This window comes from Streptomyces sp. NPDC048018 (assembly GCF_043202995.1).
In the GTDB taxonomy this organism is placed as follows: Bacteria; Actinomycetota; Actinomycetes; order Streptomycetales; family Streptomycetaceae; genus Streptomyces.
On sequence record NZ_JBIDBK010000001.1, the window covers coordinates 1 to 113,390 of the forward strand.

The window sequence follows — 113,390 nt, forward strand, 5'->3', positions numbered from 1 at the left end:
ACCTGCCACAACAGACGTCCACTGCCTCAGCCGTCCCGAACCGGTCCGCCAGCTGAACTGCAATGAAGCACCCCTGCCGGGACAAAACGCTCTTTAAGAGGTCGTTTTCACCTGCATCGGTGGGTTATCGGTGGTTTCCCAGAGTGCAGGGTCGCGGTGCCCGTGAGGCTGGGAAGATGGCCGGTGCCTTGCGAGGCGGGTGGGGTTGCGGATGAGGTGGAAGGGCACTTGTTTCCGTCTCATCCCGCGATGCCCTGCCCTTGAGGTCGTGTGCTTCCACTGCTGCCGTTGCACGCCTGGGCGCATTCGGTTCGCGACAGTAGACCGGAAGTATGGCGAAGCGACGTGCGTATCCGAGTGACCTGTCCGATGCCCGCTGGGAGTTGATCGAGCCGGTCCTGTCCGCGTGGCGGCTGGAACGTCGGCACAGGGCTCTGCATTTCGGCCGGCCGCCCGAGCACGATCTGCGCGACATCATGGACGCGATCTTGTACGTGGATCGCACCGGGGTCCAGTGGCGCTACCTCCCGCACGACTTCCCGCCCTGGAACACCGTCTACGGCTACTTCGCCAAGTGGGCCGACGAAGGTGTATTCGCCCAGCTGAACGGTCTGCTCAGGCACCTGCTGCGGGAGAAGGAGGGGCGGAACGCCGAGCCGTCGGCCTGTGTGATCGACGCGCAGAGCGTCAAGACCTCCACCAGCGTCCCGGCCGCCGGCCAGGGCATCGACGCCGGCAAGAGGATCGTCGGCCGCAAGCGGAGCATCATCACCGACACCCTCGGCCTGCTTCTCGCCGTGCTGGTCACCGCGGCGAGCGTGCAGGACTCCACCGCCGGCGCCACGCTGCTCGACCAGGTCGCCGCCGATCACCCCCGGGTCCGCAAGGTCTGGGTTGACGGCGGCTACCGACAGCATCTCGTCGAGCATGCCGCCACCCTCGGCATCGACATGGAGATCACCGCTCGCAAGCCCGGGACCAGGGGATTCACCCCCATCCCGAAGCGGTGGGCGGTCGAGCGGACCTATGGCTGGCTCATGCTGAACCGCCGTCTGGCCCGCGACTACGAAACCCTGCCCACTCGCTCGGAAGCCATGATCCACCTCGCCATGACCAGCCTCATGGCCCGCCGCCTCACCAGCGAGAGCACCATCTCCTGGCGCGACCCGAAAGAGCCCACAGAACACCCGATCCCGGGATGAAACATCGGGAGAAAACGACCTCTAAGAGGAGCAGCGGTGCAGAACTACACCGTGCGGTGGACGCAGCACGGCCGGGAGCGCGAGTCGAAGTTCGGCTACGGCCAACCGAGCGTCCAGGCCCGCAAGGCGCGCCGGTGGATACCGCCCGGCACTGACTCGCAGGCAACACGCGTTCCGAAGCCCGACTGCGTTAGTGCGGGACCGCGTAGGCTGGCCCGTATCGGCAAGCTCGGGCCAGGGAGGCAGACGTGACGGCACGTGACACATGGACGGTGGACCGACTCCACCACGCCCTGCCGCACTCCGCCTCCCGCCAGCAGCTCCTCGCCGACGTCAATCTCACCCCGATCGACGAGCTGCCCGCCGTCCTGGACCGCTGGGCCCAGGCCGCCGAGACGCTCCAAGCCATGGCCCACCGCATCGAGACCGCCCGGGTGACGGAGAAGGCGTATGGCCGGCTCTCCGAGAGCGTGTCTGCCGAGGACCGCACCGCCGACGTCCTGCGCGACGCCGGCCCCCGCGACCAGCGCGGGCAGGGAGCGGCGTGACCTACCGCCTGTCCTTCCCGCCCGACGTCTTCGACACCTACAAGCAGCTCCCCGACCCCGCCCGCCGGGACCTCGCGGTCTGCCTGGTCGACGCGCAGGAAGACCCCCTCGCGCACTCGGAACCGTACGGCGAGGACGACGGCATCATCCGCACCGTCGCGCGCGGCCGCGTCACCGCCGTCATCCTCTGCGGCCATCCCACTTCGACGCTCACCGTCCTCGGCATCGCCTACGCCGGGACCGACTGACGCCCGCGATCAGAGGCGAGGTGTACCCGCCATTCCTCACGGGACTGATGGTGAGGGGACAGGCAGAGGGGGCCGAGGGACGTGGCACGTCAGCCCGGTTCGGGCTGCGGGCCGCGTGATCGCAGAGGTGGCTTACCTCCATCGGCAGCGCCTCTCACTCTCGTGTCGATCACGACCTGACGGACCAGGCCAGCGGTGGTGGCTCGACGGCTTGTCCGGAGGCAGGATCTGATCACCCCTCCCCCACCACAGAGAGCGGTCATACCTCTGCGGAAGGCCGATATGCCGCATCAAGGCATCGGGCATGGCGGCCGTGGCCGCACTGGCACCGATACCCGTGGTGGGTGGTGCCTCCCCGGCCGAGGCCGGGGAGACCGGGACGGAGCAGCTCAGCTGTCCTCGCTCGGGCAACATCTCCAACTGGGACAAGTGCACGACGCTGTCCAACGGCGTCCTCGTGATCAACGAGACGGCCCGCGGCGACTTCGTCGGCATCACGTACTGGAAGTCGGGCGGCTCCGCCATCACCGCGCGACTCGGCTTCCTGAGGGGCGGACCCACACGTGGGGGGGGTGGTGCTCCATGAGCGCCGGCCGGGAGTACTGCAACAGCCGGAGCAGCCTGTCGAACGGCTGCCATCCGACCAACGGCCTTCCGAACACGAAGGGCGGGGATACCCACCGGACCCCGGCGGCAGACGCGTGCTGATCCCTCGGTGCCCGGGTGCCGTCTCGCCGGAGCGGCACCCCGGCACCGCTCGGACTCGTCCTCACGTTCACGGCAAAGAGAGTGGTCAGGTGCTGTACGCCGTCTTCAACGGGCACGGGATGTTCATCGTCCTGGCGACCCTGCTATCGGCAACGGTCGGTTTCGTCGTCTACAAGCAGTCCCCCACCGGAACCGAACGACGCGCCCTCAAGGGCTTGTTCGGGGCGTCCGTGACCGCTGTGGTGAGTCTGACCCTCTGGTCGACCGGCTCCCCGATCCAGCAACCACGGGTCTGCGTGGTCAACCGCGATCTGATCGAACCGTTCACCACTGACCAAGGACTCCTCAACGCCGGCCTCTTCCTCCCGGTCGGGCTCCTCGGCGCCCTGGCAACCCGAAAGATCATCGGTACCATCGCCTTCGGAATCGTGCTCACCTTCGCGATCGAAACCCTCCAGGGCGCGCTCCCCTTCCTCGGACGGGGTTGCGACACCAGTGACCTGCAGATGAACTCCCTGGGCGAAGCCGTCGGCGCGCTCCTCGGATGGCTCATCACCACGGTCGAGAAGCCCCGCGCCGCCTTCCTCCATCCCTGGCGCGCCCGCAGCGTCCACACCGCCGTGTCGGCAGTGGCCGCCTTCGGCCTCATCTGGGGACTGGCTGTCGAGCCGCAGCCTGTAGACCGGACACTCGGCATCGGACGGGCTGACAGCGCGCAGGAAGAAGCTCTGCAGGCGGCCGTGGACGACGCTTTCGACGGACACTACAAGGTGAGCCGTATCGAGTTCGCGTCTGGTCCTGACGGCACCGGCACGGTCACAGGCTCGCCGTGACAGGAACCGTGATCAACGAGGGCCCGTAGAGACCGTGGCGGCCCTGAAGGCCTCACTGGGGGCGGGGGTGGAGGGGAGGATGTGTCCTCGCACGGCCCGTCCGCGTACCGGCCCCGCGCTTCACCGCATCCCGGTCGTCGAAAGGCCCCGGCGCAGCTTCGTGGCGACCCACTCCGAGAGGGGGCAGGTCGCCTCCGGGGGCGGCGGCATCCGTTCCCGCGGGTCCGGGCGGCCTTCGGACGGTCCGGGCCGACAGTGCCGTCAGGCCGTTTCCTTCGGAACGCCTTCGACGGTCTTGTCCGTCCTGGATACGGTGGCGGCATGACGACGATCCTGCGGCACCCCCGGCCTGGATTCATGTGGGATTGGTGGGCAGTGGACGCTCAGGGCTTCCTCGTACAGTTCAGCAGCGGGCCCGCTCCCGAGCACCTCCTGGCGCATGTGGATCGGGTCGACGCCGCGGCTGCCTGGGCCGAGGAGAACCGTCCCGCATGGTTCGACGATGCTCCCCCATCGCTTCACGCCTTCAGCTGCAACGGCGAGTTGCCGGTCTACACCCGCAGCACCGTCGCGGACTCCCCGCTGCGACTGTCCGACGCCCCGGCTGCCATCGCCGACGTCGCCGCCCTTGTCGAACTGCACAAGGCAGTGGGAGACGCCTGGACGGTTCACCTCGACCAGGGGTGGGTCTAGGCAGCCCGGCTGGAATCACCTGGCCGACCGATGAAGATGGCGGCGATGTGGAGTCCGGCGAGGCGGTGCATGCGACGGACGCCCGCCGGGCTGGACGCCCCCGCTCGTGCATCGCCTTCGGCGGCCTGCATCCGGCCGCCGCACCGGTGGCGAAGCGTGGTCAGGACCGGCACCAGCCGTGCGACGACACGCTGGGTCCGGCTCCCCTCCGCTCCCTGCGACCCGCCAGGACGGAGAATCACCCGGGACACTCGGGAGGCTCCCCCTGGGCGTGCCGCATTCGTCCCCCGTCGTATCCGCACACCCCTGCAACCACTCCGTCGGACCGTTTGCCCTCAGATCCAGCGCAGAGGCGGGACCAGTTCCGTGGACAGCGATGTCGTCATCATCGGCGCCGGCGCGGCCGGCCTCTCCCTCGCATGGCGCCTGCTCAGCCCCCCGGCACACCTCACCGCGCCGACCGTCGTCCTCATCGACGCGCCCCCGGGGAGCCGTCGTCCGCCCGAGCGCACATGGTGCTACTGGGAACAGGGCGAGGGCGACTACGACGCCTGGCTGAGCGCCTCCTGGCGCGAGGTACGCGTGCGGGCGCCCGACGGACGTGCTCTCCGGCGCGACCTGGGCAGACTGCGCTACAAGATGCTCCAGTCCAGCGCGTTCGCACGGGGACTGGAGCCCCGGCTCGCCGGGGCGCACCGGATCGAGGGCGTCGTCGAGGGCATCGTCGACCACGCCGACGGGGTCCGCGTGGCGTACCGGGCGGCCGACGGCGCGCTCCGCCGCATCCGGGCCCGCTGGGCGTTCGACTCCCGGCCGCCCACGTCGACGCCGCCGGCCCGGGTCGCCCTGCTGCAGCACTTCAAGGGCTGGTTCGTCCGTACCGCACGACCCGCGTTCACGCCGGACACGGTCGAGCTCATGGACTTCCGCACCCCGCAGCCGGAGCACGGCCTCTCCTTCGGATACGTGCTGCCGCTGACCGCGCACGAAGCACTCGTCGAGTACACCGAGTTCAGCGCGGCGGCCCTCTCCGACCACGCCTACGACGCGGCCCTGCGCCACTACACCGAGTCGCTCCTGCGACTCGGCCCCTTCCACGTGCGCGCCACCGAGCAGGGGCGCATCCCGATGACGGACGCTCACCACGCCCGGCGTGCGGGCAGAAACGTGTTCCGCATCGGCAGCGCCGGCGGAGCCGTCAGACCGTCCACGGGATACGCCTTCGCGGCCATCCAGCGCCAGGCGGCAGCCATCGCGCACGCACTTCACCGGGACGAGGAGCCAGTGCCTCCTCCCGCGCACTCCACTCGTTCCCTGGCCATGGACGCGGTTCTTCTCCGGGGGCTCGACACCGGCCGCGTCTGCGGCCCCGACTTCTTCACGTCGCTCTTCTCGCGCGTTCCCGCCGAACGACTGCTCCGCTTCCTCGATGGTGAGACCCGGCCGCTGGAAGAACTCCGCATCGGACTCCACACGCCCGTGCTCGCCATGCTGCGCACGGCCGCCGAGGTCCCCTTCCTCGCCCGCCGCGCCTGAACCACCCGCCCCTCATCAGGAGAGTGACCACCACCGATGTTCCTCCACGGAAATCCGAGCGCGCCGCCCGGCCGGGACCGCAAGGCGGTCGCCGTTCCCGCTCATCCGGGTGACACCCGGCCGCGCGACGGCCGACAGCACCGGTGCACCGTCGTCGGCGGGGGCATCGCGGGGATCGCCGCCGCGACGATCCTGGCGGAGCGGGGAGTCGAGGTCACCCTCTACGAGCGGGAGCCGTCGCTCGGGGGGCGCCTGGCGGGGTGGCCGGACGAACTGCGCGACGGAACGGCGGTCACCATGAGCCGGGGCTTCCACGCCTTCTTCCGCCAGTACTACAACCTGCGAGGGCTGCTGCGCCGGGTCGACCCCGCCCTCGACTCGTTCACCGCGCTGCCCGACTACCCCCTCCGGCACAGTGCCGACCTGTACGACAGCTTCGCGAGGGTCCCCAGGACGCCTCCCTGGAGCGCACTCGGTTTCGTGGCCCTCAGCCCGAGCTTCACCTGGCGCGACCTGCGGCGCATGAGAGCGGGCGCGGCGCTGCCGCTTCTCGACGTCCGTCTGCCGGAGGTCTACGAGCGCTACGACCATCTCAGCGCCCGGGAGTTCCTGGACGAGATCCGCTTCCCGGCAGCCGCACAGCATCTCGCCTTCGAGGTGTTCTCCCGCAGCTTCTTCGCCGATCCCCGAGAGCTGTCCGCCGCCGAGCTGGTCCTCATGTTCCACATCTACTTCCTCGGCTCCTCCGAGGGGCTGCTGTTCGACGTGCCCGACGAGCCCTACCCGCAGGCCCTGTGGGACCCACTCGCGCGGTATCTCCGCCGGCACGGCGTCCGTATGCGCACCGGCACCGCCGTGCACCGTCTGGACCCGGCTCCCGGCGAAGGCCACCTCGTCATGTCGACGGCCGGCGTGGAGCACACCGACGCGGTCGTCCTCGCCGTCGACACGAGTGGGCTGCGTTCCCTCGCCGCACGGTCCCCGGGCCTGTGCGACGAGCGCTGGCGCACCGGCGTGAGCCGGCTCAGGACGGCGCCGCCGTTCCTGGTGTCGAGGCTGTGGCTCGACCGGCCGGTGCACCAACGCCGGCCGGGCTTCCTCGGCAGCGCGGGATACGGAGCGCTCGACAACATCAGCGTGCTCGAACGTTACGAGGGGGAAGCCGCCCGCTGGGCCCGCCGGACGGGCGGCTCGGTCGTCGAACTCCATTCCTACGCCCTCGACCCGGCCGTCGATCCGCACGATGTCTCGCGCGATCTCGTCGCTCAGCTCCACCGGGTCTATCCGGAGACCCGGGGCGCGCGGATCATCGACGAGCGCCGTGAGGTGAGGGAGGACTGTCCGCACTTCGCGGTGGGCGGGTACCGGGACAGGCCCACGGTCCTCACCCCGGATCCGACGGTCACCGTCGCCGGGGATCTCGTCCGCACCGACTACCCGGTCGCGCTGATGGAGCGGGCGGCGACCACCGGGTTCATGGCGGCCAACGCCCATCTGCGGCGGTGGGGCCTGCGCGGACAGACGCTGTGGACGGTGCCGCACCGGGGCCGCTCAGCCGCCTTGCGTCTCCTGTCCCGTCTGGGGGGCAAGCCCTGACGCCGCCCGTCCGCGCTGCTGTCACCCCGGGAAGCGGCCGGTGCTCCTGAGGTGCCATCGGCGCTCGGCGTACGCCAGGTCGTCCCTCCAGAGCCGGGCGGCCGTGGCGCGCATGGCCGGTCGCAGCAGAGGCGCCACCGCCCTCGTGAGAGCGAAGCCGCGACGATCCGACGTGGCGACGACGGCCTCCACCACCGCGGTACGAGGCCGGTCGGCACCTGCCCGGGTGAGCGGGGTCGCATGCGTCTCCACCACGGAGCCGGTCCCCTCCCCCTCCACGATCCGCATGACGACCGTCCGGGGTCCGGGGGCCGTGAAGACGGCTTTCACCGGTACCACCGCGCGTCCGGCCACCTTGAAGGACACCCGCACGACGAGGGCGTCCTCCTCGTCCGTCACGTCCCGTGCGGGAACGGACAGCACTTCCAGGTCCACGAAGGAGTACGGGTGCAGCCAAGCGCCGTGCCAGGGATCGAGCCGGTTCGCCACGACGTCCTGAGGCTCGCACGCACCCACCGCGGTGTACACCGCGCTGATCGCCTCCGCAGGCGGCGGACGTTCCCCGATGACGGGGCGCTCGGTCGGGACCTCGCCGCCCGCACGGTCCATCCGCAGCCACACGAGCACTCCGTCGTCGAACGCCGGCCATGGCTCCCACCCCGCGAAGGGAGCTCCGTCCAGTGCCAGACCGTGCCAGTGGCAGATGAGGATCCCGCAGCGGACCGCACTGTCCTTCAGGGGCGCGCCCAGGTGCGGACAGGCGCCCGGTCCCGCGTGAACCGACCCCTGCCCGTCGCGCCAGAGCACCACCTCCGTCCCCGCCACCGTCCGCCCGAGGGGCCTGTCCGCGCGGACGTCACGGCTGTCCGCGACGACGAACCAGTTTCCGGATCCCCGGTTCGTCGCGCGCTTCAGCGACTCGGCGATGATCGAGGGCCGGGCCTGCTCCCATGTCGTCCGCTGGTCAGCCCAGTCGAGCGGGTCGCGCCGCAGCCTCAGGGGCACGCCTCGTCGTGCCCGCCGTCCTCGGTGGCTACTCACCCACTTCACCTCTCGCTTCTCGGCGGCCTCCCGGTGAGCGGAGAGCGGGAGCGACGCCTCCTTCGGTCCGTGCACCCGTCACCGGCGGCGGTCCCCCTCGTACGCCGCGCCGCAGGGTCCGCGCGGTGAGAGCCTTGGCCAGCCCCGTCAGCGCCACCCGTGCCCTGCGCCGCCCGTCGACGACGGCCCTGCGGTGTACGACGGCGTAGCCCTCCGCCTCGATCACGTCGAGGATGTCCTGGTACAGCACGAAGGCGGTGCGGATGCAGGGTGACGACGTGGGATCGAGCAGGGCGATCCCGGGTTCCGCCTGTCGGTAGACGCGGCGTGTGACGTCCGCGGCAGCCCGCATGGCGGACGTGATGCGCGAGTCCCGGCAGCCGGTCAGCCTGCTCCACCGGAGCAGGTCGCGGTCCACCCCGTGGGCGGCGAGCAGGTCGGCCGGCAGGTAGACCCTTCCGCGGTCCAGGTCCTCTCCCACGTCCCTGAGGAAGTTGGTGAGCTGGAAGGCGATGCCCAGGGCGGCCGCGTAGGGCTCGGCTTCCTCCGGAGGGCAGACGGTGCCCAGGACGGGGACCATCTGCAGCCCGATGACGGCTGCCGAACCGTACATGTACGTGTTCAGCTCGTCGTACGTGGCGTAGGAGCACACCGAGAGATCGGTGCGCATGGAGGCCAGGAAGGCGCTGAAACGGTCCGCGGGAATGCCGTAGCGGGCGCGGGTGTCCGCCGCTGCCGCCACCGCCGGTTCACTCACCGCCTCTCCGCGCAGCGCCCTGCCCCACTGCGCCTCGAGGTCGCCCAGGGCCGCCGACCTCTGAGCCGGCGAGACGCGTCCGTCCAGGTCGTCGACGATGTCGTCGGCGTACCGGGCGAAGCCGTACAGCGCGTGCACGGCGCTGCGCCGTTCCACCGAGAGGAGACGGGTCGCGAGAAAGTACGTCCTGCCGTGGCGTGCGTTGAGTGCACGGCATCTCGTGTACGCGGCGCGCAGGAACGGATCGGTCACCCCCGCGGCGTCCAGCTCGCGCGGTGTCAACGGGAGAACCTTCCGGCGCGAGGGGCGGCGGACAGCGGAGGCGTCGGCTTCACCCGCGGGCCGCCCGTGCGCCGGGCCCGCTGCCCTGCGATCCGCTGGGCGGCCAGCTTCCCCGAGATCAGGACGGGCGGAACGCCCACCCCCGGAGTGGTCCCGCATCCGGCGAGGACGGCGTTCTCGGTGCCGCGCACGAGGTTGCGAGGCCGGAAGGGTCCCGTCTGGGCGAACGTGTGGGACACCGAGAAGGGCGTGCCCGCGCTGTGCCCCTGGGCCGTCCACTGCGCGGGGGTCACCAGGGACTCCTCGTCGATGGAGCCGCCCAGCCCGTGCAGGCCCCTGCGCTCCAGCTCGGCGATCAGCGCATCGCGGTAGGCCGGTCCGAGCTCGTTCCAGTGAGCGGCACTGGGGCCGATGTCCGTGTTCGGGCACGGCGCGAGGATGTAGTGGAGGTGTCTGCCGGGCGGCGCCAGCGTGGCGTCCGTCGCGGTCGGGCGGGTGATGAGGAACGACGGATCGCTCATGAGCGTTCCGGTGCGGGTGAGTTCACGGAAGGTCGTCGACCAGCCTTCGCCGAAGGAGAGCGTGTGGTGGCTGAGCATGGGCCAGGTGCGGTCGGTGCCCACGTGCAGGACGACCGCGCTGGGAGAGTGCCGCAGCCCGGCCGGGCGACGGGGTTCGCGCCCGAGGAGCCGGTAGGTCACGGGGAGGTCAGGGGTGAGGACGACCGCGTCGCACGGGATGCGTCCGCGATCGGTGATCACGGCCGTGATCCGTTCCCCTGAGCGCTCCAGTTCGTCGACGCGTTCTCCGAATCGGAGGCGGGCTCCCGCTCGTTCGGCCGCACCCGCCATCGCCAGCGGCACCGTGTGCATGCCTCCCCTCGGGAAGAACACACCCGCGACCGTGTCCATGTACGCGATCACCGCGTAGGCGGCCAGGGCGCGGGAGGGCGGCACTCCCGCGTAGAGCGCCTGGAACGAGAAGACCCGCTGGAGTCTTTCGTCCGAGAGGAAGCGGCTCACGGCACGGTCGAGACGGCCGAGGCCGCCGAGAGCCGCGAGCCGGGCCAGATCGGGATGGACGAGCTGAAGGGGGGAGTCGAAGTTGGCGTCGATGAAGCGTCGCCTCTGCACCTCGTACAGCTCGCTCAGCCACTGCCGCATCCGGGTGTAGCCCCGTGCCTCCTGGGGCCCCGCGAAGCGCTCCACCTCGGCCGCCATGACGTCGGCGTCCGTGTGCACGTCGATGCTGCTTCCGTCCCAGAACAGCGCCCGGTAGGCCGGATGCAGGGCGATGAGCTCGACCCGGTCGCGCAGCGAGTCACCCACCGCGGCGAAGGCCTCGTCGAGGATGTCCGGCATGGTCAGGACGGTCGGGCCGGTGTCCACCCGGTAGCCGTGGAGATCCTCTCGGCCCGCCCTCCCGCCCGGCTGCGTCTCCCGTTCGACCACGGTCACCTCACGCCCCGCACCCAGGAGATGCAGCGCTGCCGCGAGCCCGGCGAAGCCCGCTCCGACCACCACCACGTGGTCCGTCCTGCCCGGCACCGTTCTCACCGGACACCTCCGATCGCAGATGTAGGGACCTCGGCGCGCGGGTCGGCGCGACGAGCGGCCGTGCTGGGAGCGGCCGTGCTGGGAGTGGCCGTGCTCGTGATCGGTGCCGGATCCGGGAAGCCGCACGGCTCCAGCAGCAGCCGGCCGATGTGGCCGGTCGCCCCGGAGGAGAGCGGACCCGAGCCGAGAACGGCCATGCTCCGTGAGCACAGGCGCTCGATGCGCGCGGCGACACGGTCGCGGGCTCCGCTCGCGACGAGCAGGTCGAGGACCCTGGCCACGTCGTCCTCTGTGACGAGGGGGGATCCGACCACTTCGTCGAGGAGCCGGAGAGCCTCCCTGTCACCCTTGCGCACGGCGATGCTCCGGGCGACAGCGACCAGGTACGTGGCCTTCCCCTCGCGCAGATCCTCGCCGGCCGGCTTGCCGGTCACCGCGGGGTCACCGAAGGCCCCCTGTACGTCGTCGTGGAGCTGGAACGCCATGCCCGCGCACAGACCCGCCCGGCGCAGTGCACGCACCACGTCGCGGTCAGCGCCGGCGAGGATCGCCCCGAGTGCCAGAGGATGCACGGCCGAGTACTGGGCTGTCTTGAGCACCGCGGCGCGCATCGCGCGCCCCGGGGACCGGGAGCCCGTGGCCTGCGCGTGAAGATCCAGGTACTGGCCCGCGACCATCTCGGTGCGCATCACACGCCAGACCCCGCTGAGCTCCCTCGCATGGGGCGTCCTCGCGAGGACGTCGACGAACGTGTCGTCGGCCCAGGCCAGAGCGAGGTCGCCGGCGAGCACCGCGGCGGCTCCCCCGAACGTGCCGAACGGGCGCCGGTGGTTCTGCGTTCCGTACTGCCGGTCGACGGCCGCGTGCACCGAGGGGCGCCCTCGCCGCAGAACCGACCCGTCCATCACGTCGTCGTGAATCAGGGCGCACGTCTGGATCAGTTCCACGGCGGCCGCGGCGCGCAGGGTCGCCTCCGACTCACGGGGACCGCCTCCGCAGGCACGCATGGACCACCACACCAATTGCGACCGCCGTCGCCTGCCTCCCGTGACGGTGAACGTCGCCACCCGCTCGCCGATGTCCGAGGCGAAGCCCCGGTGAGCGGCGCGCGACTCGCTCAGGCGGCGGCGCAGCACGTCGTCGAGCACGGTGCCGACGGCCGCCGGGACGTTCCTGTCCACCAACAACGGATCCGAAGTGCGCATGGTGGTTTCCTTGCCGCCGGTTGTCGGGCAGTGCGGGTCTTCCTCGGATTCCGTACCGCCGATCCGCATGGATGCACCAGCTCTTGGGCTGTCCGGCGCAACGTCCGTCGCAGGAGGCCGTGAGCGTCACCGCAATGGCGGGCGGCGTGTTCGACGCAGCGCCGCTCCCCCTGCGGGAAACTGGGGGGACGACGTCAAAGGAGTGTGCGGATGTCCCTGCTGCGCGACGCGGACCTCGCGAACGCGTTCGACCACGCCTCGCGAACCTACGATCGGATGACCTCCGCCAGTCCGGGCTACCACGCGCATCTGCTCCGCTCAGCCCGCCGACTGTGCCTTCCCGGGGCAGGAGCGGGGATGTCCGTCCTGGACCTCGGGTGCGGAACGGGAGCCTCCACGGCGGCACTGCTCCGTGCCGCCCCGCTGGCGACCTTGACGGGGGTCGACGCCTCGGCAGGCATGCTCGCACGAGCACGGCTCAAGGAGTGGCCCGCGCAGGTGTCCTTCGTGCACGCGCCGGTGGAGCGGATGCCGCCCCGGGCGGATGCGCCCGGTTCCCACGACGCGGTCTTCGCCGCCTATCTGTTCCGCAACGTCTCCGACCCCGACGAGACCCTCGGTGCCGTGCATCGGCTTCTGCGCCCCGGCGGACGTCTCGCCGTCCACGAGTACGCGCTCAGCGGCCGCGTCCTGCACCGCGTCCTGTGGACGACGGTCATGAGGGGTCTCGTCCGCCCCTGGGGCCGCCTCAACGGAGACGGCGCCCTCTACGCACACCTGCACCGGAGCGTCCTCGACTTCGACACGGCGGCCGAGTTCGTCGACAGGATCCGCCGAGCGGGGTTCACGCGCGTCCGCTGTCTGCCGCTCCCGGGCTGGCAGACGGGAATCACCCACACCTTCGTGGCGGAGCGGCGGTAGAAGCGCGCCGGCTCTCTCCCCCGCCCCTCGCCGGCCGACCCCCCGCCCGCCGGGAGGCGGGAGCGCGCTGCGGCGTGGGCGTCACGGCTCCTCGGATGGCCCGGTGCGTTGGCGCGAGCCGGCCGTGCCGTGGTGTCCTTGCGGTGCGGGCACCTTCACGCTGCGGCTTCGTCCCGAGGGACCGATGACGCCGACGGCAACACGACCCCACCCCTTGTAGCCGGTGTTGTCCGGAGAAGTCTGGTGCCTGAAAACTCATCGGTGCCCCCGTGTGGGTACTGTCCAGCAAGCCACGGTGAAGCCCCGCACGGCGACACGGTACGCATGCGGTTCGACGACATCTACGCGACGTGGTGCCACGACGTCCTGCGGTGGGCCAAACGGCGCTGCCTCGATCCCGAGGAGGCCGAGGACGTCGTTCAGCAGGTGTTCCTCGACGTCTGGCTGCACTCCGGACGGTACTGCTCCGGGCGAGGCGGGATCGGGCAGTGGATCTACGGAATCACCGCCCACAAGTCGGCGGACGCCGCCGCTGCCGTGATGAGGCGTCATGCCAAGGTCCAGCGCCTGGCCCGCGGCCCCGTCGACAGGCGGCACGACGCCTGTGCCGACATGGTGGAGCGGATCGTCATGGACACCGAGATGGCGAGCATCTCGGGTCAGCAGCGCAGGGTCCTCTGGCTCGCCTACTACGTCGACCTCACACAGGCCGAGATCGCGCGACTGCTCGATCTGCCTCTGGGGACGGTGAAGAGCCACAGCCGGCGTGCGCTGCGGTCGATGGCCCGCGCCCTCGGCGGGGCGGAGACCTGAGGGGCGAGCGACCGGGGCCCGGCCGCTCCGTCTCCCCTCACCGGGTGACGTCCGGTCACCGCCGCCCGGACGCCGACTCCATGGCGTCGAGCAGGCGGCCGGCGGCCCAGTCCGGTCCGCGCCGGCGGAGCGCTGCCGACCAGTGGGGCAGCCCCTCGGGGACGCGTTCGAGGAGATCGCGCACGGCGACACCCGCGTCGGCCTCGGTCAGTGTCGCCGGGTTCAGGCACGTGGCCAGCCGTGCGCGTTCGGCGTCATGGGCGATGGAGAACTGGTCGCTGGAGAAGGGCAGGATCAGCGCCGGGGTCGCGGACGCCAGGCACTCGGTGAACGAGTTGTTGCCTCCGTGGTGCACCATGGCGTCGACCCGGCTCAGCAGCCATCGCTGAGGAACGACGCGTGCCACGTGGACCTTGGGTCCGGCGAAGTGCGCCAGTGCCGGCGCGGCATCGCCCGCGGCCACCACGACCGCCACGTCGGGACAATGGGAGAGGATGCCCCGGATCAGCAGTGCCAGTACGTCGTCGCGTGCGGACAGGAAGGTGCCGAGTGCGATCAGCACGACCCGGCCGGCGGCCGAGGTGAGCCGGCCGAGCACGCTCTCCCACTCGTCGCCCGGTCCCTTCTCCTGCGGGGGCACGCAATGGCCCCCGTGCAGGAAGCGCACCCCGGACGGCTCGTGCTTCGGCAGCCAGGGGAACCGCGGGTAGTTGAAGACGACAGCGTGCCTCGACGCCAGAGCGAACGCGCGACCCGGTTCCGGAACCTGTGGCGCGTGGGCGCGGGCCACCGCGGCGAACCGCTCGGTGAACGCGAGATCGTTGCCCGAGGCGGCCTGCCGCAGCTCTGCCAGCTCCCGGGCAGCGGGGCGGACGGCCCTGGGCCAGGCGTAGGGGACGCCGAACAGGGCCTCCGGGCCGTTCGGCAGGTACGTCGGATGTCCCGGGCAGAACGTGGCGAAGGGGAGCCCGAGACAATGCAGGGCGAGCGTCACCGAGTAGCTGAGCTGGTCGACGACGAACCAGTCGGGACGCAGACGCTCCTGGAGGTCGCGCACCTCTGCCAGGACCTTCTCCGGGCCGGCGAGCATGTCCTCGCCCCGGTGGCGGGACTGCGTGAGCAGTGCGGCGACCGCCCCCTCGCGAGTGGAGCTGAGGAACTCCTCCAGCCGTTCCGACTCCCGTACGCCCTGCCGCGTGCTCCGGGCGACACCGGTGTTCGCGTTGCGTGACACGGTCAACGGCACGAAGCCCGCGGCGGCCGCCTCGGCCAGGGGGGCGAAGGGGGGTGCGCACGCGAACGTGACGTCGGCGCCCGCCCGGGAAAGAGCGCCTGCCAGCACCGACAGGGGTTGGGCGTGCGACTGGAAGGGGGGACTGATCACCGCGATGCGTGGCATCCAAGCTCCTTCGCCGTCGAGACTCCGCCGGTGCTTCGCCCCGGCACGGCGGAGCGGATGCGCTTGCCCGCCCCGCGTACGCGGGGCGGGGCTCCGCCAGGGCCGGGCGCGCCCCGCGCCAGCGGTCGCCGGCGCACGCGCAGGCCTGATCGGACGGGTCCGACGCGCGAGCCCCGGTCAGCAGACGCTGCGCCGGGTGCATCCGCGTCAGGGGGACACGACGAAACCTCCCTGGTCGGATGTACCCCACCAGGAGTCCACATGGAAATCTCAGCCCCGGGCCTCGCGGCGCCAGGTCCCCACGGCCTCACCGCCCCGGACGGGAGCCGTGACGTGTTCACGGCGGCCAGGCGGGCCTTCTGGATCCGGTCCGAAGGCGCGACGGCGTCCTCGGACCCGTCGGACTCGCCCTCGTCGTCTCGCAGCCTCCTGTCCCGGCTGGTCGAAGAGGAGTACGGAGCGGGCGGCGGTGGTGGACACCACGGGGGGCGCGCCCCGGCCACCGCTCAGGATGTCGCGGTGGCCCGCCTGCGGAAGCGGGTGCGGAGGGGAGGGACGCCGGGCCCGGAGGAGTGCGTGCGGCTCGTGGCCGCCGGTGACGGAGCACGCGGAGCGGTCTTCGAGGCGTGGCCCGAGGTCGTGCGGCGCTACGGAGGATTCCGGGCCGCGCACGCGCTGCGCTCCGGCTTCCGTGGCGCCCGGGACCCGGAGACGACGGCCATGCTGCTCCACCTCGCGGCCGCCGCCGACCTCCGGCCCATCCCGGGAGAGAGCATCCTCCGGCTTTCCCAGGGCCGCTCGCGGCGGGTGCGGCACGCGGCATGGCGTCTGCTCGCCCGGTACGGGCGCCGCTGGGAGAACCGGCTCCGTACCGCGGAGCCCGAGGACGCCTACGAGCGCCTCCTGCTGGAAGCCCTGCGTCACGAGCGGCGCGCCGTAGCCCGGCACTCCCTGCCCTCCTCGGGGCTGGTCGTCGCACAGTCGATGCTCATGGGGCCGTTCGACCGGCCGGGCGAGGGCCTGAGCGGCGGCCTCAGCGTCCTGCTCGACTCCGTGGGCGAGGCGCTCGCCTCGACCGACGGCATCGCAGGCGTTCTCACCGTGGTCACGGCCTGCCGCCCCGATCTCGAGGACGACCGGGTGCTGCTGCGCCGGCGGAGCCCCGGTCACTGGATCCTGCGGCTTCCCCTGGACAGGGATCGGCCGGCCGGCCCCCAGGAGTTCGGGGAGCACCGTGAGGCCCTGGCCTGGTGGGCCACCACGCTGCTGTCCGCTCTCGGACGGCCGCTCGACGTCCTTCACGTGCGATACGCCGACGACGGCTCGCTCGCTCTGGCCGAGGCGGCACGCAGAGTCGGTGCCGGGCTCGTCTTCACCGCGACCCCCGATCCTCATCGCCAGATGAGTGAGCGCCTCGACCACCCCGACGCGGACCCCGACCTGGTGCGCCTGGACCTGCACCGCGTGTTCCTCGCCGATCGCCTGGCCGACCGGGCCGACCGTGTGGTGGGAATCGCCGGCCGCGGTGGAACGGCGGAACTGCTCCATCACTTTCCGCAGCTCGCCCGCGGGCACAGGACACGGCCGCTGAGCGCCCCACCGGAAGGCGTGGCGCCCTACGTGCCGACGCCTGGCACGTTGGAGCGATGCGGATCGCTCATCGACACGATCCGCGGGAAGACCGGATCCGCCGGGGAGCCGGGGCGGACGGTGCTGTTGAGCGTCGGCCGTCTGCACCTCGTGAAGCAGCAGGACGTCCTGGTCCGCGCATGGATCGAGTCAGGGTGCCACCGGGAGTCGGTTCTGGTTCTCGTCGGCGGCAGCACGCGTGCGCCGGACCGCCAGGAGTCCCTGATACGTGACCGGATCGACGCGGCGACCCTCGGCAACCGGGAAGCCCGGGAACACCTGCTCCTCGTCCCCGCGCTCTCCAACGCCGACGTGCGCTCGCTCGAACGAACGCTGACCGACCCCGCTCACGGGTTCCGGGCACGTTACGTCTGTCCGAGCGCGAAGGAGGAGTTCGGTCTCGCGCTCCTGGAGGCCATGGAGGCGGGGATGGTGGTGGCCGGGCCCGAGCGTGGCGGTGTACCGCACTATCTGGACGACGGGATCAACGGCCTGCTCCTGGACACCTCGACCTCGCACGCACTGGGTCTGGGGCTGCGGCGCTTGCTGGACCTGGAGGACGAGGCCGCGGAAGCCATGGCACGGCGGGCGCAGCACCTCGTGCGCACCACCTACTCGGCGTCCGCCATGGCCCAGGCCCTCGCGGGCCACTACGCCGACGTGGCCGCGGGCGGCCGACGTGGTCGGTAGCCGTCGCCGAGCCCGTTGACGACCCCGGCCGAACTGTCATGGGCCGCACACGCCCCTCGCGCGGGGCCGGCGGCGGGTCCGCGGCCGGCGGCTTGACACACCCTCCTGCGTGAATGAACATTCATTCATGAACGGGACGCAGACGCAGATAGTCCGTGCGGCTCTGACGGTGTTCGCCGAGCACACGGTGGCGGCCACGCCGGTGCCGGTGATCGCACGCGAGGCGGGCGTCGCGGCGGGCACCCTGTACCGCTACTGGCCGAGCAAGGAGGCCCTGGCCAACGCGGTCTACCAGGACGCCAAGAAGTCGTTCACCTCGTACCTGACCAGGGGCGCATCCGCCCCCGAGAAGGCCGAGGCGGTCCTTACGGCGTACCGGCTCATGTGGGCGAACCTCGTCGCGTTCGCCGACGAGCATCCGGAGGCCCTGGCCTTCCTGGAGCACCAGCAGCATGCCTCCTATCTCGATGCCGCCAGCCAGGCGGCGGCGAGGGAGGCCGAGGCGCCGGCCGTCGACCTCATCCGTGCGGGCCAGCGGCTCGGCGTGGTCCGCCGAGCTGATCCGCAGCTGCTCATCAACCTGACGTTCGGCGCGTTCGTCGGCCTGACGAAAGCCGCCCGGGCCGCCGGCGGCCTGAGCCCGGCCGACTGGCAGCAGGCATCCGACGCCATCTGGTCCATGCTCACCCCCCAGGAAAGCAAGGAAGCATCATGAACACGCAGCTCGACGGCCCCGTACTGATCACGGGATGCTCCTCCGGCATCGGCGCGGCCGTGGCGCGCGCCTTCCTGCGCAGTGGCGCCACCGTCTACGCCACCGCCCGGCGCCCGGAGACGCTCGCGGACCTCGCCGAGGCCGGTGCCCACGTCCTCGCTCTGGACGTCACGGACGAGAAGTCCATGCAAGAGGCGGTCAGCCGCGTCGAGACCGAGCACGGTCCCCTCGGGACGCTGGTGAACAACGCCGGGTACGGCGAGTACGGCACTGTCGAGGAGACCGACCTGGACCGGGTCCGACGGCAGTTCGACACCAACGTCTTCGGAGCCGCCCGCCTCATCCAGCTCGTCCTGCCCGGCATGCGCCGCGCGGGCCGCGGCCGGATCGTCAACATCGGTTCCATGGGAGGCCGCCTGACCTTCCCCGCGGGCGGCTACTACCACGCCTCCAAGTACGCCCTCGAAGCCCTCACCGACGCGCTGCGCGTCGAAGTCGCGCCCTTCGGAATCCAGGTCAGCCTGATCGAACCCGGACTGATCAGGACATCTTTCGCCGACACCGCCTCGAACACCCTCGCCGCCAGCGGCGGTCCGCGCACCAGCGCGCCCCACGAGGGGGCGTACGCGGAGCTGAACCGCAACGCCCAGGGGGTCATGGACTCCGGTTACCGCAACCACCTGCTGTCGGCGACGCCCGAACCGGTCGCCAAGGCGGTCCTGCACGCCGCACGAGCCCGCCGTCCTCGGCACCGTTACGTGATCACGCCGGCCGCCAAGGCGATGGTGCACCTGCGCCGCCTGGCCGGCAGCCGGGTCTTCGACGCCGTCGTCCGCCGCCAGTTCCGCCTGCCCGCTCGCGCCGCCGTGGCGCAGCCGGTGCCCGTACCGCTCAACCAGCACTGACCGGCAGCCGCTCGACGCGAAAGCCTGCGCCGTCAGAAGATGCACTGCCCAGGGGTGCGGCTCGCTGTTCTGTCAGCACCCCCACCCCCCTCCGCCCTGCCGGCTGACCCCCGCCTCCGGCACTGCGGCCCGGGCCAAACCGTCAACACGCGTCCGGTGCGGTGACCCCTGCTATCTCCGTACCGTCTCCCGCACCGAAGCCCTCGGCTCCACCCCTCGGCACAGGCACACGCGCCGACGGCTGCCGGCGGTCGGCACGGACGGGGCTGTTCCGCGGCGCGTGCCTGTGGGAGCCTGGAAGGACACCAGCCTGGTCTGGTAGGAGACCCCGAACCGCCCGCGCAGGCTCTCTACGGAGGGCCGGGACGCGGTTCGGGTGGTCTTGCTGGTCTGTGCGTGGCCCCACGTCACGCGCCTGGCACCCCGTTCCCGGGGTGCACTTGGGCTCGACCCCGTGAGAAAGGGGCGAACCATGAGCGATCTCACCCTCACCACCCACGAAACCCCCGGCACCATCACGCTCATCCTGTCCGGGGAAATCGACCTCGCCTCCCGAGACGCCCTCGAAGCAGCCACCCGCGTGAACCCGCCCGCAGGCGCGTCGCTGTGCCTGGACATGTCCGAGGTGACCTTCATGGACTCCTCCGGCCTGAACTTCCTGCTCATCCTCCACCGCCGACTCGCCGAACACGGCAGCCCCCTCGTTCTCACCGGCATCCGGCAGGAGCCGATGCGGGTCCTGACCCTGACCGGCGCCGACGCCATCCTGTTGCCTCCCGGCGAGCGCCTTCCCCTCCCCGCCCCGCGCCACACGCCGGCCTCCTGAACCTCACTCGGCCCTCCGCACGTCACCCCCCACGTCCGCGGACGGGCCCTTGGACGGCCGCCGTTCCGAACCCCACGGCCACGAGAACCTTCCACGACCGGTGATGCTCCGGCAGGTCCATGTCCGTGGTCCCCGGGCCTGAGGTCAGCCGTCTTCGCCCAGGGCCCTGCTGACGGCGCCCTCGGTTCGGTTGATGAGCGCGATCACCGCTCCCAGGGCTATGTTGGCCGTTGCCGACTCCACCCCCGGGTACGGCCGTGTCGGAGCCAAGGCCTCAGCAGCCTTGAAGGTCCTCGCCATCACCGCCAGATCGGCGCTGCCGGCACTGCGGCGGATGTGGATGAATTCGTAACGCTCTTCGGCGCGGGCGTGTTCCTGGACGTCCCTGCGCAGCTTCATGAACCGGAGCATGAACGTCGGGTCATCGGTGTCGAGATCGTCGAGCGTCACCAGGGACTCCTTGGCCGCCTTCTCCTCGGCCAGGCGGTCCTCGACGGCCCGGGCGCCGCCGGGAAAGGCACGGCGGACGAAGGGGTGGACGACTTCCTCCTCGGCCGTCTCGTGAACGGCGAGCACGCGCACGAGCCGGCGGTAGGCTTCCCGGCGCTGTTCTCCCGCCGCGGCCTCGACCTCGTCGAAGAGGTTGCGGATGTCGCCGTGCCGGTGCATCAGCAGCGCCACCACGTCGGCGGCGGGGTGATCTCCGGACCTACGGGACTGTGACTCGGACATAGGTCCCTCATTTCACGCGCAGGGCGGGATCGGGGTGCTCGCCTTCGGACTCGAGCCGGTACTCGCCTGCGAACATCGCGTCGTGTTCGGTCAGCACCCGCTCGCTCGGGGGCTGTTCGCCACCGTGGATCTGGACCTGCGCCTTCTCGAATCGTTCGTGTGGGTCCGGGACGTAGCCGGCATCCTGGGTGGTCAGGTCCAGCTGGGTGTCCAGCAACTCGCGCAAGTAGGGCTTGTTGGGTTCGAAGGCCAGCACGTTCGGGAGCTCCGGGGCCAGCACGGACCGCGGATCGCGGCCGTCGTGGCGGCGCATGAGATCGCAGGCTGTGTGGAGGTGCTCTATCTCCATGTCCAGGTGCAGCTCCCAGATCGCCTTGACCCGGGGATCGGTCTCCTGCTGCGAGAAGGAGTAGTAGAGGTAGCACTCGTTGTACTCGTGATTCACGAGTTGCTCCCACCACGTCTCGCCGGGGTCGACCAGGGACTCGTAATGCGTGACGTGCTCTTCCTCGATCAGCCCGATCTCCTGATACAGCCGGCGGGCGATCGGCTCCATACAGGTGGGGCCGGTGTTCATGTAGAAGGTCATCGTCTGCTGCTCCGCCGACAGGACCGTCAGCGCATGAAGCTTCGAGAGCGGGCCGGCCTCGTCCTTGGCATACGGATCGCGGACGTTGTCCGCCGGGTGGCGGTGATGGAACTTGGCCGGCCGGCCGGGCATCACCTCGGTGAGTCCGTCGACGACCGACTGCGCCTCGCGGTGTTCGATCATCTCGTACAGATTCGCGTATCGGTACAGGTGGTCGAAGTCCTCCAGAAGACCGAACTGGTACGCCTGCCGCAAAGAGGGGTCCGGTTCCATCCGCGCGATCCACGCCGTCAGATCCACGACGGCCTGTTCGGAGGCGATCGTCGTCTCCAGCGCCGACGACACACCTGGCAGCAGCCAGTTCACCACCTTCTGCTGCTGGGCCTCGATGTACCGCAGGTATGCCAGCTGCCGTTTCACCTCCGGGGCGACCGTGTTGCGGGCCAGCATGTGACTGAACGTGATCGCTTCGACCTCGATGCCGTTCATTGTGAGGATCCGGCACCGGGTGTACGGGTCGCAGTGGTCAGGATCGATCGGCTTGACGTCCAGTTCGCGCCAGCTGCGCAGCTGGCGGTCCAACGGCATCCCCCGTTGCTCGAGCGGATCAAAGGTCATGACCGTTCTCCTCGGTCGAAGCACAGCAGGCAGGCGACCAGCGGCCCCTGCCGGACGAGAGGACCCCGCTTCTGGCAGGCGGGGCCGGCCCGTCCGCGCCGTCGATGGCGGCCGCTCCCGGGCGTCGGCGGAGCGACCCGTTCGCGCGGCGTCCGGGAACCGCCTTTGCCTGAGCGCCCGGGAGCTTCCCGTGCCTGGGCCTCGGCGATCCGCCCGCGCCTGGGGTCCAGAAACGGCACCCCGGCAGTCCCGGTCGCCGTCGCCGCCTTCAGGGGAATCGCTTCATGGATTGCCCGCCTCGGGCTGCGGCGCACCCCGCTTCTGCCCCGGGTCGGGCGATCAATGCTTACCGGCGGCATTCGGCACCGACTCGTTCAACGGCCGCTGAGGTGACGCAGCCGATGCGCCGGTGCTCTACCCCACCGGCGGGGCGGCGCGCCGGCCACGAAGCGTTACCACGCGCCCGACACGTGCCCACATCGCACCACCCCCCGCCCCCTCCTCCCCAGAGCGGCCGCCTCACGGTCTCCTCGCCCCCCGTATCACCGCCGAGCCGGGTGACACAGCCCCTGCCACGGCCACCTCATGGCGCGCGATGCCCGAGGCAGGACCCGCGCTCCTGGGTACGGCCGGCCGCGCCCAGGAGCCTGCAACCCATCTGACGCCTGGCTCCTCGGCCGGGAACGGTGTGGCCTGATCGCGGCCGGGCGCCTTCCCCGGGCCGACGTCCGGACCGGCGGCACCGATCAGTGGGGTGGGCGGCGCCGTTACGCAGAAGACAGCGTGGGTAGGCGCCCGGCGTGAACGAGCACGAATCAGAATCATCACCCCAGGAATCCGAGGATCTGCTGACGGGGCTGAGCGTGGACACCCGTCGACCCGAGCAGCCCGTGCTGCTGGACGCTACTGGTGCGCCGATCCAGACATGGCGGGAGAACTATCCGTACGACCGCAAGATCCGCCGCGCGGAATACGAGCGGACGAAGCGAATCCTGCAGATCGAATTGCTCAAACTGCAGCACTGGGTGAAAAAGACCGGGGCGCGGATGGTGGTGGTCTGCGAGGGGCGGGACGCGGCGGGCAAGGGTGGAACGATCCAGCGGTTCACCGAGCGGCTCAATCCCCGCGGTGCACGGATCGTCGCGTTGGACAAGCCCACCGAGCGGGAGTCAGGGCAGTGGTATTTCCAGCGGTACGTAGCCCATCTGCCTGCCGCAGGCGAAATCGTCTTCTTCGACCGATCCTGGTACAACCGTGCCGGCGTCGAGAAGGTCATGAAATTCTGCTCTCCTGACCAGTACGAGCTGTTCCTGCGGCAGTGCCCCGCCTTCGAGGCCATGCTCGTGGAGGACGGGATCCTTCTGGTCAAGTTCTGGTTCTCCGTCTCCCGGGCCGAGCAACGCACCCGCTTCGCGATCCGCCAGGTCGATCCCGTACGGCAGTGGAAACTGTCACCCACCGATGTGGCCTCTCTGGACTTGTGGGATGCCTACACCACCGCGAAGGTCGAGATGTTCCGCGCCACCGACACCACCCACGCGCCATGGACCGTGGTCAAAAGCAACGACAAACGGCGCGGCCGGCTCGAAGCCATGCGCAGCCTGCTGTGGCGCATCGACTACGACCGCAAGAACGAGGCAGCCGTCGGCCACCCCGACCCGCTCATCGTCGGCGCCGCCGACACCCTCCTGGAAGCCGGAGAAGAACCCACCGACCTCTCCCCCACCCCCCTGGCAGGCCCACCCCTCGGCCCCGGCCACCACCCCGAACAACGCTCCGCCCCGGAGCAGCACCCGCACCCCCGCCAGCGCCCCTCGCCCCCGTAGCCGCGGCCACGTCTCGATCGGCCGCCGCACGGGGCCGGCGTGGGCAACCGGGTCACCGACGCCCGCCGACAGGTTTCGCCTCCCGTCCCCTCACGGAGGTCCCCGTGCGCGTCGAAGCGCTGCCATCACCGAAAGCGGCGAGGGCCTGGTGAAGTCCTGGTCTTCGCCCAGGGCGGCTACCCCTCGCGGCTGGGAGTCTGCTTATGGAGCGACGACATCGAAATACCCCCGCCGCAGCGCGTGACTCGTTGCATGCCCGCTCCTGAGCCCTCGAACGGCCGGAGCCCGGAGAGAACTCCGCGGCCCAGCCGATATCAGCGTGTTCACGTTCGGTAGCCGACTCTGCGGTGGTGAACTTCGCAAAGGGCCCCTCTCGTGCCGCTCGCTGGGCGGGCTGGAGACGCCGCCGAGTGCGCCGTCAGCGGAGGAGGGCGGGCCGGACCATCGGACCATCCACAGCGCAAGTCCGACCGCGATCGGGCAGACCGCGAGGCGGGTGACGAGTGCATGAGCGAGGAAGGCCGGCCCAGCCCGTGCGGACCCACGAGAGCGGAGTTCGGCAAAAACGGACTGTTCTTCCGGCTGTCGCGGGAAGGGATGCCGTCACGCCGAACAGGCTGCCACGACCTGCGCGCGCGGAAGATCACGGCCCGGCCGATCCACGCCTTCGGCACGCCCGATGAGTTTGCGCCTCCCGGCCGGTCCACATTGTTGAGACACCTGGGAAAGGACACCGTCATGTCGGAGCTTCTCGTCGACTTCATCACGTCCCTCGACGGCTACGCGTCAGCAGAGGGATGGCCCGGGTACTGGGGCCTCGAGGGCCCAGAGTATCTTTCGTGGCTTGGCGAGCAGGCCCAGGCCACCTACCTCATGGGGGCGAACACCTACCGTCTGATGTCCGGCTTCGCCGCAGGCGAGTTCCCGAACGGCCAGGACGAGTTCAGGCCCGAAGAGGAAGCGTCCGTCGACGAGCTCACCCGGGCGGCCAAGGTGGTGTTCTCCTCCTCGCTCGAGGAGCCACTCACCTGGGCCAACGCCACGCTCGTCCGCGAGGACGCCGTCGAGACGGTCCGCGCCATGAAGTCGAGTGGCCCAGGGCTCCTCAGCACGATCGGCAGCCTCAGCCTGTGCCGGTCCCTGCTGCGCGCCGGGCTCGTCGACCGCTTCCGGGTCGTCATGTTCCCGGTGATCACCGGGGCCACCGGCGAAGAACGCATCTACGACGGCTATCCCGACGTTGCGCTCGAGATGATCGACCACCGCACCTTCGACGGCCGCATCCAACTGGTCGAATACACACCCCGCGTACTGGACCAGCCGCCCCTCGGCATCCCCGCATGACATCGCCCCGCCCGCCGGACCAGGCATGGAGGCAGGTCCCCCGTGCCACCCGACACCATCTGATCACCTGCCCAAAGCTCCCTGAGAAAAGAGGAGGCGGGTGCAAACGGGTCGTTGGCAGGATGTACGCGCTCCACTCCCGACGGGAAAGGACCCGACCGTGGCTCATGCCGTCACGCTGATCCGCTCCGACTCACTGTCCGACATCGCCGAGTACGCCTATGCGGCGACGGCGCCCGCCGGCTCCCGCCTGATCTTCCTCGCAGGGGCGTGTCCCCTCAATGACGACGGCTCGACGGCAGCGATCGGAGACTACGCCGGCCAGGCAGTGAAAGCGGTCGAGAACATGCGGGCTGCTCTCGCTGCCTCCGGTGCGACACTCCAGGACGTCATCAGTACCAGGGTTCTCGTCGCATCGGCCCGGCGGGAGGATTTGGTGGCTGCATGGGAGATGGTCCGCGACTCGTTCGCTGACCATGACGTCCCCAGCACCCTGATGGGCGTCACCGTGCTCGGCTACAAAGACCAGCTCGTCGAGATCGAGGCCGTAGCCGCCGTGCTCGACTCCTGAGGGACACTGAAACACCGCGGCGATTACCGAGTCAGCTGGATCGCAGGCATCCCCGCCGCCTCGGGGCGCCGTGCTTGCCCTGAGGAGCGCGCGGTTCGTCGGCGACCTTCAGGCAACCGCACGGTGCGGCCTCACTCCCCGTACAAGCCACGGCCCGGCGGAGTACTGGCCGGTGTAGTCGAAGTCGCGCCCTGTGCGCCTGCAGGCAGCTGAGCTGCGACGGTGAGGACCCGCACTATGTCAACACCGTTGACTGCGAAGGGTATGGCCTGTCTAGGATCTGACCAGCCACGCCAGCCCACGCAGCCATACGGAGTGCCATGATTGCCCCAGAGTCGCTGCCCGTCGCCGGGGCGGGTTTCTCCCCCGCCCTCGACTTCGCCTTCGAGGTTCGCGTCTTCCTCGCTCCCTCTGTGCACATCGGGCACGGCGGCGGCGAGAAGGCTGAGTACGTCCCCATCACCGGCGGCACTGTTGACGGCCCCCGTCTGCGCGGCACCGTCCTGGCCGGCGGCGGCGACTGGTGCGACAGGCGCGGCGGTGTCTACCAGCTCGATGCGCGGTACCTGCTTCAGGCCGATGACGGCGCGGTCATCGACATCACGAACCGCGGTTACTACCACGAGGACGATCCCACGGCCCCCGCGCAGTACGACGGCACCCTGCCGGTGTCCGAGGCAGGTGTGTACTACCGGACCTCCCCCGTCTTCCGCACCGACGCCCCCGCCCACCTCTGGCTCGCCCGCACCGTCTTCATCGGACTCGCCCGCGGCGACGACTCCGAAGTCGCCATCCGTTTCTACTCCGTGAGCTGAACGTCGCGACGAGCCGCGGAGGTACTCCTCCCGGCCAGGCCGAGCGATCCGGACGCGCGTGCCTTCAAGGCAGCGCGGAGCTGCGGGTCCTGCCCGTTTGCCCTGAACTCCGGTCGTTCATGGTGCTTCCACCCCGGCGTCCGGTGCCGCGGCCATCACGTCCCGGGCCAGGCGGGGTTGGATCGCGAAGCGCACCTCGTCGGGCATCCCGTCCCCATGGCGGCGCGCTCGGAACCGGTGCACCAGGAACGCAAGGACAGGAAGATTCGGGCAGCCGATCACGGTGGCCCGTCCAGGCCGGTGGCGTAGGCGAGAGAGACACCGGCCTGGCGGTTCTCGCGCCGTTCGGGCGGGCTCGGTGCGCTGCCACCGAACGTCCGTCGAGGACGGGCCCTGCTTCATGAGTCGTACGCGCGGGCGACCGCCTGCGGTTTCACCTGTCGGAACCGGCCCGCGATCCGGGATTCCGGCTCGGACGAGGCTGTCGCCGCGAAGGCAGCCGCCTGTCCTGCACGCCGCCCGCTGCCGCGCGCAGCGCAGGAGGCGCTGCCCAAAGTCGACCGGCTGGCAGACCTCGACGAAGCGCTCGTCACCCTGGCCATCGCCCTCGCTCACGTCCACGGACGCCTGCCACGGATCCTCGGTGTAGCCGCCGCCTGCCCTCAGCCCCGCCACGCCGGCGCGCCCTGCCCGCCGGCGCCCCCGGCGGTACGCGGAAGCCCAAGCAGGCGGGCGTCGTCTCACCGCCGTGTTTAGGAAGGGATTCGGCGAGCAGGAGGGGTCCAAGACCAATCCGGTTACTTCACGAGGAGGTCCCCATGTCGGGCACGGAGAAGAGCAAGGCCCACGCCGAGCAGGCCAAGGGCAAGGTCAAGGAGACCGTCGGCCGCGCCGTCGGCAACGAACGCATGACCGCCGAAGGCCGCGCCGACCAGGCCAAGGGCAACGCCCGCCACGCCAAGGAAGACATCAAGGACACCTTCCGTCACTGAATCTGTCCCCTCTTGCCACCAGGCCCCGACCACTCCCCCCGGTCGGGGCCTGGCCGCATGCCGGATCCGCCACCAGCGCCTGACCTTCGACCGCAGACGCCCCGAGCCGGAGGGGACGCAGCGGGCGCGCGAGCCTCGCAGGGCTGCGAGCCGTGGGAGGGGGCCTCCTCAAGGGAGCCGGTACCGAGCGCTCGACGCGGCGACCCGAGGCAGGCGCGGGGGTGGGCCCGGGGGCTCCGCGGGTGTGCAGTTTCGCAATGGCGCGGGCAGGCGGAGGCAGGGCAGTTGGTCGAGCAGATGGGCCTGGGTAGCGTGGATCGGGCCGGCCTGGGGGCGCGGGGCCGTGCAGTCACGCGGCTGGCGCGGGTCGCCCAAGCGGGTCGCGCCCCCTCGGACTTGGCCCCGTTTTCGTATGCCGTTGCCGACAGGGGAAGCGGGTCCGGGCGATGTGGCCGGGGCAGACTGCTCTGCCCTCAGTGAACCCCCTCTCAAGCGGGTGCCACGGTGATTACCGTCGGGTCGCATGACGATGATCACCACCCGTACGGTCGAATACCCGGCCGACAACCTGACGATGATCGGATACCTCGCTCTCCCGGCGGGGACAGAGCCCCGGCCCGCGGTCCTGATCGGACCCGAGGGGATGGGGCTCAGCGACGTCGAGCGCCGCCGGGCCGAGGCTCTGGCCGAGCTGGGGTACGTGGCGCTGGCCTTCGACCTCCACGGTGGACGCTATTTGGGAGACCCGGAGGAAATGCTGGCCCGTTGCATGCCGCTGCTCGCCGACCCCGACCGGATGCGAGGAATCGGTCACGCCGCGCTCGACGTGCTGCGCGCCGAGTCACGGGCGGCCGTCGACCGGATCGCCGCCATCGGCTACGGCACCGGGGGCGCTGTCGCACTGGAGCTCGGTCGCGATGGCGTCGACCTGCGCGCGATCGGGACCGTCAACGCGCTGACCACGGGCCGGCCGGGCGAGGCAGCACGCATTCGCTGCCCGGTATGGGCCGGCGTCGGGTCGGAAGACCCGATCATGCCGCCCGCGCAACGGGTCGCGTTCACCGAAGAGATGCAGGCCGCGGGTGTCGACTGGCGCCTCGTCGTCTATGGAGGAGCGCTTCACGCCTTCCACCACCCACCGGTCGACCACGCCGCGCCTGCCGGCGTCGGCTACCACCCACGACACGCACAACGAGCCTGGCGTGACATCGTGGCCCTGCTCGCCGAGTGCCTGCCCGTCACGGATTGATCCGGCACGACCGCACGCCCGTCAGTCGACCTCGACGTACGTGATGATCAGGATGCTGCCGAGGGCCGTCGCGAAGAACACGATCCGGACGCCGGAGTGCTGATAGTCGCACAGCGCCGACGCCGTGGCGTGGGCCTTCACGTCGGCCGGGTCCGCGGCGATCTCGTTCAGGGCTGCGTCGAGCTGCGCCGCCTGGACCGTGGACAGGCCGCGGATCTGGGTTTCGGCCGGCTCGATGAAGACGATGCGCGGTCGGCGGCCGTGAGAGTGCTTAGGCAACCTCGGAGCTCCGGTCGCTGCGCTCGGGCAGGCCCTTCTCCACGCGCAGGTCGTCCCAGTCCCGGCAACGGTCCAGGTCGATACCCTCGGCGGCCAGGTTCTCCAGGACGTACGCCAGGGCCGGGTTCCCGGGGAACTCCGCCCGCGCGGCCTCGCGCAGCTCGCGCTGTTCGTCCTCGTTGAAGATGAGGTTCGCCATCGATGGCCTCCGCCGGTCGGGTACAGGGTCGAGGCTAGCGCAGAGGTCTCCCAGCGGGATCCTGCTCAAGCCTAACCCTGTGAGTTCCTGTCAGCGATGATCGAGGCCGTCATCGAGGGGACGCCGGGGGACGTCGATCCACTCCGGGGATCCGCGCACCGGTGGGGTGGACGGACGCCCTGCTCACGCCACTGCCGTCTGACTGGGGGAGTCAAGCAGTCCCCGCCGGGATTCGAAACCGGGTGACGCGTCCGGCGAAGCGGTGTACGTCGTCCTCGCCGCTAGACGACAAAGACTGCTCTCGGATCGTACGAAGCCTGCGGGACTGGGACCACTGGCTTCAGGGCAGAGCTGAGGGGACTTCGGCTGGGAGACGGTGACAGCCTCCCGCACCTCACGCGAAAGCAGGAGTCCGCACAGTCATAAGACACGCCCATCAGGGACCGTCAGGGGGGCTCATGGTGAGACCTGTTACGCAAGAGGGAGTTCACGCTCGTACAGGATCCGCAGCGGGCCTTCCCCTTGGGATCGGAGAACCGCTTCATGACGTCGCGGACGCTGGCGCCGTCGTCATACGCGGACCTGTTGCGGTGCGATATCCCGCTTGCAGTAAGTGATCACCACGACCATCCTCAAGGCCGACGCTGCGCCGGCCCTTCGCTCCCGACCACGAGGTCGACCGCTGAGCGAGCAGCGTCCACAACCACGGGGAGCAGCGTGCCGCCTTACGTCTACCGGATCACCAAGTACGACCCTGCCGACCGCGACGAGCATGGCGGCTACATCGGCGCTGAGGACGCGACCAGCGACCACGGACCGGTCGAGGCTGCCTACCTGCAAGCGATTGCCGCCTTCGCCGAGGACACCGGCATCGACCATCTGGCCATTCGTGAGCCGGGGATCTCCGGCCTTGCCCACTTCGGCCTGGAGCCGACGGTCGACGGCCACGGTCTTGCCGGGCTCTTTCCACGTGACCTCAGCGGTTTCCATGACGGTGCAGAGGTGCCCGTCTCCCTGGGCCTGGAGCTGGTCAGGGCCATGCTCCGCGACAACGGTGCCTGGTGCCGTCTGGCGGTGGAGGACACGTTCGACCTCCGGGTCGGTTGGGACCAGTACGTCTACGTCAGCAGTGACAAGGCCTGCGAGCGCGCCGTTGCGCGCACCCGTGCTCTCGGTCTCTTCCCGGAGCGGCTGAAGTCCTCGCCCTACGACACGGACGGCGACGAGCCCGGCGTGCAGCGGCCCGCCGACGAGGACTTCTGGGGCCGGCTGCGCTGGTCCGTCGCCATGCGGCAGGCAGCCGTATTGGAGGAGGGCTACCTCCACAACGCCTCCCGATGGCATCGCCTCACCGAAGACACACTCGATGCGGTTCGCGCCCGACTCGCCCCACGTGCCCGGCTGACCGTCTGGCCTGACCTGTCCACCGATGTCGACGTGGTCCTCGCCTCGCTTCCCAACGAGGGTCCGGTGGAGTTCGTGTGGGAGGACGAGGAGGGGGCGCTGTCCAGCACAATTGTCGACGAGTTCGACTACGAGGAATTGGCCGCCCGGGTGGCAGGCGCCCGCGCCGCCACGGCTCTGTCTTTGGCCCCTGACGAACGCCACCCGCTGTTCACCGCGGTCCTGCCCGACAGCGACGGCGTCCTGCGCGCCCGGTGGAGGCCCGAGCCGACGCCGGGCGACCGGAACTGGGCTCTTCTGCAGACTCTCCACCGCGGGCAGCTCTGCACCGGCGCGGTCACGGAGATCGCCGACTGAGGTGTGACCTGTGTGGACATCGGCGGCTTCATCGCGATGATCAACATTCCCGAGTTGTCCTGGCGACGCTTTCGCCGCGGCCCGGCGGGGGCACGTGCACGCCTCCTGCCAGCCCGGCGCGGTCGGGACTGCCCACGCGCGATCAAGAAGCCGAACCGCTGGCACGTCCTGAGGAACCGGGCCAGACGGCACACGGTCCAGCCCGGCCGCTGGGCCCACAACCAGAACACGAAGCCGAAGAGCAACCGCCGGGCCGGCAGACCGGTACTCAGGGGAACCCGAGTCCCGTCACCGCCATAGACACCTACGCCCGCCCCGTCGGCTCGCATCCGCTCACTGCTCGGCTGCCTCCTCGGTCCAGACTCCAGTCGGGTGCTTGTCGGCCGGAAGCCACAGGCTGGGCTGCGCGCGGCAGCCCGGGCTGGCCTGCTCGTCCGACGGCCAGCGGTGATCCCGGTCAGGCCAGACGAGCTGGACGACGGGGACCGGGGTCTGGCGATAGAAGCCGACGGTCGTGCCCAGCAGAGGGCTGTGCCAGCTGACGTCCACCGGTTGGACCTGGATCTCGTACCCCTCGATGACACCTGAGAGCAGCGTGCCGGGCTCTGTCACAGCACCATCACGCAACTCGGCGGCGGCGGCATTGACCCAGTGCATCAGCCCTTGAAGTTCAAGACCGAACATGGCGACCTCTGGGATCCGATAGGAATGCCACAGGCCAACGGTGAACGACCAGTCCGGGATGTCCCCACCGCCGACACCCACGACGTGCCAGCCATGCTCACGGACGTTCGCCATCTCTCCGGACCAGTATTTCTCCCGCTGTCGACGTGCCCGGGGGGTCGCCGAGGCAGCGGGATCACACAGCACACAAGAGCATGATGAGGACGCGGTCTGGTCAGTCACCCGCGCATCCAAGCAGATCAGGATCGACACGCCGCTGGTCGGGGTGTCACGCGGGCCCCGGCGCTAAGGCAACAGCATTGGCCTTGTGAGGGCCCCGGGGACGAGCTTGAGGCGGTGACCACACTGGGAGTCGGCGATCTGAGGTGACCGGTTCAATGCGACGCGGAATTCCTCGCTCGGAGACGCCCGAGAGACGCGGCGCCATCAACGTCCTTGCCCAGGGGCACGCGCAGGTCGCCGCCGGGCTCGCCACAGCCGGCACATTTGCGTGCTCCGCCACAGGGGCAAGGCGCGTGGTGCGGCCGCGCGGCGTCGGCGTCGGCGTCCCGCCGGGCAAGCACGTGCTCACGGCTGAGTTCTCGGCGAAGGGACGCAGCACCGACCCACGATGCCGGCGCGGCCGGGGACGCTCACCCTCTACACCGACGACCAGGAGGTGGGCCACGACGACATCGTCACCCAGCCCGGCTCCTTCTGCGCCGTCGGGGACGGCATCTGCGTAGGACGCGACGACGCCTCGCCGGTCACACCCCGACTCCCACGGACGGTTCCCGTTCACATGCGTCACGATCGGCAGGGTCGTCATCGACGTGTCCGGCGAACGCTACATCGACCACGAAGCACAGGTACGCGGCTGGTTCATGCTCGATTGAACAGGGGCGACGCCCATGGAAGGGGCGCCATCCCGACGCAACCGCCGCGACGCCCACGGGCCCGAGGCTCAGGCCGCTGAGACCGGGCCGCCCTGACCGACAGCCGGGAATGGCCGGGGCGGCTGACGGAGCGGCGGCGGCCGATGCCCACGGGGCCTCCCCCGCCTCGTACCCCGGTCCGTGAGCGGGCGGTCTGCTCGGGGGCCCTCGGTACGAGCGGGGTCAGTGGGCGGCGGTACCGGCCGGGGGCGGGGGTGTCGGTGCGGAGTCGCGGTCGACGTCCAGGAATTCGCGGATCGCGAAGCCCACCAGGACGATCACCGCGGTCCACACCACGACCGCCGTCGTCGGGTAGTTCCAGGTGAACAGCACGACCGCGGCGACCACCAGGATGGCCACGCCGATCCAGCGCTTGAAGCGATGGACGAACCGGCCGACCGCACCGAGACGGAGGCCCGCCGATGTCGTCACGTCACGCAGCCCGCCGATGCTCCTCCGGCAGCCGGTACGGGTGAGGACGGCGATCCTCGACGGTCCCGCGAGGAAGGCGCCGACGGCGGTGAAGAGGGCGACCGCGGCGAGCGCCCGCACACCGGCCCGCAGGAACTTCACCAGTGCGTCGTACACGGTTCCCGCCGCGGCCTGGGACGCCCCCGGGGGCAGGTGGTCGAGATAGACGTCGCGGGCGACGGTGAGGCCGATTCCGAGCACCAGCATGGCGACGAACACGGCCAGCGCGGCCCCGATGAGCGCGTGCCGGCGGTTGAACGCCACGTACACTCCGGCGGCCGCGACCAGCAGCGCGATGACGGGCAGCCAGACACCGAGGATCTCCAGGACCCTCACGTAGGTCTTGATCTTGCCGACGTCCTCCGACGCGAACACCACGAAGTTCGTGTGGACGGCCGGGATCTTCGCGGCGGGCGCGAATCCGGCGTCGACCAGCTGGTCCTTCACCTGGGCCACGATCGGACCGAGGTCGATGACGACCTGGTTGTTCTCCAGCTTGACCGTGCTGTCGGACTGACCCGTCAGCGCCTTGTCCAAAGCCGTGTGCGCCCTGCGGTTGGCGTCCACCCAGACCGTCTCGAACGCACTGCTCGTGACGACCCGCTCCACGGTGCTGTGGACCAGCTGCTTGAGACCGTTCGAGATCGGGCCGTCCAGATCGCCGAGCAGAGTGGCCACCTTCGGCGGGACCCCCTTCTCCGCGGCCGCGTCGGTCAGCTCCTTGACCAGCGCGTCCACGTCGACCTGCGCCAGCACGGCGTCGGTGACACGGTTGGTGACCGCCGCCTGCACGTCGGGATCGCTCGCCAGCGGGCCGACGGTCGCGACGTAGCGGTCCGTGTCCTGCACGATGCTGTTCACCCACACCGCCACGACGGACAGCAGCGACAGCAGCGCGGCGACAAGGATCAGCACGACGGAGCCGAGCGAGCGCAGCGGGTGGTGCCGCGGAGGGCGTACTGACCCGGCACCCTCCAGGGCGTGCACCCGCTGCCGCAGGTCGGACAGCTCGCTGCGCTCCCTGGCCGAGAGTTGCTCGTCACCGTCGTCGCTCATGAACACGAGCAGATCTGCCCGGTGCCCCGCGCGCGACCGGAGGTGAGCCAGGCGGGTGAACGGCGTGCAAGGCGTGACGGCTGTGGTCGATGAGCCCCCGGCCAAGAGAAACGGTCGGGTGGTCCAGCACGCCGGCAGCCGCGCGCCGCCTGCGGGAGAGCCGAGGCCTGCGGATCCGTCTGCGGGGCACCTGTAGGCAGAACGCACACGTGCCGGCCGTACGGCTCGGCAGGGTCCGCGCCGGTCGGCCGGCCCCAGACGTGTGCGGCGGCGGAGACCTGAACCGGCCACGCTGCCGCGGGCACCCCGACGGGGTCAGGAGTACCAGTCGGCCTCCGCCGGCCGCGCCAGCCGGGGGACCTCGCGTGCTGCCATGGGTCGGCGTTCGCCGTCCGCAAGCAGGGTGCTTGTCGGATCGCCACCGAGAGCACCCGGCAGCGTCACCTCCACCTCGATTCCGCGGGGCGGATCGGTCGGCAGGATCGTGGCCAGCACTGCCGTCTGGGCGTGGTGGCCATGGGCGCGGGCGGCGGCGACCTGCTTCCCGTCCACGAGGAGCTCCAGCTCCCGCCTTACGCCCATCCGCAAGCCCACGGTGACCGAGCAACCGGCGTGCTCGCAGTGAAAGTGATACTCGCGGCCCATGGTCGCCTCCTGAAAGGCCCGGCAGAAGCCCCCTCGCTCCATCGTGGCACCGGATGGGGACTGCGTCAGCGCCGGGACTCGCTCGTTCATGCCTCGCGCACCCCCTGCCCGCCCTCGCGGGCGAGCTCACGCAGCTCGACCCGCGCCGCCGGCCCCGCCCCGGGCGTCCGCCAGAAGGCATGCCAGTAGAGGTCGACCGACAGACGCAGCAGGCGCCGCCTGAGCACCGTCGTGCTGCCGGTATCCACGGCCGCGAGCTCGGCGTAGGTCGACGACCAGGCTTTTTGGGTCCGGACGAGATCGAGGGGAAAGGGTTCGTACTCCACCCACTCAATAAAACATCAGTTCGATTACAGACGCCACTCGGGCTCCCTCCCCCATGATCGGCCCCGTCCGGATGCCCCGATCGGGGCTGACGACCGAAGATCGGTCGGTGCTCCCGTGGAGCGGTGTCCGCAGTGACCGGCACCGGCCCGGAGGCGCGCCGGTCGGGAGGCGGACACCCGAACAGAGTTCGCCCCGCCCGGAGCACCGGACGGACACGTGGTCGCGCGAACGCCGCGCAGGTGCTCCGAGATCCGCCGGGAGGGCCTACTCAGGGGCGCCGGTGCCGAGCATGCGGCGTGCCACCGGGGCCGGCGCGGGGGGCGGCCCGAGGACTCCGCGGGTGCGCAACTCTCCGATGTCGGGCAGGCGGAGGCCGGGGAATTCGTCGAGCAGGTCGGCCTGGGCAGCCTGGATCGGCGCGGCCTGGGGCCCGGGGCCGAGAGTGCGGCGTGCGGTCACGCGTGGATTGTACGGCCGTCACCGCAGGGCCACCACGGTGGCGACGGTGGCGAAGCAAGCGGCGGCGCACGCGAAGTCCGCGACGATCGGCCTGCTCGGGCTGGGGTGACGGCAGTTCAGCTGGACGACACTGCCGGCCGGCAAGCCGCCGACGAGTACCAGGAGCACCTCCTCGTGTCGAGGCGCACGGGTCGATCTCGTCTCCAACACGGTTCGGTGTCACAGGCACAGGGGACCCCCCGTGCGCGCGGCCCCGGTCGGAATGGAGGCTGCCGCCGCCGGCCCGAGACTGACGCAAGGGCGTACGGAGAAGCGCGAGGGGTGCCACCCTGGATCGCGGACCCTCGCCCGTGCCTGGCGTCTGCCCCGAGGCGGCGGGGATGACGGTGATGGACACACCGGTCAGCCCCCGCAACACCGGCACCTCTCGCCCGCGGTTCGTCGTGTTCGGCCGGGATGCGGGTTCCACCGGATCCCCGTCACCACCTGGCGTCGGTCCCGCGGCCGGCCCGCCCACCGGCCCGGGGCGAGCAGCGTGGCTATCAACGCCTTTGACTTGTCGGCCAGTTCCGCGACCGGAGTGACGGGACATCGCCTGCACGGCCACGGCCCTGGGTGTGACGCCGCACCGTGACCCCGAGGCCCGAGTGGCATCGGTCCGACGCCCGCGAGACGATGGAGGTCGAGGCTTGCAACGCACTCGCCCGGGGGGGGCCCGGAGCACGTCACGCCATGGAGCGTTGCCATGACCACCAAGCCCGGCTGTGGGCCGCAAAGCGACCCCGAGTTCTTCGACGCGCTGAACAGGCTCTTCTCCCAATACCCGGAAGCAGCCGACAAGTACGCGATCACGTGCATGCGGATGGAGCTCGACGGTCTGAAGATCGACTTCAGGAAGCAAGAAGGCGTCTCTCGCATCGAAGACGGCCGCATCATCACCGAGTTCGTCGACCGGGACCCCACCCGCAGCGGCGACTGCTGCGGCTGGCACCACGGCGAATGCATCCTCAAGTGCGACCCGTGGCCCGACATGTGACCGGCTCGTCGGCGGCCGCGTCTCCCACCCCACCGTGGGCCGTTCGGTCGGCTGCGCCCGTGGTGGAGCGGCGGCACTCCCCCACCCGGAGGGACGGACCGGTCCCCCATGACGCCGGCTCTCCAACACGCCCGCCCGCACGGTGATGAGCTGGTCGCCCCGCTCGGAACGCCGCCATCCCCTGACGAGGCCTGCCGGGGCCTGTCGTGCCGCGTGTCGTCAGTACACGAGGCCGAGGCGGGGGCCGCCCCCGGCGCGCAGGCGGCGGAAGAAGGCGAGGACGCCCGCGGAGCCGCCCGCCCAGGTGGCCGCCGGACCGGCGAGGCCGGGGTCCGGGAAGACCGGGCGGGACCAGGTGCCTCCGCTGCGGCTCAGGATGAGCAGGGCGACGGTCTCGGCCGCGTCCCGGAACTCCTCGGACGCGGTTGCCTCCGCGACGTCCACCATCAACTCGCCCACTCCTGCCAGACCGCAGCACTGCGTGACCAGCGGCATCCGCGGTGCCAGGGCGGCGCAGGCGCGCGCGGTCCGTTGGGCGAGGTCGAGGTAGCGCGGTTCGTCGAGGTGTTCGGCGGCTCGCACGAGTACGGTCCCGATGCCGGCCAGGCCCCGGCACCACGAGCCGTAGCGCCGCGTCGCACCCGGCGCAGCCGACGCCGCGATGACGTCGGGTGTCAGGGCGGCCAGGTGTGCGGCCGCCCGTTCGGAGCGGTCGATCGCGTCCGGGTCCCCGGTCACGCCGGCGTAGGCGAGCAGGAAGCAGGCGACGCCCGCCTGGCCGTGCGCGATGCCCTCCCGGAGCGCGGCGCCGCCGGCGGTGTCCGCGCCGGCCGGGTTCAGGCGGGCCGTGCCCGACGCCAGCATCCGCGCGCAGGCCGCGGCGACGGCCAGGTGCCGGTCCGCGGCGCGGCTCTGACCGCGCGTGAGGGCGTTCCGGGCGAGGAGCAGGCGGCCTATGCCGATGCCGGCGGCGCCCGCGATGAGGTCCGCCTCGGGGGGACCGCCGTCGGGTGCCCGCTCCGGCAGGGTCGGGTGCCCGGACTCCGCCTCCCGCTCCGAACCGGCCGCCGGCTCCGACCCCGCCTCGGTGAGGAAGAGTTCGACTCCGGTGCGTCCCGTGTAGAGGCCGGCCCCGAGGTTCCTGGACTGCTCCGCCGTCCACCGGGCCAGCGCGTCGACGGCGGAGCGGACCTGGGGGCGGTCCGCGTGGTGGAGGAGTTCCAGGCCGAGGCCCGCACTGCCGCCGTAGACGTCGATCGCAGCGGGGACGTTGCGTCGTGCGGCCGCTACCGGGTCCACGATCGCGTACGCCTCCTCGACGCAGAACGCGGTCGTGTGCGTGACGATCTCGTCCAGCAGGGCGTCGTCGATCCGGGGGCGCGCGGGCCGGCGGACGGTTCCGGTCGTGCCGGTGCGCAAGCGCTCGGCTGCGGCGGTCCGTTCGGCGGGGTCGAAGCTCAGGAGGCCGGTGACCGACGCCCGGATCTCCCGGTGGGCCCGGCCGGGCAGGGCGTGTGCCAGGCAGGCCAGCGTCCGGTCCCGGTTGACCCGGTGGTCCGTATCGACGATCACCGGGTCCAGGCCGGTGGCGGCGAAGAACAGGGTCGCGCCGAGGGCGTAGTAGTCGTCGGCAGGGGCGGCCGGTCCGCCGCCGCGCAGTACCGGCTCGCTGTATCCCGGGGTGGCCCCTCCGGGGCCGGCGCCGTCCCGCTCGCTGATGCCGAAGTCGATCAGGTGGCAGTGACCAGGGCCGAGGTCGTCGAGGACGACGTTGTCGGGTTTGAGGTCACGGACGACCACGTTGCGGGCGTGAGCCGCGTCCAGGACGCGCAGGAGCCGGGAGGCGAGGACGGACAGAGCGCCGGCCGGTGGGGTGCCGTCGTCCCGGAGCGGGCCGTTCCGCAGAACCTCCTTGCGCAGGTCCCGGTCGCCGCAGCTGCTCGTCACCAGGTATTCGTCCGACCGGTGGGCGAAGTAGTCCAGCGCGCGGGGCACGCCCGTGACGCCGTCGAGGGCGGTGAGGACCGCGTGCTCGTTGCGCAGCCGGTGGCGGCCGTCCGTACCCGACTCGTCCTCGCCCACGTAGGCGCGCGCCTGCTTGACGACCACCGGACGCCCGAGCGTGCGGTCGACCGCGCGGTAGACGTTGCCCCGGGGCGAGCGCGCGATGCCGGCCGTGATCGTGTAGCGGCCGCCGCCGAAGCCGGGCGGGGACTGCGGCGCCGGACCGCGTGGGGATCCGGTCGCGAAGGGGTCCTCGGCCCAGGGCGGGCAGCGGTAGCGGCCGACGGCGAGGCCGTCGAAGATCTGACCGTCCGGCCCGGTCATGACGGATTCCAGCCGCCCGCTCCGCCCGGTCCGGTAGTCGCCCGTGAAGGGCCCGTAGCGGTAGTACACCGGAGCGCTCGGGTCGACCCGGCGGTCGCTGACGATCCGTGGCCCCTCCCGGTCACGCAGGACGGCGGCGAGTTCCCGGGCGAGCTCGACCACGGTGCCGGCCAGGGGGTAGACGGTGATCGCCTTGCCGACGGCTCCGGCGCTCACCACCCCGGAGTTGAGGCGGCGCAGGGTCTCGGGGTCACGGGCGAACTTCGCGTGACAGACGTGCCGGGAGAGCACCGGCAGGACGAGCCGGGTGACGGCGTCGAGGTCGTCGGGCCGCGCGGAGACGTGCAGTTTCCATCCGTGTTCCATCGCCGGCATGCGCGGATCGTTCAGATAGGCCCAGGTGTCGTCGGACCATGCGCCGCGGCCGGCGATGGAAACGGGCACCACTACGAGTTCAGGTCACAGGCGAAACGGGTGGTGGCGGTCACCCAGGGGTCGGCGAGACACGCCGTGTGTTCACGGTCGCTGCGGTCGTCGTCCTCGAACGCGATCGCGTCGTCGTCGATCTCCAGCGGACCCGCGTCGCGGAATCCGTCGATCTCCACAAGATCCGGCACGGCTAAGGGCATGTGACGCCTCCATCGTGTGTCGTGCACTGAGGAGCAGGGAATGGCCGACGCGGACCGGTGGATCCACGGGGCCGGGACTCGCGGAACAAAGGTAAGGAGGAGGAGAAGTCGCTGACAAGAGGCCCGACGACACGGTGCTCGGCGGGCTCCCAGGGGAATGGGGCGCTCCGCCGGGGCCCCGTCCCGCCTGGCGCGATGAGGGGCTTGCCGCGGGTGGGCGAGAGTGCCCGAAAGTGGCCTCGGGCGGCCGAAGGCAGGGCGGACTGCGGGGGGCGAGGGCGCGCCAGCGGCTACGGGCGGACGGGGCTGGACGGCTGCGGACCGGCGGGGACGCGCGACAGCGGCCGTCGTCACCGTCGCGCTGGACGGGGGCGCGAGGGGATCTCGCAGGCCGCCTCGGTCAGTCGGTCTCTGTCACCGCCGCCTCGTATGCGAGCTCGGCTCCGTCTACGGCACCGGTTTCCGCCGCCTGGTCGGCGTCGACCTGATCGGCGTGCCCGCCCGCCGCCCCGGCGAGCCGAACCACGAGCACGGCCCGCTCGTCACCCTCAGCATGCGCGAGGCCGCCTACCACCTGCCCGAGGTCCCCGACGCCCCCGCCCGCCTGGTCGCCGCCACGACGGACGCCCTGGCCGAGGTCCTCGGAGAGGACGTACGCCGGCAGGTCATCGTCACGATCGCGGGTGTCCCGGACGGACGTACGGGGGTGGCGGGCGCGGTCGCGTGAGCCGGTCGGCCGCCGCCCTGACGGCAGAGGGCGACCAGGGCCCTCGGGGGTCGGCGGCCGGCAGGCGGCCCGGACCGGGCGGCGGTCCGCCGCGGTTCCGGTTCAGAGGTCGAGCACCCGGACGGCGTCGGAATAGTAGAGCGTGACGTAGGCGTGACGGCCGTCCGGCGTCAGGGCGATACGGGTCGGACCGTCCTCGACGGGGATGGTGTCGAGCACGGTGCGCGTCGCCGTGTCGATCACGGACACGCTCTGCGCGATCTCGTTGACGACGTAGGCGCGCCGGCCGTCGGGGCTCACCGCGACGTCGGTCGCCTCCTGGCCCACGGCGATGGGGGCGCCGACCGCCTTTCCGGTGGCCGTGTCGACGACGTGCACGGTGGACTCCCGTGCCGTGACGTAGAGGCTGCGCCCGTCGGGTGTCACCGCGAGCCCGCAGGTGTAACCGCCGATACGGCCGGGCCAGCCCACGACCTTGCCGGTCGCCGTGTCGATCACCGCCACGGAGTCGGGAACCCCGTCGCCGGCGATGGCGACGTACGCACGGGCGCCGTCAGGCGAAATCGCCACGTCGACCGGGGAGCCGGTGCCCGGATCGTCGCCGACCCGGATCCGGCCGATGTTCCGGCCGGACGCGGTGTCGATCACGGAAACGGTGCTCGACCACGTGTCGACGACGTAGACACGCCGACCGTCGGGAGTGACCGCCAGACCGAGCGGCACCTCGCCGACGGGGATGGAACCGACCTTCTTGTCGGTCGCCGTGTCGATCACGTGCACCACGCCGTAGAGCGAGGACGGTGTGTCGCTGGTGACGTAGGCCCGGCGGCCGTCGGGTGTGACCGCCACGTCGATCGCGCCGGGACCGACATCGACGCGGCCGACGGCCTTCCCCGTGGCCGTGTCCACCACCGCCACCGTGCCCGGGTCGGTCGCCACGACGTAGGCTCGACGCCCGTCCGGGGTCAGCGCCACACCGTACGGGCTGTCCCCGACATGGACCAAGGAACCGGGCGGCGCGCTCCGCGCCGATGCCGGCGGTGCCACAAGGGCCGCCGCCAGGGCCAGCAGGACGGCCGGCACAAGACGCGCGACGCGGTGACTGCGGGAAAAGAAGGTGCTCATGACGCCTCCTGCCCCTCTTCCAGGATCGCCCGTCCGACCGCGCCCGCAACCGGAGTTCAGGCGCCCCCTACCGCCCGCCCTCCACCCGCACGGACAGGGAGCGTGTCGAGTCGCCGCTCCGTCGCCTGGGCGGGGGCCGCTGGTGTCAGCTGCCGGCGGCGACCTGTAGGCGAGTCAGCCGGATGACGAAGTACCCTGCCGCGCCCGCCGCGACGACGTTCAGCGCGTCGCCCGCCATTCCCAGGTTCACGGCGTCCAGCACCTCGGCGAGGCCGTCGGCCCGCTCGTGGCGGAATCCGGAATACCAGCGGAACAGGAGCGAGCCGGCGAAGGTGCCCCACCAGAGGTTCACCGGCCACAGCGAGGCACCCGGGCCCGACTCCCGGCCGGAGCCGCGCAGGCAGGCGACCCACATCTCGACAGCGATCCGGTACGGCATCCAGAGAAATGCCACGGGGACGAACCAAGCCCCGACGGCCCAGCCGGTGCCTCGGCTGAAGCCGTCCGGTGCCACCGCTCCGGCGGCCCGCCGTATCCGATGGAACCAGGTGACGAAGACCGCGGCACAGGCCACGAACGCCAGAGCGTGGACCTGATCCCCCATGGCGAACAGGGCGTCTGCCGCATCCAGTTCGTCCCCCCGCGCGAACAGGAGACCGCCTTCCCCCTGTACCGCGCGGTGGGTCCGGAAGCCGGCGTACAAGGTGAACAGGTCGCATGCGGCGACGGCCACGAGCAGCCCGCACAGCACAACGAGCAAAGCCTGCCCGGGGCCGGGCACCCGGGCGGGCAGCGCAGGACGCGGGCGCAGAACACCAGAAGGAGACGGAGACATGGAGGTGCGGCCTCTCACGGGCATGGAACCGGAACGTGCCCGCGGGTCGTGCGTGCAGGGGAAAGCTACGCCACGGGCGGCCCGCCCGTCCACGGCCTGCGGGGCGGATCCGGTGTCCCGGGGGACGGGGCATCCTGCCCGGCGGCTCAGCGACCCCGGGCAGGTGAGCCGGGGCGGCAGCCGAGTACCTGCACCGTGGGGTCCGGGTGCGCCTCCCCCCGCGCGGGTCTCGGCGTGGGCGTTGCGGGACTTGGTGTTCGACGCTGCCGCCGTCCCCGTCCTGGAGGCGGCCCGATCCCGGGACCCTGTCGCATCCGGGGCTCCCGGGCGGGCCGCCGACGGGTGTCCGAGGCTGTCAGTTGCGGGCGTTGAGCCCGGCGACGATCGAGGCCGGCGTGTGGCCGCTGCGGTCGGACACCCGGTGGAAGTCGACGGAGACGAAGTTCGGGTCGCGACCGCCGGCCGCCGGACGGCACTTCTGGTCGATGCGGTCCCGTAGCTTGGTCCCGTTGTCGAGCGCCGCGTTGATGAGCGTCGGGACGTTCCGGTGGTGGCTCATGGTGAAGAGCCTGCGGAAGCCCGGCTCCTGGCGGTCCAGCGGCACGTCGGACCACCGGGTGACGCAGGAGACGTCATCGCCGAGGTCACCGAGGCTCCAGAAGTTGCTGACCGTCCAGGCCTTGTCGTACATGACGCCGAGGTGCTCGCGGTCGCCCGCGTCACTGAAGATCAGCAGGCGCTTCCCGGAGGCGACGAGGTCGGTCATGCGCGGCCAGCCCTGCCGGCGCACGTTCCACGCGTCGGGCCGGAACAACAGCCGGTCGAGACCGCGCACGCGGCTGAGCGAGTTCCCCAGTTGCTGCGCGGTGACATAGTCCTCCAGGAAGACGGTCACCACCTCCTGGGGGTTCGCCGCGAGGAAGTCCACCACCGTCTGCATGGTGCCCTGGAAGGACTGCCGAGGCAGCGCGTACGTGGCCCCTGCGAAGGTCTTGCACTCGCCGTGGCACAGGTAGACGTCACTCGGGTAGCAGTCGCTGCCGAAGCTGATGATGCACAGCCACTGGCTGCGCTCGTACCAGTGGGTGTCCAGGCTCAGACCCCGCACCCCGTTGTCGAGCTGGTGGCGTATGGACTCGGACTGGTTCACCGAACTCCAGCGCGCGTCCTCGTAGTTGGTGAACGCGTTGTGGGTGGCGAGGAAGGAGACCTCGTCGAGCCGCCGGTCGCCCCAGCGCGCCCGCGCCTGGTCCACGGCGGAGCCGTTCGCCGCCGCGGCGGCGGTGACCGCGCGGGCGGGCGCGGGGGGTGGAGCGGCGCTCGCCAGAGCCGGCGTCGCCAGGAGGCTCAGCAGGAGAAGAAGGAGTGGGAGGAGGACGACGGAACGTCGCCTCGCTCCCGGGTGGGGCTTGGTCCCGGCTGGAACTGGTCCGCACTGCGGGGGCGATCCGGGACGACCCGCCAGAGTTGACATGTCCACGATTGGCATGCGGAGGAGCGTAGTGCGTCCGGGAGCGATTCGCCCCGGTTTGGCAGGTAATGATTGAGGCGCCTTCGCTACGGCCCTGTCGGCCCGGCCCGGCACACCTCTACTGAACTACCGATCAGTCACATGCACTGTGTACCCCTCGCCGCGGCAGGACACAAGACGTGGAACGCCCTCCTGCCCTGACGGCGCCGCGCGGCCGTTCGTACGGGCTGCCGATCGCCCGGGCAACCGAACCGGACCGACCGGACCCGACCCGACCGACCGCCCAACCGACCGCAACGCCAGGGCATGGCAGGAGGGTTGAAGGCGGCCGGCGGCCGAGCAGGCGGCACGTGTCGTCCCTAACCCGTCGAGACGGGTTCCTGCCTGCATGCTTGACAACTCACAGGGCCCGCCTCGCGTCTGGAGCGCGCTGGACCTGTTCGCGTGGGGGACTTACGCAGCGCTCAGGAAGCCCACGGCGCCAGCATGCTCTTCATGGCGTCCGTCATCGCGAACTGCAGCAGCGGGCCGTAGGTGATCCGGCCGACGCCGAGGCGGCGGAAGCGTTCGAGATCGTGCTTGACCGGGTGGGCCGTGGTGTTCACGGGAACGGCGACGGCGCCGGTCACGGCAGCGAGCAGGTCGTCGTCGTCCTGGATGCTCACGGGGTAGACGCTGTCGGCGCCGGCCTGCTCCATGGCGCGCAGGCGCTCGATCGCCTCGTCCAGAACGGAGGAGACGTCGTCGGCGTTCTGGAACAGGTCGGTGCGCCCGTTCACCCAGACCGGCACGCCCGCGTCGTCCGCCGCCGCGCGCAGACCGCCGATGTAGCTCGCGTGCTCCTGCGTGGTGCGCATGCGCCCGCCGGCCGAGTGGACGGTGTCCTCGACGTTGAGACCGACGCCGCCCGCCTCGACGAGTCCCGCGATGAGGTCCGCCGGCTCCTGCCCGTAGCCGGCCTCCAGATCCACGGACACGGGGACGTCGACCGCCGTGATGATCCGCCGGACGGCGGCCAGAACCTCTTCGAAGGTCTGCCCTTCGTGGTCCGCTGCCCCTCGGGAGTCGGCGAGCGGATGGCTGCCGACCGTCAGGGCCGGGAACCCGGCGTCGACCGCCGCCCTCGCGGACCAGGCGTCCCAGACGGTCGGCAGCACGAGCGGCTTGTGGTCGGCGTGCAGCTGCTTGAGGCGCTGAGCTCGTTCAACAGTGGTTCGAAAGTCCATACCCGGACGCTACCGCCGATCTTCACGGAACCCGTGCCGACGGGGCGAGGCCTCATGCGGAAAATGCAGCCGGCTCCCGCCGTGCTCGGACAGCGCTCGGGCAGGACCGCCGCGGTGCCGGGCTGCCGATGTAGCGAGCCGGCGGGCTGGCGAGTTGCCGGCCGGGCCCGCGGCTTCCTCCGTGCGGTCGGCAGCTCAGGGTCGACGACCGCCCGGAGCCGGGGCCGGGACCGGCGCCCGGGCGGTCATGGCGCCCGACCGGGGCGGGCCGGAAGGCGGACGCGCCGGGAGCGTGACCCATCGCCTCATGCGCTGACGGGGCCGCTCTCCCGGGACGCCCGCCGTCGGCTGCCGGGTCAGCGGGCTCCGAAGACCTGGGTCCAGTAGGGGCCGCCGGAGTTGTGGATGCCGACGCCGATCTCCTTGAAGTTGCAGTTGAGGATGTTGGCCCGGTGACCGGGGCTGTTCATCCAGGACTCCATGACCTGCTCGGCGCTGCTCTGCCCCATGGCGATGTTCTCGCCGTAGGTGGACCAGGGATAACCGGCCGCGGACACCCGGTCGCCCGGGTCGGCCCCGTCGGGGTTGGTGTGGTCGAAGAAGTCACGGGCCGCCATGTCGTCGGAGTGCCCCTGAGCCGCCCTGGTGAGCGTGGCGTTCGCGGTGAGGGCGCCGCAACCGGCCTTGGCGCGCTCGGCGTTGACGAGAGCGATCACCTGATCGGCGACCGAGGACTGGCCCGGATCCTGCTGCGTGCCGGCCTTCCTGCCCCCGTCGCTGTCGTGCGTCGCCGCGGGCTTCCGCCGGGTGGCCGGCGTGGTGGTGGCAGTGGTGGGGCGCGTCGGGGTGCCCGCGGCCGTGGTGGGCCGGGAGGCCTTGCTCGGGGTGGCGGCGGGCTTCTTGGGGGCGCCGGAAGTCTGAGCCGCGGAAGGGGACGCCGAGGTGGAGGGGGTCGCCGAGGTGGACGTCGAGGTGTTGAGGGCGCCGGGTTCGTTCGTCAGGGAGGCGTCGAGGTCCGGGGCGGAAGCCCGGTTGGCTTCCAGGAGGTCGCCGCTGCCGCGGCCCGCGTTCAGCGTGAAGGCGCCGCCGGTGACCGCCACGACGGCCAGCCCGGCCGCTACCACCACACGGCGACGAGTCCGTTCGTCCGCCTGACGCCGCTGGCGGCGAGCAGCCCGTGTGCCACGCCGCCCACCCTCCACGGTCGCGGAGTGCCCCGCCGCGGCAACGGGGTGACCGGCCCCCTCGTCAGCGACGGCCGCGAACGTTTCCGTCACGCCGAACCGGTCTGCTCCTGCGGCTTCGGCCCCGGTCACGTCGGGCGCGTCGAAGCCGCCGGCCGCGTCGAAGGCGTACGGGACGCCGACCGTCCATGCGGCGGAACCGTGCGTGGCCGGGGCGGCCGCCCCGTACGCCGGGCGCGTGCTGTCGCCCGGCGCCTCGGCGAATCCGGTGGCGCAGTAGCCGCAGTGGGCGGTGTGCCGGGCCAGTTCGTCGCGCCAGGCGGCGCCGGGGCGGCCGTCCCAGCCGGCCATCCGGTCCTCGAGGGCGGGGCAGCGCGGGAAGCGGACGAGGGCGATCGTCACCGACCGGGCCGAGGCGAGTCCTGCACGCATCGCCTCGAAGCGCATCTCCGTATCCTGCGACGACCAGTTCAGCGCCGCCGCCGTCTCGTCACGGCCGATGTGCCCTTCCTGCTCCAGCGACCACAGGGCCGCCAGGACCGCGTCCTGCAGATCGAGCCAGCACGAGGCGTCGCCGACCTCGGCGGCGGACGCGGCGGGAACGGGAAGACCGGCCGCGTGGGCAAGGGAGGTCGCGACGCCGATCCCGATGAGCCAGGGCCTGAACGCCTCCGGCGAGGGGAGGGTGCCGAGCGCGAACCGGGCACGGTGCATCGTGTCCCGCACGATCGCGCCCACCGCGGCGGCGTCGGCGCCGGGACGGCCCTCGAGCGTGCGGGCGGCGAGCGCGTGCACCAGCGGCTCGTGGGCGCCGACGAGCCGCTCCCGCGCCCATCCGTCCCCGTACTGCGCCGCGCGTATCAACTCCACGTCCACCGACCGCTCAAAACCCGAGACCCGCTCCATGCCGGCCGCCCTTCCGCATCGCGTGTGAATACCCGTACGCATGGGAGAGCCGCCGGCCGAAGCGGGATAACGGAAATCACCGCGACCCGTCATGTGACTCCGGTCACTCGACCGGTCCGGTGTCGAGCGCGGCCCTTCACCACCCTGATCCCACCTGGCACTCCCCCACCCCGGCCGGGCATGACCGACGCACACCGGCCGTCTTCGGGCGCCTCCTCACATGGGCCCCGCGGTCGGCGCACGGCCCGCTCGGCGCCCTTTCGCAGGTCGGCTTCCGCGTCATCGCCCCGGTCCCGTACGGCGCCTGCCCTGCACCTCAGAGCCGTTCGCCGTCCCGGGGCGCAGGGGGCAGCCAGCCTCGGGTGGCGGCCTGGACGCCGGCCTGGAAGCGGGTGTCGGCGTCGAGTTCCTCCAGCATCCGCGTGATGCGCCGGCGGGCGGTGTGCACGTGGACACCGAGGCGGCGGGCGATGGTCTCGTCCTTCAGGCCGGAGGCGAGCAGGCCGAGCAGTTCGCGTTGGTGCGCGCTGGGAGCGCCGTCGGGGACACCGGGGCTGCCGAGGGGGGTGGCACGGTCCCACAGGGACTCGAACAGCGGCAGGGCGGCACGCCGCACCAGACAGTCGGCGAACACCAGGGCCGTCGCGTCGTCTTCGCCGGTGCCGGGTGACGGGGGCAGCAGGCAGGTGCGACGGTCCACGAGGACGAGGCCGGTGGACAGGCGCTGTGCCGTACGGGCCTGGAGTCCGAGGTCGGTGAGGGCGATCAGGTCCTGCGCCCGGTCGGGGAAGTCGCTGCCACGCCGGTCGGTGACCATCCGCACGGCGACGCCGCGCCCCAGCAGGCGGCGGACCCGGTCCGCGTCGACCTCTCGGGTGCCTCCGGGGGTGCGGGTCGCGCGGTCGAGGATCAGGACCTCCGTCCCGGCGGCTTCGAGCATCGCGTCGAGGCGGGTCCGGGCGCCGTCGGCATCGGTGAGGGTCTCGCGGGCGGCCGGGGGTTCGGGGGGTGAGGCGAGCCGTTGCGGAAGCTCGCGGGCGAGGCGTTCGGCGAAGCCCCGGAGGAACTGCAGGTCCGCCGACTCCCGGTGCAGGAGGGCTTGTCGGCGCTGGATGAGGACGCGCAGCACGGCGGTCGGGTCGGGGACCGCGGGTGGCGACGCCGCGGTGTCGTCGGGCGCGGCGGGCGGGGTCGGGTCGTGCGGACCGGTTTCGAACATGCCGGAATTGTGGACGCCTCCACAGGGCCCCCACATCTGTGCATGGCCATTTCTGAGGGGGCCCGGGCTCTGGCCGGACGACATCCGCGGCGCTTGTATGGCGGCGACTCACAGCAACGATTCAGGCACTCATGGTTGAGGAGACCCCTTGCCCGAGTTCAGCGCAGGTTCTTCGGCTCGCACCCCGTCCGCACGACGGATATGGCGGAAAGAGCTCCGATCCACAGGAGGAATAGCTGTTCTGCTGGCTGCCGCCATGACCTTGCCGGTGCCGTCGGCGTGGGCCGCGGACCCCGGCCCGGCGACCGTCGTCCCCGGCCAGGACACCGCGACCCCCGTACTCGTCGAGGGCATAAGGGAGTCGGTGGACGCCAAGGCCGCCCCGGCCGACGCGGCACGGGGATACCTCGCGGCGAACAGGAGCCGCTACAAGATCCCGCGGGCGGGCAGCGACCTCGTCCCCCTGTCGTCGACGGCCGCCGGATCCGGGAACGAGACGGTGCGGCTCCAGCAGAAGCACCGCGGCGTCGACGTCCTGGGCGGCCAGTACGTCGTGCGCATGCACCAGCAGGACGGCAAGCGGGTCGTCACCGGCACGTCGGGGCACTACTTCACGGCCCTGACCACCGACGTCACCCCCCAGGTGTCCGAGGACGTCGCGGTCCGCCGCGCGGTGGCCGCCACGGCCCGCCGGCTCGGGGCAGCGCTCGACAAGGGCCAGGCCCCGCGATCCGAGTCGGGCGACCCGGCCGCCACCGGCATGACGGGGGAGGCACGGGGGCTCGTCGTCCTCCCCAGCGGGAACGGCGTCCTCGCCTACCGCGTCACCGTGCGCGGCACCGCGCCCGGCACCGGGGCGCCCGTGATGGACGAGGTGTACGTGGACGCCCGGACGGGCTATCCGGCACTCCAGTACAGCGCGCTGAAGACGATGGCGGCCCCGCCCACCCGGACGGGCGGCGAGACCGCGGAGGGCCCGACGGCCGACGTCCCGCCGGCCGCTCCCGCGAACCTGGTCCCCGAGACCGGGTCGGGCGCCCGGCTCAACGGCACCACGGCCTCGCTCGACATCGCCTACGACCCGGCGGCCGGCAGCTATCTCCTCGCGGACCCGAGCCGTATGCGCGCCACCAGCAAGAGCCTCCTGGGCACGTGGGACGCCCGGGGCAGGTCGGTGTCGGAGACCTCGGGGCAGTGGCCCTCCGGCATCAGGATGTTCTCCTCCGCGAACACCTCCTTCACCGGCGCCGCGACGGATTCGGGAGCCGTGGACGCCCACTGGAACGCGGGCCGGGTCTACGACTTCTACAAGGCGAATCTCGGGCGCGACAGCCTCGACGGCCGCGGCGGCGCCGTCAACTCCCTGGTCGGCGTGACGTACTACGGCCTGCCCTACGCCAACGCGTTCTGGGACGGCACCAAGATGGTGTACGGAAGCGGTGACTCGGAGTTCAGGCCGATGTCGGCCGACACGGACGTCGTCGGCCACGAGATGACCCACGGGGTCGTCGAGCACACGGCGAACCTGGTCTACGCGGGTCAGTCCGGCGCGCTGAACGAGGCCCTGGCCGACTACTTCGGCAACGCCATCGACATCACCGCGAGCGGGACGCCGATGAGCGACCCCACCGCCGGCCTGATCGGCGAGAACCTGTGCCGTACGAAGGCGCCGGCCGACTGCGCGCTCCGGGACCTCAACGACGGGGCCACGACCTCGAAGAGCTTCCTGGGCGTGTCGTTCGCCACCGACAACGGCGGCGTGCACCTCAACTCGACCATATTCTCCGGCGCGTTGTGGGACATGCGTGAGGACCTCGGCGGTCCGCTGGCCGACCGGATCGTGTACAAGGCCCTCACCGAGTACATGACGCCGCTGGACGGGTTCACCGAGGCCCGGGGCGCGGTGCTCGCCGCCGCCAAGGCGTTGGGAACGACCTCCGCCCAGCAGGGTGTCGTCAGGCGTTCGTTCAGCGCCCACGGCATCGTCCCCGGCTGGGAGCAGGCGCTCGGCGTCGACAGCGCCACCCTCTTCGGCACGCTGAACACCACCGACTCCTCGGTGGGCGCGGGCGGCGGCTGGTGGGCGGCCTCGAAGTCCGACGAGGCAGGCTCCGAGCCCTACTCGGTCTACGCCGGCCGCCTGGACGGCCGGGGCGCGCCGAAGGTGATCAGCCCCAACGACGGCCGGTACCACACCTCCCCGGCGACCGACGGCAGGACCGTGGTGTGGACGGCGTACGGCCCCACGTCGGTCGACGTCCTCTCCCGCCCGGTGGCCGGCGGCCCGGTCAAGACCCTCTACAGCTCGGCGACCGGCGTCGCGGGCCTGCGCGTGGAGAACAACACGGTCGTGTTCGAGGAGTACGACGTCCTCGGTGGCCGGCACGTCGGCTATCTGCGGCCCACCGACAGGACCCCGGTCTTCGCGGACGGGAAGAAGTGGAACACGCTGACCGCGCTGCCCTCCATCAGCGGCGACAGGATCGCCTACGCGAAGCTGTACCCCCAGGACGGCTCCTACCGGCTGGGCGTGGAGGTCGTCGATCTGACCACCGGCCGGACGGCCATGACCGAGCAGCTCGACGAGCCGGTGAGCCTGGGACAGACCGGCGTCAACGGCACCCACGTGTTCTGGCTGGCCGACACGGACGCCGACGACGGCGGTCTCGTGTCGGTCGTCCGCTCCGGCCTGGACGGCAGCGGGGCCCACATCGTCAGCAGTGAGCGCAAGCCCGGCGCCTTCATCGCCTCCGGCCTGACCGTCTCGCAGGACGCGCTGACCCTCGTCGCGCAGACGCCCGACACCCGCTACCGGAACGAGTCGCTGCCCAAGCTGTGGCAGCTGACCACCGACGGCTCGCGGCGTGAGCGGGTCTCCTGCAACCGCGGTGAGCAGAGCCATCCGGCGGCCGGCGCGGGCCGCCAGGTCGCCTGGCTGGACGCGACCACCGGCTCCACCGACCTGGTGAGCCGGGAACGGCCGGCCGGCACCTGCTGATCCCACCCGTGAGGACGGGGCCGACGGCCGTGCCGTCGGCCCCGTCCGCGTGCTCGCCCGCGCGGCCCGCCGGACCGCTCGCCGTACCTGCTCGCCCTGCCGCCTGCCGGACCGCTCGCCCCGCGGTCGGCCGTGCTCCTCAGGGGACTTCCACGGTGGCGGTCGACGCGTACGGGCGGACCTGGGGCGACCGGCCGGGACCGACGGGCATTCAGGAGGGCGTCACCACACGGAACTTCCAGGAGGCGAGCAAGTTCGGACCTTCTGGGCGCAGTATCGGAAAAGTATGCTCCGTGAGGAATGCCAATCCGATCACGAGAGTTCCGTACTGATCAACAACGCCTCTATAGTGCCGTCGTTGCGACTCCCTTCCCCGTGTGCCCGCTCCCGAGAGTCTGGTTGATGACGGCGTCACCCTCCCCCTTCCGTCCTGCCCTGACCGCCGCGTTGCTCACCGCCGCCGCGGGGGGCGCACTCGCCGCGGCCGCCGTCGCCGCGGCGCCGGGCGAGGTCCGCACCCCGCTCGGCTGGTTCGCCGCCTGCGGCGTCCTGCTCCTGTCGGCCTCGGCCTTCGCCGTGACCTGGTACGGGCGGATCTCGCGCGCGCTGAGCCGCCGTGCCCAGACCCTCGCCGCCGAAGTGGCCTCGAAGGAGGCGTACCTCGCCAGCTTCACGGCGACGGCCGAGCGTGAGGCGGCCACGCTCAGGAAACGCCAGGAGGCGGAGACCGCCGCCGCCCTGGCGGCCCACACCGCACGGGTCGAGGAGCTCACCCGCTCCCACGCGGCCGAACTCGCCGAACTGACGCGGGAACGGGCCGCCGAGACCGCAGGGTTCGAGGCCCGGCTGCGCCGCGCCGAGTCCGGCCGGTCCGCCGCCATGGCGGCCGCGGCCAACGCCGCGGGCCGGATGCAGGCCCTCACCACGAGCATGCTCGCCGACCTCCGGGAGATGGAGGACCGGCACGCCGACGAGGACGTCCTCACCGACCTCCTCCACCTCGACCACCGGACCGCGCAGGCGGGCCGGCTCGCCGACTCCGTCGCCGTGCTCAGCGGGGCCAGGTCCGGCCGGCGATGGGCCCGGCCCATCGTCATGGAATCCATCCTCCGCGGCGCCATGGGCCGCATCGGCGGCTACCAGCGGGTGCGGCTGCACTCCAGCAGCGACGCGGCCGTCGCCGGGCACGCGGCCGAGGGCGTCATGCACGCGCTGGCCGAACTCATGGACAACGCCGCGAACTTCTCCCCGCCCACCGCCGAGGTGCACGTCTACGTCGAGGAGGTCCCGGCCGGCGTCATCATCGCCGTCGAGGACAGCGGTCTCGTCATGAGCGATGTGCAGCAGCGCCGCGCCGAGGCCGCCGTCGGCTCAGCTCCCCAGGACCTGGCCGGTCTCTCCGGCACGCGCCTCGGTCTCGCGGTCGTCGGCCGACTGGCGCGCAAGCACGGCCTGACCGTGTCGTTCCGCCCCTCCGCGCGCGGCGGCACCGGCGCCCTGCTGATGCTGCCCCAGGAGCTCATCAGCCACGCGTCCGCCGAGCCGGCGGCCGCACCCGCCGACCCGCTGCCCCCGGTGTCGGGACGCGGCATGTCCGCGCCCGCCTCCCCCGCCGGGGCCGCGACCGCCGCTCCCGGCCCCGCGCCCGCCCCGGTGCCCGAGCCCGAGGCCGTGCACGACAGCGCCGCCGAGTCCACCGGCGAGTACCCCCGGTTCGGCGAGAGCGGCCTGCCGCGGCGTCGCCGGGGCCGGACCATGGCCGCCGCGCACCCCGACGGCCCGGAGGCCGCCGCGAAGGCACCGGCCAAGGGCCCGCGCAGCGGCGCGGCGGCCGGGGCGGCGAACCGGTTCGGCACGTTCCGCCGCGCGGTCCGCGCCACCCCCGCCCGTCCGGAGAGCGGGCCCGGGGACGGACCGGACACCGTGTCCCCGTCCGTCCCCGCCGCGGCCGCTCCCGACGACCGCCCCGGCACCCCCTCCGTACCGTCCGATCCGGCCGGCCCGACGTCCGCGCCGCGCACGCCGTCGCCGTCCTCGAACCCCCCGTACCCGGAAGGCACCTCGTAATGACCGGCTCCACCACCGACGAGAAGCTCAGCTGGCTCCTCGAGGGCCTGCTGGAACGCACCCCGGGCACCCGGCACGCCCTGGTGCTGTCCCGTGACGGCCTCAAGCTCTGCCGCACCCCCGAGCTCTCCGTCGACCAGGCCGACCAGCTCGCCGCGATCGCCGCCGGCATCCAGAGCCTGTCGCACGGTGCCTCCGTGGAGTTCGGCGACGGCACCGGCGGGGTCCGCTCCGCGATCGCCGAGTTCTACGGCGGCATCCTCTTCATCGTGGAGGCCGGCGAGGGCGCCCATCTCGCGGTCGTCGCCGACGAGGACGCCGACGCCGGCCTCGTGGGCCACAACATGTCCGAGCTGGTGGAGCAGTTGGGCGAGCACCTGGTCGCGAGGCCCCGGGGATGAGCCGCGGCAGGCCGGGCCGGGACGACTCCCCCGACCGGCTCTACACCCTGACCGGCGGCCGCAGCCGCGCCGGATCCGACGCCTTCGACCTGGTGACCCTGGTGGTCTCCGAGAGCGATCCGGTCCCCGGCATGCAGTCCGAGCACGCCGCGATCCTGCGCATGTGCCGCTACCCCACCGCGGTGGTGGAGGTGGCGGCCGGGCTCGGCCTGCCGGTCTCGATCACCCGGATCCTCCTGGCCGACCTGCACGACACCGGCCGGATCAGCGCCCGGCATCCCCGCGCCTCGTACCGCCTTCCCGATCACGACATCCTGGAGCAGGTGCTCGTTGGACTCCGTAACCTCTGAACAGCGCCAGACCCTGCGCAGCACCGCCGACAACGGGCTGAAGATCGTCATTGTCGGCGGATTCGGAGTCGGCAAGACCACCCTGGTCCGCTCGGTCAGCGAGATCCGTCCGCTGAACACCGAGGAGACGATGACGCAGGCGGGCGAGGGCGTCGACGACACCGCCGGCGTGGGCGGCAAGTCGGCCACCACGGTGGCCTTCGACTTCGGCCGCATCTCGCTCGACACCCATAACGTCCTGTACCTGTTCGGGGCGCCGGGCCAGGAGCGGTTCTGGTTCCTGTGGGACCGGCTCTTCTCCGGCACGCTCGGCGCGGTGGTACTCGTCGACACCCGCCGGCTCGCCGACTCCTGGTACGCCATCGACCGCCTGGAACACCACGGGACGCCGTTCGTCGTCGCCTGCAACGACTTCGGCGGTCCCGCCCACACCCCCGCCCAGATCCGCGAGGCCCTCGACCTCGCCGACGAGGTTCCGCTGGTCTTCTGCGACGCCCGGTCGCGCGAGTCCAGCAAGCAGGTCCTGATCTCGCTCGTCGAGCACCTGCGGACCGTCGTCGCCCCGGCCACGCCGCCGGTACCGCAGCCGATCCCGGAGCCCACCCCGTGACCCTCTCCGAGCACCCGCCCGTCCCCCTGAGCGGACCGCGCTTCCAGACCGACCCCAACGAGCTGTACCGGCAGATCCGGCGCGAGCACGGGGCCGTCGCCCCCGTCGTGCTGGACGGCGACGTGCCCGCCTGGCTGGTCCTCGGCTACCGCGAGCTCCACCAGGTCACCAGCGACCCGGTCCTGTTCTCCCGCGACTCCGAGCTGTGGAACCAGTGGGACGCCATACCGGCGGACTGGCCGCTGCTGCCGATGATCGGCCGCAAGCAGCCGTCCATCCTCTACACCGTCGGCGAGCGGCACCGCGAGCGTGCGGGCGTCATCTCCGCGGCCCTGGAGGGGATCGACCCGTTCCTGCTGAAGGAGCGGGCCGAGCGGTTCGCCGACGAGCTGATCGACGCCCTCTGCGGCAAGGGGGCCTGCGACATCATCGCGGAGTACGCGATGCTGCTGCCCGTCCGCATCCTCGCCAGCGTCTACGGCTTCTCCGACGAGCAGGGGCCGGGGCTCGTCACCGCCCTCAACGACATGATCAACGGCCAGGAGGGCGCCCTGGAGGGCCAGCGGCACCTGGCGGAGTCGATGTTCGGCCTGCTGGCCGCGAAGGCGGAGACGCCGGGCGACGACGTGGCCTCCCGGATGCTCGCCAACACCGCCGGCTTCACGGTCGAGGAGGTCGCCCAGGACCTCATGGTCATGCTGGCCGCCGGCCACCAGCCGACCGCCGACTGGATCGGCAACTCGCTGCGGCTGATGCTCACCGACGACCGGTTCGCCGCCTCGCTGTCCGGCGGCCGGCACAGCGTCGGCGAGGCGATGAACGAGGTCCTGTGGGAGGACACCCCCACCCAGAACGTCGCGGGCCGCTGGGCCTCGCGCGACACCCACCTGGGCGGGCGCCGGATCGGCCGCGGCGACCTGCTGCTGCTCGGCCTGGCCGCGGCCAACGCGGACCCGCACGTACGCGCCGACGCGGGCCGGCTCACCGGCGGCAACAACGCCTACCTCTCCTTCGGCCATGGCGAGCACCGCTGCCCCTTCCCCGCGCAGGAGGTCGCCGAGACCATCGCGCGCACCGGGATCGAGGTACTGCTCGACCGGCTGCCGGACGTCGACCTCGCGGTCCCGGCGGCCGACCTCGCCCGCCGTCCCTCGCCCTGGCTGCGCGGTCTCTCCGCGCTCCCCGTGACCTACACCCCCACCCCCGCCCTTGGAGCTCTCGGATGACCTGCCCGCACGCCCACGCCGCGTCCGCCGCCGACGCCATCGCCCTGGACCCGTTCGTCGCCGACCTCGACGGCGAGAGCGCGCGGCTGCGGGCCGCCGGTCCGCTGGCCCGCGTCGTGCTGCCCGGCGGCGTGGCCTGCTGGGCCGTCACCCACCACGCCGAGGCGCGGCGGCTGCTCACCGACCACCGCCTGGTCAAGGACATCGACGTCTGGGGTGCGTGGCAGCGCGGCGAGATACCCATGGACTGGCCGCTGATCGGCCTGGCGAACCCCGGCCGGTCGATGCTGACGGTCGACGGCGAGGAGCACCGCCGGCTGCGCACACTGGTCGCGCAGGCGCTGACCGCGCGTCGGGTGGAGCGGCTGCGCGAGGGCATCGAGGCACTGACCTCGGGCATGCTGGACCGGCTCGCGGAGCGTCCGGCGGGTGAGGTCGTGGACCTGAAGGCGGAGTTCGCCTACCCGCTGCCGATGAACGTCGTCAGCGACCTCATGGGCGTCGACCCGGTCGACCACCCGCGGATGAAGGCCCTCTTCGAGAAGTTCTTCTCGACGCAGACGCCGCCCGAGGAGGTGCCGCAGATGATGGCGGACCTGGGCACGCTGTTCGCGGGCATCGTGGCGGGCAAGGTCGAGAAGCCCGGTGACGACCTGACCAGCGCGCTGATCGAGGCGTCGGAGGGCGGCGACCGGCTCACCACGGAGGAGATCACCAACACCCTCCAGCTGATGGTGGCGGCCGGCCACGAGACGACGATCAGCCTGATCGTGAACGCCGTCGTCGCCCTGGAGACCCACCCCGAGCAGCGTGCCCTGGTGCTCTCCGGCGAGGTGCCCTGGGCGAACGTGATCGAGGAGACCCTCCGCTGGTCGACCCCGACCTCGCACGTGCTGATCCGCTTCGCCACCGAGGACATCGAGGTGGGCGACCGGATCCTGCCCAAGGGCGAGGCGCTGATCGTGTCGTTCGGCGCGATCGGCCGGGACGAGCAGCAGCACGGACCGACGGCGGGCGCGTTCGACGTGACGCGTACGCCGAACAGGCACATCTCCTTCGGTCACGGCCCGCACGTGTGCCCGGGCGCCGCCCTCTCCCGCCTGGAGGCGTCGGTGGCCCTGCCCGCCCTGTACGCGCGGTTCCCGGGGCTGCGCCTCGCCGTCCCGCGCGAGGAGCTGCGGAACAAGCCGGTCGTGACGCAGAACGACCTGTTCGAACTCCCGGTGGTGCTGGCCTGACGGCCGCGTGCGAGGAGGGAGCCCGGGCGGTACGACCAGCCGGTACCCTCCTCGCACGGAGAGCGCACCGGGTGTCCCGGCGGCGGCGTTGGGGTCCGAGTCGTGGTCGGCACGTTGCCCGAGCGACCGCGCGTGGGGGTTGGCGTACCAGGTGGTGCCGCACTTCACTGCCCTGCACGGCCGCGCCTCCTCGTGGCCCGCGGGGAGCCGCACCGTGGTGGCGGCGATCGGACGGGACACGAACGCGTGGACGCCGGGGTTCGGGAACACGCGTTCCGAAGGCCTCCTCCTGCGCGGTCCCGTATACCGGGCCAACCTCCGGCGGGCCGACCTCACCGGCTCCGACCTGCGCGACGCCTCGCTGGTGCACGCCGGCCTCGGCGAGGCGATCCTGGACGGAGCGGATCTGAGAGGCGCCGACCTCCGCGAGACGGAGTTCACCAACGCCGTCCTGCACGGTGCCGACCTCCGGCGGAGCGAAGCTCTCGACCGCCGAGTTCGGTGGCGTGGACCTGCGTGGCGTGCGGCTCGCCGACGTCAGCGCTCAGGGCGCGTCCTTCAGCCGGGCCGATCTGCGAGGTGCGGACCTCCGTCGCGCCGACCTGCACGGGGCCTTCCTCGACCGGGCCGATCTGAGGGGTGCCGATCTCCGCGGGGCCGACATGTCGGACGCGGACCTGAGCGGCTCGCTGCTCGGCGGCTCCAAGCGGGAGGGCGCCAAGCTGACCGGGGCGAACCTCCAGGGGGTCCAGTGGGAGGACATGGGAACAGTGGTCCCGCAGGTGGGCTGACCCCGTCACCACCCCGGCCGGGGGCAGTCTCCCGGTTTTCGGACCGCAGCCCGTCGGGCCCGGCGGGGCGGGCGTCTTGCCCGGTCGCCGGTGCCGGAGGCGTGCCGCCCGGTCGGCTGCGCCGACGGTGGGGTGGGGCAGAGCCGGCGTCCGGCGTCACGGGTCGGGGGCCGGTCCCCGGCGTGCCCGGAACGGGGTCTCCACGGCCGGGGCTTAACCGGTCGTGAGGGCCTGCTCAAGGGTGCCTTAAGGGTGGGGTCGGACGGCTCTGATCGGCCGGTTCGCGGGTGGGTGCGGTCCTAGGGTGCCGGACGTGACCACCGAGACCCCGCACCCCCTCTACACCCCGCTCACCGTGCCGATGGCGGCACCGGAGCAGCCTGCGCCCGTCCCACCCGTCCCTCCCCTACCGGCTGCGCCATCGGTCCGGCCCGCGCCGTGCCCGCCGTCCGCGCAGCCGGGTCGACCGGTCCGGTCGACCCGGCGGACGCGGCCGGGTCGGCGGACGCGCCCGGGTCGGCCGGGGCGGCCGGGCGGACCGACTCGGCCGCCGTCGGGACAGCCCCGCGTCGCGCCGGCCCGGCTGCGCGGGGCGGTCGTCGTGGGTGCGGGGGCGGTCGCGCTCGGCTGGGGCGTGCAGGCGCGGCCGTCCGCTCGGCTCGATGCGGTCTTCGCGAGCGGGGCGCACCTGACGGGTCTGCTCGCGGGGTACGGGGTTCTGGTCATGCTCGTGCTGATGGCGCGGGTTCCGGCGGTCGAGCACGGTGTCGGCGCCGACCGGCTCGCCCGCTGGCACGCACGCGGTGGGCGCCACGTCCTGGGGCTCGTCGCCGCGCACGGGCTGCTGGCCCTGTGCGGGTACACCGTTCACACCGGCGCCGACCTGGTGGCGGCGGTCGGCGGCCTGCTGGGGTATCCCTGGATCGCCGCCGCGTGCGTGGGCGCGCTGTTGTTCGCCGCGGTCGGGGTCACGTCCGCGCGGGCCGTCCGGGGCAGGATCCGGCACGAGACGTGGCGACGGCTGCATCTCCTGAGTCATCTCGCCGTCGCGGCAGGCTTCGCCCACCAGCTGGCCGGGCCCGACCTGGCCGACAACGTGCTGACCGCCTGGATCTGGTCGATGGCCCATGCCACGGTCGCCGTCGTTCTCGTCTGGTACCGGATCATCGTCCCGCTCCGGCGGGCGCTGCGGCACGACCTGCGCGTCGCCGAGATCGTCGAGGAAGGTCCCGACACCGTCTCCGTACTCGTCCGGGGCAAGGGACTGGCGGAACTGCGGGCCGAACCGGGGCAGTTCTTCCGCTGGCGCTTCCTGCAGCACGGCCTGCGCTCCACCGCCCTGCCGTTCTCGCTCTCCGCGCCCGTCCGCGACGACACGCTGCGCATCACGGTGAAGGCGCTCGGCGACCACACGCGCCGCGTCCGCAGGCTGCGCCCCGGCACGCGGGTGGTCGCCACCGGACCCTTCGGAGCTCTCACCGCCCACCGGCGCACCCGTCGCAAGGTGCTCCTGCTCGCCGGCGGTGTCGGCATCACCCCCCTGCGTGCGCTGTTCGAAACCCTGCCCGGCGGCCCCGGCGACCTCACCCTCCTCTACCGGGCGTCCAACGCCGACAGCCTCGTCCTACGCGAGGAGCTGGAAGACATCGCCCGCAAGCGGCACGCCGCGCTGCACTACCTCCTCGGCCGCTCCGACGACGCGTACAACCCCCTCGCGCCCAGCGCGCTGCACCATCTGGTGCCCGACCTCACCGCCCACGACGTCTACCTCTGCGGACCGCCGGCCATGGCCCGAGCAGCGACCACATCCCTGATCCGCGCCGGAGTGCCGGCCGGCCGCATCCACAGCGAGGACTTCTCCCATGCCTAAACACCGCCGCACCGCCCGCCCCGCCGCCGAACACCAGGCGCGACACCGCACCGCCGCAGGCCTCGTCATCACCGGGGCGCTCGCCGCGACACTCCTGACCGCCACGGGCCGGCCCGCCGCGCCGCCCGCCCCCGACCGACAGGCCACCACCAGCCTGAACACGGCCTCCGTGCCGGACAACTGACGCGGCCTGGCCAGCCGGCGCTCGCCGGCCCCGTCGACGAGCCGGACCCACGGCCGGGCAGTCCCGCCGGGTACTCACCTTCGCCTTCGCGCCGCTGCGGAGTCCTTTCCGCGGAGCGGTCGTCCGGCTGCCGCCCGCCGGAGCCCGCTTGCCCGGCAGGTCCGTACCCGACGCCGTGCGCCGGCGTGCGCGGTCCGCTCCGTAACGATCCGTGCCGGCGCGTCGCCCGTTCCGGGAGTCCGGTTGGCCCGGCCGGCCCCCCGAACGGTGCACGGCGCGGCAGACCGTAGTGAAGTGAGGGGCCACGCATGCCGACCGGCGCGTGCCGACGACGACAGGGAGCAGACCGCCGTGACCCGACATCACGCTCCCCCACACCCCGAGACCCCGCCGGACGCCGAGACGGTCGGTGAGCCGCGGTGGCCGATGGCACTCGCCGTCATCGTGGCCATGACACTGACCCTGCTCCTGCCGGACGATCTGCGCCTCGCGCCCGCCTGGGTGCTCCCCGCCCTCGAAGGACTCCTGCTCGTCACCCTCATCGTGGGCGATCCCGGCCGGATCGACCGCCGCTCCACCGCCCTGCGGGCCGTGTCCATCGCCCTCGTCGGCGTCCTCGCGCTCGGCTCCGTCTGGTCGACCATCCAGCTCATCGACGACATCGTCCACAACGGGAAGGAGACGGCGTCCGCGACCAGCCTCCTCCAGAGCGGATCCACCGTCTGGGCCGGAACCGTCCTCGCCTTCTCCCTGCTCTACTTCGACCTCGACGGCGGCGGCGCGGCAGCCCGGGCCCACCGCATGCCCACCCACCCGGCCCTCGCCTTCCCCCAACAGCTCACTCCCGGCCTCGCGCCGGCCCACTGGCGCCCCCAGTACATCGACTACCTGTACCTGGCCCTCACCAACGCCACCGCCTTCAGTCCCACTGATGTCATGCCCCTCGCCCCCTGGGCCAAGATCGCCATGGCCGTCCAGTCCCTCGTCTCGCTCCTCATCCTCGGACTCGTCATCGCACGCGCCGTCAACGTCCTCACCTGAACCCAGCGCCGGTGCCGCGGATCCGCCCCGGTCCGGCCCGTTGCGCGAACCGGCGTTTCGTGGCCTCTCCAGGAGGCCGGTACGGTCCGGGCCATGGACGGGAACCTTCGAAGCGCGGAAGAACTCACGGCAGCCTTACGTGCCGGTGACGTGACGTCGGTGGAACTGGCCGACGCGGCGATCGCTCGGATCGAGCGGGACGACAAGGCGATCAACGCCATCTGCGTACCGGACTTCGACCGTGCCCGCGCCGCGGCGCGCAGCGCCGACCGGGCGCGCGCCCGCGGCGAGGACCGGCCGTTGCTCGGCGTTCCGGTGACGGTCAAGGAGTCCTACGACGTCGCCGGGCTGCCCACGACCTGGGGCGTGCCGGCGTACCGGGACTTCGTGCCGGCGGCGGACGCGGTACAGGTGGCGCGGCTCCGGGCCGCCGGGGCGGTGGTGCTGGGCAAGACCAACGTGCCCTTGGGGCTGCAGGATCTGCAGAGCTTCAATGACATCTACGGCACCACCAACAACCCGTGGGACCATGCCCGCACCCCGGGCGGATCGTCCGGTGGCTCGGCGGCGGCGCTCGCGGCCGGGTTCGGGGCGTTGTCCATCGGCTCGGACATCGGCGGTTCGCTGCGCACCCCCGCGCACTTCTGCGGTGTCTACGCGCACAAGCCGACGCTCGGGCTGGTGGCGAACCGCGGTATGGTCCCGCCCACCACCCCGGCCCTGCCGACCGACCTCGACCTCGCCGTCGTCGGCCCGATGGCGCGCACCGCCCGCGACCTCGCGCTCCTGCTCGACGTCATGTCCGGGCCCGACCCGCTGACGCGCGGCGTGGCGCACGACCTGAGGCTGCCGCCCGCGCGCCACCGGCGGTTGAGCGACTTCCGGGTCCTCGTCCTCGACGAGCATCCGTTGCTTCCGGTCGGGTCCGCGGTCCGGGCCGGTGTGCACCGGGTGGCCGACGTTCTCGTCGACGGCGGCGCCCGCGTCGAACGGCGCACGCCGTTGCTGCCCGACCTGGCCGAAGCCGCCACGCTCTACATGCACCTGCTGTTCTCGGGGTCCGGTGCCCGCGTTCCCGTCGAGATGTACGAGCAGATACGGGTCCGCGCCGCCGGGCTGAGAGCGGACGACGGGAGTCTCGGCGCGGCGCGGCTGCGCGGGATGGTGTTCAGCCACCGGGACTGGATCGAGGCGGACGCCCGTCGCGAGCTTCACCGTCACGGCTGGCGGCAGCTCTTCGCCGAGTTCGACGCCGTGGTGTGTCCGATCACGCCGACTCCCGCGTTCCGGCACGACCAGCACCCCGATCTGCTGGAACGCCGGCTCGACATCGACGGCGTCGCGTACCCCTACCTCGACCAGCTGGTCTGGGCCGGTGTGGCCACGATGCCCGGCCTGCCCGCCACCGCCGTACCGACGGGCCTGTCCCCCGACGGCCTGCCGGTGGGCGTGCAACTCATCGGCCCGGCGTTCGAGGACCGCACTCCGCTGCGGCTGGCCGAACTGCTCGAGCAGCGGATGGGCGGCTTTCGGCCACCGCCGTAGACCGTGCCACCGGACGTACGTCGAGGGGCGCGGGACGGTCAGGTCTGCGGCGGATTGCCCATCTATGTCGCCTGAAGCGTCGCACCGTTCAGCGCCGTGCGACCCGCGACGCCGCCGAGGCCCGTCGCGCGGGGACGTGCCCGGGGAGCCCGAACGTGCCTCGGCGGCCGACGAGCACACCAGGGAGGCGACCTGCGCCGGGGAGCACGGCGGCGCGGCGATAGCATGCACCACCATGATGCGTGCCTGGATCCTGCCGACCCTGCTCGTGCTCAGCGGCTCGGTCGTCGCGGTCGGACAGCTCTTCCAGGGGAGCCCCGGCACGGCCGCAGCACTCCTGCTCGCGTTTCTGGCGCTCGCCGGCGTGAACTCGCCCCTGATCTTCCCGAGGTCGGTCGGTGTGCAGGAGGCGGAGCGCCGTGCAGCGGTCGACGGCCGGCCGGTCGTGTACTGGCGGCCGGGTTGCGCGTACTGCCTGCGACTGCGCATCAGGCTGGGCCGCAGCGCCGGCGGGTTGCACTGGGTCGACATCTGGCGCGACCCGGCAGGAGCCGCGGCGGTGAGAGCCGCCAACGACGGAGACGAGACCGTGCCGACCGTCGTCGTCGCCGGCCGGGCGCACACCAACCCCGATCCCGCGTGGGTACGCGAACAGCTCTCCCCCTCCGCGTGATCCGGGGAGCGCTTCCGGCCGGGCCGGGGTGTCCACGCCCGTTCAGGCCCCGGCCAGCAGGGAGTGCCCCAGGGGCGTGATGCTGTGGAGCACGGCGGTGCCGGTCCGTACGGTGTCGATCAGCCCGGCACCGCGCAGCACGGCCGCGTGCTGACTGGCCGCGGCGAGGGAGACGCCGGCGCGATCGGCGAGGGTCGTGGTGGTGGCGGGGGTGCGCAGCAGCGCGAGGACCTTCGCCCGCGTCCGGCCCAGCAGCGCCCCCAGAGCCTCCGGCCGGTCGTCCGGCCCTTCTCCACGGCACATGGGATAGACCAGGACCGTCGCCGCTTCGGGGCGGTACATCACCAGAGGTCCGGTGGCGAACCACGAGGGCACGAGCAGCAGTCCGCGACCGCACAGCGGGATGTCGTACGTGGAGGGCGAGGGGAGGTGCAGCGCGGGCGGCTGCCATCGCCAGGTCGTCCCCAGGGTGGTCAGCAGGGCGTCGACGCCGCCGCGCAGCAGCATCTCGGCCCGCACCGCGCGATCGGTCGCGGCGTCCCTGCGAATCCTCGGCCACACGGGACCGACCGACTCGTCGAAGTGACGGCGCGCGTCCTCTGCCAGGGCACGCCGTGCGGCCGTTGATCCCTGGGCGAGTTCGTGGGCCCAGCCGCCGGGGCGGACGAGGCCGCCGTTCCAGCCGGAGGCGTCCGGGATCCCGAGATCCGTCGCCAACCGCGCCGCCGGTGTGGCGGCGACGAGGTCGAGCGCGTCGTCCAAGTCGGTTGCCCCGGGCTGGAGGAGGAAATCCGGTACGAAGCCACGCTCGGCGACCAGCCCGGCCAGGACGCCCGCCCGCGCGGTTGCACCTGCCCGCGGGGAACGGCGCCACCGCTCCACCGCCGGGTGCAGCCTGCCGGTGCCACGAGGGCCGGGTGCGTGGCGCAGGCGAAGACTCAGGGCGGTCTCCGACAGTGCGTCGGGCACCGGGGCGAGGGTGATCTGACGCAGGTCGGCGGCGGTGAAGTGGAGGCGGATCACGCCGACCGATTATCGGCCCGCCGGAGCCTTTCGCACAGGGGTGAAAGGCAGTGCGTTGCGCGGAGCGAGAGGCCAGGCTCCGAATGCCCGCCGGGCGATCCGCCCGGCGGCCCGCCCTCTCACCGGAGGAATGTCACCGATGCGCCGCAGTCATGTCCGTACCACCTGCCTCGCCGTCACGGTCCTGGTCACCGCCCTGTGCGCGGCACCCGGCCCGGCGCAGGCCCGGGAACTGCCCGACACCTACGTCGTCTCCCGGGAACCGGGGGTGCTGCCCGAGGGGATCGCCATCGCCCGCGACGGCACGATGTACGTCTCCTCCGACGGCACCGGCGCCCTGTACCGCGGCCGGATCGGGGACCCGACCCTGCGCCCCTTCCCCGCGCGCGGCCTGGAGGACCGCCCCAGTTCTCTGGGCGTCCACACGGACCGCCGGGGGCGCGTCCTGTCCGTGGGCGGCGCGACGCTGACCGTCCACGACCGCCACGGCCGGCTGCTGGCCACCCGGACCGCCGCCGACGGACCGCTCGGCGCGCCCGACCTCAACGACCTGGTCGTGACGGAGGACGCCGTGTACGTGACCGACTGGGCCAACCCCGTCATCCATCGGGCACGGATCCGGAACGGCACTCTCGGCCCGCTGGAGCCCTGGCTCGACATCCGCGGCGCGTTCCCGCAGTTCCCGGCACAGTACTGGCTGTTGAACGGCATCGTCGCGAACGAGGACGGGTCCGCCCTCCTGGTGGCGTCCAACGGCACGGAGGCGGTGTGGCGCATCGGGACGGCCGACAGGGAGGTCGAGCAACTGCGTCTGGGCGAGACGTCCTTCGGCCCCGACGGCATGGTCCTGCACGGCAGGACGCTCTACGCCGTGCTCAACTACGGTGCTCCGCACGGCGTCTACATCGCCGAACTCGACGGCGACCTGCGCACGGGCACGGTCACCCATCGCATCACCGGGGAGCCCTTCGACCTGCCGACCACCCTCGCACGCCACGGCTGCCGCCTCTACGTGGTCAACAGCCAGCTGGACCAGCCGCCGGGCCGCCCGCCCTACACCGTGAGCGCCATCGACGACCCGACGTGCGCGACCTCCTGACGAGAGAGTGACGGAGCGGGGAGGGCGGGAGCCGCCGGCCCTCCCCTGCTGCACGTCGGGCAGGGAACACAGGGCGCGGTGGCGCCCCCGCGCCGGCGGACGTGACCGGCCGGACCACAGGACGCGGTCCGCCGACTCCGGCGCGCCCTCTCCGGCGTCACTGCCGACCGGCACCGTCGAGTACGGCGCCGCGCCTGTTCCGCGGCGGGGAGACGCGCCACCCCGGCGAGGCGAGGCCGGAACCCGGCGGAGAGTGAGAGCAGCGCTACGCGGTGCATCCGGGGCCCGGTCACTCCCCATGGCCGGGGTCCGGTCACCTCCCATGGCCGGGGGTCCGGTCACTCCCCTGCGGGGAGGCGGAGAGCGGCAGGCCAGGCGGGTTCCGGAGCCGCGGCGGAACCTCTTCGGCATGAGTGGTGGATTCACAGGATTCGTCCGCTGCGTGTGGGTAGCCGGGGGGTATGACGTCACCTGACACGACACCGCTCCGAGCCGTCGCCCTGGTCTGCACGCTGGCTCCGTCTCCCGCTCCGTCCAGCTCCCAGCTGCTCGCGGAGCAGGTGCTGGAGGAACTCTCCGCACGGGGGGTGACAGGCTCGGTCATCCGGATCGCCGACCACGACGTGAAGCCCGGTGTGGAGACGGACATGGGCGCGGACGACGCGTGGCCGGGCATCCGGTCCGCGGTCCTGGACGCCGACATCCTGATCCTGTCCACCCCGATCTGGCTGGGGCATCCCTCCAGCGTGGCCCAGCGCGTCCTGGAACGACTGAACGCCGAGCAGTCGGAGACCGACGAGGAGGGCCGCATGCTGACCTACGGGAAGGCCGCCGGGGTCTGTGTCGTCGGCAACGAGGACGGGGCTCACAAGGTGAGCGCCGATCTCTTCCAGGGCCTCAACGACGTCGGCTTCTCCCTCGCGCCCAACGCGGTCACCTACTGGGTCGGCGAAGCCATGCAGGGCACCGACTACCAGGACCTCGACAAGACCCCCGAGAAGACCGCGGCCACGACGGCGACGCTCGCCGCCAACACCGCTCATCTCGCCCGGCTGCTCAAGGGCGCCGCGTACCCCTCCTCGTGACCTCTGGCCCGCAACCGCACGAAGGGACCCTGCGATGAACCACCAGGAAGACGCAGCCGTACCGGACCCGCGCCACCGCCATCCGACCCCGCCGATGCCGGACCAGGACCAGCAGCATCCCGGCTCGACCGAGGACATGGACCCGCGCCCCGATCACGGCGAGGAGTCGTACCAGGGCCACGACCTGCTGGCCGACCGGGTGGCCGTCGTCACCGGCGGCGACTCCGGCATCGGCCGGGCCGTGTGCCTGGCGTTCGCGCGGGAAGGGGCGGACGTCGTCCTCACCCATCTGCCCGAGGAGGCCGAAGAGGCCGAGGAGACCTCGCGGCTGGTCCGTGCGGCCGGGCGTACCGCCGTCGCCGTGCCGTGCGACATCCGGGACGAGGACCAGTGCACCGGCCTGATCGACCGCACGGTCGGCGCGTTCGGCCGCGTCGACATCCTCGTCAACAACGCGGCCTACCAGATGTCGCAGCCCGACGGAATCGAGGCGATCACCACGGAGCAGTTCGACCGGGTGATGAAGACGAACCTGTACGGCATGTTCTGGCTCACCCGCCGGGCACTGGCCCACATGCCGCGCGGCGGGTGCGTCATCAACACCACGTCCGTCCAGGGCTACCAGCCCAGCCCTCACCTGCTCGACTACGCGATGACGAAGTCGGCGATCATCTCCTTCACGCACGGGCTCGCCCAGATGCTCGCGGAACGCGGGATCCGGGTGAACGCGGTCGCCCCCGGGCCGGTCTGGACTCCGCTGATCCCCGCGACGATGCCGGACACCAAGCACTTCGGTGAACAGTCCCCGCTGGGGCGTCCGGCCCAGCCGGCGGAGATGGCCCCCGCCTACGTCTTCCTGGCCTCGCCCCGAGCGAGCTACATCACCGGCGAGATCGTCAATGCCACCGGCGGGAAGCCCCTGCCGTGAGTCCGCCAGGTGACAGAAGCACCGGTGGGTGATTTGCGGGGAAAGTGGGGCATACGCACCATGGCCGGGACATCCATGCCGACGTCGAGGAAGAGGTGCCGTCATGCCCCGAGGATCCAACGGCAAGCGTGAACGTCAGTACGAACACATCAAGGAGTCGGGCGAGAAGCGCGGGATGTCCGGGGAACGTGCCAAGGAGATGGCCTCGCGCACGGTGAACAAGGAACGCGCCCGTTCAGGGGAGAGCAAGACGGCGAGCCGCAGCTCGACCCAGGGGAAGTCCGCCTCGCAGCGCGGTGGGGAGAAGTCCCGTGGCGGCGGCTCCTCCTCGTCCGAACGGACCAAGGACGAGCTGTACGAGGAGGCCAAGAGGCGCAACATCGACGGGCGCTCGACGATGACCAAGCAGCAGCTGAAGAACGCCCTCGGCCACTGAAGCTCCCGCGCGTACCGCCCCGGGGTCGCCCGGGGCGGTACGCGCGCATTCGACCGAGGCGGTGCGGGCAACTTCGCCCGTTCGGCGGTGGCGGTCCGGGCCCGTGCGGTCGTGGCGGCGCCGGAGACACCACCACCCGCAACGAGGATGCCGGCACCGCCCGCCTCCACCACACACGTCTCCACGGCCGCGCCACGCGCCCGTGAGCGTCTATTCATCCTGACAGCTTGAACGCCAGGCCCAGGCGGGCGCTCGGCTCACCGGGCGCACCGGCGGGGAAGGGGCGGACACCGTGGGTGTCCGCCCCTTCCCCGACCCCGGTGCCTCTTACGCGCCGTCCTCGGCTGCGCCCCGCTCGTCGGCGCGCCGGCGGCCGGGCAGGAATTCCTGGACCTTCGCCTTGAAGCCCTGGCGGATCATGGCGGCCCGGTCGCTGTCCCCCTTGAGGACGGACGCCGCCGCGGCCTCGATCTGGTCGAGCGAGGCGTGCGGGGGAATCGGGGGCACGGCCGGGTCGGTGACGAAGTCCAGCACACAGGGCTTGTCGGCGGCCAGCGCGGTCTCCCACGCGCCCCGGACGTCGTCGGGCTTCTCGATCCGGATGCCGTGCAGCCCGATCAGCCGGGCGAAGTCGGCGTACGGGATGTCGGGAATCGACTGCGAGGGCAGGAACTGCGGCGCGCCGGACATGGCGCGCATCTCCCAGGTGACCTGGTTGAGGTCCCGGTTGTTCAGGACGGCCACGATCAGTCGCGGATCCTCCCATTCCTGCCAGTACTTGGCGACGGTGATCAGCTCCGCCATTCCGTTCATCTGCATCGCCCCGTCGCCGACCAGTGCGATCGCCGGGCGGTCGCCGTGGGCGAACTTGGCTCCGATGACGTACGGGACGCCGGGCCCCATGGTGGCGAGCGTGCCCGACAGCGAACCCCGCATCGCGCCGCGCAGCCTCAGGTGGCGGGCGTACCAGTTGGCGGCGGATCCGGAGTCGGCGGCCAGGATGACGTCCTCGGGCAGCAGGGCGTCGAGGGTGTGGGCGACGTGTTCGGGGTTGACCGGGTCGGCGTCCACGGCGGCGCGCCGTTCCATGACGTCCCACCAGCGGGCCGTGTCCTTCTCGATCTTCTTGCGCCAGCGCTTGTCCCTGCCCCCGTTCAGCAGCGGCAGCAGCCGCTGCAGGGTCTCACGGGCGTCGCCCACGAGGTTCACCTCGAACGGGTAGCGCAGCCCGACCATGTGCGGGTCGATGTCGATCTGCACGGCCCGCGCCTGTCCGAACTCCGGCAGGAACTGTGTGTAGGGGAAGGACGAGCCGATCACCAGGAGCGTGTCGCAGTCCATCATCATCTCGTACGACGGCCGGGTGCCGAGCAGACCGATGGAGCCGGTGACGTACGGCAGATCGTCGTCGAGGGCGTCCTTGCCGAGGAGCGCCTTGGCGACGCCGGCGCCCAGGCGATCGGCGACCGCCATGACCTCCTGCCGGGCGCCGCGGGCACCCTGCCCGATCAGGATCGCCACCTTCTCGCCGGAGTTGAGCACTTCGGCGGCGCGTGCCAGGTCCTCGTCGCCGGGAACCGGCGCGTACTGCGGCATCCCGAGGCTGGAGGGGACCATCTTGAAGGCGTGCTCGGGCGGCGAGTAGTCGAGGTCCTGGACGTCGGCGGGGATGATCACAGCGGTCACCGAGCGCCGGGCCGTCGCGGTGCGCATCGCGCGGTCGAGCACGTTGGGCAGTTGCTCGGGCACGGTGACCGTCTCGCAGAAGTCCGAGGCCACGTCCTTGTAGAGGGCCATCAGGTCGACCTCTTGCTGGTACGAGCCGCCCATGGCACTGCGATGGGTCTGCCCGACGATGGCGACGATGGGCACGTGGTCGAGCTTCGCGTCGTACAGGCCGTTGAGCAGGTGGATCGCGCCCGGCCCGGAGGTCGCGACGCACACGCCGACCTTTCCGGAGAACTTCGCGTAGCCCACGGCCTCGAGCGCGGCCATCTCCTCGTGGCGGGCCTGCACGAAGCGCGGCTTGTCGTCGGCCCGCCCCCAGGCCGCCAGCAGTCCGTTGATCCCGTCACCGGGATAGGCGAAGACGTGTTCGACCCCCCAGTCGCGCAGACGCTGGAGGACATGGTCGGAGACCTTGATCGACATGACTCTGAACCTTTCGGCAGTCGTTCGCTGGCTGGCATGCCCTCGGGTCACCCTGGGGTGAGGCGGACACGAGGCGATCGCGGGCGCGGGACGCTCCGGCGCCTCAGCGACCCGGCCGGCCGCGGTCCTGTCGCGACCGGTGGTCGCCGGTCGGGGCGGCGTCCCCCGTCATCCGACCGGCTACCCGCATTCGTGGCGGGCAAAAGGACGCGTCGGGGAAATCGGGTGGTGGGCGACGGCACCGGGTGAACCGACGCCGGGCGGTCGGGGGAACCTGCCCCACGCCGCGGGCGGCCGGACCCGGCTGGCGCCCTCGCGCCGGCCGTCCGCCGCGTACCCGGTGCCGACCGGAGCCCACGGCCGGTCGTGTGGCCCCTCGCCCCCACGCGTCGGAGCCCATCCCGTGGGCACCGTCGCAGGCCGAGTCCTCCCCAGCGCCTCCAGGGTCTGGCCGGAGTCGTTCTCCTGGCTATCGGCGGGCCAGCTCCGCCACGTGCTGCCAGAGCTGCGTACGCGTGGCGTCGGCGTCCCGTCCGGGTCCGGCGGCGTAGGTGGGGGGTCGCGGCCGCCGGTCGTGCCAGAACAGGCCGGTCGTGCGGATCGCCTCGTCGGCCGAACCCAGCCAGACGATCGTGTCGGCTCCCTCACCGGGGTCGCGGATGACCGGCCGGGTCGCAGCCCGGAAGACCGGCATCCACGTCCGCACGCCCTTCGTGTCGACCCAGCCCGGGTGCATGGCGTGTACGTGGACGTCCTGCGCGCGCAGCCGCTCTGCCCACTGCTCGGTGATGACGAGTTCGGCTCGTTTGGTGCGGGCGTAGATCTTCTTCGGGCCGTACTCGTCCCGTTCGGACTCCGGATCGCCGGCCGGCAGCGCCTGCCCGTACTGGCCGCCGGACACGACGTTGACGACTCGGGACGGTGCCGCGGCGGCCAGCAGGGGCGTCAGCTCGTCGATCAGGACCCAGGGTGCCAGGACATGGGTGGCGAACGTGAGCTCCACGCCGTCGGGACTGTGCCGCCGGGTCTCGGGCATCACGCCGGCGTTGTTGACCAGCACGTCCAGCCGCTGGAGCTCCTCGCGGAAGCGCCGGGCGAAGTCGCGCATCGACGCCAGGCTGCTCACGTCGCACACCGCGGTGCGCACCGGTCCTGCGGCGCCTGACAGCCGTTCCCGCGTGCGGTGGGCAGCTTCCTGCGCCCGTGCCTCGCTGCGGGCCAGCACGTGCACCTCGGCGCCCAGCCGCGCGAAGCCCACCGAGGCCGCGAGCCCGATCCCGGATGCGGCCCCGGTCACCAGAACCACTCTGCCGTCCATGCGGTCACCGTCGGCGGGCCACCCGGGCAGACGGCGCCGCACACGGAGTCCTGGCCTGCCGTAGCCGAGCGCGACCGACCGGTCCAGGACCGTGTCGACCACCTGCGTCACGTTCATGGCCGGGCGAGTACCCGCGGCGCCCGGTACGACACACGGCACCTGACGAACGGACTCCCTAGAACGACACGCTTCCGTCGATCAGGTGCGCGCCCATGTTCCGTTCCATCATGCGCAGGGCGGCGTCGGCGAGGTCGGCGTGGATGTGGGCGACCGCGCGCCTGGGCACGACGACCTCGAGATGCCGGATGTGCGCGTCGAGCGCCGAGTACAGCACGCACTGTTCGGTGACCTGGCCCACCAGGAACAGCCGGGTGATGTCCATCGTGCCCAGCAGGTAGGCGAGCGGGGTCTCGTAGAAGACGGAGTGGCGGGCCTTGACCACGAAGAGGGAGTCGTCGTCCGGCAGGACGGGCTCCACCAGTTCCGGATGTTCGCCGCGCATGGCGATGTCGACGATCTCGCCGTGGTGGGACCGCCACTGGCCGAAGTTGTCGTTGGCGTAGACGACAGGCACCTGTGCGCCGCGGGCCGCGGTCAGCACCTGCTCCACGGCGGGCAGTGCCCTGCCGACCGACGGGACCAGGAGCTCGGCGTCCCGATGCTGGTAGGGGTTGAGCATGTCGATGACCACGACGGCGGTGTTGTCCATGGCATCGAATGTGGCGGCTCGGCTCCGTCCCGGTCGGCGACCGGGCCGGGACGACTCCCGTATGGCGCAGCGATCCGGGGCCGGCGTGCGGGCACAGGGGCGTCTTCACGCCAGGCGGGTCCGAAGTCGCTCCGGGGCGGGAGCGGCACCCGCGACAGGCGCGGACCGGCCGCCCTGACGACGAGCCCGCGGGCTTGCGCTCCGGGCGTCGTACGCCCCGGCCGGCCTTACGTGGCTCCACCGCGCCGGCGCTCATCGGTCTTCTCCCGGGGCGCCCCCGGTTTTCGTCCGGGATGGTGGGGCAGGCGCGTGGCGGGGAGTTCTCGGCGGCGGTCCCCTGGCCGCCCGTAAGGGAAAGGCGGCGGTCATGGCACGGCACAACCCCCCGCCCGCGGACGCCGAGCGGCTGCTGGCGGTGTATCTCAATGATCATCTGGCGGGGTCCACCGCCGGTCTGTCGCTGATCCGCCGGATCGCCCGCCAGCATCGGGGCACGCCGCGGCAGGCGGCTCTGTCCGTCCTCGCGCACGAGGTCGCGGAGGACCGGGAGACCCTGCGGCAGATCATGCGGGCCCTCGGCGTACCCGCCCGCCGCACCCGGGCGGTGCTGGGCGCCCTGGGGGAACGGGCCGGCCGCCTGAAACTCAACGGGCGGGTGCTCTCCCGCTCGCCCCTGAGCGATGTGCTGGAGCTGGAGGCCATGCGTCTGGGGGTGGAGGGCAAGGCCGCCTGCTGGTCCGCCCTTCGAAGCGTGGCAGACGTGGACCCGCGACTCGAACACGACATGCTGGACGGACTGCTGGACCGGGCACGCCGTCAGGCGGACGTCCTCGAGGAGATGCGCCTCGCCGCCGCGGCAGGCACGTTCGCGGGCGCGAACCCGCGGCAGCTGGGACAGGTGGCGGCCGAGAGCCACCGCCGCCTGGTCTAGGAACGACGCGTCGGCGTACGCGACGGGCGGTGTCCGGACCGGAACGCGTCGTGAACGCCGGGTACGGCGGCGGAACGCCCCTTCGGCGCACCGGATCCGTGATCCCCGGGGCGGCTGGTTACCGCGCCCCCGCCCGGGTAAGCGCGGGTCACACGCGGCCGGTCGTCCGGCCGCCGAGGAGTTGAGCCACATGACCACCCCCAGCAATCCCGACCCCGACCCCCGTACCACGACGGGATTGGAGCCCGGCGGTGGCGTACCGGCGGGCGACACCCCGCCCGCGGAGACCGGCACCGGAACCGGCACCGGCCCTTACCGGAAGCCGAAGCCCGGCTGGTCCAAGGGACCTCTCCTGATCCTGGCGCTCGCGGTACTCGTCTTCGCCCTGTTCTTCGCGGTGTACGCCATCGTGCTGGCAACCCGCTGAGACAAGGGCCTGGCCGCCTGAGAAACGGGCCCGACCGCCCCCGTCCGTACCGCGCGCCCCCGGCGCCCCCGGTCGCCGGGACGCCTTCTGGGCTCCCCGGGCACACCCGACCGCAGGTGTTCCGGTTTGGAGCGCTCCGAAACGACCAGAAGACGAGCATGACCCCACAGACCGTCACACGCGCCGCCTCATCCGCCACGAAGCCGCGTCCCGTCTCCTTCGCGGAGCTGCTCGAGCAGGTCCGCTACGACGGGGCCTTTCCCACGCGCGAGCGTGCCGAGGCGGTGGCGAGACCCGTCCTCGCCGGTCTCGGACGGCAGCTCGTCGGAGAAGAGCGTGTCGAACTCGCCGCCTGCCTGCCGACGGAGGCCGCCAGGCTCGTCGCCTCCCAGGTCCCTGCTCTGACACCCCAGAGCGCCGCGGATTTCGTCCAGGCCCTTGCCGGGGAGTTCGACGGCAGCCTCGCCACCGCCCGCTGGAACGCCGAAGCCGTCCTCGGCGCAGTGGCGCGGGTCGCGGGGCGCGAGCTCGCCACCCGCGTCCTCCGCCGGCTTCCCCCGGACTACGCCCTGCTGTTCGGTCAGACAGGTGCGCTGGAGCCGACCGGGCCTTGAGCCGACGACGTCTGCTCGTGTACGCCCCCCGGCCCGACCGAACGGGCCTCTCTGCTCGAAGACGCCCACGACATGACGCTCACCGGGACGGGTGACCGGTCACCGTGGCGCGGGAGACATGTCGCCGGAACGGGAAGGCCGTCCCCGAGGCCACCAGCGGTGCACACCGCTCGCGTGCCGTTCCGGGTCGAGGAGGAGATCACTGTTGGATGCCATCGTGCTGTTGCGGGAAGACCACAGGACCGTGGAGAAGATCTTCAAGCGGTTCGAGAAGACCGAGGACGAGGAGATCGCCGAGCGGCGTCGGATCGCCGACGAGGTGATCGAGGAACTCACCGTCCACGCCTGGATCGAGGAGCAGTACTTCTACCCCGCCGCGCGCGAGGCCGCCCCGGACACCAAGGACCACGTCCTGGAGAGCATCGAGGAGCACCACGCGGTGGTGTGGATGCTGTCCGAGCTCAAAGGCATGGATCCGGCGGACGAGCGTTTCAAGGCCAAGATGACCGTGCTGATGGAGCAGGTGCGGCACCACGTCGAGGAGGAGGAGAAGGACTGGTTCCCCGACATCCGCAAGGCGATGGGCCGCAATCGCCTCCTCGAACTCGGCGAGCAGCTCGAGAAGGGCAAGCAGCAGGCTCCCCGCGACCCGTTGAAGGTCCCCAGCGCGGCGTCCGAGTGAGCCCACCCGCGAAGCGCCGACCCCGGCGGCTGCCGGTCCGGGGGCGACCCGGCGGGGACCCGGTCGGCGGCGGTTCTCGTCCGCGACCCGCCCGTCCCCCGGTGGGCCCTACCGCGCGCCGCCGCTGACGCCGGCCCCGCCCGTTCCCGTACCGCCCTCTCCCGCCCTCCTCGTTCCGGTACCGCCCGAGGGCGCGCCGTCCGCTCCCCCGCCGGCGGCGCCCGGACCCGGAACACCGTGCGCGGGGGCGGCAGCCCCGTCCGTCCCGGCCGCGTCCGACCGGGCCGCGGGCGTCGGCGAAGGCCGTGGTGAGCAGGACGAGGGCGGCCGCGTACGTCGTCATGACGAGGACCGAACGGCCGGTGAAGTCGAGGCCCGCGGCGCCGAGGCCGATCAGCAGGTCCGAGAGCACGAACACACCGCCGCCGAGCGCGGCGCGCGGGCCCATGACGTGTGCCGCCAGGGCCATGCCCAGCAGGGCCAGACCGTAGACGGCGATCGCGACGGCCTGCGCCGGGTCGAGGGCCGGCACCAGCGCCACGGCGGCTCCGGCCCACACGGCCGCGTACCCGAGGCCGAGCGTACGGCGGGCGCTCAGGTACGGCACGGCTCCCCGCTCGACGAACGCGGAGATCCAGCAGAGCTGTGCGCCGAGGAAGAACAGGATGCCGGTGCCGAAGGCGGCGGGTCCCGGGACCAGCAGTGCCACGTCCCCGGCCGTCGCGAGGCCGAGACCGGCAAGCACCCGTGCCCACCGGTCTCCGGTGCGGCGCCACAGGTGGAGGGCGAGCACCGGTGCGAGCAGGGGCTTGATGGCCCACTGCAGGGCCGGCCAGTCCCGCGCGACGGCGGTGATCTCCGCGACGGCCAGCAGTGCGAAGACCACGAGGAGCGGGGACGCGGGGCGGACGGCGCCCTCGGTGGAGCGAGGGCCGGTGGAACGGTCGGACGTCGCCATGTCAGGCCCCCGTCCTCGGGGCCCAGCCGGGCGGACCGAAGAGATGCCCGGCCCGGTCCCGCCAGCGCCCGGCCGTCCGTACGTCGCGCCAGGCGGCCCGGTACTCGTGGACGGCGACCATCAGCGGGTTGTAGGTGTCGATGTTCTTGGTCAGCCCGTAGACGACACGCTCCCCCTCGGGCTCGAAGGTGCCGAAGAGCCGGTCCCAGACGATGAGGATGCCGCCGTAGTTGCGGTCCAGGTAGACGTCGTTCGAGCCGTGGTGGACCCGGTGGTGGGACGGCGTGTTGAACACCGCCTCGACCGGGCGCCACAGGGTGCCGACCCGCTCGGTGTGCAGGAAGAACTGGTAGACGAGGCTCACGGACTGCTGCAGGAGGATCATCCACGGCGGGATGCCGAGCAGCGCGAGCGGCAGCCAGAACGGCAGGGACGTCATCGGCGTCCAGCTCTGCCGCAGCGCGGTGGAGAGGTTGTAGCGGACGCTGGAGTGGTGCACGGAATGACTGGCCCACAACACGCGCACCCGGTGGTGGGCCCGGTGGAAGGCGTAGTACGCGAGATCGTCGGCGAAGAACAGCAGCGCCCAGGTCCACACCGAGGACGGCGAGAGCTCCCAGGGGGACAGCGCGTAGAGCGCCGCGTACGCGAAGACCGCGCACACCTTCCAGGGCAGGCCGACGACCTGGCTTCCGGCTCCCATCGACATGCTCGTGACCGTGTCGCGGAGCTCGTACCCGCGTTCGTCGTCGTCCGGGAGGAAACGGTAGGACAGTGCCTCCACCGCCACCAACAGCACGAAGGCAGGGATCGCGTACATCACGGCGGGTATCACGTCAGCGCACCGCCTCTCCGGTGACGGGAACGCTGCGGGCGAGCAGTTCGCCCGCCAGACGTTCGGCCTGCCCGGCCTCCCCGGCGGCGATGTGCGCGGCGAGCCGCAGGTGGGCGTCGACGTCGAGGAGCTCGGCGGTCCGCAGGTTCACGGGCACGTCCGCGATCGGCAGTGAGCCGTTGACCAGGCTGTTGAACGCGAGGAGGTAGGCCAGGTTCCCGGAGCCCTCGACGATCAGTCGCCACCAGGCGATGTCGGCCGCGCCCAGCGCCCCGAGGTCGGGACCCTCCTGGGCGTAGCGGCCGGCGGCGTCGACGATGCGGGCGGCGGCCTCCGGGGAGCACCGCAGCGCGCACAGCCGGGCCGCGTCGGCGCCGATGCAGGCCCGCATCTCCAGTGCGTCGCGGGCGAGTCCGTCGAGGCTGTGGTCGTCGTCGGCCCGCGCGATCCCGACGGCGAGGTCGAGGCCGGCCGTACGGCGCCAGTCGAGGACGACGGTCCGCCCACCGTGGCTGACGTCGACGAGCCTGGCCTGCTGGAGGCGCTTCACCGCCTCGCGGACGGCGTGGCGGTTCACACCGAACTCGGCGGCGAGCTCACGCTCCGCCGTGAGCGCCTCGCCGGCGGGGAGGGCGCCGGCGAGGATCCGGTCCCGGAGCAGCGCGTAGAGCTGATCGGAGACGGCCTCGCGCCGGATGGGTTCCTGGCGTTCCTGGGTCATGGCGATCAGAGTGGACGTACGACGGGCACTGGTCAACTGGTTGGACCAGTCGAATTCGCGGCGTTGGGCGGCGGTGTCCCGGGGGCGTTGGGACGCCGCGGGCGGCGCCCTGTCGACTCCTCCAGGGCGCCGGGTGGCCCTATCGGCTGGTCTCCGTGGTGTTGACGGTGGCCAGGCGGCGGTTGTACTGGATCACGTCGTACTTCTCGTCACCGGAGACCACCACCTCCGGGCGGGTGGGCGTGGCGGGGAAGAAGTCGTCGGCGTCCACCGGTGTCCGAGCGGCCACGTACGCCTGTCCCTGGGGGAACGGGTACATGGTGAACCGCGTCTGTTCCGATGCCGGCACCCCTTGGGGGTACTCGTCGGCACGGGGGTAGGCCGTCGTGTAGACGGAGACCGACTTCGTCCCGCTCGCGGGCCGGATGATCCGCGCGTTCGGGGCGAGGCGGGTGTTCACGCCCGCCGGGTTGTGGATCCATCCTTTGTGGCCGCCGAACCAGATGGCCGTCCAGTCCCCCCGTACGTCCGCGACCACGAACTCCTGCCCCCACACCGCGGTGGCTCCCCAGTCGTCGATGCGGTCGGTGCTCGCCGCCCCGTCCGGACGGAGGGCGAGGTCGGAGACGAGCGGGGCGTCCTCACGGGGTTCCGTGCGGACGTAGAGGAAGTTGGCGGGCTGCGTCCGGGTCCGGCACGTCGGGGCACACACCGTCACCTTCTGCGCGTTCTTGCCGTAGGCCGGGGCGATCATGACCGCCTGTCCGATCCCGATGCTGCCGCTCGCCGCTCCCTCCCCGGCCTCGGTCTCCCGGCGCTGCCCGGCGCCGGGAGACCGGCGCTGCTCGGCGCCGAGGAGTGCCATGAACTTCTCCCAGTCCCAGTACGGGCCGGGGTCCCAGTGGGCGTCCGGCGCGCGGGACGGCTTCGGCGGAAGAATGTTGTCGTGCCCGATGATGTGCTTGCGGTCCAGCGGGACGTCGAAGCGGCGCGCCAGGTAGACCACCAGCGCGGCGGTCGCCTTGTACTGGGCCGGGGTGAACCAGGTGGGCCCCTGGGCGGCGTATCCCTCCAGTTCGATTCCGACGCCGTGCAGGTTGACCCAGTAGTTGCCGGCGTGGAAGGCGATGTCCTTGGTGGCGACCATCTGCGTCGCCTCGCTGCCGTCGGCCTTCATCACGTAATGGGCGGAGACCCCGGCGGCGGGGTCCTGGAACCAGCTGACTCCCCCGTCGTAGGTCCCTTCCAGGTCATGGATGACGATGAAGTCGACGCCCATGCCGTTCGCGTTCCGTGAGGACACCTGGTAGTTCGAGGCGGCGGCGGGCGCGAACCGGCAGTTCAGCTCGCTGGGGCACTCGGGCACCGACGCCGCGGCCGACGCCCGCAGGCTGAGGGACGCGAGCTGTGTCGTCGCCGGACGCACGGACGGTCTCTTCGGCAAGGACACCCTCTGGCCGTCCTCGCGCACCCGCTGCCTGCCGGTGCGCATCGCCGTGAACACGCCATCGGCGAACCGTCCGGCCGTGGCGGTGTCGGCGGCCTGGCTGTAGCGCGCCACGGCCCCGTACCAGCGCCCCGGGTCGAGCGGCAACTCACGGGTGAGCTGCCGTTGGTACGAGGCGAGCAGAGCAGCGCCGCCCCGGAGGTTCTGCCGTTCGTCCTGTTCGAGGGTCCGCGGGCCGACGCCGATCAGCGCGGCGGCGGCCTGCAGGGTGTGCTCGGACGGGTCGTCGGTGCCCGTCGCGTCCACCGGCCCCTCGCCCGGGCGGTGGGCGTACGTCGCCCCGGACGTGGTGTCCGTCAGGTGCATCGGACCGTAGCCGCCCTTGGTGCTCGGGCGTCCGTGATGGCCCTCCCACCACGAGGACTCGTAACTGACGCCGAGAAGAACGTCCTTCGGCACACCGAACTCCGCTGCCGCCTCTTCGACCGCCCGCTCGAAGCCGCCGGGTGGCACGTCGGAGGGCCGGGCGTTCCCCGCGGCGGCGCATCCCCAGATGAGGGCCACGGCCACACCCGCAGCGCCGAGACCCCGGCGTCCCCTGTGTCTTCTGGTCACACCACGTCCATTTCGCTCTGGCGGTCGGAGTTGTCGTCGAGGCCGGTCCTGCGGCCGCCACAATCCTTCGGACGGAGCCTCCCGGTCCGACCGACACGCCCAACACCAGCGGGCCCGTCACCGCACCGGAGCAGTGGTCCCGCCGTGCACACGCCCCGGGGCGCGGCGCAACCACCGCGGCGCAATCGACGATCGGCACGGTGTCCCCCACGGACTTCGCGGGGCGGCGCGACCGGGGCGGACCCCGCCCCGGTCGCGCCCCTACCTCAGCGAAACTCGTGGACCACCTGGATGTCGCCGACGATGTGGGCGTTGAAGTCGTCCAGCTCGTCGGCCGGAACCCAGAGCTCCAGGATGGTCCGCCCGCCGGCCTGCTGGACGGGGTAACGGCGCAGGAACTCCGTCTCGACGTCGAAGCGCGTGACGAAGCCGGCGCCGCTGTGCTTCACGTTCCAGTCCCGCGCGATCCTCACCGCGTACTCCTCGTTGAGGACGGGATAGAAGATCGGCTGCTCGGGCAAGCGGGGCGGCCAGGCACGCCAGTTCAGTTTGCGGACGAGCTCCAGCTCCTTCGGGCCGGTGGGGCGCCACAGGGTCGTCGTCGCCTGTCGGCTGGTCATCTGCTTCGCTCTCTGCACGTGAGCCGCTGGTGCCGCGGCTCGGGTGACCGGACGATACCGGCGCCCAGCACGCGGCAGCTACGCGGTTTTCGCCGCCCGGCCGGTCCCGTGACCTGCGTCTTCACAGAACAGTGCGGGGGCACGGGGGTGTTGCACCCGTCGGTGCGGGGAGAGCCCGGGGCGAGCTCGCCGGCCGACGGGCAGATGGCCGGCGCGAGGACGGCCGTGAGCAGCAGGGGCGGCGATGCCGGAGCCGGCCCCTCCCCCTCTCGGCGTACCCCGGACCATCGGTGGGTGTTGGCCGGTCGTTCGGTACGGCGGGGCCGGGTGTCAGGAGGGCGTGGGGGCGGGCGGCGCGGCGGCCTCCCAGGGGAAGCCGTCCAGGTCGGTGAAGGCGTCGGCGGTGCCGCCGAGGACGACGCGGTGGGAGCCGGAGCCGTCGGCGGGGACGCCGAGGTCCTTCGCCAGGGCACGGCGCTTGTACAGCGCCAGCGTGACGGGGCTGGACTGGCCGCCGGGGGCGAACTCGGCGTACTTGCCGCCGAAGCTCTTGGCCACGGTCAGGCCCCGTTCGGCGTAGAACTGCTTGGTGGCCTTCACGTCCTCGACGCCGAGCAGCAGGACGACCTGGTCGATCTCGCGGGTGCCGGGGCCGGTGTCCTTCTTCGCCGAGGTGGCGATCTTCCAGATCGTCCCGTCCGGGGCCCGGACGACGCCGCTGTAGCCCCACAGGGACTTCGCGGCGGGCTTCAGGACCGTGGCGCCGGCGTCCACGGCGGCGCCGAAGAAGACGTCGACGGTGGCCGGCCCGGACACGGTGAGCCCCAGGGTGAAGCCGCGGAAGCCCGAGGAGTGCGCCGCGGACTCCTCCCGCAGGCGTACGTACCGGTCCACGCCGAAAGCGCTGTAGAAGCGGTGTGCGGCCTCCACGTCGGCCACTTCGAGGGTGACGGACGCGAGGGACGTGGTGACTGCGGGGGAAGTGGTGGTTGCCATGACCCTCACGCTAGGCGGTGCGCGGCGGTCGGGGCTTCTCGAATCCTGACCGGTGTCGAGACGCCTCCGCCGGCGCTTACGGTCCCCGGGGACCGGAGTGACCGCCTCGGTACCGCGTCTGCGTACACGGGGCCGGTTCCTGCGAGCGTGCCGAGAGATACGAGGAGCGCTCCGTCCGCCAGGAGGCGGCCGCCATGGCCACAGCCCTCGGCGAGCGGCTGTGACCCCGGGCGCATCACTCCAGGCGACAACGGTATGCATGGGGGCCGGATGAGAGGGCAGACGGGCGGCGAGCGGTTGGGGCCGCTCAACGGGCCCGCGGCCACCCCCTCCGCAGGGCCCGACAGGGTGGAGACCGGCCCGCACCGGTTACGGGTGCGGGCCGGTCACCCGCGTCGCGCACCACCGGGCCGGCCGAGACGACGGCCTGGAGCGGACGCGGGCAGTGGTGCGTGCGCCGACCCGTAGGCGCTGAAACGGAACGTGGATCGCCTGCCCTGCGGACCGCTCCCTGCTCGCTGACGGCTCCACCCTCGGCGTCCCGTCCCGCGTCGTTTCGCCTCCCCACACCATCCGCGCCGCCAAGACCCGTCTCGAAGCCGACGCCCGCACGTCGGACGAGCATCCCCGCCGGACGGCGGGGAGGGCGTTTCGCCTCGGTCGGGTCGGGGCGCGTCTGTTTCAGCTGACCGCCTGCTTCACCAGTGCGGCGATCCGCGCCTCCACCTCGGCCGTCATCTCGCTCAGGGCGAAGGCGGCCGCCCACATCGGGCCGTCGTCCAGCTTCGCCCGGTCGCTGAATCCGAGCGTCGCGTAGCGCGCCTTGAACTTCTCCGCGCTCTGGAAGAAGAGACGATCGTGCCGTCCAGCGCGGGCCGCGGCTCCTGGCCACCGCGGCGGCGTTCGACGCCGCCGGCTGCCGCTACCAGGGGGCCCGCACCCTGCTCCTCGCCGGAGGCCCGCACAGCACGGCCGGCGCGGCCGCCCTGGCCGACCTCGGGCTCACGCCCATGAGCGTCGAGCCGCCACACGGCCCGCGTCGCTGAACAGCGCCTCGTCACACAACGCCCCTGCGGGCCAGGAGCGCTCTCAGGGACGGGCGTGCCCCCGGTTCGCGGTGCCCCGTCCGGACCGCAACCTCGCGCACACGTCTTCCGGAACCGGATGCTCCGTGGCGCCGAATCGCCGGGGGTGGGCGTGGACGGCGGGGTGTCCTGGGGAGAGCCGGCCACCGATTGCCCGAATTGCCCACATATAAAAGTGAAGCAGGTCACTCTCCGTGAATCGATGCGCATAGATCCCAGGGCCGAGGGCAGGCGGCTGAATCGCCGGGCAACCGGCAGGGGGATTCTGAGAAACGGAAGGCCAGACGCGACGTGACGGCAGTACGACAGACCATCCATGTGGGCGGAGAGTGGCGCTCAGCCCTGTCCGGCGCCACGCGCGACATCATCGACCCCGCCGACGAGACCGTCTTCGCGGTCGTCGCCGAGGGCGGTGTCCAGGACACGGACGACGCCGTGGCCGCGGCCCGGGCCGCCTTCGACGCCGGCTCCTGGCCTCGTACCCCGGTCGCCGAGCGCGCCGCGCTGCTGCGGCGCGTCGCCGCCCTGCTGGAGCGCGACCGCGAGCGGATCGGCGCCCTGGAGAGCCAGGACGCCGGCAAGACCCTGGAGGAGGGACGCGTCGACGTCGACTGCGTCCGCGACGCCTTCCTCTACTTCGCCGACCTCGTGGCGAACGAGGACGGCGGGCGGACCGTCGATGCCGGGTCGGACCAGATCCACAGTGTCGTCGTGAACGAGCCGGTCGGAGTCTGCGCGCTGATCACGCCCTGGAACTACCCGCTGCTCCAGGCCAGCTGGAAGATCGCGCCCGCCCTCGCCGCCGGGAACACGTTCGTCATCAAGCCGAGTGAGATCACCCCGCTCAGCACCGTCGTCCTGATCGAACTGCTCCTGGAGGCAGGACTGCCCCTCGGCGCGGCCAACATCGTCACCGGCCCCGGCGACACCGTCGGCGCCCGGCTGGCCGAGCACCCCGACGTCGACCTCGTCTCGTTCACCGGCGGCCTCGTCAGCGGTACGAAGGTGGCCAGGGCGGCCGCCGACAGCGTGAAGAAGGTCGCCCTCGAACTCGGCGGGAAGAACCCCAACGTCGTCTTCGCCGACGCCTGTGCGACGCCCGAGGGCTTCGACACCGCCGTCGACCAGGCGCTCAACGCCGCCTTCATCCACAGCGGCCAGGTGTGCTCCGCCGGTTCCCGCCTCATCATCGAGGAGTCGCTGCGCGAGCGCTTCGTCGACGAACTCGCCCGCCGGGCCGGGCACATCCGGCTGGGACGCGGCACCGACCAGGGCGTCGAGTGCGGTCCGCTGGTCTCCGCAGCCCAGCTGGCGAGGACCGAGGAGTACGTCGCCTCCGCCCTCGGCGAGGGTGCGGTGCTGCGGGCGGGCGGTGAACGGCCCGCCGGGCGCGGCTACTTCTTCCGGCCCACGGTCCTGGACCGGTGCCACCGCCGCATGCGGGTCGTCCGCGAGGAGGTCTTCGGCCCCGTGCTCACCGTGGAGACCTTCCGTACGGAGGAGGAGGCCGTCGCCCTCGCCAACGACACCGAGTTCGGCCTCGCCGGCGCGGTGTGGACGGCCGACGAGGACCGGGCCCGGCGGGTCGCCGGCCTGCTGCGCCACGGCACCGTCTGGATCAACGACTTCCACCCGTACCTGCCGCAGGCCGAATGGGGCGGCTTCGGGAAGTCCGGCATCGGACGCGAACTGGGCCCCAGCGGTCTCGCCGAGTACCGCGAGACCAAGCACATCTACCGGAACCTCGCTCCGCGCCCCGTGCGCTGGTTCGCGGGCGAGACGCAGAAGGACCAGGCATGAACGACCAGCATGTGTACGACTACGTCGTCGTCGGCGGCGGAACAGCCGGTTCGGTGATCGCCTCCCGGCTGACGGAGGACCCGGACGTCACCGTCGCCGTCATCGAGGGCGGTCCCAGCGACGTGGGCCGCGACGACGTGCTCACCCTGCGCCGCTGGATGGGCCTGCTCGGTGGCGAGCTGGACTACGACTACCCCACCACCGAGCAGCCCAGGGGCAATTCGCACATCCGCCACAGCCGCGCCCGCGTGCTCGGCGGCTGCTCCTCGCACAACACCCTCATCGCCTTCAAGCCGCTCCCGTCCGACTGGGACGAATGGGCCGAGGCCGGCGCCGAGGGCTGGGACTCCGCCGCCATGGACCCCTACTTCGCCCGGCTGCGCAACAACATCGTCCCGGTCCACGAGGCCGACCGGAACGCGATCGCCCGGGACTTCGTCGACGCGGCGCAGAGCGCTCTCGGCGTGCCCCGTGTCGAGGGCTTCAACAAGCAGGCCTTCCACGAGGGCGTCGGCTTCTTCGACCTCGCGTACCACCCCGAGGACAACAAGCGCTCGTCCGCCTCCGTCGCCTATCTGCACCCGTTCCTCGACCGGCCCAACCTGCACATCGCCCTGGAGACCTGGGCGTTCCGGCTGGAGCTGGAGGGCACCCGGGCGACCGGCATGCACGTCCGTGCCAAGGACGGAGCGGAGCACGTGGTGCGGGCCCGGCGCGAGGTCCTCGTGTGCGCGGGCGCGGTCGACACCCCGCGGCTGCTGCTGCACTCCGGCATCGGGCCGCGCGCCGACCTGGAGAAGCTCGGCATACCGGTCGTGCACGACCTGCCGGGTGTCGGGGAGAACCTGCTCGACCACCCCGAGTCGGTCATCGTCTGGGAGACCCACGGCCCGATCCCGGAGAACTCCGCCATGGACTCCGACGCCGGACTGTTCGTCCGCCGGGACCCGGAGGCCGAGGGGCCGGACCTGATGTTCCACTTCTACCAGATCCCCTTCACCGACAATCCCGAGCGCCTGGGGTACGAACGGCCCGAGCACGGCGTGTCGATGACCCCGAACATCCCCAAGCCGCGCAGCCGTGGCCGGCTCTACCTGACGAGCGCCGACCCCGAGGACAAGCCCGCCCTCGACTTCCGGTACTTCACCGACGAGGACGACTACGACGGCCGCACCCTCGTCGACGGCATCCGCATCGCCCGGCAGATCGCGGCGAGCGAACCCCTGGCCGGATGGCTGAAGCGCGAGGTGTGCCCGGGGCCCGAGGTCACGTCCGACGAGGAACTGAGCGCCTACGCCCGCCATGTCGCCCACACCGTCTACCACCCTGCCGGCACCTGCCGGATGGGGGCCGCCGACGACGAACTCGCGGTCGTCGCACCCGACCTGAGGATCCGGGGCCTCGAGGGCATCCGGATCGCCGATGCGTCCGTCTTCCCGACCATGACCGCCGTGAATCCCATGATCGGCGTCCTCATGGTCGGCGAGAAATGCGCCGACCTGCTGGGAGGCACCACCCGATGAGCACGCCGCACGCCACACCCCCGTCCCCCACGTCCGCCTCCGCCACCGCGGTGGCCTCGGCTCCGGCCGCCGAACGGCCCGTCTTCGCCGTCCGCGACCTCTGGAAGGTCTTCGGCCCGAAGGCCGAGCGCGTACCCGCCGACGAGGAGTTCGCGGAGCTCGACGCCGCCGAGCTGCGCGAGCGGACCGGCTGCACCGCCGCCGTCCGCGACGTGTCCTTCGACGTCCACAGGGGCGAGGTCTTCGTCGTCATGGGCCTGTCGGGCTCCGGCAAGTCGACGCTCGTCCGCTGCCTGACCCGGCTCATCGAGCCCACCTCGGGCACGATCTCCATCGACGGCGAGGACGTGCTGTCCATGGACTCCGGCCGGCTCCGCGAACTGCGCCGGCACCGGGCGGCGATGGTCTTCCAGCACTTCGGGCTGCTCCCGCACCGGACGGTGCTCGACAACGTCGCGTACGGCCTCGAGATCCAGGGCGTGGGGCGGAACGAACGGCGCGAGCGGGCGGCGGAGTTCGTCGTGAAGGTCGGCCTGGAGGGCATGGAGCACCGCAGGCCGGGACAGCTGTCCGGCGGCCAGCAGCAGCGGGTCGGACTGGCCCGCGCACTCGCGGTGGATCCCGAAGTGCTGCTGTTCGACGAGCCGTTCAGCGCTCTGGACCCCCTCATCCGGCGGGACATGCAGGAGGAGGTCGTCCGGCTGCACCGTGAGGAGGGCCGCACCATGGTCTTCATCACCCACGACCTGGCCGAGGCGTTGAAGCTCGGCGACCGCATCGCGCTGATGCGCGACGGCCGGATCGTGCAGCTCGGCACGCCGGAGGAGATCGTGGGCTCGCCCGCCGACGACTACGTCAGGGACTTCGTCCGCGACGTGCCGCGCGAGCAGGTGCTGACGGTCCGCTCCGCGATGCGCCCCGCCCTCGCCGACGAACACGCGACCGGGCCGGCCCTCGCCCCCGGCGCCACCGTCCACGAGGCCATCGAGGCCGTCGCCCGCACCGGCGAGACCGTGCGGGTGGTCGAGAACGGCCGGTGCCTCGGCGTGATCGACCACAAGGGGCTCCTCGGAGTCGTCGCCGGACAGCCGGCCGCGGGAAAGGCGGTGGCCTGATGTACTCCCATACGACCTGGCCGCCGCCGTGCGGCACGACCGGTGCGGGTGACCGGGAAGAACGCCGCACCGCCCGCCCCGGCGCGGTCCGCGCAGTCCTGCGGCCCTCCGGTGGCGCCGGCCGTACCGCCGTCACTCCGGCCGACTCCCGCCCGGATGCGGGCTCCCGCTCGGACGGCAGCTTCCGCTCCGATGCCGGTGTCCGGCCGCCGGGCCTGACCCGCGCCGCGGGGCGGTGGGCCCGATGACCGTGACCGTCACCCCCGCGCCTCGCGGCCGCACCTCCACCGACACCGGGAGTGCCAACACCGCGACCGGCGCTCTGCGGGCGCTCGCGGCGCGCCGAGGCCTGCTGATCGGCGCCGGCACGGTGCTCGCACTCGTCCTCGGCCTCGTGCTCCTCGGGGGCGGCAGCTGGCCGGCGTCGCTCGCCGTCGACGTGTCCGGGCCGCTGGAACGCAGCAGCGACTGGATCGTCGACAACCGCGACAGCCACCCGCTCTTCCTCTACTTCCTCGGCCACATCAGCAACATCGTGGTCGTCTCCGTCCGCGCGGTGTACCTGCTGCTGCTCGCCGCCGGTTGGGCCGGCGTCACCGCCGGCGTGGGTCTCCTGGCCTGGCGTGTCGCGGGTGTCCGCCTCGCGCTGGCCTCCGTCGCCGCCTTCGCCGCGTGCGGTCTGCTCGGCATGTGGGTGCCCACGATGCAGACGCTGGCCCTGATGGTGGTCGCCGTCGCCGCGTCGGTGCTGCTCGGTGGTCTGCTCGGGCTCGCCGCCGGCCTGTCGGACCGTATGCTCCGGGTCCTGCGTCCGGTCCTCGACACCATGCAGGTGCTGCCGGCCTTCGCGTATCTGCTGCCCGTCGTCCTGGTCTTCGGCATCGGCGTGCCCGCGGCCGTCCTCGCGACCGTCGTCTACGCCGCCCCGCCCATGGCGCGCCTCACCGCGATGGGGCTGCGCGCCGCGGACCCCGGCGTCATGGAGGCGGCCGCTTCCCTCGGCGCCACCGGCAGGCAGCGGCTGCTGACCGCCCGGCTGCCGCTGGCTCGTAAGGAACTCCTGCTCGGCGTCAACCAGGCGATCATGATGGCGCTCGGGATGGCCGTGATCGCTTCCGTCATCGGTGCGGGCGGCCTCGGTGACCGCGTCTACCAGGCCCTGGCCTCCGTCGACGTGGGTGCCGCGCTCGCCGCCGGTATGCCGGTCGTGCTGCTCGCCGTCGTCCTGGACCGCGTCACGGCCGCGGCGGGACAGCGGATCGGCGCGGCCCCGGCCCGCCGGCCCTGGCTCGGCCGCGGCATCGCCCTGGCGGTGACCGCCGTCACCGTCGCCGCGGGCCACGTGGCCGGCCGGCTCGCCTGGCCCGACGGGTGGACGGTGGACGTCGCCGGTCCCGTCAACACGGCCGTGGACTGGATGACCGCCCACCTCTACTCCGGCGTGCCTGTCGTGGGGGGTACCGCCGACTGGGCCGCACGGTTCACCACCTGGGTCCTCAACCCGCTGCGCGACGGACTGCAGTGGCTGCCCTGGTGGGCGGTCCTGCTGGGCGTCGGCGCGCTCGCCCTGCTCATCGGCACCTGGCGGACCGCCGCGACCGCCGTCCTCGCGATGGCCGCGATCGGCGTGCTCGGGGTCTGGGGCCCGGCGCTCGACACGCTGTCCCAGGTCCTCGCGGCCGTCTCCGTGACGCTGCTGCTCGGTGTGGCCCTCGGCGTCGCCGCGGCCCGCAGCGACCGGCTCGGCCGCGCGCTGCGTCCGGTGCTCGACGTCTTCCAGACGCTGCCGCAGTTCGTCTACCTGATCCCCGTGGTGGCCCTGTTCGGTGTGGGTCGCGCCCCGGCGGTCGCGGCCGCGGTGGTCTACGCGCTGCCCGCGGTGGTGCGGATCACCGCCCAGGGGGTCCGCGCGGTGGACCCGGCCGCTCTGGAGTCCTCGCGCTCGCTGGGCGCGACGGGACGTCAGCAGCTCTTCCAGGTCCAGCTTCCGCTGGCCCGGCCCGCGCTGCTGCTCGCCGTGAACCAGGGCGTGGTGCTGGTCCTCGCCGTCGTCGTCATCGGCGGCCTCGTGGGCGGCGGCGCACTCGGCTACGACGCGGTCTTCGGCCTCGCCCGGGGCGACCTGGCGACCGGTCTGGTCGCGGGCGCCGCGATGGTCTGCCTCGGCCTGACGCTCGACCGGGTGACCCAGCCCACGGAACGCCGCGACCTCACCGGAAAGGGGGCCTGAGATGGCTCGCACACGTCTCGCCGCACTCGCGGCCGCGGTCGCCCTGACGGCTCTCACCGGCTGCGGCGCCGCCGACATGACCCGCCAGGCCTCCCCGTACGCGGACGCCGAGGGCTCGCGCACGGTGACGCTGTCCGTGCAGTCGTGGGTGGGAGCACAGGCCAACGTGGCAGTGGCCCAGTACCTCCTGGAGCACGAGCTCGGGTATCGCGTGGACACCGTCCAGATCGACGAGGTGCCCGCCTGGGACGCGCTCAGCCAGGGCCGGGTGGACGCCATCCTGGAGGACTGGGGGCACCCCGACCAGGAGAAGCGGTACATCGACGACAAGCGGACGATCGCGCGCGGTGGCGATCTCGGGGTGACCGGCCACATCGGTTGGTTCGTGCCCACGTACTTCGCCGAGCAGCACCCGGACGTCACCGACTGGAAGAACCTGAACAAGTACGCCGACGCGCTCCGCACCGCGGAGAGCGGCGGCAAGGGCCAGCTGATGGACGGCTCCCCCTCCTACGTCACCAACGACAAGGCGCTCGTGAACAACCTCGGCCTCGACTACCAGGTCGTGTTCGCGGGCTCGGAGGCGGCGCAGATCACGCAGATCAAGCAGTTCGCCAAGGAGAAGAAGCCGTTCCTGACCTACTGGTACAAGCCCCAGTGGCTGTTCGAGAAGGTGCCGATGACGGAGGTGAAGCTGCCCGCCTACAAGGAGGGGTGCGACGCCGAGCCGGACAAAGTGGCCTGCGCGTATCCGCACACGCCGCTGCAGAAGTTCCTCAACGCCCGCTTCGCCGAGGGGGGTGGTGACGCCGCCGCCTTCCTGAAGAGGTTCCGGTGGACGACCGACATGCAGAACGACGTCTCCCTGATGATCGCGGAACAGAAGCTGTCGCCGCAGGAGGCCGCGGGCCGATGGGTGCGGGAGAACGAGTCCACCTGGCGGGCGTGGCTGCCGAAGTGACGCGACCGCGGCGCCCGTTCGAGGGGGCCGGGTCCGCCCGGCCCCGGGCGGGCCGGTCCGTCCCCTCGGCCGGACCGGCGGCGGCGCGCCTGCGGGGAGCGCCGGAGGAGTTCGGGCGCCCTCGTGCCGCCCCGGTCACGTGCCGACGGGGTCCGTCCAGCCGTTGCGCACGGCGTGGGCGCCCAGTTGCATGCGGGTGCGGACGCCGGCCAGGTCCATGAGGTGGCGCAGGCGCCGGTGAAGCGTACGCGGGGACAGGCCGAGTTGCGTCGCGGCCGTCTGGTCCGTGAGTCCGGCCAGGAGCAGCGCGAGGATCTTGCGGTCGAGCTCGGTCGGGCCCTGGGGGCCGACCGTGACGGGCGTCTCGGACGCGTCGTCCGTGCCGGACAGCGTGAGCGGGTGGGCCGTGCGCCACACCGTTTCGAACAGGGCGTCCAGCGCGTCCAGAAGGCCGCTGCGGTGCAGGAGCACGGCGCCGGGCTCCCCCGCCGGTGTGACGGCGAGCGGGACCAGGCCGAGGTCGGCGTCGGCGAGCACGAGTTTCATCGGTAGGCGGTCCGCGACGCGCAGTTGCACGCCGTTGCGCAGGGAGTCGACGGCGTCGCGGACGATGCCCGGCTCGGCGAGGACCTCCCGGTCCAGTACGGCGCGGAAGAGGACGCCGCGGTCGAGGGCCATGGGCTCGGCCGTGTTCTCGTCCGGCGGCAGGGCGACGAACGGTGCGGTGATGAAGGTGCGGACCTGGTGACGGGCGGCCTGCTGCACCTGGAGGAAGCGGTGCCGGATGGCGTCGACGCCGGTCACCACCTCGATCAGATCGGTGATGCCGCTGCCGGTCATCGCGGTCCGGTGTTCCTCGGCGAACGTCGCCAGTGCCTGCTCGGCCGTGCGCAGTTCGTCCCGGCGCCTCCCGATGAGGGCGCCGAGTGCCACGGCCGGCGGCGCGGCGGTGAACCGTGCGTCGGCCGACCTGGTCGCCAGACCCCAATCGACCAGCCGCGCCAGCGCTTTGTCGACGTGAACGTGCGACAGCGCGAGCAGGTCGGAGAGCGCGTCCACGGTGGTGCCGGGACGTCCGACCACCGCCCGGTAGACGCGTTCGTCATCGGCTTCCAGGCCCAGAGCATCCAGCATCGGTGATCGGCTCTCTTCCACTCTTCGCAGCGGGGAGAGTATGCGCCACGGCGTCAGACCGTGAGAAGGCCCCGTGGCCTGCGGGGGCGAGCGGAAGGGCCCCGGGAAGTCGCCTCCCCGGGGCCCGTCGGTGTGGCTCATCGCAGTCCGTACGCCCGGACGATCTCGTTCTTCACGCCGAAGCCGGCGTCGGTCCGGGCGCTCGCGCGGATCGAGACGAATCCGCCCGCCTTCCCCGCCGTGGTGAACGAACCCGCCCAGGAGCCGTCGGCGCCCTCGGTCAGCCGCACCTTCTGCCACGTGGCGCCGTCGTCGTAGGACACGTCCAGCGTCACCGTGGTGACGGTGCCCGGGACGGTGCCCCGGTCCATGGACACCGGCTTGAGCGCGATCCGCTGGACCGCGCCGGCCTTGGCGTCTCCGTGCAGGTCCGTGTCGAGCCGGTAGTCCAGGTTCAGCACCGAGAACGGCTCGAAGTGCTCCGCGTCGACGGTGCCGGACCTGAAGGTCCATTCGGTGTGGGTGCGCGTCGAGAGCCGGAAGCGGTCGGCCGGCCGCTCCGCGTCGAGCACGGCGCGGTAGGGAAGGTCACCGGCCGGCACGTCCACCCACTGCATGTCCGTGCTGTTCGGGTTGTCGTGGATCAGGGTGTCCCCCTGGAAGACCCTCAGGTGGGTCGGCGTCTCACCCCACGGCAGGTAGCCGCCCAGGCGCAGGACGTCGCTGGAGGAGGCCCACGCCTGGACGTTCCAGGTCATCACGTCCCGCCAGCGCGAGTTGTACACGCCGAAGGCCTCGCCCTGGCCGGGCCGGGTCACCGGGGCGAACCAGTCCAGCCGGGTGGTGGTGCCCTTGGCGTAGGTGTTGTCGCCCGACACCATCGACCACGGCAGGGCTCCGTCGACGCCCTGTGTGTGGAACTCCCTCCAGACCTGCCCCGGCGTGACCCATTCGGTGCGGGTGCCCGGGTGCCATTCGGCCTCGGGGAAGTTGAACGACGGGCTGAGGGTGAAGTCGGACCGGTAGCCCTCGGCCGGACCGCCGCCCGCGGCCGCGTAGTAGCGGGCCTCGATCCGGGCGAGGTCGCCCTTCTGCGGCCGGTAGACCAGGGCCCGGTCCGGCACCCGGCCGTGGTAGTCGCGGGTCAGGTCGTAGACGAAGGGCGTGTGCCGGGTCTGCCTGACGGTCAGCCTGAGCCTGCCCGTCCTGGCCATCGCGACCAGGGTCCTGCCCGCGTCGCGGTGCACGGTGGCGACCGGGATGGGCGACTCGCCGACGGTCTCCATCAGTCCGCCGGCTCCGTCGTTGACCACGATCAGCGCCTTCGCTCCGGCGGCGACCGCGGCCGCCACGCGGTCCTGCGGCTGCACCTCGTCGCTGCGGTCGACGACCACGAGCCTGCCCCTGGCGCCGGCCTTCCCGTAGTCGGCCGTCCCGCCCTTGCCCGCGTAGACCACGGGCAGCTTCTCCGTGGCCGTGTCCAGCGCGCTGCCGCCCTGGACCAGCGTCTCGAAGTGGAGCCGGCCGTCCGCCGTGGCCAGATCCAGCTGGGGCTCGCCCTTGCGCCAGCGGGTGACCAGCGTGAACTCGCCCTGTGTCATCGGCTCCGTCGGCAGGACGTAGACGTCGTCGTAGGTCGGCGGCAGCACGTACGCGCCGCGGTAGTCCATGTACGGGTCGAAGCCGTCGTAGTGGACGTTGAAGTCGACCTTGCGCTGGCGGTCCTGGGTGCGCTGCGGCGCCTCGGTCCGCAGCAGGCGCGCCACGCTCGCGTCCAGCACCACGTCCGCGGGCCCGCCTTCGAGTACGGTCTCCGGGTCCACGAGCACGGCCATGCCCGAGCGGTCCGCCCGCTCGCCGGTCACGTCGACGTAGGCCGCGACCGTGTAGCGGCCGGGTGCCGTGCGCAGGGTGGTCGAGCCGTCGACGTAGACCGACCAGGGCCAGCTGTCCCCGGCCAGGTTGACCGAGACCCAGCCGGCGGCGGGCCTGCCGTCCCGGCCGACGAGTCTGATGTTCAGGTCGTAGCGCTCCTGCTCCTTGAGCAGCGCCACGGAGGTGCGCGCCACCGGCTGTCCGGTGGCCGCGTCGGTGGCGACCACGTAGCCGACGTGCCGGCCGGCCCCTGCGGCCCGCGGGTCACCCGTCACCGGGACGGAGGCCGTTCCGCCCGCCGGGACGGTCACGGTGCCGGCGCCCAGGGTGAAGGGGCCGCCCGGGTCGGTCAGGGCCAGGTTCAGTGTGACGGCGGCGGAACCGGAGTTGGTGAAGGTCAGATCGTGGGTGACGGCGACGTCGTCCGGCCCGTGGGGCCATGTGTGGTTGCCGAAGAAGAGCGATGCCGTGCCGTGGACCGTGCTGCGCACGGCGGAGGCCACGTCGAGACGGCCGGTGCCGACCTCGTACGGCGAGTAGGCGTCGCCGAGGCCCTTCGCGGTGCTCATCAGGTGTTCCTTGAGCTGTGCGCCGTCCCAGTCCGGGTGCTGCTGGGCCAGGAGTGCCGCCGCGCCGACGACGTGCGGGGTGGCCATCGAGGTGCCGCTGAGGGTGCGGTAGAGGCCTTCGCCGCCGTCGGTCATCTCCTGCGAGCGGGCCGCGGTGATGTCCACCCCGGGCGCGGCGATGTCCGGCTTCATCCCGCCGGAGGAGGCCAGCGGGCCGGTGCTGGAGAAGGACGCGAGCCGGTCCTGCTTGTCCGTGGCAGCCACCGTCAGTGCCGCCGCGGCCGCGCCCGGCGCGGAGATGCTCTCCGGGCCCGCGTTGCCCGCGGCGATGACGAACAGGGTGCCGTAGCGCGCGGAGAGCGCGTCGACCAGCTGCGACATCGGGTCGCTGCCGTCCGTGGGGTAGGAGTCGCCGAGGCTCATGTTGACGACGTCGGCACCGGACTCGGCGGCCCACTGCATGCCGGCCATGACCCAGGAGTCCTGGCCGGCGCCCTCGGCGCCGCCCAGCACCTTGCCCACGTAGAGGTCGGCGTCGGGCGCGACGCCCTTGTTCGCGCCCCCGGAGGCGGCGCCCGAGCCGACGATCGTGCCGGCCACGTGCGTGCCGTGACCGTTCACATCGGTCACGGCCTCACCCGGCACGAAGCTGGTCGTGCCGTCGATCAGGCCGGCGAAGTCGGGGTGGTTGACGTCGATGCCGGTGTCGAGCACGGCGACCTTGACGCCCTTGCCGGTGTAGCCGGCCGCCCACGCCGCCGGCGCCCCGATCAGCGGGACGCTGTCCTTCAGGCCGGCCTTCACCCGGCCGTCGAGCCACAGCTTCGCCACGCCGGCGCCCAGCGTGGCGCTGCCCTGCGGCGCGACCGTGTTCCAGAAGGTGCGGGCCTGTCGCTTCTCGGCACTCAGCGCGCCGCCGCCGATGCCTTCGAGCTTGCGCGTGAGCCTGCTCCCCCGGGGGGCCTTCGGCTCGACGGCCGTGCGGGCGTTCGCCCGTGCGTAGGTCGCGATCAGCGGTACGGCGCCCGACTTCGCGTCGTCGTAGCCCATCTCGATCAGGTCGGTGACGTTGAACAGCCGCCGGTCGAGCCTGCCGGTTCCCAGCAGCGGCTCCGCCTCGTCGGGGACGACGAACAGATCGCCCTTGATCTGCTGGACCTTGACGCCGCCCACGGCCCTGTCGGGCCTGGCGACGTCGGCGGTCTGCCTGCCGTCGGCCGCCGTCGTGACCGTGACGACGTCACCGGTGACGAGGGTGACCTTGTGGGTGGCCGAAGGCTTGGCGGGGACGCTCGGCCTGCTCGGAACGGCCATGGCCGGCGCCTGGGCCGCGACGAGGCCTGATGCCAGCAGGGGCAGAGCGGTGGCTGCCGTGATGAGCTGCCGGCGTCTGCGCCGGAAGGCGGAAGGAAGAGAGGGGGAGGACATGCCACGGGTCTATCGACCGGTGAACGCCGTCGTGAAGACCTCGCGGCGGCAAGTCCTCGCCATGGCAAGGGTTTGCCGGACGCGAACCATGCGATTCCGGGTGGAAGCCCGCCGGGCGGCGGCGGCCTCCGTCTCGCGACACCCCTGGGGTGGGGCCGCTCGGGCACCGCCCTCGCGCTGGTCGGACAGCGTGGCGGGGTCACGACTGACGACACGGAGAACGACGCGGCGGTCTCGTCGCTCCCGAACGGCGTCGGCGGCTTCGCGCGCTCCGTCGGACGGCGCGTCTCCCTGCCCTCGGTCCCCGACGAGCAGGCGGCGGTGGAACCGGTCAGGACCGCGCACCGGATCCGCCGTACCCGGCCTTCCGCCCGCCCGGGACCCGGCTGTGTCCGCATCGGCGGCGTTTGCGTAAGGTCAATGATCATGAGGACCCTGTACCTGTTCAGCTCGGCCGCTCCGCCCGTCGTCGACATCGCCAAGGCCATCGAGGAGGCTCAAGCCGACGGCTGGGACGTGTGCCTCGGCCTGACCCCGACCGCGGCCCGCTGGATCGGCGAGTCCCTCGACGGCCTCGCGGCACTCACCGGCCACCCGGTCCGCTGGGAGTACAGACTCCCCTGGCAGCCCGACGCCTGGCCGGAGCCGGACGCGATCCTCTTCGCTCCGGCCACGTTCAACTCGATCAACGCGTGGGCTCTCGGCCTCACCGACCGGTTCGTCGTCGGGGTCGTCGCCGAGGGCATCGGCAAGGGCATCCCGATCGTGACGATGCCGTGCGTGAACGAGGCCTTCGTCCGTCACCCGCAGTTCGAACAGTCCGTGGCCGCCCTCCGCAACGCCGGCGTGAACGTGCTCTACGGCGAAGGCGGGTTCCTTCCGCACCCGCCGGGCGAAGGCGATCCCGCGACCTACCCGTGGCGGGCAGCCCTCGACGCGGTGCACGCCGGCTGACCACGGACGTGGCGGAGGCCCGCGGCCGGAGCGGGCCGCGGGCCTCTTTCGTCACCTGCCACGGTCACGGCAGCGGCCCCGGACGAATGCGCCGCGCAGGCGTCCCCGCATCCAGCGGCACCGAGGCCGTGCTCACCAAGGCCGTTGTTCAGTCGCAGCAGTCACAGCAGCACTTGCACGGGTTGCAGCAGCCACCGCCGCAGCCGTCACCCGAACTCCCGCCGGAGCCGCCGGAACCGTGACCTCCGCCCCAACCCCCGGAGCTGCCACCCGAGTTACCGCCGCCCTGCCCGCCGAACCATCCGTCACCACCGGAACCCTCCCGACCGGAAGCGTCCCGGTTCGAGCCGCCGTTGCGGTTGCCGTCGCCGAACTGCCACGGCTCGCCGTCACCGGAGTCCCCGTCGTCGCCACAGCGGCAGCAGTCGAAGCACAGCCCGCAGTCGCCGCACAACTGCCGGTGCCGACGACACCGCCGGCACTCCCCCGCCTGCGGCCGCCCCGAGGCCGTGGGCGCGCCCCCGGGGGCCGCGCCCTCGAGGGCGCCGGCGCCGCACGCCGACGCCGTGACGGTCCCCGAAGTCCCGCCCGTCGGCGTCCGGCGCCCCAGCCACGGCAGCAGGCTCAGGCCCCGCGCCGGGCCGCCGTGCCGGTGGTGGCGATGCCGGGGGTCGAAGACCCGGTCGACGGCCCGCTCCAACTCGCCGCCCAGCAGCGCCTGCACGAGCCGTCCGTCGACGAACACCGCGTCGGACAGGGCAAGCCGGATTCCGCGAACCGCGTCGTCGCACAGCCTGCGTACCTCGGCGCGGTCCGCGCCGGTGACGGTGATCGGGTTCCACGCGCCCGACGCCTCGTCCGCGTCCAGGTCCTCCACCGCGTCCAGCAGATGCGCCAGGCGCCCGAACAGGCGGCCGGCCTCGGCCAGGGGGTCCGCGTTCGCGGGGCGGTCGGTGAGGACGGCGGTGTACGCGAAGGCGGCGGCGGTCGCCGTCTCCGTGGGCTCCGTGACCGCCAGCAGCGAGCCTCCTCGGCCGGTCGACCGCTCGATCTGCGGTTGGCGCTCGACAGCCCGGAGCAGCACCGAGGTGTCGAAGCCCAGGCGTTCGCCGCCCGCCGCACCGGCCCGGTCCCAGCCCCGGGCTATCCGGCGCGCCGCCAGCGCCACCGGGCGGCGTCCCAGCAGTCCGTCGCCGTCGGTCACATGGTCACGTATCTTCGCGGCGGCGAGCACCAGCGACACCGTCGCGGCCAGCCGCGCGCCCTCGCCCTGGGCCACGTCCGCCGACCGCATCCCGCGCAGCGGGCACGGGCCGGCCCCGCGGCGCCAGTCGCCGGACCGCTCCGACTGCGCCTCGGTCAGCACCGAGACGATCAGGCCGTCGTAGTTGGTGGCCACCCTCGCGAACTGCCCGTACTCGCCGCGGAGTGTCAGGCACAGCCCGCACAGGTGCGCCATCCACTCGGTCCGCAAGCCCTCGCCCAGCCGATGGCGGCATGGCCTGATGATTCCGAACACCGAAACTCTCCCCCGTTGAACCGCCCGGACGCATCCGGTGGGCGTGCTGCCGCGGGCGGAAGACCGCACGAGACCGGGACCACCGGCCCCACCGGCACCACCGGCACGCCAGGCACGACCACCACGCGTCGCCGCATGCGACGTCGACGCGCGGTGGTCATCCTAGGCCCAGGTCGCGCAGGACGAGCGGCTCACGGACCACGCCCTGCCGCCGGCGCTGTTCGGCGGCGGATTCTGCCGGGTCACGGTCGAGGACGACACAGACCGACGAGCCTGGAGCAACCCCATCCGCCTCACGCCCCATGATGCGGCCGGCACGCCATGACTCCTGCCCCCCTCTCTCACCTACCCGACGCGCACGACTGCTGGAGGCCTTCGAGGGCCTGCGGCGCTGCTCACCCGATCCCGTACGCCGAGGTGATCCTCGCCGCCTCGCCGACCCAGCCGCGGGCGCGCGCGAGGGAGACCGCCCCGCCGACGTGCCTCAGCCCTTCCTCGCGGCGGCCCCGGGCGGCGCACCAGGCGCCGTACTCCGCCATGGCCACCAGCAGGGCGCCCAGATAGGGGCGGCGCCCCTGGCCCGGGCGGTAGTCGGCGAGGGCGCGATGGCCTTCGGCGAGGGCGAACCGGAACCATGTCTCCGGGTCCGGGGCGAGGCCGGTCAGGGCGGTGAGGGGAGCCGCCAGCGCGGGGTCCGGGCCGGCGACGGGCAGGGAGAGACGGGCCAGGAGCGGTTCGCGGTGCACGCCCGTGCGCGCCACGAGCGCGAAGTACGCGGTGGCGGCGCCGATCGCGTCGCCGACCGTTCCGAACCGGGCATGGGCGTACGCCTGGTGGGAGAGGACGAACGCACCGTCGCGTACAGCCTTCTCCCGGACGTCGGCGGGCCCTTCGGCCCGGACGCGGTGCAGCAGTCGCTCCGCCTCGCGGTAGGCGGCGAGTGCGGCCTCTCCCTGTCCCGTCCGGCACAGGACGTAGCCGAAGTTGTGCCAGGACTGCGCGGCGCGAAGCAGCTCGCCCGCCTCCTCACGCTGTCCGGCGGCGGCACGGAAGCAGCGGTACGACGTCTCGTCGTCGCCCTGGTGGAAGGACCAGACGCCCATGGTGTGGTTGCACTCGGCGACGCCCGCGCTCTCGCCGACCTCCTGGAAGACCGCCTGTGCCTGCCGGGCCTGGGTGAAGGCCAGGGCGAATCTCCCGAGCTTCTCGTTGATCCTTCCGGTGGCCAGGAGAACGGCTGCCGACTCGCCAGGGGACGACGCGCGGTCCGCCTGGGTGGCGAGGCTCCGCAGCTCGGCCCGGTAGCTCTCGGAGCTTTCCAGCCCCAGTTCCTGGTGTGTGTGCACGTTCCCTTCCTCCGCCGAGTGCCGTCTGTGTCCGGGGCCGTCTGCGTGCGGGGCCGCGGGAGTGCGGCGCCGTCCGTGTCCGAGGCCGGGGGAGTCCGGCGCCGTCTGTGTCCGTTGCCGTCTGTGTCCGGGCCGCGGGAGTGCGGGGCCGGAGCCGCGGCTCATGGCTGGGCAGGGCCGCTCGCCAGGACCGACGCGTACGGCACCTGGTCGGGTATCCGTGCCAGCAGCCGTCCGCCGGACCGGGCGTAGGGCAGGACCGCCTCCCGCAGCCGCACGGCGGATCGCCGCAAGCCGGCGCCCCGCCCGGAAGGATCGTCGACCAACTCCGACTCCGCCTGGTAGACGTCCTGCAACGCCGCCGCGACGGCCTCGGTGGCGGCCGCCCGGTCGAGGTCGGCCCCGGGCTCCGCGCCGGCCCTGCCCGCGGTCCCCGGACGCAGAGCCCCGGCCGCGTGGACGACGCCGAGCCAGAGCAACCCGTGGGCGCCGTCCACCGTCGGCGGGCGCCCGGCGGCGAGGCGGGCGAGCCCGGCCCTCGCGGACCGCAACAGGCGCTCGGTCAGGACCAGTTCGGAGGCGAGCCGGTGCGGCCGGCTGAGCGGGGCGGCGAAGGACAGCGCCAACAGCGTGCTCGCGTCGACACGGAATTCCTCCACGCTGTGATAGTCGGGCCCTGCCTCGTCCTTCCGGCTGCCGGGATCGAACAGCGGCAACGGCCCCGACCCGTGGAAGAGTTCATGGTGGGTCAGCCACAGCCCAACGGCCTCACGGAGTTCTTCCGCCGTGGCGTCCAGAAGGGCCGGGGCCTCGCCGTCCACGGTCAGAAACTCCGCTGCGGCGCACCGGGTCACGGCCCGGTGCCGGTCGACGACAACGTTGCTCCACAGCACCGTGCGGCGGCGGGCCGACTGGCGCCGGGTGTCGGACCAGCCGCCCAGATGGAAGGGGGCGAAAAGCGCGATGGGACAGTTCCGGCCGGTGACGGGGCCGCCCGCGACCACCTGGAGCCGGTAGTACTCGACGTGCCGTCCCCCGAACGAGCAGGGAAAGCCGAACATCAAGCGCCCCAGGCCCCCGGCGCTGCCTTCGATACCCGGGACGGGCGCGCCGGCCGTGTCGTCACGGACGGCGTAGACCATGCCGAGCCGTGCCGGGGCCCCCTCACCGGGCCGCATGGGGCCGACGAAGAACAGGGTCTCCTCGTCGACGGTCTCCCCGAACGCGGCCACGGCGTCGTCCCACGCTCCGGTCCGCAGCCCTGCCACCAGCGCGTCGAGCAGCCCCGGTGCCACGCCGACGGCCGTCAGAATGCACCGGAGCGGGGTGCCTGGGAGGAGGGCGCCGGCGATCTCGTCCGCTCGGCCCGCCTCGACCGGGGCGACGAGTTGGGTGACCTGGTGCGGGACGCCGTTACCGTCGGCGTGCAGTACGGCGGGACGGCGTACCGTCATGTCCGGTCCTCCAGTCGATAGGCGGCGACGATCTCCCGCTCCAGGGACGCAACGACGGGGGCGCCCACGGCGGCCGGCTCGACGGGCGTCAGGCGCAGGGACGCGTCCTCGGCGACGGCGTCGAGCGTCGCGGTCAGGTGGCCGAGGTCGAGGTAGAGATCGCGGTAGCCCGCGGATTCGCGGTACCGCCAGTGCACCCGGTCGAACACGGCGACCACCACCAGGCCGACACCCGTTTCGCGCCCCGCCGCGCGCCCGGCCTCGTCACCCGCTCCGATGCCTGCCTCGACGGGCTCTGCGGCGAGGTGCTCCAGCGCGTGGAGGCTGGGGACGTAGCGGTACGTGCCCGGGGCGAGCCCGGCCCGGACCGCGCCCGGCTCCACCGTGACGTAGGCGTCGAAGGGGTGCCGGGCGCCCTTGGACGGCACGGGCTTGAGCACGACGTCGAAGAGCCCGAGGAAGGAGACCGTCCGCAGGTGTCCGAAGCCGGACAGGAGCAGCCGCCCGATGCCGGGGGCGCGCGTGCCGCCCGCCCCGCTGCGTTCGCCCGTTCCGTGTGCCGGATGCGGAAGCCAGGCCAAGGGACCGCTCCACGGCGTCTCCGCGGCGGGTGGGGGGTCCGCAGCCAGGTACGTCCGCATGATCGACTCGTCCACGGCCATGGCCGCGTCGGACGCGTAGTCCAGATAGCTCCCGCGCCGCAGCGCGGACAGCAGCCGTGCGACGTCGGGGTCGAGAGCGGGGCGCGGCCCGGCCCGAGCGTCCGCAGCCGGCGCGGCCACCGGTTTCACGACGCCCGCCAGGCTCGCGAAGTCCCGGGGCCGGGCCGTGTCGGCGACGAGCGGGCCGTCGTCCGACAGGACGAACCGCCGGTCCGCCACGAAGAGCAGATCCCGGGGCGCCGTCACCGCAGCAGCTCTTCCAGCCGGCGGTCGCACTGCGCGCGGGGCGGCGGAGAAGAGGGCACCGGGAGCCTGAGCAGGACGTGAGCGGCGCGCAGGCCGAGTGCGTCGAGGAGCGGGTTGCCGCGGTCCACGAGCACGGCGTCCCCGCCGGCGGCCGCGAGCACCCGCGCCGGCTCGCCGGCCACGGGCTCCGGGTGCTCGCCGAAGACCACGGCCTCGCCGAGCCGGAAGCCGTGGACGCCCGCCGACCTCACGGACGCCGGCCGTCCGGTCCCGGGGCCGCACGTCATCGCGCCGTCTCCCGGGCCGCGTACCGCCCTCCTCCCGCCACCGGCCCGCGTGGCCCCCCTCGCGCCCGCGCTCGGGGAGGCCCAGGCGAGCGATTTCATGAACGCCTCGGCCGTCGCCGACTCGACCGCGTGCACCGGCGTCGTGCCGGCCGCGCATCCCCCCACGGTCGGGCCCGAGGCGCGGGTGGCGGCGCACACGGCGACCGGGAAGCCCAAGTGGGTCGTCCGCACCGCCTCCACGGTCCAGCCGTCCCGGCGCAGCGCAACGGCGTACGGCGTTTCGGCGGCGCATGCGCGGACCGGGAGCCCGCCTTCCACCATCGCTCGTACGGCATCGCGTTCCACGGCCTCTCGCAGGCCGTGCCCCACCGCGCCCGCCAGATCCGGGCCGACGGCGAGGCCGGTGGAGTCGCCGCGCCCGCCGCACGAGGCGAGGACGTAGCGGTCGGCGTCGACGAGCTGGATCCGGTCGTCGCACAGTGATCGTGCCTCCACCCACCAGCGGGGTGTGTCCGAGGCGTCGGCGTCGACATGGGTGCCGGTCCGTGCGCCGGTGCCGTGGCCCGTGTCGTGCAGGCCGAGTTCGCGAGGGCTGCCGTACCGCAGCGGGGCCCGCGGCCGGAGGAACGCGCAGCCTCGCTCCAGGAGTTCGAGGACGGCCTTCCTCCCGGCATGGGCCCGGTCGGTGTCCACCGCCGTGCCGTGCAGAAGCGCTCGGCCGTGCGCCGGTCCCCGGCCGTACCCCGGCCCGCGCGCGTACGCGACGAACGGCCCCGGAGAGCCGTCCCGGAGGTAGCCGAACGCATGCAACGGACCCTGTCCGGTCTCCAGTACGGCGGCCTGCCCGGCCCACGGGTGGGCGGCACAGCAAGGGTGAGGCAGCATCGTGGGCCCGCCTCCAGCGATGCTCCAAAGGTGCTCGCAGGTACGGCACTTGATCACGAGGTCCCCGTCCGCAGAGGTGTCGACAGAGCCGGGTGCACCCGTCATGCTAGGGCCAATTACTCGAAAGAGGGAGTTACTTCGATGAGTGGTGAATCAGGGCAGAAATCGATCAGCACCGCCCCGGAGTCGGCGCGGCTCGCGCTTGCCGATCTCTACGCCACCCGGCTCAAGGAGCGGGAGGGCGAGGGTGAGGAGAGCGGGCCGGTGTTCCGGTTGAAGCAGGTCGAGGCGGACGAGCGCCCGGTCCTCATTCAGTGCTGCATTCGTTGAGCGAAGCACTCGGCGCGGCTTCCGGCTCCGCCCGTCCCGGCCCCGCCGCGCGCGGGCCCGGGACGCTGCGGATCCGGGTTCCCGCACTTGGCGCGCCGCCGGCACCGGTGACCGACCCCGCGGAGCGCGGCATACGGCTGGGGCGCCTGCTGTGGCGACCCCTGACCGGGACGCGGGGGGTGGCTTCGCCGCTCGCGGTCGACGTGAGCTGGCGCGACGGCGCGACGGCGCACTGCACGCTCGACGACACCGCCCGCTGGTCGGACGGCCGGCCGGTGACGGCGGCGGACGTCGCCGCCAACGCGGGCCTGCCGGAATGGGAGCACGTCGTGGCGGTGGCGGACGGGCCGCACGCCCTCCACATCTCGGGCCCCGGAGCGCGTGACTTCCTGGCGCGGCTGATCCCGGTGCGCGTCGAGGACGGCGCCGTCCTTCGCGGGACGGGAAGCGGTCCGTACCGCCTGGCGGCCCTCGCCCCGGAACGGGCGCTCCTGGAACCGCTCTCCGGCCACGGCCCCGCCCTGGAGTTCGTCGGCATCACCTGCCAGGACGCCGCCCTGGCACAGCTCCGGTGCGGCGCGCTCGACGTGGTTCTGGAAGCGGACGAGGAGGCGGTCTGCCAGGTGCTGGCCGAGCCGGGGCCCGCCGTCGTCTCGCTGCCGGACAGCACCCGGACCGTGCAGATCCTCGGCTTCGACTCCGCCGGTGCCCGGCTGCCGGCGGCCGTCCGACGCGCTCTGGCCCGAGCGGCGCTCGGCGCCGACGCGGCCGCCGGGGTGTACCGCGGTCTGGCCCGGCCGCCGTCGGAACCCCCCGGCTTCCACCCGGACGCGGCCGCGACGACGGCCCAGGCCCTGCCCTCGGGCGGGTGCCGGGCGCCGGACGCGCCCCTCGAACTGCTGGTGAACGAGGAGAACAGGCTGCGGATCGCGACCGCCCACCGCATCGCCGCCCGCTGGGCGGCGGCCGGGACGCCGACGCGCGTGGTCGTCGAACCCTGGCCGCGTTTCCTCGACCGGCTGGATGCCGGAGACATGGACTGCTTCCTGCTGACCGTACGCGAACAGCCAGGCCTCTGGTCGGACCGGAAGGGCGACGGTCTGCTCACCCGCTTCACCGGATATCAGGTCCCGGCGGACGCCGGTCGGGAGGAGACCGCCGCGCGCGTCGCGGCGGACGTGCCCGCCGTCGTCCTGACCCGGCACGTGGCCTGGACGCTCGCCGCCGCCGATGCGCTCGGACATCTGGACGTCCTCGCCGCCGTGACCGGTGCCCCGGCGCCCTCGCCGGCCGATGCCGTCTCCGGACCCCCGGGAGTCTCCCCGGACGCCGACGTGGCCTCCGGACTCTCCGGACCCCCTGCGGGCGCGTGCTGATCGGCGCCGTCGGCCACGGCTGCTACTCGGTCGTCGCCGGCTCCACTCATCTCCTCATCGACCCCTTGCTCACACCCACCTTCCTCGGTGGCACCGTCGAGCCGTTCCCACGCCGCACCGTCCTGACGGAGCATCTCCCGCCGGTCGACGCGGTGTTCGTCTCACACAGCCACGCCGGCCACCTCGAACCCGCGAGCCTCGCTCGCCTGCCCCGTGGCATCCCGGTCCTCGCCCCACCGGACCCCACCATCCGCTTCGTCATGGAGCGCATGGGGTTCACCGGGCACACCGAGGTGCGTCCCGGCACGGCGATGGACATCCCCGGGGGACGTGTCTCCTTCGTCGGCAGCGGCACCGGTCAGGGCTATGCCGGCCTCCTGGTCCAGGACGGCGACGGCTCCCTGCTCTACCTGGGGGACCGAGGAGACCTCGACCCGGGCCCGGCGCTACGGGCCGCGGCCGGTGGCATCGACGTCGCCGTGGTGAGCCATCCGTCCGACTACCACAGCTTCCTCCAGCACTCCACCTGGGACGGCGGTGCCCACGAGGGCGACACTCATGAGGCCTGGCTTGCCCGTTCGCTGGAGCTGGCGGCCTCGCTCGGGGCCGGCCTGACCGTGCCCGGCACCACGGGCAACCGCTACCTGGACCCGGCCGCCTGGCTCAACCGCTACGTCTTCCCGATGCGGCCCGCCGAGTTCGTCGACCTGCTCGCCCGGGTCGCTCCGGACCGTCCGGCCACCACCCTGGACCCCGGGGACGCCGTCGACGTCACGGCCGGGAAGACGACCGTCCTGCGGGACGTTCTGCCCTTCGTCCGCCGTGCCCCGTGCCCCGACGACCGGGGGCTTGATCCCACCGACCCGCCCGGTGAGCTGCTGGACGACGACCCGGAAGGTGTCGGGCCCGCAGCCCTGACAGCACGCTGCCGGGAATACCTGCGCACCTCCCTGGCGCCCTGGGCGGCCGCCGGCCGCGGCGCGTACGGGCGGGAGCTACGGATCTACGGATCCCTGCGGCTGACCTACCGGGTGACGCTCCACCTGCCCGGCGGCACTCGCCACACCTTCCGCCTCCGCTTCACCGGAGAGGACGTCGACGTGACCGAGCCGCCCGAAGCACCACCACTCGACCACGGGGAAACACATCTGCGCATCGCCGCGTCCGTCCTCGACCGCTGGTCACGGGACGTCATCCCGTACTTCGTCGCCGCCGCCGGATGCCGCCGGGCCGGCGCAGTGCACGCCGTGGGGCGGCTGAGCGACGGTTCCGTCTCCGTACGCAAGGTCCCGGCCCGCGATCTGGTGACCATGCACCTGACCGCCCACGCCGACCGCTACCACCGGTGGCTGGCCCGAGAGGTGGACCGACATGCCTGAGGAACTGCTGTACGCGACACCCGGAGTGACCGTGATGACCGTCGGGGACCGGGTCCTGGTCCGCAACTCCGACACCCGGGCGACCCTGCGGCTCGCGCCCCAGGACATGGCGGCCTTCGTGGCCGTCCTGGGCGCGCTCGCCCGGCCCCGGACCGCGCGGGACGCCACCGACCTGCTCGCCGACATCGCCTGCGGCGATCCGGAGGCGGCGCGCGCCGAGATCGACGGGCTGCTGCGGCTGGGCGTGTTGCGGACCACCGCCGCGGGGCCGGGGCCCGGGTCGGACCGAACCCCCCACGTCAGGACGGGACTTCGGCCGGATGCCGGTGACGGTCTTCCACCCGGGCAGGGTCCCGCCCCCGCCGTCGCGCACCGGGAGGACTTCGAGGACGATGCGGAGTGGGCCGCCCACGGCTGGGGGGAGGCCTTCCGCTACCACCGGCACACCCGGCAACTGCCCGTCGTCGACTGGTCGGACGACGAGGCCGTACGGCTCGACGTCGGCCTCATGCGCGGCTACCTCGCCGAGGGCGAGCCGCCACCCGCGTACCTTGACCGGGAAGCCGTGGAACGGGTCCCGGCACCGCCACCCACGGCGCACGGGCGCGTACGCGCGTTCACGGACACCCTGACCGGGCCGGCCGACGCCCCACTCGGCAGGGACGACCTGTCGACGGTACTGGCCCTGACCTTCGGGGCCACGGGACACCGGCGGCTGCCGGTCACCGGAGCCCACCTGACGAAGACCAGCCCGTCCGGCGGCAGCCGGCACCCCCTGGAGGCCTTCGTCGCCCTGCTCCGGCCGGTCGGCGGCCTCGAGCCGGGGCTCTTCCACTGGAGCGTGCGCGCCAACGCCCTCGACCGCCTGAGCGCCGGCTCCTACGAGGAGGAGATACGCCGCCACGTCATCCTCCTGCCCGACAGGCCCCGCTTCGACCCCGTCGCCGTCGTCGTCCTGGCCGCCGTGTGCGAGCGCGGCATGTACCGCTACCGCGAGTCCCGCTCGTACCGGGTGCTCTACCTCGACGCCGGGCACCTCCTCCAGACCTTCGCCTACACCGCCTCCGCCCTGGGCCGGCCCAGCTACCGCGGCTACACCCTGCACGAAGGGCACGTCTGCACCCTGTTCGGTCTGGAGCCACTGCGCCAGCTGCCGCTCGCCTTCGGGATTCTCGGATGACCCCGGCCGCGGCGCCCACCTACCGGCGCTACCCGCTCCTGCGGATCCGGCTCGACGGCCCCCTCCACTGCGATCTGCTCCTCGACGGAACGACCTACGAACTGCCCGGCCCCGCGCTGGTGGGCATCCTTTCGGCGCTCGACGGCGTGCACACCCTGGCCGAGTTCACCGCCACGGCGGCCGGGCTGATGGAAAGCCCCGACGACGCCGCGACCGTGATCGCCGCCTTCGCGGAGGCGGGCCTCCTCGTCCCCTCCGACGTGCCCTGGCCCCAGATGGCGGCGGTGGAGCACTGGATCGAACGGGGATGGCTCGACGCACTCGTGTTCCATCTGCGCGCCGGGGCGACCCGGTTCACGGACGACGGCGTGAGCGACCCGAAGGCGCTGCAGGACCGACTGCTGCGGCCGGTCGTGGACGAAGGCGTCGACCTGTTCACACGCCATCCCGGCGCTCCCGAACACGCCCTGCCGCCGCCGGTCCCGCGCGAGAAGCTGCCGCCCCTCGCGGACGTCCTGCTGCGCCGCCGCTCCAACCGGCCCTGGCGCGGCACCGGACTCACCCGCTCCGAGCTCGCGACCCTGCTCCACCACGCCAGCGCCGAGACCCTCGGCCTGCGCAGGGAGGTGGAGCGGCACATGGCGGCCGAACCGTCCACGCTGCTCGGCTCGGCATTCTCCGCCCTGGAGCTCTACGTCGCCGTCTTCGACGTCGACGGTCTCCCACCGGGTCTGTACCACTACGCGGTCGACCGGCACGCCCTCGCACTGCTGCGTCCCGGCGACCTCCGCAAGGACTTCACCCGGATGTGCGCCGGGCAGCAGCGGGCCGGCAGCGGCTCCACCACCCTCGTCGTCGCCGCCGACTGGCGCCGCTACATGCAGCGCTACCAGGGTCCGCACGCCTACCGCGTCCTCCTGACCAACGCCGCGGAACTCGGCCAGAAACTGCTGCTGCTTGCCACCGCCCTCGGCCTGAGCACCTTCCTCACACCCGCTTTCGACGACCGCGAGGCCGACCGGACGCTCGGGCTGCGCCCGGATCTCTCCACCGCGATCGAGGCCATCGGTGTGGGCTGACTCGGCGGCGGCCCTCTACCACCGGCTGTCCAGCTTCGGGTGGTTCGAGGAGCCGGCCGCCACCGGGACGAGCGCCCGGCCGCTGCCCGCCGTGCCACCGCCCGCCGGAGAGGGACACCTGCTGTCCCTGGCCCACGTGCTGGCATCGCGCTGCTCCCGCCGCGACTTCGACGGGACGCCGCTGAGCCGGGACGCGCTGACGGTGCTGCTGTGGTGCGGTTACGGCCGCACCGGCGCGGACCGTGCCACCGTCCCCTCCTGCGGCGGACTGCTGTCCTTGCGGCTGCTGGTGCTCGCGCTCCGGGTGCCCGGTCTCGCGGCCGGCAGCGTGTACCCGTTCGAGCCCGCGGCGCTGTCCCTCGGGGCGCCGCTGTCCGACGGGCCGGCCGGCAGGGAGCTGTTCCGGACCCGGCACATCGCCTACGAACGGGCGGCCGCGGTCGTCTTCGTGGTGGGTGACCCCGAGCCGCCTGCCGGCCGTTACGGCGACCGGGGCTACCGCTACGCCCTGCTGGAGGCCGGGCACGCGGCGCAGAACCTGTGCCTCGCCGCCACCGCGCTGCGGCTGGGGGCGGTGACCGTGGGCGGCTTCGACGACGAGGCCGTGAACGTGGCCTTCGGGCTCGGCGACGACATCCCCTACTACGCCGTGGCGGTGGGCGGCGCGGGGTACGTGACGCCGCACGAGGAGGTGACGGCGGTGCTGGCCCTGGGGCGGCGTGGCTGCCGGCGGACCGGCGCCGACCCGGTGGGGGACTTCGCGGCCGGGACCGGAGCGGCGGACGACTGACGGGCACGGCGCGGTCAGGTCCGTCAGCGGTCCCACGGACGGCGTGGAGGCTCCGGGAACGTGCGGTGACCGGTCGAAGAGCCCGCCGCGGACTTTCATCCGGAGGGGCCCGCCCACGGCGGTGTCCGCGGAGGAGGGGCACGGAGGGCGGGCCCGCGGCAGGGCCGTCGACGACGGGCGCCTGCCGGCGGTTCTCCCGGCGGGCACCGCCGTCGGCCGTGCCCGCCTCCTCGGAGCGGGGGGGCTTGGGACCGTCAGGAGGGCGTCGGGGCGGTCTTGACCGTCGTGGTGCCGTCCTCGTCCTGCACCTCCGGCGCAGCGGGCTGTTGCGGCACGGGCGGAGTGCGGACGAGCAGGGCGACCAGCACGGCCAGTCCCCCGAGCACGGCTCCGATGCCGAACCCCCACCGGATGCCCGCTGCCAGGGCGTCCGTGGGATCGGCGCCATCGGCTGCCGCCGTGGCGGCGCGTCCCGACATGACACTGATGACCAAGGCGGTGCCGGCGGCGGCCGCGACCTGCTGCAGCGAGCCCAGGATGGCGGATCCGTGCGGGTAGAGGTGCGGCGGAAGTACGGACAGGCCGGAGGTGAAGACGGGCGTGAAGACGAACGCCATGCCGACGCTCAGTGCCACGTGGAGGGCGAGCACCAGCCACGGCGAGGTCTGTTCGCTCGTGACGGCGAACAGCGCCAGGCACAGCGCGGTGAGCGCGGCTCCGGGGACGACCAGCCGTGGCGCCCCGAGCCGGTCGTAGAGCTTGCCGACCTGCGGTCCGAGCAGGCCCATGGTCAGGCCGCCGGGGATGAGGAGCAGGCCGGTCTGCAGCGAGGTCAGACCGCACACCTCCTGCAGGTAGATCGGCATCAGGATGAACGCGCCCATGAGCGCCATGAACGACAGGCACATCAGGGCGAGCGCCACGGAGAAGTGCCGGAAGGTCAGGGCGCGCAGGTCCAGCAGGGGGGTGGACGAGCGCTGCAGGGCCAGCTGCCGCCAGGTGAACAGGCCCACCAGCACGGCGCCGACCAGGGTCGTGACCTCCGGGGGCACCACCGCCGAGGCCTCGTCACCGGCACCGAGGCCGCTCAGGCCGTAGACCAGCGCGCCGAAGCCCGCGGCGGCCAGCGGGACGGACAGCCAGTCGATCGGGCCGGCCTGGGGCTCGCCGATGTTCACGAGCTTGCTCCGGCCGACGAGCGCCATGGCACCGGCGATGGGCAGGACGGCGAGGAACAGCAGGCGCCACGTGCCCAGTTGGAGCAGTACGCCGGAGACCGCCGGGCCGAGGGCGGGCGCGACGGAGATGACGAGGGTGATGTTGCCCATGACACGGCCGCGGTCGTGCGGGGGCACGAGGGTCATCAGCGTGGTCATGAGCAGCGGCATCATGACGGCGGTGCCACTGGCCTGGACGACACGGGCCACCAGAAGCACCGGGAAGGCGGGCGCGGCCGCGGCCAGCGCCGTGCCGACGAGGAACAGCGCCATGGCCAGGCCGAAGGCCGTCCGGGTCGTCACGCGCTGGAGGAACCATCCGGTCACCGGGATGACGACGGCCATGGTGAGCATGAAGGCGGTGGACAGCCACCCTGCGGCCGCCGCGGTGACCTCGAAGTCGCGCATGAGGCGCGGGATCGCGTTGACCATGATCGTCTCGTTGAGGAGCACGACGAACGTGGACAGCACGAGGATCCGCAGCACGCCGGTGACGCGGTCGGGGGCGAGGGTGGGTGTTGCGTGTGGTGCGAGCATGGCGCCTTCCGTCAGTTGAGTGTCCTCCGCACGGAGCGGGTCACACCGACAGACCGCAGCACAGGGAAGAACTCATCGGTGTTCCCCGATCCTGTAGGCACCTCCGGCCTGTGCTCAAGCCATTTTCCGACCCGGTACGACCGAGGGCGTGGCTCCCGCGGCAGGCGGGTGGCGCGATGGCCCTTGGTCGCCCACGGTCCCGGTCTGGTGATCACCGATATATAGGATGTGTGCATGTCACGTGCACGCGCCACTCTCTTAACCGCCCTTGCCGGGTTCGCGGCCCTCACCGCCTGCTCCCCCGGGACCGGTTCGCCGGATCCCGCTCCCGGCCCGCAGAACGGCGACAGGCCGGCCGCTGCGGTGCCCGCTCCGAAGCCGATCACGAAGGAACTCCCCCAAGCCCACCTCACGCAGGCCTTGCTCGGCAACGGCGAGACTCTTCCGGGCTGGACCCTTCACGGCGACAAGTCGGTGACCGAAGGGCAGTACTGCAACGGCGCGAGCGACGCCGACTCCGCACCGGCCGGCTGGATCCGCGGTGGCGACTCCTCGTACGAGTACAACGGCTCCACGGTCAACATGGCCTTCATCCACATCTGCCTCTTCAGGTCGGCCGACGACGCGCACCGCCAGTACGTGGCGTGGAAGGGCACCGAGACAAGCAAGCAGCAGGTTCCCAGGAAGCCTGTCGGCGACGAGAACACCCTGGTCGTCAACCCCGGCGCCAGCGAGGACTCCGTCCACGGATACGTCCGATCGGGCAAGGCCACCATCGAGGTGCGCGTCGAGGGCGGCACCGCAGGCGACCCCTCCGGCACCCAGGCCATGCTCGTCGCGACGCTCAAACGCCTTCAGCAACTCCAGGACGGCCACCCCGCCACCGCCACTGCCTCCGAGGAACAAGCCGCGGCCCGGCAGTAGGCGAGCCGAGCGAGCGGCCGCCTCCTGTGGTGACCACGTCGATTCCCGCCCCTCCGGCTCGCCGGGGGCGCCACCGTGGGCGCTTTTCTCAGGGCGCACACCGCCGGGGCGCCGGTGCCGCGCGGCGGATCTCGCGCGCCTTTCGCCCCGGTGCGATCTCCGCATCCGCCGTCGCGCGTACGGCAGAAGCAAGGGTGTCCCCACGAGCCGCACGAAGGGTGGACGAACGTGATCACGAACGAGGATTCGTCCACCCCGGCACCGGAGCACCCCCGCCACGGCTCGGCGGACTCCGGCAGCCGCCAGGGGTGGGCGGTGGCCCGGGACGGCGGCCGTCCCGAGGGCGGCGTCTGCACGCACCTCGCGGCCGTGGTGGAACCGCCTGACCCGGGACCACGCGAGGTCTGCGAGGAGTGCCTGGCCCTCGGGCGCGAGTGGGTTCGCCTGCGCTGGTGCACGACCTGCGGAAACGTCGGCTGCTGCGACAGCTCGCGAGGTCAGCACGCGTACGGACACCACAGGCGCACCGGCCATCCGATCGTCATCTCCCTGGCGCCCGACGAGTCATGGGCGTGGTGTTACGCCGACGAGGTGTTCCTCGTCGAGGCCTGATGCCGTGGGCGCGTCGGCATCGAGCGGGTGCCCGCTCGGCGGGCTGAGCGACCGCCTCGACAGAAGGGCGGAGGCATGCGGGGCTGCCCGCCGATGCCGCTGTTCACGTCACGTACCGAGGAACTGGGGGGCGGGGGTCCGGTCAGCCGGCCTCGGCTTCGCGTGCCTCCTCCAGAGAGGCGCCCATGATGGCCGTCGCCCGAGTGAGCCAGTCGGACAGCACCGCGATCTCCTCCTCGGAGTAGTCCGCGAAGAGTGCCGCGATACGCCGGTAGTTGGGGCCGTAGACCTCGGACAACCGCTCCGCCGCCGAGGCGTCGGCGACGACGTGGACCCGCCTCCGGTCCCCCGGGTCGCTGCGGCGCCTGGCGTATCCCGCACGTTCGAGCCGGTTGATGACCCCGGTGATGGCCCCGGTCGTCAGGTTCGCCCGCTGCGCCAGGTCGCCGGCGGTGAGGGCCGTGCCCGCCCCCTCGGCCTCCAGGATGAAGCCCATGCACGTGAGATCCGTGACGTTCAGCCCCAGGCGTTGGGCCATGTGGTGCTGGGCGACGATGCCCAGCGCGATGAGGTGATCCATCTGGGCGTGTGCCTGCTCAGGGGTGGAACGGGGGCGCTCCTTGCCAGCCAACGCAAATTTCCCTTAGTCTCTAAGTAGCTTAGCTCGTGAGATAAAACTTCCTCTGGATCAGCGTATCCCCGGCCCCTCGAAAGGACGCCATGAGCGCACACGGCAATGTCGACCTCGGCCACACCGTCGCCGGCTGGACCGGAACGGCGGTCGCCGTCGTCGGCCTGAGCGTCCTCGGACTCTCCGTCGTCACCGTCTCGCCGCCGCTGGCCCTGCTGGGCGCGGGGCTCGGCGTGCTCGCCGCCCTCACCACCTGGTGGCTGCACCTGGCGGGATGGGGCAAGCCCACGGGGCCCCGCCCCGAAAGCGAGTGGTCCTGGCGTGTGAGAGACCGGACAGCACTCCGCGGGCACCCCCACTGCCTCGGATGCCGCCTGGCCGGGCGGCGCCCCGAGGGGCGCCGCATCCTCGCGGCGCCCGAAGCCCGCGTGAACGCGAGCACGGCGGGGGACCGGGCGGCGGCGTGAGGCGCCGGCACCGCCCGGCCGCCCCTCTTATTCGGGAATGACCGCCACCGCGTCGATCTCCACGAGCGCGCCCGGCCGGGCGTGTCCGGCGGTGGTGACGACCGTGACGGCCGTCCGGTGATCGCCCCACACCGAGCGCGACGCCGCGTATCCCGCACGGGCGTCGACCCCGGCGACGAGGTAGATGTTCAGTTTGGCCACGTGCTCGGGTCCGGTGCCTGCGGCGGCGAGCACGGTCAGCACGTTGCGCATGGCCTGCGCGGTCTGCGCCTCGACACCGTCGAGGAGCGTGCCGCTGCTGTCGGTGCCGAGCTGGCCGCCGACATGGAGCATCCGCGCGGCGGGGGTGATCACGCCCTGGGTGAACGCCGGGTTGTGGTGGAGCTCTTCGGGGTCGAGGTGGGTCGTCATCGCGGTCATGAGGGTCTCCTGACAGGTGTCGGTTCTCGCGTGATGGTGGAGGCCGCGCAGCGGGCAGACCTCGGGCTTGGGATCGGTTCACGGCGGATGGGCAGCGCCCAGCCCGCCACGGGCGCCCCCGGGGAGGGCTCCTCCTTCCTCGGGCCCCTCCCCCACCCGGTCGCCGTAGAGCCGGGCGTCGCCGGGGACGCGTACTCCGCCCGGCCGGACGGCGATCCCGGTGCCGATCCGGTCCGGTGCGGTCGTCCGCGCGGCCGGCGCTCCCCCAGGTCCCGTACGCCGCCGGCCGCACGCCGGCGTGCGCTCGCACGGCGCGCGGCCGCATCGCATGCGTCTGTGTCCATGGCCCCAGGCTGGCAGCCATGGCGGACAGGATCGGTCCGCCATCTGTGACAGCCTGAGCGGCATGAACGTGGCAAGCGGTGACGAGCGCGACACGACGGAGCGGGTGCTCACCCTGCTCGGG

101 protein-coding genes and 2 pseudogenes (1 of these 103 running past the window's edge) are annotated in these 113,390 nt (G+C 72.3%); 61 read left to right on the forward strand and 42 right to left on the reverse strand.

Translation table 11 applies throughout. The features are described 5' to 3' along the window. Positions 1-332 precede the first annotated feature (332 nt). The 8 genes from ACGF1Z_RS00005 (at position 333) to ACGF1Z_RS00040 (ending at position 7,364) form a co-directional block, all read left to right on the forward strand. A complete protein-coding gene (locus ACGF1Z_RS00005; protein WP_392998127.1) occupies positions 333-1,202 on the forward strand; it encodes an IS5 family transposase in 870 nt (289 codons plus the stop codon). Positions 1,203-1,450: 248 nt separating this feature from the next. Beyond that, positions 1,451-1,750, forward strand: coding sequence for a hypothetical protein (locus ACGF1Z_RS00010; protein ID WP_392998129.1), 300 nt, complete (start codon positions 1,451-1,453; stop codon positions 1,748-1,750). Then, the gene (locus tag ACGF1Z_RS00015) at positions 1,747-1,998 is read left to right on the forward strand and encodes a hypothetical protein (protein ID WP_392998131.1); all 252 of its coding nucleotides are present in this window, start codon (positions 1,747-1,749) and stop codon (positions 1,996-1,998) included. Before ACGF1Z_RS00010 ends, ACGF1Z_RS00015 begins: the two co-directional genes overlap by 4 nt. Before the next feature lie 304 nt (positions 1,999-2,302). Continuing rightward, positions 2,303-2,584: a hypothetical protein gene (locus tag ACGF1Z_RS00020; RefSeq protein ID WP_392998133.1), complete on the forward strand. Its 282-nt coding sequence runs from the start codon at positions 2,303-2,305 to the stop codon at positions 2,582-2,584. 211 nt (positions 2,585-2,795) lie between these two features. Then, complete coding sequence (locus ACGF1Z_RS00025; protein ID WP_392998135.1) at positions 2,796-3,539, forward strand: VanZ family protein; 744 nt, start codon at positions 2,796-2,798, stop codon at positions 3,537-3,539. A 321-nt stretch (positions 3,540-3,860) separates the two neighbouring features. Continuing rightward, complete coding sequence (locus ACGF1Z_RS00030; protein ID WP_392998137.1) at positions 3,861-4,232, forward strand: hypothetical protein; 372 nt, start codon at positions 3,861-3,863, stop codon at positions 4,230-4,232. A gap of 366 nt (positions 4,233-4,598) precedes the next feature. Then, on the forward strand, positions 4,599-5,768 hold the full coding sequence (locus ACGF1Z_RS00035) for a lycopene cyclase family protein (protein ID WP_392998139.1): 1,170 nt from the start codon (positions 4,599-4,601) through the stop codon (positions 5,766-5,768). Positions 5,769-5,804: 36 nt separating this feature from the next. Beyond that, on the forward strand, positions 5,805-7,364 hold the full coding sequence (locus ACGF1Z_RS00040; protein ID WP_392998141.1) for an FAD-dependent oxidoreductase: 1,560 nt from the start codon (positions 5,805-5,807) through the stop codon (positions 7,362-7,364). Between the two features lie 21 nt (positions 7,365-7,385). Here the strand turns inward: ACGF1Z_RS00040 and ACGF1Z_RS00045 are convergent, their stop codons facing one another. The 4 genes from ACGF1Z_RS00045 to ACGF1Z_RS00060 are packed head-to-tail and all read right to left on the reverse strand — an operon-like array spanning position 7,386 to position 12,205. After that, on the reverse strand, positions 7,386-8,405 hold the full coding sequence (locus tag ACGF1Z_RS00045; RefSeq protein ID WP_392998143.1) for a DUF5914 domain-containing protein: 1,020 nt from the start codon (positions 8,403-8,405) through the stop codon (positions 7,386-7,388). Beyond that, on the reverse strand, positions 8,398-9,444 hold the full coding sequence (locus tag ACGF1Z_RS00050) for a phytoene/squalene synthase family protein (RefSeq protein ID WP_392998145.1): 1,047 nt from the start codon (positions 9,442-9,444) through the stop codon (positions 8,398-8,400). The genes ACGF1Z_RS00045 and ACGF1Z_RS00050 overlap by 8 nt, the downstream gene beginning before the upstream one ends. Continuing rightward, positions 9,441-11,000 carry a phytoene desaturase family protein gene (gene crtI, locus ACGF1Z_RS00055; RefSeq protein ID WP_392998147.1) on the reverse strand — a complete coding sequence of 520 codons (1,560 nt, stop codon included), beginning with the start codon at positions 10,998-11,000 and terminating at the stop codon, positions 9,441-9,443. Before crtI ends, ACGF1Z_RS00050 begins: the two co-directional genes overlap by 4 nt. Continuing rightward, entirely contained in the window at positions 10,997-12,205 is a 1,209-nt protein-coding gene (locus ACGF1Z_RS00060) for a polyprenyl synthetase family protein (RefSeq protein WP_392998149.1), read from the reverse strand. Before ACGF1Z_RS00060 ends, crtI begins: the two co-directional genes overlap by 4 nt. A 210-nt stretch (positions 12,206-12,415) precedes the next feature. On the opposite strand from ACGF1Z_RS00060, the gene ACGF1Z_RS00065 reads away from it, so the two are divergent. Next, positions 12,416-13,126: a class I SAM-dependent methyltransferase gene (locus ACGF1Z_RS00065; protein WP_392998151.1), complete on the forward strand. Its 711-nt coding sequence runs from the start codon at positions 12,416-12,418 to the stop codon at positions 13,124-13,126. A gap of 324 nt (positions 13,127-13,450) precedes the next feature. Next, entirely contained in the window at positions 13,451-13,939 is a 489-nt protein-coding gene (locus ACGF1Z_RS00070) for an RNA polymerase sigma factor (RefSeq protein ID WP_392998153.1), read from the forward strand. 55 nt (positions 13,940-13,994) lie between these two features. Here the strand turns inward: ACGF1Z_RS00070 and ACGF1Z_RS00075 are convergent, their stop codons facing one another. Continuing rightward, positions 13,995-15,338: a glycosyltransferase gene (locus tag ACGF1Z_RS00075; RefSeq protein WP_392998155.1), complete on the reverse strand. Its 1,344-nt coding sequence runs from the start codon at positions 15,336-15,338 to the stop codon at positions 13,995-13,997. 261 nt (positions 15,339-15,599) lie between these two features. Between ACGF1Z_RS00075 and ACGF1Z_RS00080 the strand changes: the two genes are divergently transcribed. The 4 genes from ACGF1Z_RS00080 to ACGF1Z_RS00095 all read left to right on the forward strand — a co-directional run bounded on the left by ACGF1Z_RS00080 (position 15,600) and on the right by ACGF1Z_RS00095 (position 20,103). Next, positions 15,600-17,657: a glycosyltransferase gene (locus tag ACGF1Z_RS00080; protein ID WP_392998157.1), complete on the forward strand. Its 2,058-nt coding sequence runs from the start codon at positions 15,600-15,602 to the stop codon at positions 17,655-17,657. Positions 17,658-17,784: 127 nt separating this feature from the next. After that, the gene (locus ACGF1Z_RS00085) at positions 17,785-18,372 is read left to right on the forward strand and encodes a TetR/AcrR family transcriptional regulator (protein WP_392998159.1); all 588 of its coding nucleotides are present in this window, start codon (positions 17,785-17,787) and stop codon (positions 18,370-18,372) included. Continuing rightward, entirely contained in the window at positions 18,369-19,277 is a 909-nt protein-coding gene (locus ACGF1Z_RS00090) for an oxidoreductase (RefSeq protein ID WP_392998161.1), read from the forward strand. Before ACGF1Z_RS00085 ends, ACGF1Z_RS00090 begins: the two co-directional genes overlap by 4 nt. A gap of 472 nt (positions 19,278-19,749) precedes the next feature. Then, a complete protein-coding gene (locus ACGF1Z_RS00095; RefSeq protein ID WP_392998163.1) occupies positions 19,750-20,103 on the forward strand; it encodes an STAS domain-containing protein in 354 nt (117 codons plus the stop codon). A gap of 144 nt (positions 20,104-20,247) precedes the next feature. On the opposite strand, the gene ACGF1Z_RS00100 is transcribed toward ACGF1Z_RS00095, so the two are convergent. Continuing rightward, on the reverse strand, positions 20,248-20,835 hold the full coding sequence (locus ACGF1Z_RS00100; RefSeq protein ID WP_392998165.1) for a hemerythrin domain-containing protein: 588 nt from the start codon (positions 20,833-20,835) through the stop codon (positions 20,248-20,250). Positions 20,836-20,842: 7 nt separating this feature from the next. After that, a complete protein-coding gene (locus ACGF1Z_RS00105) occupies positions 20,843-22,042 on the reverse strand; it encodes a hypothetical protein (RefSeq protein ID WP_392998167.1) in 1,200 nt (399 codons plus the stop codon). Between the two features lie 800 nt (positions 22,043-22,842). Between ACGF1Z_RS00105 and ppk2 the strand changes: the two genes are divergently transcribed. The 6 genes from ppk2 to ACGF1Z_RS00135 all read left to right on the forward strand — a co-directional run bounded on the left by ppk2 (position 22,843) and on the right by ACGF1Z_RS00135 (position 28,839). Then, positions 22,843-23,868: a polyphosphate kinase 2 gene (gene ppk2 / locus ACGF1Z_RS00110; protein ID WP_392998169.1), complete on the forward strand. Its 1,026-nt coding sequence runs from the start codon at positions 22,843-22,845 to the stop codon at positions 23,866-23,868. Positions 23,869-24,606: 738 nt separating this feature from the next. Beyond that, on the forward strand, positions 24,607-25,212 hold the full coding sequence (locus ACGF1Z_RS00115) for a dihydrofolate reductase family protein (protein ID WP_393000241.1): 606 nt from the start codon (positions 24,607-24,609) through the stop codon (positions 25,210-25,212). Between the two features lie 160 nt (positions 25,213-25,372). After that, a complete protein-coding gene (locus ACGF1Z_RS00120; protein ID WP_392998171.1) occupies positions 25,373-25,783 on the forward strand; it encodes a RidA family protein in 411 nt (136 codons plus the stop codon). Between the two features lie 320 nt (positions 25,784-26,103). Next, positions 26,104-26,598, forward strand: coding sequence for a DUF3237 domain-containing protein (locus ACGF1Z_RS00125; protein WP_392998173.1), 495 nt, complete (start codon positions 26,104-26,106; stop codon positions 26,596-26,598). 818 nt (positions 26,599-27,416) lie between these two features. Then, positions 27,417-27,590: a CsbD family protein gene (locus tag ACGF1Z_RS00130; RefSeq protein ID WP_392998175.1), complete on the forward strand. Its 174-nt coding sequence runs from the start codon at positions 27,417-27,419 to the stop codon at positions 27,588-27,590. Positions 27,591-28,113: 523 nt separating this feature from the next. Further along, positions 28,114-28,839: a dienelactone hydrolase family protein gene (locus tag ACGF1Z_RS00135; RefSeq protein WP_392998177.1), complete on the forward strand. Its 726-nt coding sequence runs from the start codon at positions 28,114-28,116 to the stop codon at positions 28,837-28,839. A gap of 21 nt (positions 28,840-28,860) precedes the next feature. Here the strand turns inward: ACGF1Z_RS00135 and ACGF1Z_RS00140 are convergent, their stop codons facing one another. Then, positions 28,861-29,118, reverse strand: coding sequence for a hypothetical protein (locus ACGF1Z_RS00140; RefSeq protein WP_392998179.1), 258 nt, complete (start codon positions 29,116-29,118; stop codon positions 28,861-28,863). Then, entirely contained in the window at positions 29,111-29,317 is a 207-nt protein-coding gene (locus tag ACGF1Z_RS00145) for a hypothetical protein (protein ID WP_392998181.1), read from the reverse strand. Before ACGF1Z_RS00145 ends, ACGF1Z_RS00140 begins: the two co-directional genes overlap by 8 nt. 717 nt (positions 29,318-30,034) lie before the next feature. Between ACGF1Z_RS00145 and ACGF1Z_RS00150 the strand changes: the two genes are divergently transcribed. Then, positions 30,035-31,078, forward strand: coding sequence for an RNA-binding protein (locus ACGF1Z_RS00150; RefSeq protein WP_392998183.1), 1,044 nt, complete (start codon positions 30,035-30,037; stop codon positions 31,076-31,078). A gap of 333 nt (positions 31,079-31,411) precedes the next feature. On the opposite strand, the gene ACGF1Z_RS00155 is transcribed toward ACGF1Z_RS00150, so the two are convergent. From ACGF1Z_RS00155 to ACGF1Z_RS00175, 5 genes are all read right to left on the reverse strand, one after another. Then, a complete protein-coding gene (locus ACGF1Z_RS00155) occupies positions 31,412-31,876 on the reverse strand; it encodes a DUF4262 domain-containing protein (protein ID WP_392998185.1) in 465 nt (154 codons plus the stop codon). A gap of 983 nt (positions 31,877-32,859) precedes the next feature. Next, entirely contained in the window at positions 32,860-34,203 is a 1,344-nt protein-coding gene (locus ACGF1Z_RS00160; RefSeq protein WP_392998187.1) for a hypothetical protein, read from the reverse strand. Positions 34,204-34,518: 315 nt separating this feature from the next. Further along, positions 34,519-34,938 (reverse strand): hypothetical protein, encoded by a 420-nt coding sequence (locus ACGF1Z_RS00165; protein ID WP_392998189.1) that lies wholly within the window; start codon positions 34,936-34,938, stop codon positions 34,519-34,521. Further along, positions 34,935-35,174, reverse strand: coding sequence for a hypothetical protein (locus ACGF1Z_RS00170; RefSeq protein WP_392998191.1), 240 nt, complete (start codon positions 35,172-35,174; stop codon positions 34,935-34,937). Before ACGF1Z_RS00170 ends, ACGF1Z_RS00165 begins: the two co-directional genes overlap by 4 nt. A 265-nt stretch (positions 35,175-35,439) precedes the next feature. Continuing rightward, positions 35,440-35,634: a hypothetical protein gene (locus ACGF1Z_RS00175; RefSeq protein ID WP_392998193.1), complete on the reverse strand. Its 195-nt coding sequence runs from the start codon at positions 35,632-35,634 to the stop codon at positions 35,440-35,442. A 745-nt stretch (positions 35,635-36,379) separates the two neighbouring features. On the opposite strand from ACGF1Z_RS00175, the gene ACGF1Z_RS00180 reads away from it, so the two are divergent. Next, positions 36,380-36,670, forward strand: coding sequence for a hypothetical protein (locus ACGF1Z_RS00180; RefSeq protein WP_392998195.1), 291 nt, complete (start codon positions 36,380-36,382; stop codon positions 36,668-36,670). Positions 36,671-36,889: 219 nt separating this feature from the next. Here ACGF1Z_RS00180 and lanL read toward each other — a convergent pair whose 3' ends face one another. Further along, positions 36,890-39,442 (reverse strand): class IV lanthionine synthetase LanL, encoded by a 2,553-nt coding sequence (gene lanL, locus ACGF1Z_RS00185; protein ID WP_392998197.1) that lies wholly within the window; start codon positions 39,440-39,442, stop codon positions 36,890-36,892. A 2-nt stretch (positions 39,443-39,444) separates the two neighbouring features. Beyond that, the gene (locus tag ACGF1Z_RS00190; RefSeq protein ID WP_392998199.1) at positions 39,445-39,627 is read right to left on the reverse strand and encodes an SflA family class IV lanthipeptide; all 183 of its coding nucleotides are present in this window, start codon (positions 39,625-39,627) and stop codon (positions 39,445-39,447) included. A 493-nt stretch (positions 39,628-40,120) separates the two neighbouring features. On the opposite strand from ACGF1Z_RS00190, the gene ACGF1Z_RS00195 reads away from it, so the two are divergent. After that, positions 40,121-40,354, forward strand: a complete 234-nt coding sequence (locus ACGF1Z_RS00195; RefSeq protein WP_392998201.1) for a tautomerase family protein — start codon at positions 40,121-40,123, stop codon at positions 40,352-40,354. Between the two features lie 102 nt (positions 40,355-40,456). On the opposite strand, the gene ACGF1Z_RS00200 is transcribed toward ACGF1Z_RS00195, so the two are convergent. The 6 genes from ACGF1Z_RS00200 to ACGF1Z_RS00225 all read right to left on the reverse strand — a co-directional run bounded on the left by ACGF1Z_RS00200 (position 40,457) and on the right by ACGF1Z_RS00225 (position 48,320). Then, a complete protein-coding gene (locus tag ACGF1Z_RS00200; RefSeq protein ID WP_392998203.1) occupies positions 40,457-41,479 on the reverse strand; it encodes a cytochrome D1 domain-containing protein in 1,023 nt (340 codons plus the stop codon). A gap of 145 nt (positions 41,480-41,624) precedes the next feature. Then, a complete protein-coding gene (locus ACGF1Z_RS00205) occupies positions 41,625-42,230 on the reverse strand; it encodes a DUF4328 domain-containing protein (protein WP_393000243.1) in 606 nt (201 codons plus the stop codon). A gap of 439 nt (positions 42,231-42,669) precedes the next feature. Continuing rightward, positions 42,670-43,569 (reverse strand): PI-PLC domain-containing protein, encoded by a 900-nt coding sequence (locus ACGF1Z_RS00210; RefSeq protein ID WP_392998205.1) that lies wholly within the window; start codon positions 43,567-43,569, stop codon positions 42,670-42,672. 680 nt (positions 43,570-44,249) lie between these two features. Continuing rightward, positions 44,250-45,011 carry an isocitrate lyase/phosphoenolpyruvate mutase family protein gene (locus ACGF1Z_RS00215; protein ID WP_392998207.1) on the reverse strand — a complete coding sequence of 254 codons (762 nt, stop codon included), beginning with the start codon at positions 45,009-45,011 and terminating at the stop codon, positions 44,250-44,252. Positions 45,012-45,367: 356 nt separating this feature from the next. Beyond that, a complete protein-coding gene (locus ACGF1Z_RS00220; RefSeq protein ID WP_392998209.1) occupies positions 45,368-47,101 on the reverse strand; it encodes a CAP domain-containing protein in 1,734 nt (577 codons plus the stop codon). 316 nt (positions 47,102-47,417) lie between these two features. Next, positions 47,418-48,320: a hypothetical protein gene (locus ACGF1Z_RS00225; RefSeq protein ID WP_392998211.1), complete on the reverse strand. Its 903-nt coding sequence runs from the start codon at positions 48,318-48,320 to the stop codon at positions 47,418-47,420. 256 nt (positions 48,321-48,576) lie between these two features. On the opposite strand from ACGF1Z_RS00225, the gene ACGF1Z_RS00230 reads away from it, so the two are divergent. The 14 genes and pseudogenes from ACGF1Z_RS00230 to ACGF1Z_RS00295 all read left to right on the forward strand — a co-directional run bounded on the left by ACGF1Z_RS00230 (position 48,577) and on the right by ACGF1Z_RS00295 (position 63,314). Continuing rightward, the gene (locus ACGF1Z_RS00230; protein WP_392998213.1) at positions 48,577-51,318 is read left to right on the forward strand and encodes a M4 family metallopeptidase; all 2,742 of its coding nucleotides are present in this window, start codon (positions 48,577-48,579) and stop codon (positions 51,316-51,318) included. Between the two features lie 402 nt (positions 51,319-51,720). After that, entirely contained in the window at positions 51,721-53,385 is a 1,665-nt protein-coding gene (locus ACGF1Z_RS00235; RefSeq protein ID WP_392998215.1) for a sensor histidine kinase, read from the forward strand. Further along, positions 53,385-53,786: a roadblock/LC7 domain-containing protein gene (locus tag ACGF1Z_RS00240; protein ID WP_017236514.1), complete on the forward strand. Its 402-nt coding sequence runs from the start codon at positions 53,385-53,387 to the stop codon at positions 53,784-53,786. The genes ACGF1Z_RS00235 and ACGF1Z_RS00240 overlap by 1 nt, the downstream gene beginning before the upstream one ends. Beyond that, a complete protein-coding gene (locus ACGF1Z_RS00245; protein WP_030317245.1) occupies positions 53,783-54,136 on the forward strand; it encodes a DUF742 domain-containing protein in 354 nt (117 codons plus the stop codon). Before ACGF1Z_RS00240 ends, ACGF1Z_RS00245 begins: the two co-directional genes overlap by 4 nt. Next, positions 54,117-54,746, forward strand: coding sequence for an ATP/GTP-binding protein (locus ACGF1Z_RS00250; protein WP_392998218.1), 630 nt, complete (start codon positions 54,117-54,119; stop codon positions 54,744-54,746). Before ACGF1Z_RS00245 ends, ACGF1Z_RS00250 begins: the two co-directional genes overlap by 20 nt. Continuing rightward, positions 54,743-55,972 (forward strand): cytochrome P450, encoded by a 1,230-nt coding sequence (locus ACGF1Z_RS00255; protein ID WP_392998220.1) that lies wholly within the window; start codon positions 54,743-54,745, stop codon positions 55,970-55,972. Before ACGF1Z_RS00250 ends, ACGF1Z_RS00255 begins: the two co-directional genes overlap by 4 nt. After that, a complete protein-coding gene (locus tag ACGF1Z_RS00260) occupies positions 55,969-57,210 on the forward strand; it encodes a cytochrome P450 (RefSeq protein ID WP_392998222.1) in 1,242 nt (413 codons plus the stop codon). Before ACGF1Z_RS00255 ends, ACGF1Z_RS00260 begins: the two co-directional genes overlap by 4 nt. Before the next feature lie 217 nt (positions 57,211-57,427). After that, positions 57,428-57,628: pseudogene (locus ACGF1Z_RS00265) on the forward strand (pentapeptide repeat-containing protein); the annotation flags it as partial. Between the two features lie 40 nt (positions 57,629-57,668). Next, positions 57,669-58,001: a pentapeptide repeat-containing protein gene (locus tag ACGF1Z_RS00270; RefSeq protein WP_392998224.1), complete on the forward strand. Its 333-nt coding sequence runs from the start codon at positions 57,669-57,671 to the stop codon at positions 57,999-58,001. Between the two features lie 361 nt (positions 58,002-58,362). Continuing rightward, positions 58,363-59,871 carry a ferric reductase-like transmembrane domain-containing protein gene (locus ACGF1Z_RS00275; RefSeq protein WP_393000245.1) on the forward strand — a complete coding sequence of 503 codons (1,509 nt, stop codon included), beginning with the start codon at positions 58,363-58,365 and terminating at the stop codon, positions 59,869-59,871. Next, entirely contained in the window at positions 59,864-60,055 is a 192-nt protein-coding gene (locus tag ACGF1Z_RS00280; protein WP_392998226.1) for a hypothetical protein, read from the forward strand. Before ACGF1Z_RS00275 ends, ACGF1Z_RS00280 begins: the two co-directional genes overlap by 8 nt. 351 nt (positions 60,056-60,406) lie before the next feature. Further along, positions 60,407-61,096: a hypothetical protein gene (locus ACGF1Z_RS00285; protein ID WP_392998228.1), complete on the forward strand. Its 690-nt coding sequence runs from the start codon at positions 60,407-60,409 to the stop codon at positions 61,094-61,096. A gap of 93 nt (positions 61,097-61,189) precedes the next feature. Further along, the gene (locus ACGF1Z_RS00290) at positions 61,190-62,641 is read left to right on the forward strand and encodes an amidase (RefSeq protein ID WP_392998230.1); all 1,452 of its coding nucleotides are present in this window, start codon (positions 61,190-61,192) and stop codon (positions 62,639-62,641) included. A 235-nt stretch (positions 62,642-62,876) separates the two neighbouring features. Continuing rightward, complete coding sequence (locus tag ACGF1Z_RS00295) at positions 62,877-63,314, forward strand: glutaredoxin domain-containing protein (protein WP_392998232.1); 438 nt, start codon at positions 62,877-62,879, stop codon at positions 63,312-63,314. A gap of 42 nt (positions 63,315-63,356) precedes the next feature. Here ACGF1Z_RS00295 and ACGF1Z_RS00300 read toward each other — a convergent pair whose 3' ends face one another. Continuing rightward, positions 63,357-64,337, reverse strand: coding sequence for an ArsR/SmtB family transcription factor (locus ACGF1Z_RS00300; protein ID WP_392998234.1), 981 nt, complete (start codon positions 64,335-64,337; stop codon positions 63,357-63,359). A 139-nt stretch (positions 64,338-64,476) separates the two neighbouring features. Here ACGF1Z_RS00300 and ACGF1Z_RS00305 point away from each other — a divergent pair, with 139 nt between their 5' ends. From ACGF1Z_RS00305 to ACGF1Z_RS00320, 4 genes are all read left to right on the forward strand, one after another. Then, positions 64,477-65,436: a hypothetical protein gene (locus ACGF1Z_RS00305; RefSeq protein ID WP_392998236.1), complete on the forward strand. Its 960-nt coding sequence runs from the start codon at positions 64,477-64,479 to the stop codon at positions 65,434-65,436. A gap of 461 nt (positions 65,437-65,897) precedes the next feature. Continuing rightward, positions 65,898-66,521, forward strand: a complete 624-nt coding sequence (locus ACGF1Z_RS00310) for a flavodoxin family protein (protein WP_392998238.1) — start codon at positions 65,898-65,900, stop codon at positions 66,519-66,521. Positions 66,522-66,555: 34 nt separating this feature from the next. Then, on the forward strand, positions 66,556-67,449 hold the full coding sequence (locus ACGF1Z_RS00315; RefSeq protein ID WP_392998240.1) for a glucose 1-dehydrogenase: 894 nt from the start codon (positions 66,556-66,558) through the stop codon (positions 67,447-67,449). 103 nt (positions 67,450-67,552) lie between these two features. Continuing rightward, entirely contained in the window at positions 67,553-67,885 is a 333-nt protein-coding gene (locus ACGF1Z_RS00320) for a plasmid stabilization protein (protein WP_392998242.1), read from the forward strand. Positions 67,886-68,212: 327 nt separating this feature from the next. Here the strand turns inward: ACGF1Z_RS00320 and ACGF1Z_RS00325 are convergent, their stop codons facing one another. The 3 genes from ACGF1Z_RS00325 to ACGF1Z_RS00335 form a co-directional block, all read right to left on the reverse strand. Further along, complete coding sequence (locus tag ACGF1Z_RS00325; RefSeq protein WP_392998244.1) at positions 68,213-70,036, reverse strand: thiamine pyrophosphate-requiring protein; 1,824 nt, start codon at positions 70,034-70,036, stop codon at positions 68,213-68,215. Positions 70,037-70,505: 469 nt separating this feature from the next. Next, positions 70,506-71,471: an SDR family NAD(P)-dependent oxidoreductase gene (locus ACGF1Z_RS00330; protein ID WP_392998246.1), complete on the reverse strand. Its 966-nt coding sequence runs from the start codon at positions 71,469-71,471 to the stop codon at positions 70,506-70,508. Positions 71,472-71,529: 58 nt separating this feature from the next. Next, positions 71,530-72,063, reverse strand: coding sequence for a cysteine hydrolase family protein (locus tag ACGF1Z_RS00335; RefSeq protein ID WP_392998248.1), 534 nt, complete (start codon positions 72,061-72,063; stop codon positions 71,530-71,532). A gap of 367 nt (positions 72,064-72,430) precedes the next feature. On the opposite strand from ACGF1Z_RS00335, the gene ACGF1Z_RS00340 reads away from it, so the two are divergent. From ACGF1Z_RS00340 to ACGF1Z_RS00355, 4 genes are all read left to right on the forward strand, one after another. Then, positions 72,431-72,994: a hypothetical protein gene (locus ACGF1Z_RS00340; protein WP_392998250.1), complete on the forward strand. Its 564-nt coding sequence runs from the start codon at positions 72,431-72,433 to the stop codon at positions 72,992-72,994. A 190-nt stretch (positions 72,995-73,184) separates the two neighbouring features. Then, positions 73,185-73,421, forward strand: coding sequence for a DUF6480 family protein (locus ACGF1Z_RS00345; RefSeq protein WP_392998252.1), 237 nt, complete (start codon positions 73,185-73,187; stop codon positions 73,419-73,421). 158 nt (positions 73,422-73,579) lie between these two features. Next, complete coding sequence (locus ACGF1Z_RS00350; RefSeq protein ID WP_392998254.1) at positions 73,580-74,035, forward strand: DUF2267 domain-containing protein; 456 nt, start codon at positions 73,580-73,582, stop codon at positions 74,033-74,035. Positions 74,036-74,240: 205 nt separating this feature from the next. Next, the gene (locus ACGF1Z_RS00355) at positions 74,241-74,717 is read left to right on the forward strand and encodes a hemerythrin domain-containing protein (RefSeq protein ID WP_392998256.1); all 477 of its coding nucleotides are present in this window, start codon (positions 74,241-74,243) and stop codon (positions 74,715-74,717) included. 316 nt (positions 74,718-75,033) lie between these two features. Here the strand turns inward: ACGF1Z_RS00355 and ACGF1Z_RS00360 are convergent. The 6 genes and pseudogenes from ACGF1Z_RS00360 to ACGF1Z_RS00385 all read right to left on the reverse strand — a co-directional run. Further along, positions 75,034-75,675 (reverse strand): annotated as a pseudogene (locus tag ACGF1Z_RS00360) (lysoplasmalogenase family protein); the annotation flags it as partial. A 1-nt stretch (position 75,676) separates the two neighbouring features. Further along, a complete protein-coding gene (locus ACGF1Z_RS00365) occupies positions 75,677-76,495 on the reverse strand; it encodes a sterol desaturase family protein (RefSeq protein ID WP_392998258.1) in 819 nt (272 codons plus the stop codon). Between the two features lie 16 nt (positions 76,496-76,511). Continuing rightward, on the reverse strand, positions 76,512-77,231 hold the full coding sequence (locus ACGF1Z_RS00370) for a FadR/GntR family transcriptional regulator (protein ID WP_392998260.1): 720 nt from the start codon (positions 77,229-77,231) through the stop codon (positions 76,512-76,514). 139 nt (positions 77,232-77,370) lie between these two features. After that, positions 77,371-79,242, reverse strand: a complete 1,872-nt coding sequence (locus ACGF1Z_RS00375; RefSeq protein WP_392998262.1) for an N-acetylmuramoyl-L-alanine amidase — start codon at positions 79,240-79,242, stop codon at positions 77,371-77,373. A gap of 317 nt (positions 79,243-79,559) precedes the next feature. Then, positions 79,560-79,913: a hypothetical protein gene (locus ACGF1Z_RS00380; RefSeq protein WP_392998264.1), complete on the reverse strand. Its 354-nt coding sequence runs from the start codon at positions 79,911-79,913 to the stop codon at positions 79,560-79,562. 330 nt (positions 79,914-80,243) lie between these two features. Beyond that, the gene (locus tag ACGF1Z_RS00385) at positions 80,244-80,909 is read right to left on the reverse strand and encodes a glyoxalase (protein WP_392998266.1); all 666 of its coding nucleotides are present in this window, start codon (positions 80,907-80,909) and stop codon (positions 80,244-80,246) included. A gap of 1,376 nt (positions 80,910-82,285) precedes the next feature. Between ACGF1Z_RS00385 and ACGF1Z_RS00390 the strand changes: the two genes are divergently transcribed. The 5 genes from ACGF1Z_RS00390 (at position 82,286) to ACGF1Z_RS00410 (ending at position 89,623) form a co-directional block, all read left to right on the forward strand. Beyond that, a complete protein-coding gene (locus ACGF1Z_RS00390) occupies positions 82,286-83,794 on the forward strand; it encodes an aldehyde dehydrogenase family protein (protein ID WP_392998268.1) in 1,509 nt (502 codons plus the stop codon). Continuing rightward, the gene (locus ACGF1Z_RS00395) at positions 83,791-85,317 is read left to right on the forward strand and encodes a GMC family oxidoreductase (protein WP_392998270.1); all 1,527 of its coding nucleotides are present in this window, start codon (positions 83,791-83,793) and stop codon (positions 85,315-85,317) included. Before ACGF1Z_RS00390 ends, ACGF1Z_RS00395 begins: the two co-directional genes overlap by 4 nt. Next, a complete protein-coding gene (locus ACGF1Z_RS00400; RefSeq protein WP_392998272.1) occupies positions 85,314-86,432 on the forward strand; it encodes a glycine betaine/L-proline ABC transporter ATP-binding protein in 1,119 nt (372 codons plus the stop codon). The genes ACGF1Z_RS00395 and ACGF1Z_RS00400 overlap by 4 nt, the downstream gene beginning before the upstream one ends. 244 nt (positions 86,433-86,676) lie before the next feature. Then, entirely contained in the window at positions 86,677-88,662 is a 1,986-nt protein-coding gene (locus ACGF1Z_RS00405; RefSeq protein ID WP_392998274.1) for an ABC transporter permease subunit, read from the forward strand. Between the two features lies 1 nt (position 88,663). Continuing rightward, complete coding sequence (locus tag ACGF1Z_RS00410; RefSeq protein WP_392998276.1) at positions 88,664-89,623, forward strand: ABC transporter substrate-binding protein; 960 nt, start codon at positions 88,664-88,666, stop codon at positions 89,621-89,623. Between the two features lie 135 nt (positions 89,624-89,758). Here the strand turns inward: ACGF1Z_RS00410 and ACGF1Z_RS00415 are convergent, their stop codons facing one another. Together ACGF1Z_RS00415 and ACGF1Z_RS00420 are read right to left on the reverse strand one after the other, a co-directional pair. Next, positions 89,759-90,757 (reverse strand): transcriptional regulator TrmB, encoded by a 999-nt coding sequence (locus ACGF1Z_RS00415; protein WP_392998278.1) that lies wholly within the window; start codon positions 90,755-90,757, stop codon positions 89,759-89,761. A 137-nt stretch (positions 90,758-90,894) separates the two neighbouring features. After that, complete coding sequence (locus ACGF1Z_RS00420) at positions 90,895-94,629, reverse strand: S8 family serine peptidase (RefSeq protein ID WP_392998280.1); 3,735 nt, start codon at positions 94,627-94,629, stop codon at positions 90,895-90,897. 426 nt (positions 94,630-95,055) lie between these two features. Between ACGF1Z_RS00420 and ACGF1Z_RS00425 the strand changes: the two genes are divergently transcribed. Next, entirely contained in the window at positions 95,056-95,583 is a 528-nt protein-coding gene (locus ACGF1Z_RS00425; protein ID WP_392998282.1) for a flavoprotein, read from the forward strand. Between the two features lie 148 nt (positions 95,584-95,731). Here the strand turns inward: ACGF1Z_RS00425 and ACGF1Z_RS00430 are convergent, their stop codons facing one another. The 5 genes from ACGF1Z_RS00430 to ACGF1Z_RS00450 form a co-directional block, all read right to left on the reverse strand. Next, on the reverse strand, positions 95,732-97,102 hold the full coding sequence (locus ACGF1Z_RS00430) for a DUF5685 family protein (protein WP_392998284.1): 1,371 nt from the start codon (positions 97,100-97,102) through the stop codon (positions 95,732-95,734). 395 nt (positions 97,103-97,497) lie between these two features. Further along, positions 97,498-98,448, reverse strand: a complete 951-nt coding sequence (locus ACGF1Z_RS00435) for a hypothetical protein (RefSeq protein ID WP_392998286.1) — start codon at positions 98,446-98,448, stop codon at positions 97,498-97,500. Between the two features lie 161 nt (positions 98,449-98,609). Next, positions 98,610-99,902 carry a hypothetical protein gene (locus ACGF1Z_RS00440; protein WP_392998288.1) on the reverse strand — a complete coding sequence of 431 codons (1,293 nt, stop codon included), beginning with the start codon at positions 99,900-99,902 and terminating at the stop codon, positions 98,610-98,612. Next, positions 99,899-100,810 carry a SagB/ThcOx family dehydrogenase gene (locus ACGF1Z_RS00445; protein WP_392998290.1) on the reverse strand — a complete coding sequence of 304 codons (912 nt, stop codon included), beginning with the start codon at positions 100,808-100,810 and terminating at the stop codon, positions 99,899-99,901. The genes ACGF1Z_RS00440 and ACGF1Z_RS00445 overlap by 4 nt, the downstream gene beginning before the upstream one ends. Next, the gene (locus ACGF1Z_RS00450) at positions 100,807-101,790 is read right to left on the reverse strand and encodes a YcaO-like family protein (protein WP_392998292.1); all 984 of its coding nucleotides are present in this window, start codon (positions 101,788-101,790) and stop codon (positions 100,807-100,809) included. The genes ACGF1Z_RS00445 and ACGF1Z_RS00450 overlap by 4 nt, the downstream gene beginning before the upstream one ends. A 333-nt stretch (positions 101,791-102,123) precedes the next feature. Here ACGF1Z_RS00450 and ACGF1Z_RS00455 point away from each other — a divergent pair, with 333 nt between their 5' ends. The 6 genes from ACGF1Z_RS00455 (at position 102,124) to ACGF1Z_RS00480 (ending at position 108,116) form a co-directional block, all read left to right on the forward strand. After that, positions 102,124-102,312, forward strand: a complete 189-nt coding sequence (locus ACGF1Z_RS00455; protein WP_392998294.1) for a hypothetical protein — start codon at positions 102,124-102,126, stop codon at positions 102,310-102,312. Positions 102,313-102,491: 179 nt separating this feature from the next. After that, positions 102,492-103,688 carry a hypothetical protein gene (locus ACGF1Z_RS00460; protein WP_392998296.1) on the forward strand — a complete coding sequence of 399 codons (1,197 nt, stop codon included), beginning with the start codon at positions 102,492-102,494 and terminating at the stop codon, positions 103,686-103,688. Beyond that, on the forward strand, positions 103,682-105,067 hold the full coding sequence (locus ACGF1Z_RS00465; protein ID WP_392998298.1) for an MBL fold metallo-hydrolase: 1,386 nt from the start codon (positions 103,682-103,684) through the stop codon (positions 105,065-105,067). The genes ACGF1Z_RS00460 and ACGF1Z_RS00465 overlap by 7 nt, the downstream gene beginning before the upstream one ends. Beyond that, positions 105,060-106,247 carry a hypothetical protein gene (locus ACGF1Z_RS00470; protein WP_392998300.1) on the forward strand — a complete coding sequence of 396 codons (1,188 nt, stop codon included), beginning with the start codon at positions 105,060-105,062 and terminating at the stop codon, positions 106,245-106,247. Before ACGF1Z_RS00465 ends, ACGF1Z_RS00470 begins: the two co-directional genes overlap by 8 nt. After that, a complete protein-coding gene (locus ACGF1Z_RS00475; RefSeq protein WP_392998302.1) occupies positions 106,244-107,326 on the forward strand; it encodes a SagB/ThcOx family dehydrogenase in 1,083 nt (360 codons plus the stop codon). Before ACGF1Z_RS00470 ends, ACGF1Z_RS00475 begins: the two co-directional genes overlap by 4 nt. Next, the gene (locus ACGF1Z_RS00480; protein ID WP_392998304.1) at positions 107,316-108,116 is read left to right on the forward strand and encodes a SagB/ThcOx family dehydrogenase; all 801 of its coding nucleotides are present in this window, start codon (positions 107,316-107,318) and stop codon (positions 108,114-108,116) included. Before ACGF1Z_RS00475 ends, ACGF1Z_RS00480 begins: the two co-directional genes overlap by 11 nt. A 254-nt stretch (positions 108,117-108,370) precedes the next feature. Here the strand turns inward: ACGF1Z_RS00480 and ACGF1Z_RS00485 are convergent, their stop codons facing one another. Then, positions 108,371-109,870 (reverse strand): DHA2 family efflux MFS transporter permease subunit, encoded by a 1,500-nt coding sequence (locus ACGF1Z_RS00485; protein ID WP_392998306.1) that lies wholly within the window; start codon positions 109,868-109,870, stop codon positions 108,371-108,373. 234 nt (positions 109,871-110,104) lie between these two features. Here ACGF1Z_RS00485 and ACGF1Z_RS00490 point away from each other — a divergent pair, with 234 nt between their 5' ends. Continuing rightward, entirely contained in the window at positions 110,105-110,794 is a 690-nt protein-coding gene (locus ACGF1Z_RS00490; protein ID WP_392998308.1) for a hypothetical protein, read from the forward strand. 228 nt (positions 110,795-111,022) lie between these two features. Then, the gene (locus tag ACGF1Z_RS00495) at positions 111,023-111,406 is read left to right on the forward strand and encodes a UBP-type zinc finger domain-containing protein (RefSeq protein ID WP_392998310.1); all 384 of its coding nucleotides are present in this window, start codon (positions 111,023-111,025) and stop codon (positions 111,404-111,406) included. A gap of 142 nt (positions 111,407-111,548) precedes the next feature. On the opposite strand, the gene ACGF1Z_RS00500 is transcribed toward ACGF1Z_RS00495, so the two are convergent. Beyond that, on the reverse strand, positions 111,549-112,037 hold the full coding sequence (locus ACGF1Z_RS00500) for a MarR family transcriptional regulator (RefSeq protein ID WP_392998312.1): 489 nt from the start codon (positions 112,035-112,037) through the stop codon (positions 111,549-111,551). Positions 112,038-112,126: 89 nt separating this feature from the next. On the opposite strand from ACGF1Z_RS00500, the gene ACGF1Z_RS00505 reads away from it, so the two are divergent. Then, a complete protein-coding gene (locus ACGF1Z_RS00505) occupies positions 112,127-112,504 on the forward strand; it encodes an HGxxPAAW family protein (RefSeq protein WP_392998314.1) in 378 nt (125 codons plus the stop codon). Positions 112,505-112,531: 27 nt separating this feature from the next. Here ACGF1Z_RS00505 and ACGF1Z_RS00510 read toward each other — a convergent pair whose 3' ends face one another. Continuing rightward, positions 112,532-112,924, reverse strand: a complete 393-nt coding sequence (locus tag ACGF1Z_RS00510; RefSeq protein ID WP_392998316.1) for a RidA family protein — start codon at positions 112,922-112,924, stop codon at positions 112,532-112,534. Positions 112,925-113,330: 406 nt separating this feature from the next. Here ACGF1Z_RS00510 and ACGF1Z_RS00515 point away from each other — a divergent pair, with 406 nt between their 5' ends. After that, positions 113,331-113,390 carry the 5' portion of a helix-turn-helix transcriptional regulator gene (locus tag ACGF1Z_RS00515; protein WP_392998318.1) on the forward strand. It continues 978 nt past the right edge of the window, so the window shows 60 of its 1,038 coding nt (coding positions 1-60); the start codon lies at positions 113,331-113,333; its stop codon lies off the right edge, out of view.

What these genes read in the sequence shown, in the direction of transcription:
- ACGF1Z_RS00005 (WP_392998127.1), top strand. Translation starts at nt 333, where the DNA reads ATGGCGAAGCGACGTGCGTATCCGAGTGACCTGTCCGATGCCCGCTGG.
- ACGF1Z_RS00020 (WP_392998133.1), top strand. Translation starts at nt 2,303, where the DNA reads ATGGCGGCCGTGGCCGCACTGGCACCGATACCCGTGGTGGGTGGTGCC.
- ACGF1Z_RS00030 (WP_392998137.1), top strand. Translation starts at nt 3,861, where the DNA reads ATGACGACGATCCTGCGGCACCCCCGGCCTGGATTCATGTGGGATTGG.
- ACGF1Z_RS00040 (WP_392998141.1), top strand. Translation starts at nt 5,805, where the DNA reads ATGTTCCTCCACGGAAATCCGAGCGCGCCGCCCGGCCGGGACCGCAAG.
- ACGF1Z_RS00060 (WP_392998149.1), bottom strand. Translation starts at nt 12,205, where the DNA reads ATGCGCACTTCGGATCCGTTGTTGGTGGACAGGAACGTCCCGGCGGCC.
- ACGF1Z_RS00065 (WP_392998151.1), top strand. Translation starts at nt 12,416, where the DNA reads ATGTCCCTGCTGCGCGACGCGGACCTCGCGAACGCGTTCGACCACGCC.
- ACGF1Z_RS00070 (WP_392998153.1), top strand. Translation starts at nt 13,451, where the DNA reads ATGCGGTTCGACGACATCTACGCGACGTGGTGCCACGACGTCCTGCGG.
- ACGF1Z_RS00075 (WP_392998155.1), bottom strand. Translation starts at nt 15,338, where the DNA reads ATGCCACGCATCGCGGTGATCAGTCCCCCCTTCCAGTCGCACGCCCAA.
- ACGF1Z_RS00080 (WP_392998157.1), top strand. Translation starts at nt 15,600, where the DNA reads ATGGAAATCTCAGCCCCGGGCCTCGCGGCGCCAGGTCCCCACGGCCTC.
- ACGF1Z_RS00085 (WP_392998159.1), top strand. Translation starts at nt 17,785, where the DNA reads ATGAACGGGACGCAGACGCAGATAGTCCGTGCGGCTCTGACGGTGTTC.
- ACGF1Z_RS00090 (WP_392998161.1), top strand. Translation starts at nt 18,369, where the DNA reads ATGAACACGCAGCTCGACGGCCCCGTACTGATCACGGGATGCTCCTCC.
- ACGF1Z_RS00095 (WP_392998163.1), top strand. Translation starts at nt 19,750, where the DNA reads ATGAGCGATCTCACCCTCACCACCCACGAAACCCCCGGCACCATCACG.
- ACGF1Z_RS00100 (WP_392998165.1), bottom strand. Translation starts at nt 20,835, where the DNA reads ATGTCCGAGTCACAGTCCCGTAGGTCCGGAGATCACCCCGCCGCCGAC.
- ACGF1Z_RS00105 (WP_392998167.1), bottom strand. Translation starts at nt 22,042, where the DNA reads ATGACCTTTGATCCGCTCGAGCAACGGGGGATGCCGTTGGACCGCCAG.
- ACGF1Z_RS00115 (WP_393000241.1), top strand. Translation starts at nt 24,607, where the DNA reads ATGTCGGAGCTTCTCGTCGACTTCATCACGTCCCTCGACGGCTACGCG.
- ACGF1Z_RS00125 (WP_392998173.1), top strand. Translation starts at nt 26,104, where the DNA reads ATGATTGCCCCAGAGTCGCTGCCCGTCGCCGGGGCGGGTTTCTCCCCC.
- ACGF1Z_RS00130 (WP_392998175.1), top strand. Translation starts at nt 27,417, where the DNA reads ATGTCGGGCACGGAGAAGAGCAAGGCCCACGCCGAGCAGGCCAAGGGC.
- ACGF1Z_RS00135 (WP_392998177.1), top strand. Translation starts at nt 28,114, where the DNA reads ATGACGATGATCACCACCCGTACGGTCGAATACCCGGCCGACAACCTG.
- ACGF1Z_RS00145 (WP_392998181.1), bottom strand. Translation starts at nt 29,317, where the DNA reads ATGGCGAACCTCATCTTCAACGAGGACGAACAGCGCGAGCTGCGCGAG.
- ACGF1Z_RS00155 (WP_392998185.1), bottom strand. Translation starts at nt 31,876, where the DNA reads ATGGCGAACGTCCGTGAGCATGGCTGGCACGTCGTGGGTGTCGGCGGT.
- ACGF1Z_RS00160 (WP_392998187.1), bottom strand. Translation starts at nt 34,203, where the DNA reads ATGAGCGACGACGGTGACGAGCAACTCTCGGCCAGGGAGCGCAGCGAG.
- ACGF1Z_RS00165 (WP_392998189.1), bottom strand. Translation starts at nt 34,938, where the DNA reads ATGAACGAGCGAGTCCCGGCGCTGACGCAGTCCCCATCCGGTGCCACG.
- ACGF1Z_RS00180 (WP_392998195.1), top strand. Translation starts at nt 36,380, where the DNA reads ATGACCACCAAGCCCGGCTGTGGGCCGCAAAGCGACCCCGAGTTCTTC.
- ACGF1Z_RS00190 (WP_392998199.1), bottom strand. Translation starts at nt 39,627, where the DNA reads ATGCCCTTAGCCGTGCCGGATCTTGTGGAGATCGACGGATTCCGCGAC.
- ACGF1Z_RS00200 (WP_392998203.1), bottom strand. Translation starts at nt 41,479, where the DNA reads ATGAGCACCTTCTTTTCCCGCAGTCACCGCGTCGCGCGTCTTGTGCCG.
- ACGF1Z_RS00215 (WP_392998207.1), bottom strand. Translation starts at nt 45,011, where the DNA reads ATGGACTTTCGAACCACTGTTGAACGAGCTCAGCGCCTCAAGCAGCTG.
- ACGF1Z_RS00220 (WP_392998209.1), bottom strand. Translation starts at nt 47,101, where the DNA reads ATGGAGCGGGTCTCGGGTTTTGAGCGGTCGGTGGACGTGGAGTTGATA.
- ACGF1Z_RS00225 (WP_392998211.1), bottom strand. Translation starts at nt 48,320, where the DNA reads ATGTTCGAAACCGGTCCGCACGACCCGACCCCGCCCGCCGCGCCCGAC.
- ACGF1Z_RS00230 (WP_392998213.1), top strand. Translation starts at nt 48,577, where the DNA reads ATGACCTTGCCGGTGCCGTCGGCGTGGGCCGCGGACCCCGGCCCGGCG.
- ACGF1Z_RS00235 (WP_392998215.1), top strand. Translation starts at nt 51,721, where the DNA reads ATGACGGCGTCACCCTCCCCCTTCCGTCCTGCCCTGACCGCCGCGTTG.
- ACGF1Z_RS00240 (WP_017236514.1), top strand. Translation starts at nt 53,385, where the DNA reads ATGACCGGCTCCACCACCGACGAGAAGCTCAGCTGGCTCCTCGAGGGC.
- ACGF1Z_RS00245 (WP_030317245.1), top strand. Translation starts at nt 53,783, where the DNA reads ATGAGCCGCGGCAGGCCGGGCCGGGACGACTCCCCCGACCGGCTCTAC.
- ACGF1Z_RS00260 (WP_392998222.1), top strand. Translation starts at nt 55,969, where the DNA reads ATGACCTGCCCGCACGCCCACGCCGCGTCCGCCGCCGACGCCATCGCC.
- ACGF1Z_RS00275 (WP_393000245.1), top strand. Translation starts at nt 58,363, where the DNA reads ATGGCGGCACCGGAGCAGCCTGCGCCCGTCCCACCCGTCCCTCCCCTA.
- ACGF1Z_RS00280 (WP_392998226.1), top strand. Translation starts at nt 59,864, where the DNA reads ATGCCTAAACACCGCCGCACCGCCCGCCCCGCCGCCGAACACCAGGCG.
- ACGF1Z_RS00290 (WP_392998230.1), top strand. Translation starts at nt 61,190, where the DNA reads ATGGACGGGAACCTTCGAAGCGCGGAAGAACTCACGGCAGCCTTACGT.
- ACGF1Z_RS00295 (WP_392998232.1), top strand. Translation starts at nt 62,877, where the DNA reads ATGATGCGTGCCTGGATCCTGCCGACCCTGCTCGTGCTCAGCGGCTCG.
- ACGF1Z_RS00305 (WP_392998236.1), top strand. Translation starts at nt 64,477, where the DNA reads ATGCGCCGCAGTCATGTCCGTACCACCTGCCTCGCCGTCACGGTCCTG.
- ACGF1Z_RS00310 (WP_392998238.1), top strand. Translation starts at nt 65,898, where the DNA reads ATGACGTCACCTGACACGACACCGCTCCGAGCCGTCGCCCTGGTCTGC.
- ACGF1Z_RS00315 (WP_392998240.1), top strand. Translation starts at nt 66,556, where the DNA reads ATGAACCACCAGGAAGACGCAGCCGTACCGGACCCGCGCCACCGCCAT.
- ACGF1Z_RS00320 (WP_392998242.1), top strand. Translation starts at nt 67,553, where the DNA reads ATGCCCCGAGGATCCAACGGCAAGCGTGAACGTCAGTACGAACACATC.
- ACGF1Z_RS00325 (WP_392998244.1), bottom strand. Translation starts at nt 70,036, where the DNA reads ATGTCGATCAAGGTCTCCGACCATGTCCTCCAGCGTCTGCGCGACTGG.
- ACGF1Z_RS00330 (WP_392998246.1), bottom strand. Translation starts at nt 71,471, where the DNA reads ATGAACGTGACGCAGGTGGTCGACACGGTCCTGGACCGGTCGGTCGCG.
- ACGF1Z_RS00335 (WP_392998248.1), bottom strand. Translation starts at nt 72,063, where the DNA reads ATGGACAACACCGCCGTCGTGGTCATCGACATGCTCAACCCCTACCAG.
- ACGF1Z_RS00340 (WP_392998250.1), top strand. Translation starts at nt 72,431, where the DNA reads ATGGCACGGCACAACCCCCCGCCCGCGGACGCCGAGCGGCTGCTGGCG.
- ACGF1Z_RS00345 (WP_392998252.1), top strand. Translation starts at nt 73,185, where the DNA reads ATGACCACCCCCAGCAATCCCGACCCCGACCCCCGTACCACGACGGGA.
- ACGF1Z_RS00350 (WP_392998254.1), top strand. Translation starts at nt 73,580, where the DNA reads ATGACCCCACAGACCGTCACACGCGCCGCCTCATCCGCCACGAAGCCG.
- ACGF1Z_RS00365 (WP_392998258.1), bottom strand. Translation starts at nt 76,495, where the DNA reads ATGTACGCGATCCCTGCCTTCGTGCTGTTGGTGGCGGTGGAGGCACTG.
- ACGF1Z_RS00370 (WP_392998260.1), bottom strand. Translation starts at nt 77,231, where the DNA reads ATGACCCAGGAACGCCAGGAACCCATCCGGCGCGAGGCCGTCTCCGAT.
- ACGF1Z_RS00380 (WP_392998264.1), bottom strand. Translation starts at nt 79,913, where the DNA reads ATGACCAGCCGACAGGCGACGACGACCCTGTGGCGCCCCACCGGCCCG.
- ACGF1Z_RS00385 (WP_392998266.1), bottom strand. Translation starts at nt 80,909, where the DNA reads ATGGCAACCACCACTTCCCCCGCAGTCACCACGTCCCTCGCGTCCGTC.
- ACGF1Z_RS00395 (WP_392998270.1), top strand. Translation starts at nt 83,791, where the DNA reads ATGAACGACCAGCATGTGTACGACTACGTCGTCGTCGGCGGCGGAACA.
- ACGF1Z_RS00400 (WP_392998272.1), top strand. Translation starts at nt 85,314, where the DNA reads ATGAGCACGCCGCACGCCACACCCCCGTCCCCCACGTCCGCCTCCGCC.
- ACGF1Z_RS00405 (WP_392998274.1), top strand. Translation starts at nt 86,677, where the DNA reads ATGACCGTGACCGTCACCCCCGCGCCTCGCGGCCGCACCTCCACCGAC.
- ACGF1Z_RS00410 (WP_392998276.1), top strand. Translation starts at nt 88,664, where the DNA reads ATGGCTCGCACACGTCTCGCCGCACTCGCGGCCGCGGTCGCCCTGACG.
- ACGF1Z_RS00415 (WP_392998278.1), bottom strand. Translation starts at nt 90,757, where the DNA reads ATGCTGGATGCTCTGGGCCTGGAAGCCGATGACGAACGCGTCTACCGG.
- ACGF1Z_RS00420 (WP_392998280.1), bottom strand. Translation starts at nt 94,629, where the DNA reads ATGTCCTCCCCCTCTCTTCCTTCCGCCTTCCGGCGCAGACGCCGGCAG.
- ACGF1Z_RS00425 (WP_392998282.1), top strand. Translation starts at nt 95,056, where the DNA reads ATGAGGACCCTGTACCTGTTCAGCTCGGCCGCTCCGCCCGTCGTCGAC.
- ACGF1Z_RS00440 (WP_392998288.1), bottom strand. Translation starts at nt 99,902, where the DNA reads ATGACGGTACGCCGTCCCGCCGTACTGCACGCCGACGGTAACGGCGTC.
- ACGF1Z_RS00455 (WP_392998294.1), top strand. Translation starts at nt 102,124, where the DNA reads ATGAGTGGTGAATCAGGGCAGAAATCGATCAGCACCGCCCCGGAGTCG.
- ACGF1Z_RS00470 (WP_392998300.1), top strand. Translation starts at nt 105,060, where the DNA reads ATGCCTGAGGAACTGCTGTACGCGACACCCGGAGTGACCGTGATGACC.
- ACGF1Z_RS00475 (WP_392998302.1), top strand. Translation starts at nt 106,244, where the DNA reads ATGACCCCGGCCGCGGCGCCCACCTACCGGCGCTACCCGCTCCTGCGG.
- ACGF1Z_RS00485 (WP_392998306.1), bottom strand. Translation starts at nt 109,870, where the DNA reads ATGCTCGCACCACACGCAACACCCACCCTCGCCCCCGACCGCGTCACC.
- ACGF1Z_RS00490 (WP_392998308.1), top strand. Translation starts at nt 110,105, where the DNA reads ATGTCACGTGCACGCGCCACTCTCTTAACCGCCCTTGCCGGGTTCGCG.
- ACGF1Z_RS00505 (WP_392998314.1), top strand. Translation starts at nt 112,127, where the DNA reads ATGAGCGCACACGGCAATGTCGACCTCGGCCACACCGTCGCCGGCTGG.
- ACGF1Z_RS00510 (WP_392998316.1), bottom strand. Translation starts at nt 112,924, where the DNA reads ATGACCGCGATGACGACCCACCTCGACCCCGAAGAGCTCCACCACAAC.